The sequence below is a fragment of the Enterobacter sp. CCUG 70166 genome (assembly GCF_020224095.1).
In the GTDB taxonomy this organism is placed as follows: Bacteria; Pseudomonadota; Gammaproteobacteria; order Enterobacterales; family Enterobacteriaceae; genus Enterobacter; species Enterobacter intestinihominis.
Genome location: NZ_NRIQ01000005.1, coordinates 57,053 through 148,054 on the forward strand (window position 1 = coordinate 57,053; position 91,002 = coordinate 148,054).

General features: G+C 55.5%; 88 protein-coding genes and 4 tRNA genes. 38 read left to right on the forward strand and 54 right to left on the reverse strand.

The genetic code is table 11. The features are described 5' to 3' along the window. Positions 1–110: 110 nt before the first annotated feature. Positions 111–1,067: a galactofuranose ABC transporter substrate-binding protein YtfQ gene (ytfQ, locus tag CKK19_RS02695; RefSeq protein ID WP_022646853.1), complete on the reverse strand. Its 957-nt coding sequence runs from the start codon at positions 1,065–1,067 to the stop codon at positions 111–113. A gap of 309 nt (positions 1,068–1,376) precedes the next feature. Between ytfQ and ppa the strand changes: the two genes are divergently transcribed. Beyond that, entirely contained in the window at positions 1,377–1,907 is a 531-nt protein-coding gene (ppa, locus tag CKK19_RS02700; RefSeq protein ID WP_006810347.1) for an inorganic diphosphatase, read from the forward strand. Positions 1,908–2,048: 141 nt separating this feature from the next. On the opposite strand, the gene CKK19_RS02705 is transcribed toward ppa, so the two are convergent. The 3 genes from CKK19_RS02705 to tamA are packed head-to-tail and all read right to left on the reverse strand — an operon-like array spanning position 2,049 to position 7,902. Beyond that, positions 2,049–2,393, reverse strand: a complete 345-nt coding sequence (locus tag CKK19_RS02705) for a gamma-glutamylcyclotransferase (protein WP_022646852.1) — start codon at positions 2,391–2,393, stop codon at positions 2,049–2,051. Between the two features lie 2 nt (positions 2,394–2,395). Further along, a complete protein-coding gene (tamB, locus tag CKK19_RS02710) occupies positions 2,396–6,172 on the reverse strand; it encodes an autotransporter assembly complex protein TamB (RefSeq protein ID WP_063853073.1) in 3,777 nt (1,258 codons plus the stop codon). After that, complete coding sequence (gene tamA, locus CKK19_RS02715) at positions 6,169–7,902, reverse strand: autotransporter assembly complex protein TamA (protein ID WP_063853075.1); 1,734 nt, start codon at positions 7,900–7,902, stop codon at positions 6,169–6,171. Before tamA ends, tamB begins: the two co-directional genes overlap by 4 nt. Positions 7,903–8,126: 224 nt before the next feature. Here tamA and msrA point away from each other — a divergent pair, with 224 nt between their 5' ends. Then, the gene (gene msrA / locus CKK19_RS02720; protein WP_003856057.1) at positions 8,127–8,768 is read left to right on the forward strand and encodes a peptide-methionine (S)-S-oxide reductase MsrA; all 642 of its coding nucleotides are present in this window, start codon (positions 8,127–8,129) and stop codon (positions 8,766–8,768) included. Positions 8,769–9,018: 250 nt separating this feature from the next. Continuing rightward, positions 9,019–10,356, forward strand: coding sequence for a hemolysin family protein (locus CKK19_RS02725; RefSeq protein WP_022646849.1), 1,338 nt, complete (start codon positions 9,019–9,021; stop codon positions 10,354–10,356). Positions 10,357–10,432: 76 nt separating this feature from the next. Here the strand turns inward: CKK19_RS02725 and CKK19_RS02730 are convergent, their stop codons facing one another. Beyond that, entirely contained in the window at positions 10,433–10,639 is a 207-nt protein-coding gene (locus tag CKK19_RS02730) for a DUF1107 domain-containing protein (protein ID WP_003856054.1), read from the reverse strand. Between the two features lie 324 nt (positions 10,640–10,963). Between CKK19_RS02730 and CKK19_RS02735 the strand changes: the two genes are divergently transcribed. Continuing rightward, the gene (locus CKK19_RS02735) at positions 10,964–11,521 is read left to right on the forward strand and encodes a YtfJ family protein (RefSeq protein WP_063853077.1); all 558 of its coding nucleotides are present in this window, start codon (positions 10,964–10,966) and stop codon (positions 11,519–11,521) included. Here the strand turns inward: CKK19_RS02735 and cysQ are convergent. Further along, the gene (cysQ, locus tag CKK19_RS02740) at positions 11,515–12,255 is read right to left on the reverse strand and encodes a 3'(2'),5'-bisphosphate nucleotidase CysQ (protein ID WP_022646848.1); all 741 of its coding nucleotides are present in this window, start codon (positions 12,253–12,255) and stop codon (positions 11,515–11,517) included. The two genes, CKK19_RS02735 and cysQ, sit on opposite strands and share 7 nt — an antisense overlap. Before the next feature lie 190 nt (positions 12,256–12,445). Here cysQ and CKK19_RS02745 point away from each other — a divergent pair, with 190 nt between their 5' ends. Then, positions 12,446–14,389 carry a bifunctional 2',3'-cyclic-nucleotide 2'-phosphodiesterase/3'-nucleotidase gene (locus tag CKK19_RS02745; RefSeq protein ID WP_063853079.1) on the forward strand — a complete coding sequence of 648 codons (1,944 nt, stop codon included), beginning with the start codon at positions 12,446–12,448 and terminating at the stop codon, positions 14,387–14,389. Positions 14,390–14,920: 531 nt separating this feature from the next. Here the strand turns inward: CKK19_RS02745 and CKK19_RS02750 are convergent. Continuing rightward, positions 14,921–15,307, reverse strand: coding sequence for a winged helix-turn-helix transcriptional regulator (locus CKK19_RS02750; RefSeq protein ID WP_063853081.1), 387 nt, complete (start codon positions 15,305–15,307; stop codon positions 14,921–14,923). Positions 15,308–15,391: 84 nt separating this feature from the next. On the opposite strand from CKK19_RS02750, the gene CKK19_RS02755 reads away from it, so the two are divergent. The 3 genes from CKK19_RS02755 to CKK19_RS02765 all read left to right on the forward strand — a co-directional run bounded on the left by CKK19_RS02755 (position 15,392) and on the right by CKK19_RS02765 (position 18,187). Then, positions 15,392–16,240: an SDR family oxidoreductase gene (locus tag CKK19_RS02755; protein WP_063853083.1), complete on the forward strand. Its 849-nt coding sequence runs from the start codon at positions 15,392–15,394 to the stop codon at positions 16,238–16,240. 81 nt (positions 16,241–16,321) lie between these two features. Next, a complete protein-coding gene (locus CKK19_RS02760) occupies positions 16,322–17,146 on the forward strand; it encodes an AraC family transcriptional regulator (RefSeq protein ID WP_023299151.1) in 825 nt (274 codons plus the stop codon). A 75-nt stretch (positions 17,147–17,221) separates the two neighbouring features. Then, positions 17,222–18,187 (forward strand): DMT family transporter, encoded by a 966-nt coding sequence (locus CKK19_RS02765; RefSeq protein WP_032625208.1) that lies wholly within the window; start codon positions 17,222–17,224, stop codon positions 18,185–18,187. Between the two features lie 80 nt (positions 18,188–18,267). On the opposite strand, the gene CKK19_RS02770 is transcribed toward CKK19_RS02765, so the two are convergent. Then, entirely contained in the window at positions 18,268–19,914 is a 1,647-nt protein-coding gene (locus CKK19_RS02770) for a methyl-accepting chemotaxis protein (protein WP_022646842.1), read from the reverse strand. Positions 19,915–20,160: 246 nt separating this feature from the next. On the opposite strand from CKK19_RS02770, the gene ytfE reads away from it, so the two are divergent. After that, on the forward strand, positions 20,161–20,823 hold the full coding sequence (gene ytfE / locus CKK19_RS02775) for an iron-sulfur cluster repair protein YtfE (RefSeq protein WP_023299148.1): 663 nt from the start codon (positions 20,161–20,163) through the stop codon (positions 20,821–20,823). A gap of 87 nt (positions 20,824–20,910) precedes the next feature. Here ytfE and cycA read toward each other — a convergent pair whose 3' ends face one another. Beyond that, a complete protein-coding gene (gene cycA / locus CKK19_RS02780) occupies positions 20,911–22,320 on the reverse strand; it encodes a D-serine/D-alanine/glycine transporter (RefSeq protein WP_022646840.1) in 1,410 nt (469 codons plus the stop codon). A 314-nt stretch (positions 22,321–22,634) separates the two neighbouring features. Then, positions 22,635–23,255: an FKBP-type peptidyl-prolyl cis-trans isomerase gene (gene fklB / locus CKK19_RS02785; protein WP_022646839.1), complete on the reverse strand. Its 621-nt coding sequence runs from the start codon at positions 23,253–23,255 to the stop codon at positions 22,635–22,637. A 231-nt stretch (positions 23,256–23,486) separates the two neighbouring features. Here fklB and CKK19_RS02790 point away from each other — a divergent pair, with 231 nt between their 5' ends. Continuing rightward, a complete protein-coding gene (locus CKK19_RS02790) occupies positions 23,487–24,125 on the forward strand; it encodes an OapA family protein (protein WP_032625204.1) in 639 nt (212 codons plus the stop codon). A gap of 46 nt (positions 24,126–24,171) precedes the next feature. Here CKK19_RS02790 and CKK19_RS02795 read toward each other — a convergent pair whose 3' ends face one another. The 5 genes from CKK19_RS02795 to rpsF all read right to left on the reverse strand — a co-directional run bounded on the left by CKK19_RS02795 (position 24,172) and on the right by rpsF (position 26,693). Continuing rightward, positions 24,172–25,101, reverse strand: a complete 930-nt coding sequence (locus CKK19_RS02795) for a DMT family transporter (protein WP_063853085.1) — start codon at positions 25,099–25,101, stop codon at positions 24,172–24,174. A 152-nt stretch (positions 25,102–25,253) separates the two neighbouring features. Further along, positions 25,254–25,703 (reverse strand): 50S ribosomal protein L9, encoded by a 450-nt coding sequence (gene rplI / locus CKK19_RS02800; RefSeq protein WP_006810372.1) that lies wholly within the window; start codon positions 25,701–25,703, stop codon positions 25,254–25,256. 41 nt (positions 25,704–25,744) lie between these two features. Beyond that, positions 25,745–25,972: a 30S ribosomal protein S18 gene (gene rpsR / locus CKK19_RS02805; protein ID WP_000135199.1), complete on the reverse strand. Its 228-nt coding sequence runs from the start codon at positions 25,970–25,972 to the stop codon at positions 25,745–25,747. A 4-nt stretch (positions 25,973–25,976) separates the two neighbouring features. After that, positions 25,977–26,291, reverse strand: coding sequence for a primosomal replication protein N (priB, locus tag CKK19_RS02810; RefSeq protein ID WP_022646836.1), 315 nt, complete (start codon positions 26,289–26,291; stop codon positions 25,977–25,979). A gap of 6 nt (positions 26,292–26,297) precedes the next feature. Beyond that, the gene (gene rpsF / locus CKK19_RS02815; protein WP_003856034.1) at positions 26,298–26,693 is read right to left on the reverse strand and encodes a 30S ribosomal protein S6; all 396 of its coding nucleotides are present in this window, start codon (positions 26,691–26,693) and stop codon (positions 26,298–26,300) included. A 340-nt stretch (positions 26,694–27,033) separates the two neighbouring features. On the opposite strand from rpsF, the gene yjfY reads away from it, so the two are divergent. After that, positions 27,034–27,309, forward strand: coding sequence for a DUF1471 family protein YjfY (gene yjfY / locus CKK19_RS02820; protein WP_023299144.1), 276 nt, complete (start codon positions 27,034–27,036; stop codon positions 27,307–27,309). 133 nt (positions 27,310–27,442) lie between these two features. On the opposite strand, the gene CKK19_RS02825 is transcribed toward yjfY, so the two are convergent. From CKK19_RS02825 to ulaA, 6 genes are read right to left on the reverse strand one after another with little or no spacing between them, the layout of a single operon-like run. Then, on the reverse strand, positions 27,443–28,129 hold the full coding sequence (locus tag CKK19_RS02825; RefSeq protein ID WP_063853089.1) for an L-ribulose-5-phosphate 4-epimerase: 687 nt from the start codon (positions 28,127–28,129) through the stop codon (positions 27,443–27,445). Further along, complete coding sequence (locus CKK19_RS02830) at positions 28,122–28,982, reverse strand: L-ribulose-5-phosphate 3-epimerase (protein ID WP_022646833.1); 861 nt, start codon at positions 28,980–28,982, stop codon at positions 28,122–28,124. Before CKK19_RS02830 ends, CKK19_RS02825 begins: the two co-directional genes overlap by 8 nt. Positions 28,983–28,991: 9 nt before the next feature. Continuing rightward, entirely contained in the window at positions 28,992–29,642 is a 651-nt protein-coding gene (ulaD, locus tag CKK19_RS02835) for a 3-keto-L-gulonate-6-phosphate decarboxylase UlaD (protein ID WP_022646832.1), read from the reverse strand. A 12-nt stretch (positions 29,643–29,654) separates the two neighbouring features. Further along, positions 29,655–30,122 (reverse strand): PTS ascorbate transporter subunit IIA, encoded by a 468-nt coding sequence (gene ulaC, locus CKK19_RS02840; RefSeq protein ID WP_063853091.1) that lies wholly within the window; start codon positions 30,120–30,122, stop codon positions 29,655–29,657. Positions 30,123–30,131: 9 nt separating this feature from the next. Next, positions 30,132–30,437 (reverse strand): PTS ascorbate transporter subunit IIB, encoded by a 306-nt coding sequence (gene ulaB / locus CKK19_RS02845; protein ID WP_003856022.1) that lies wholly within the window; start codon positions 30,435–30,437, stop codon positions 30,132–30,134. A 12-nt stretch (positions 30,438–30,449) separates the two neighbouring features. After that, positions 30,450–31,850: a PTS ascorbate transporter subunit IIC gene (gene ulaA, locus CKK19_RS02850; RefSeq protein ID WP_022646831.1), complete on the reverse strand. Its 1,401-nt coding sequence runs from the start codon at positions 31,848–31,850 to the stop codon at positions 30,450–30,452. Positions 31,851–32,209: 359 nt separating this feature from the next. On the opposite strand from ulaA, the gene ulaG reads away from it, so the two are divergent. Then, entirely contained in the window at positions 32,210–33,274 is a 1,065-nt protein-coding gene (gene ulaG / locus CKK19_RS02855) for an L-ascorbate 6-phosphate lactonase (protein WP_023299142.1), read from the forward strand. Positions 33,275–33,384: 110 nt separating this feature from the next. After that, positions 33,385–34,140: an HTH-type transcriptional regulator UlaR gene (gene ulaR, locus CKK19_RS02860; protein WP_003856014.1), complete on the forward strand. Its 756-nt coding sequence runs from the start codon at positions 33,385–33,387 to the stop codon at positions 34,138–34,140. On the opposite strand, the gene yjfP is transcribed toward ulaR, so the two are convergent. Continuing rightward, positions 34,137–34,859 (reverse strand): esterase, encoded by a 723-nt coding sequence (yjfP, locus tag CKK19_RS02865; RefSeq protein ID WP_023299141.1) that lies wholly within the window; start codon positions 34,857–34,859, stop codon positions 34,137–34,139. The genes ulaR and yjfP overlap by 4 nt on opposite strands. 137 nt (positions 34,860–34,996) lie before the next feature. Between yjfP and bsmA the strand changes: the two genes are divergently transcribed. The 3 genes from bsmA (at position 34,997) to CKK19_RS02880 (ending at position 37,852) form a co-directional block, all read left to right on the forward strand. Next, positions 34,997–35,326, forward strand: a complete 330-nt coding sequence (gene bsmA / locus CKK19_RS02870; protein WP_003856011.1) for a biofilm peroxide resistance protein BsmA — start codon at positions 34,997–34,999, stop codon at positions 35,324–35,326. Between the two features lie 148 nt (positions 35,327–35,474). Beyond that, on the forward strand, positions 35,475–35,750 hold the full coding sequence (yjfN, locus tag CKK19_RS02875; protein WP_003856009.1) for a DUF1471 family protease activator YjfN: 276 nt from the start codon (positions 35,475–35,477) through the stop codon (positions 35,748–35,750). A 173-nt stretch (positions 35,751–35,923) separates the two neighbouring features. After that, entirely contained in the window at positions 35,924–37,852 is a 1,929-nt protein-coding gene (locus tag CKK19_RS02880) for a methyl-accepting chemotaxis protein (RefSeq protein WP_063853093.1), read from the forward strand. Here the strand turns inward: CKK19_RS02880 and CKK19_RS02885 are convergent. Continuing rightward, complete coding sequence (locus CKK19_RS02885) at positions 37,849–39,471, reverse strand: isovaleryl-CoA dehydrogenase (protein WP_063853095.1); 1,623 nt, start codon at positions 39,469–39,471, stop codon at positions 37,849–37,851. The two genes, CKK19_RS02880 and CKK19_RS02885, sit on opposite strands and share 4 nt — an antisense overlap. A 195-nt stretch (positions 39,472–39,666) precedes the next feature. Here CKK19_RS02885 and CKK19_RS02890 point away from each other — a divergent pair, with 195 nt between their 5' ends. Beyond that, positions 39,667–40,941 (forward strand): MFS transporter, encoded by a 1,275-nt coding sequence (locus tag CKK19_RS02890; RefSeq protein ID WP_063853097.1) that lies wholly within the window; start codon positions 39,667–39,669, stop codon positions 40,939–40,941. 91 nt (positions 40,942–41,032) lie between these two features. On the opposite strand, the gene rlmB is transcribed toward CKK19_RS02890, so the two are convergent. The 14 genes from rlmB to nnr all read right to left on the reverse strand — a co-directional run bounded on the left by rlmB (position 41,033) and on the right by nnr (position 56,805). After that, entirely contained in the window at positions 41,033–41,764 is a 732-nt protein-coding gene (gene rlmB, locus CKK19_RS02895; RefSeq protein ID WP_003856001.1) for a 23S rRNA (guanosine(2251)-2'-O)-methyltransferase RlmB, read from the reverse strand. A 64-nt stretch (positions 41,765–41,828) separates the two neighbouring features. Then, positions 41,829–44,270: a ribonuclease R gene (gene rnr, locus CKK19_RS02900; RefSeq protein ID WP_032625192.1), complete on the reverse strand. Its 2,442-nt coding sequence runs from the start codon at positions 44,268–44,270 to the stop codon at positions 41,829–41,831. A gap of 38 nt (positions 44,271–44,308) precedes the next feature. Then, complete coding sequence (gene nsrR, locus CKK19_RS02905) at positions 44,309–44,734, reverse strand: nitric oxide-sensing transcriptional repressor NsrR (protein ID WP_003855998.1); 426 nt, start codon at positions 44,732–44,734, stop codon at positions 44,309–44,311. Positions 44,735–44,926: 192 nt separating this feature from the next. Beyond that, the gene (locus tag CKK19_RS02910; protein WP_032621775.1) at positions 44,927–46,225 is read right to left on the reverse strand and encodes an adenylosuccinate synthase; all 1,299 of its coding nucleotides are present in this window, start codon (positions 46,223–46,225) and stop codon (positions 44,927–44,929) included. Positions 46,226–46,329: 104 nt separating this feature from the next. Beyond that, complete coding sequence (locus tag CKK19_RS02915; protein WP_003855996.1) at positions 46,330–46,527, reverse strand: DUF2065 domain-containing protein; 198 nt, start codon at positions 46,525–46,527, stop codon at positions 46,330–46,332. A gap of 71 nt (positions 46,528–46,598) precedes the next feature. Beyond that, positions 46,599–47,603 carry a protease modulator HflC gene (gene hflC, locus CKK19_RS02920; RefSeq protein WP_022646821.1) on the reverse strand — a complete coding sequence of 335 codons (1,005 nt, stop codon included), beginning with the start codon at positions 47,601–47,603 and terminating at the stop codon, positions 46,599–46,601. 2 nt (positions 47,604–47,605) lie between these two features. After that, positions 47,606–48,865: an FtsH protease activity modulator HflK gene (hflK, locus tag CKK19_RS02925; RefSeq protein WP_063853099.1), complete on the reverse strand. Its 1,260-nt coding sequence runs from the start codon at positions 48,863–48,865 to the stop codon at positions 47,606–47,608. Between the two features lie 56 nt (positions 48,866–48,921). Beyond that, positions 48,922–50,202: a ribosome rescue GTPase HflX gene (gene hflX, locus CKK19_RS02930; RefSeq protein WP_003855991.1), complete on the reverse strand. Its 1,281-nt coding sequence runs from the start codon at positions 50,200–50,202 to the stop codon at positions 48,922–48,924. Between the two features lie 74 nt (positions 50,203–50,276). Continuing rightward, entirely contained in the window at positions 50,277–50,588 is a 312-nt protein-coding gene (gene hfq / locus CKK19_RS02935) for an RNA chaperone Hfq (protein ID WP_006810391.1), read from the reverse strand. An 85-nt stretch (positions 50,589–50,673) separates the two neighbouring features. Next, complete coding sequence (gene miaA / locus CKK19_RS02940; protein ID WP_063853101.1) at positions 50,674–51,624, reverse strand: tRNA (adenosine(37)-N6)-dimethylallyltransferase MiaA; 951 nt, start codon at positions 51,622–51,624, stop codon at positions 50,674–50,676. Then, the gene (mutL, locus tag CKK19_RS02945; RefSeq protein ID WP_225455025.1) at positions 51,617–53,461 is read right to left on the reverse strand and encodes a DNA mismatch repair endonuclease MutL; all 1,845 of its coding nucleotides are present in this window, start codon (positions 53,459–53,461) and stop codon (positions 51,617–51,619) included. Before mutL ends, miaA begins: the two co-directional genes overlap by 8 nt. A gap of 9 nt (positions 53,462–53,470) precedes the next feature. Next, on the reverse strand, positions 53,471–54,811 hold the full coding sequence (gene amiB / locus CKK19_RS02950) for an N-acetylmuramoyl-L-alanine amidase AmiB (RefSeq protein ID WP_063853105.1): 1,341 nt from the start codon (positions 54,809–54,811) through the stop codon (positions 53,471–53,473). Positions 54,812–54,827: 16 nt separating this feature from the next. After that, on the reverse strand, positions 54,828–55,289 hold the full coding sequence (gene tsaE / locus CKK19_RS02955; RefSeq protein WP_003855970.1) for a tRNA (adenosine(37)-N6)-threonylcarbamoyltransferase complex ATPase subunit type 1 TsaE: 462 nt from the start codon (positions 55,287–55,289) through the stop codon (positions 54,828–54,830). Beyond that, positions 55,282–56,805: a bifunctional ADP-dependent NAD(P)H-hydrate dehydratase/NAD(P)H-hydrate epimerase gene (gene nnr / locus CKK19_RS02960; protein WP_063853108.1), complete on the reverse strand. Its 1,524-nt coding sequence runs from the start codon at positions 56,803–56,805 to the stop codon at positions 55,282–55,284. The genes tsaE and nnr overlap by 8 nt, the downstream gene beginning before the upstream one ends. Between nnr and queG the strand changes: the two genes are divergently transcribed. Then, positions 56,804–57,943 (forward strand): tRNA epoxyqueuosine(34) reductase QueG, encoded by a 1,140-nt coding sequence (gene queG / locus CKK19_RS02965; RefSeq protein WP_015572463.1) that lies wholly within the window; start codon positions 56,804–56,806, stop codon positions 57,941–57,943. The genes nnr and queG overlap by 2 nt on opposite strands. 270 nt (positions 57,944–58,213) lie before the next feature. On the opposite strand, the gene CKK19_RS02970 is transcribed toward queG, so the two are convergent. From CKK19_RS02970 to orn, 4 genes are all read right to left on the reverse strand, one after another. Beyond that, positions 58,214–58,289 (reverse strand) — tRNA-Gly (locus tag CKK19_RS02970). Positions 58,290–58,334: 45 nt separating this feature from the next. Beyond that, positions 58,335–58,410 (reverse strand) — tRNA-Gly (locus CKK19_RS02975). 45 nt (positions 58,411–58,455) lie between these two features. Next, a tRNA-Gly gene (locus CKK19_RS02980) sits at positions 58,456–58,531 on the reverse strand. A gap of 196 nt (positions 58,532–58,727) precedes the next feature. After that, a complete protein-coding gene (orn, locus tag CKK19_RS02985; RefSeq protein WP_003855965.1) occupies positions 58,728–59,273 on the reverse strand; it encodes an oligoribonuclease in 546 nt (181 codons plus the stop codon). A gap of 107 nt (positions 59,274–59,380) precedes the next feature. Between orn and rsgA the strand changes: the two genes are divergently transcribed. The 3 genes from rsgA to mscM all read left to right on the forward strand — a co-directional run bounded on the left by rsgA (position 59,381) and on the right by mscM (position 64,842). After that, positions 59,381–60,433, forward strand: coding sequence for a small ribosomal subunit biogenesis GTPase RsgA (rsgA, locus tag CKK19_RS02990; protein WP_074174365.1), 1,053 nt, complete (start codon positions 59,381–59,383; stop codon positions 60,431–60,433). 97 nt (positions 60,434–60,530) lie between these two features. Beyond that, the gene (asd, locus tag CKK19_RS02995; protein WP_022646813.1) at positions 60,531–61,499 is read left to right on the forward strand and encodes an archaetidylserine decarboxylase; all 969 of its coding nucleotides are present in this window, start codon (positions 60,531–60,533) and stop codon (positions 61,497–61,499) included. A 19-nt stretch (positions 61,500–61,518) separates the two neighbouring features. Then, positions 61,519–64,842, forward strand: coding sequence for a miniconductance mechanosensitive channel MscM (gene mscM, locus CKK19_RS03000; RefSeq protein WP_022646812.1), 3,324 nt, complete (start codon positions 61,519–61,521; stop codon positions 64,840–64,842). A 40-nt stretch (positions 64,843–64,882) separates the two neighbouring features. Here the strand turns inward: mscM and yjeM are convergent, their stop codons facing one another. Next, the gene (yjeM, locus tag CKK19_RS03005) at positions 64,883–66,382 is read right to left on the reverse strand and encodes a glutamate/gamma-aminobutyrate family transporter YjeM (RefSeq protein WP_063853112.1); all 1,500 of its coding nucleotides are present in this window, start codon (positions 66,380–66,382) and stop codon (positions 64,883–64,885) included. 178 nt (positions 66,383–66,560) lie between these two features. Further along, the gene (gene epmA / locus CKK19_RS03010; protein WP_003855960.1) at positions 66,561–67,538 is read right to left on the reverse strand and encodes an elongation factor P--(R)-beta-lysine ligase; all 978 of its coding nucleotides are present in this window, start codon (positions 67,536–67,538) and stop codon (positions 66,561–66,563) included. A gap of 310 nt (positions 67,539–67,848) precedes the next feature. On the opposite strand from epmA, the gene frdA reads away from it, so the two are divergent. The 4 genes from frdA to frdD are packed head-to-tail and all read left to right on the forward strand — an operon-like array spanning position 67,849 to position 71,142. Continuing rightward, positions 67,849–69,639, forward strand: a complete 1,791-nt coding sequence (frdA, locus tag CKK19_RS03015) for a fumarate reductase (quinol) flavoprotein subunit (RefSeq protein ID WP_023305293.1) — start codon at positions 67,849–67,851, stop codon at positions 69,637–69,639. After that, complete coding sequence (locus CKK19_RS03020; RefSeq protein ID WP_022646809.1) at positions 69,632–70,366, forward strand: succinate dehydrogenase/fumarate reductase iron-sulfur subunit; 735 nt, start codon at positions 69,632–69,634, stop codon at positions 70,364–70,366. Before frdA ends, CKK19_RS03020 begins: the two co-directional genes overlap by 8 nt. Positions 70,367–70,376: 10 nt before the next feature. Next, positions 70,377–70,772 (forward strand): fumarate reductase subunit FrdC, encoded by a 396-nt coding sequence (gene frdC, locus CKK19_RS03025; RefSeq protein ID WP_003855953.1) that lies wholly within the window; start codon positions 70,377–70,379, stop codon positions 70,770–70,772. A 10-nt stretch (positions 70,773–70,782) separates the two neighbouring features. After that, on the forward strand, positions 70,783–71,142 hold the full coding sequence (frdD, locus tag CKK19_RS03030; protein ID WP_000609653.1) for a fumarate reductase subunit FrdD: 360 nt from the start codon (positions 70,783–70,785) through the stop codon (positions 71,140–71,142). A 29-nt stretch (positions 71,143–71,171) separates the two neighbouring features. On the opposite strand, the gene ampR is transcribed toward frdD, so the two are convergent. After that, on the reverse strand, positions 71,172–72,047 hold the full coding sequence (gene ampR / locus CKK19_RS03035) for a LysR family transcriptional regulator AmpR (RefSeq protein WP_058677057.1): 876 nt from the start codon (positions 72,045–72,047) through the stop codon (positions 71,172–71,174). Between the two features lie 132 nt (positions 72,048–72,179). On the opposite strand from ampR, the gene blaACT reads away from it, so the two are divergent. After that, entirely contained in the window at positions 72,180–73,325 is a 1,146-nt protein-coding gene (gene blaACT / locus CKK19_RS03040; protein ID WP_063853116.1) for an ACT family cephalosporin-hydrolyzing class C beta-lactamase, read from the forward strand. A 157-nt stretch (positions 73,326–73,482) separates the two neighbouring features. Next, positions 73,483–74,013, forward strand: a complete 531-nt coding sequence (locus CKK19_RS03045) for a lipocalin family protein (RefSeq protein WP_022646806.1) — start codon at positions 73,483–73,485, stop codon at positions 74,011–74,013. Here the strand turns inward: CKK19_RS03045 and sugE are convergent. Next, positions 74,010–74,327: a quaternary ammonium compound efflux SMR transporter SugE gene (gene sugE, locus CKK19_RS03050; protein ID WP_022646805.1), complete on the reverse strand. Its 318-nt coding sequence runs from the start codon at positions 74,325–74,327 to the stop codon at positions 74,010–74,012. The genes CKK19_RS03045 and sugE overlap by 4 nt on opposite strands. Positions 74,328–74,589: 262 nt before the next feature. Between sugE and CKK19_RS03055 the strand changes: the two genes are divergently transcribed. After that, positions 74,590–75,189 (forward strand): helix-turn-helix transcriptional regulator, encoded by a 600-nt coding sequence (locus CKK19_RS03055; protein WP_023299123.1) that lies wholly within the window; start codon positions 74,590–74,592, stop codon positions 75,187–75,189. A 37-nt stretch (positions 75,190–75,226) separates the two neighbouring features. On the opposite strand, the gene ecnB is transcribed toward CKK19_RS03055, so the two are convergent. From ecnB to efp, 3 genes are all read right to left on the reverse strand, one after another. Further along, on the reverse strand, positions 75,227–75,373 hold the full coding sequence (ecnB, locus tag CKK19_RS03060; RefSeq protein ID WP_006178941.1) for a lipoprotein toxin entericidin B: 147 nt from the start codon (positions 75,371–75,373) through the stop codon (positions 75,227–75,229). A 108-nt stretch (positions 75,374–75,481) separates the two neighbouring features. Beyond that, positions 75,482–75,613, reverse strand: a complete 132-nt coding sequence (locus tag CKK19_RS03065; protein WP_006810410.1) for an entericidin A/B family lipoprotein — start codon at positions 75,611–75,613, stop codon at positions 75,482–75,484. 57 nt (positions 75,614–75,670) lie between these two features. Beyond that, positions 75,671–76,237 carry an elongation factor P gene (efp, locus tag CKK19_RS03070; protein ID WP_003855940.1) on the reverse strand — a complete coding sequence of 189 codons (567 nt, stop codon included), beginning with the start codon at positions 76,235–76,237 and terminating at the stop codon, positions 75,671–75,673. 40 nt (positions 76,238–76,277) lie between these two features. On the opposite strand from efp, the gene epmB reads away from it, so the two are divergent. Next, positions 76,278–77,306, forward strand: a complete 1,029-nt coding sequence (gene epmB, locus CKK19_RS03075; protein WP_063853117.1) for an EF-P beta-lysylation protein EpmB — start codon at positions 76,278–76,280, stop codon at positions 77,304–77,306. Positions 77,307–77,370: 64 nt separating this feature from the next. Here the strand turns inward: epmB and CKK19_RS03080 are convergent, their stop codons facing one another. After that, positions 77,371–77,724: a DUF4156 domain-containing protein gene (locus tag CKK19_RS03080; protein WP_022646802.1), complete on the reverse strand. Its 354-nt coding sequence runs from the start codon at positions 77,722–77,724 to the stop codon at positions 77,371–77,373. Between the two features lie 234 nt (positions 77,725–77,958). Between CKK19_RS03080 and CKK19_RS03085 the strand changes: the two genes are divergently transcribed. Both CKK19_RS03085 and CKK19_RS03090 read left to right on the forward strand, forming a co-directional pair. After that, positions 77,959–78,606: a nucleoside recognition domain-containing protein gene (locus CKK19_RS03085; RefSeq protein WP_048965857.1), complete on the forward strand. Its 648-nt coding sequence runs from the start codon at positions 77,959–77,961 to the stop codon at positions 78,604–78,606. Beyond that, the gene (locus CKK19_RS03090; RefSeq protein WP_048965858.1) at positions 78,603–79,064 is read left to right on the forward strand and encodes a YjiG family protein; all 462 of its coding nucleotides are present in this window, start codon (positions 78,603–78,605) and stop codon (positions 79,062–79,064) included. Before CKK19_RS03085 ends, CKK19_RS03090 begins: the two co-directional genes overlap by 4 nt. A 141-nt stretch (positions 79,065–79,205) precedes the next feature. On the opposite strand, the gene groL is transcribed toward CKK19_RS03090, so the two are convergent. Both groL and CKK19_RS03100 read right to left on the reverse strand, forming a co-directional pair. Next, complete coding sequence (gene groL / locus CKK19_RS03095; RefSeq protein WP_006810416.1) at positions 79,206–80,852, reverse strand: chaperonin GroEL; 1,647 nt, start codon at positions 80,850–80,852, stop codon at positions 79,206–79,208. A 39-nt stretch (positions 80,853–80,891) separates the two neighbouring features. Next, complete coding sequence (locus tag CKK19_RS03100) at positions 80,892–81,185, reverse strand: co-chaperone GroES (protein WP_003855929.1); 294 nt, start codon at positions 81,183–81,185, stop codon at positions 80,892–80,894. A gap of 178 nt (positions 81,186–81,363) precedes the next feature. Between CKK19_RS03100 and yjeH the strand changes: the two genes are divergently transcribed. After that, the gene (gene yjeH / locus CKK19_RS03105; protein ID WP_225455026.1) at positions 81,364–82,611 is read left to right on the forward strand and encodes an L-methionine/branched-chain amino acid transporter; all 1,248 of its coding nucleotides are present in this window, start codon (positions 81,364–81,366) and stop codon (positions 82,609–82,611) included. Between the two features lie 23 nt (positions 82,612–82,634). On the opposite strand, the gene CKK19_RS03110 is transcribed toward yjeH, so the two are convergent. Next, on the reverse strand, positions 82,635–83,099 hold the full coding sequence (locus tag CKK19_RS03110; RefSeq protein WP_003855925.1) for an FxsA family protein: 465 nt from the start codon (positions 83,097–83,099) through the stop codon (positions 82,635–82,637). A gap of 335 nt (positions 83,100–83,434) precedes the next feature. Here CKK19_RS03110 and aspA point away from each other — a divergent pair, with 335 nt between their 5' ends. The 5 genes from aspA (at position 83,435) to CKK19_RS03135 (ending at position 89,030) form a co-directional block, all read left to right on the forward strand. After that, entirely contained in the window at positions 83,435–84,871 is a 1,437-nt protein-coding gene (aspA, locus tag CKK19_RS03115) for an aspartate ammonia-lyase (RefSeq protein ID WP_003855923.1), read from the forward strand. Positions 84,872–84,987: 116 nt separating this feature from the next. Further along, positions 84,988–86,289, forward strand: a complete 1,302-nt coding sequence (locus tag CKK19_RS03120; RefSeq protein ID WP_008502949.1) for an anaerobic C4-dicarboxylate transporter — start codon at positions 84,988–84,990, stop codon at positions 86,287–86,289. Between the two features lie 113 nt (positions 86,290–86,402). Continuing rightward, positions 86,403–86,726 (forward strand): divalent cation tolerance protein CutA, encoded by a 324-nt coding sequence (gene cutA, locus CKK19_RS03125; protein ID WP_003855908.1) that lies wholly within the window; start codon positions 86,403–86,405, stop codon positions 86,724–86,726. After that, positions 86,702–88,405, forward strand: a complete 1,704-nt coding sequence (locus tag CKK19_RS03130; protein WP_063853119.1) for a protein-disulfide reductase DsbD — start codon at positions 86,702–86,704, stop codon at positions 88,403–88,405. The genes cutA and CKK19_RS03130 overlap by 25 nt, the downstream gene beginning before the upstream one ends. Before the next feature lie 49 nt (positions 88,406–88,454). After that, positions 88,455–89,030, forward strand: a complete 576-nt coding sequence (locus tag CKK19_RS03135; RefSeq protein WP_017383972.1) for a transcriptional regulator — start codon at positions 88,455–88,457, stop codon at positions 89,028–89,030. On the opposite strand, the gene CKK19_RS03140 is transcribed toward CKK19_RS03135, so the two are convergent. Both CKK19_RS03140 and CKK19_RS03145 read right to left on the reverse strand, forming a co-directional pair. After that, entirely contained in the window at positions 89,027–89,617 is a 591-nt protein-coding gene (locus tag CKK19_RS03140) for a LysE family translocator (RefSeq protein WP_023299118.1), read from the reverse strand. The genes CKK19_RS03135 and CKK19_RS03140 overlap by 4 nt on opposite strands. 35 nt (positions 89,618–89,652) lie before the next feature. Next, positions 89,653–90,498 carry an AraC family transcriptional regulator gene (locus tag CKK19_RS03145; protein ID WP_063853120.1) on the reverse strand — a complete coding sequence of 282 codons (846 nt, stop codon included), beginning with the start codon at positions 90,496–90,498 and terminating at the stop codon, positions 89,653–89,655. Between the two features lie 169 nt (positions 90,499–90,667). On the opposite strand from CKK19_RS03145, the gene CKK19_RS03150 reads away from it, so the two are divergent. Then, positions 90,668–90,743 (forward strand) — tRNA-Phe (locus CKK19_RS03150). The last annotated feature ends 259 nt before the right edge of the window (positions 90,744–91,002 follow it).

The window sequence follows — 91,002 nt, forward strand, 5'->3', positions numbered from 1 at the left end:
CTCTCCCCGGAGGGGAGAGGGGATTATTCGTGCCAGTCTTTAATTTTCTGCCCAAACTGCCCTTTTCCCTCTCCCCTCCGGGGAGAGGGCTAGGGTGAGGGGGGCTGAGCTTAGTAGCCCATATTTTTCTTCTTCTCTAACTCTTCTTTCGCCGTGTCCGGCAGGTAGAGCGTGGATTTGGTGATGGTCAACTTCTCAGGCTGGGTGCCGTCTTTCTTGAATTTCTCCAGCGCATCGAATGCCGGGCCCGCCATGTTCGGCGTCAGCTCCACGCTGGCGTTCGCTTCGCCGTCAATCATCGCTTTGTAGATGTCCGGTACGCCGTCGATCGAGCCGGTGAGAATATCTTTGCCCGGCTTCAGGCCCGCTTCTTTGATGGCCTGGATGGCGCCGATCACCATGTCGTCGTTGTGGGCGTAAACCATGCAGATATTTTTGCCGTTATTTTCTGCCTTGATGAAGCTTTCCATGACCTCTTTACCTTTGCTGCGGGTGAAGTCGCCGGACTGAGAACGGATGATCTTGATGTTTGGTGCTTTGGCGATGGCCTCCGCGAAACCTTTCTTACGGTCGATAGCCACGCTCGCCCCGACGGTGCCCTGCAACTCAACCACGTTACACGGCTTGCCATCCACCTGCTTCACCAGCCAGTCACCAATCAGTTTGCCTTCCAGCACGTTATCGGCGGTGACGGTGGTCATATAGAGAGATTTGTCTTTTACGTCGATGGAACGGTCGAGCAGGAACACAGGAATTTCAGCCTCTTTAGCTTCCTTCAGCACCGGTTCCCAGCCCGTGGCAACAACCGGGGCGATAAAGATGGCATCCACGCCCTGAGCGATAAAAGAGCGCACCGCTTTAATCTGATTCTCTTGCTTTTGCTGACCATCGGCGATTTTCAGGGTAATACCGCGCTTTTCGGCCTCACTTTTCGCCACGTTCGTTTCAGCGGCGCGCCAGCCGGATTCAGATCCGACCTGCGAAAATCCAACGGTTAACGGTGCGGCCATCGCCATAGACGACATGGCTGCCGAAACTGCTGTAACAAGAAGTAAGCGCTTCCACATATGAACGTCCTCGTAGGGTAGGTTATTGTTGGTTAAAAGATGTTCTGCGGATGAACTATAGCCAATGGAATATGTTACGGATTGCGTTACATCACACTTCAGAAAAGTGAATAAAACGTTAATCACAAGTTTGTAATCGCTTTCATTTCCACATTTAAAATGCGGCTGAGTTTATGGATTATCCTGTCATGGAAACGGTCTGAAAAGTGAAAGCGCGAGGGAGATAAGACGAAAACAGGCGAAGACTTTCAGCGCCAGTTGGCTATAATACCTGCCACTTGTTTACCATCCATTTTAAAGGACACCGACATGAGCTTACTCAACGTCCCTGCGGGTAAAGAACTGCCAGAAGACATCTACGTTGTGATCGAAATCCCGGCCAACGCAGATCCAATCAAATACGAAATCGACAAAGACACCGGTGCGCTGTTCGTTGACCGTTTCATGTCTACCGCCATGTTCTATCCGTGCAACTACGGCTACATCAACCACACTCTGTCTCTGGACGGTGATCCGGTTGACGTACTGGTCCCAACACCATACCCATTGCAGCCAGGCTCCGTCATTCGCTGCCGTCCTGTTGGCGTGCTGAAAATGACTGACGAAGCGGGTGAAGATGCGAAACTGGTTGCCGTACCGCACACCAAGCTGAGCAAAGAGTACGATCACATTAAAGATGTGAACGACCTGCCAGAGCTGCTGAAAGCGCAGATCGCCCACTTCTTCGAGCACTACAAAGATCTCGAAAAAGGCAAATGGGTTAAAGTTGAAGGCTGGGATAACGCAGAAGCGGCGAAAGCAGAAATCATCGCGTCTTTCGAGCGTGCTGCTAAGAAGTAATTCTTACTGCTGATACTAAGCCCCGCGCGTCGGGGCTTTTTTATGCCTTTCGATGCGCCCGGCGGCGCTACGCTTGCACGGGCCTACAATCAGCAAGAGGCGCAAAACGATAACGCCACCTTACGGTGGCGCTGTCGTTTTTCAGAACTGGTCTCTGTCTAACCAGTTACCGCTTTCAATCAGCGTTAACCCGTTGACCGAACGTTGGTACACATACATCCATGCACTGCCGTAAGGCGTCTGGATCAACTGGCGAGCGTATTCACCGCCCCTGGTGCGCAAGGCATCAAGTTCGGCCAGCGTAGCATTATCAATACGATAAACCTCACCCTGTACCGTTCCGTTCCCCGGAACCGCGCCTGGATAGTGGCCCAGACTGTACAACTGGTAGTTTTCGATTGTGTAATTTCCCAGCAACTGGGCGTTGGTCATCCAGTGGCTGTTGCCTTGCTTGGTTCGTAAACTGCCGTAAACAAATATTCGCATTGCTAAAACTCAAACTGATAGAGCAGATCAAGTGCCTGGTCTACGCCGGACACTGCTTCCAGATATAGCTTAGGCATCAGGCGATAACGTAACGTGAGTGTAGCCAGTGAGTCAAAGATCCCCACGCCATATTTTACCTGTAGACCCGGCAGTACATAGCCGCTGACCACTACCTGCGAAGAGTCACCCACGCCCTGAGTGTCCAGCGCCAGATTGCTTACGCCAAACGTCTCGCCGATTTTACCCACAACCTGACCATTTTGTGCAACCCCCAGACCGACTAACATCGATGTCATTGCCGCACCATCGCCCTGTTGGCTATCCAGACCCTGGCCGCGCAGCAGGTAGGAGAGCGCTTCCTGTTGCGACATGGCCGGGTCAGAGAAGATCTCTGCCTTAGGTTCATCGGCGGAGCCCGTCACGCGCACGCCCGCAATCACATCATCTTCGGTGGCTTCCGGGTTACGGATCGCTTCGATATTGAGTACCGGCTGATCCGGTGGGCCGGAGAACAGCAGCTCACCTTTACGCACAATCAAATCCTGACCGTAGGCATGGAAGCGCCCTTCAGGAATATTGATTTGTCCATTGAGGCCAAGCCCCTGTTGATCCTGCGCCACCTTCAGGTCACCCGTGAGTCTCGCCTTCAGCCCAAACGCGTCCAAACGCACGTTATTCCCCACGTGCACAATAAGATTACTATTGATCGGTATGCCAGCGCTCTTCTGTTCAACAGGTTTCAGATTTTCATTGAGCATAACTTCATCACTGGAGACGCCAACCGCGCTTTCCGGCACTTCGTGAACCACGATGCGCGCCCAGGGCACGTCGACGCGGCCGTCCAGGGTGAAGAGACTCGGCGTTGCCTCAAAGACCACGTCTGGCGACACGTCCAGGCGCACCATCGGCGGTACCGTGATACGCACCCTGCTGCCCTTGGCCGCAATACGGGCGCGCCAGTTGTCGAGCTGGCTCCAGTCTGCGTCACCAGTCAGGTTGATTTGTCCCTGCTGTGTCAGCACTGAGCCACTGAGGGTTGAGCTTTGGCCGTTAAAGTTCATCGTCAGCTGGCTTGGCTGCATATCGAACGGCATAAAGTTACCGTCAATGTCCACGCCGTTTAACCGCATTTGGCCAAACAGCTGCGGGCTTTGCGCATCCCCCGCCAGACGCAGGTTGGCGCTGAGCATCCCCGCCGCCTTTTCTCCCCGCGAGAAAATCGGATTCACCATCGCCAGGTTGAAGTTGCGAATATTGACGTTGCCGCCGAGATTGCGCCGCCCTTGCGGATCGGTAATTTGCACCTGTCCGTCAAGCTGACCGTTGTTGGTCAGACGAATAAGCCATCCCAGTTCCGCACGATTGTTACGCAGGTCAGCGTTCACATTCAGGGTGTCGAACGCCACCGGCAGCGGCGCGTCATTGACCTCCTGCGTCACCTTCACGTTACGCCCGGAGAGGGTAACGCTGCCCTGCGGCAGTCCCTCTTTGGTGGTGTCCCACGCGACGTCCGCTTTACCGCTGAAGACCCCGCTGGCCTGGGTGGTTTCCGGCATAAACGGTTTCAGCATCGCCAGGTCAAAACGGTTGAGGTTGATCTGCGCGCGTCCTTCCGCGCCCGCATCAATGGTCTGCGGCACGCACAGCTCAGCATTCGGGTTGGTCCAGCAGTGTGGCCCAATGCTGATCTTTTGCTCCGCATTGCGGTAGTCCAGCGCGATGGATCGGGACAGCACCAGCGGGCCGACCGGCGTGCTGAAGCGGGTGTTATCCAGCACGCCCTTCCAGCGCGTTGCCTGGCGGTCAAAACTGCCCGTCAGGTGCAGCTGCCCGGAGACCGGCTCGCCCTGCACGCGCAGCTGGAGATCGTGCTGCTTTTCGTTACCTTTTGCCGCCAGCGTGACCAGACTGATGTTCACGTCCGGCTGGGAGATACGCTCCACGCGCAGGTCCAGGTTTCCGCCGATCTGATCGGTGGATTTCACGTCCCCTTCGACGCGCACGCGGGCAATGGAAAGTTCCTGCCAGCGCAGGTTATAGGCGGTGATGTCCGCCAGCAGCTGCGGCGCCTCCACTGTACCGCGAACCTTCACTAACCCCTTCGCCGTCCCGCCAAGACCCGGCAGGGCGTTATCGAGATTTGGCGCGTCGATGGTGGCATCCAGATCGAGATCTTTCACCCCCAGCTCGCCTTTGATATCTGCCGTGTTGCGGCCCAGCGCCACGTGCAGGCCCGGGATCACCCACTGGAGATAGCTGTTGCCCTTAAGCGAGCCCTCTACGTTGACTTTGTTCTGCTTCACATTACCGGTGAGCTTGAGTTCCGGCACGTCCATCTGCCAGGTGCCGCCGTACAGGCTACCGCGGGTTTTGATCAGACCATTCAGTTTTGACGGCCAGTCCGGGACTTCTTTAGCGGTGTTGATCCCGGTCAGCTTCAGCTCGCCGCGCCAGCTGATCGCCTGCTGCCAGTCGAGCAGCGCGGTCAGCTCGGTTTTCCCTTCCAGCGCCGCCACGGTCAGCTTGTCGAGGTTAACCTGCAACTCGTTACCCTTCGCATCCAGAGTAATATCGGCGGGCGGTACTCCCTGCCCCTTCACTGCCGTACGGAACGACAGCGTGTAGTCGGTCATTTTGCCACTCAGCTTCAGCTTTAGATCGTCGGCCTGGAACTGCTTTTCACCGGTGAACGGCCAGTAAAGCTGCTTGCTGACAATCTCAAGGTTGAGCGGTAGACCGGCCTCTGCCAGCTGGGTTTGCCCGCGCAGTACCATATCCACAGGGCCGGAGAGGTTCACGCCGAACTCCAGCTTCTCGCGCAGCGCGCCGCCGACTTTCACCTTCACCTTCTCGCCTTTCAGCGGATCGATGTTCAGGGCGCTGTTAAGGGTAATATCTACCGGCCAGTTATCGCGCAGCAGCGCATTGCCTGAGGCGTTTACCGACCCCTGGTTGGTATCGATATCCAGCGCGTCGAGCTTCATGTTGCCGTCGATACTGCTGACTTTAAGCAGCATGTTGAAGACCGTCAGATCGGTATCGCCGGTCAGACGCAGCTGCTCGCCCTTAAACTCTTCGATATTGAGGTTCAGCGGCAGATGCACGTCGGTCATCTCCGGCAGAACCGGTTTCGAGAAGAGATCTTTCAGCGTTTCACCCAGCGGTTTTTCTTCCGGCTGCGGGTTCTGGATCTTCGGCTCGACGATCTCTTCCTGCGCCACGTCGGCCACCTTCGGCAGCGCAATCAGCAGCCCTTGCAGGGAGGTTGGGGTCAGGGTGAGGTTTTTCTCCTGCCAGCGCAGACCGGAGGTGAAATCCATCACCGATACCGTCGTGTCGTCGATTTTGATATTGACGTTATCCAGCGCGACCCGGTAGAGCGCAATCGGGTACGGCGTGGAGAGATTCAGCGGGCCGCTGTCCTCTTCTTCGACAGGCTCAGACTTCGGCATTTTTTTGGAGTCTATCGCCACGTTCACATCTTTTAGCGACAGATCGTTTACGCAAAGCTGGCTGTCCCGCAGGCAGCCGAGCTTTACCGCCAGATGAAATTCGCCCGCGTTCACCGCCACGCCGGGCTGTTCATAACGAATATTCTTCAGGCGCAGATCGCGCCAGCCGCCCGTCACCTGGCCGATTTCCAGCCCTGGCACCCAGCGGTTCGCGGCGTTAAACAGCAGATGCAGACCCGTGGTGGTGCCCACCAGAAACGCCACCGTACCGAGCAGTAATACGATAAAAATCAGCACCCCGAGGCTTATCTTCTTCCATAAACTCATAATTCAGGCCCCAGACCGATGTAAAACTGTAAACCGTGTTCTTCTTTGTCGCCCACCGGAACGGCGAAATCGAGCTTGATCGGCCCGACCGGTGACTGCCAGCGCACGCCCACACCCGCGCCGGTTTTGAAATCGCTGCGGCGGATGTCGTTCACCGCCTCGCCGCTGTCGACAAACATGGCGCCCCACCATTTGCCGCTGACGTTGTACTGATACTCCAGCGAGCCGGTCGCCAGTTTAGAGGCCCCGGTCAATTGGCCTTTCTCGTTTTCAGGTGAGATCGATTTGTACTTATAGCCGCGAATGCTGCGGTCGCCCCCGGCGAAGAAACGCAGATCTGGCGGAACGCGTTCGAAGTCACCGGTTTCGATCCAGCCCAGGTTGCCGCGAACCACAAAGCGGTGCTTGTCGTAGAGGGTACGGATCCAGACGTTTTGCGCCTGCACGACGGAGAAATCCACGTCTGAGCCCCAGGCGGAGTTGGAATAATCGATGGAGTAGCGCTGTGAATCGCCCCAGGTCGGCATCAGGCCACCGCGCGAGCGGGTACGGCTGATCATCACGCCCGGATAAAGCAGCATGGTGGTGTTGGTGACGTTTGCCTGAGTAAAGTGGTCAAGGCTCCAGCGCAGGTTAATGGCGCGCTGCCAGCCGCTGGAGAGATCCCAGAAGCGTGATACCGCAAGCGTCGTCGAGTCCTGCTCGGTATCGTTCAAATCGGTACGCTTAAAGCCGCCCTGCACGAGGTAGTATTGCTCAAGCGGATTTTTCAGCAGCGGCATTTTATAGCTGAAGTCCAGCTGCTGTTCAGGCGCAGACAGGCTGACGCTGGTGGTCAGGCTGTGACCGTAGGAGTTCATCCACGGTTTTTTCCACGAGGCTTTCACACGCGGGCCGACGTCCGTGGAGTAGCCGACACCGGTCTCAATGGTGTTCTCGGTGCGCGGTGAGACCACGCCATGCAGCGGTAACACTTTCGTTTTACGGGATTTATCAAATTGCGGTGCCACCACCACGGAGTTAAACCAGCCGGTGGCAGATAAACGACGGTTCAGCTCGCCCAGGTCGCTAGACTGGTAGTAGTCGCCCTTTTTGAACGGCACCAGGTTTTGCAGATACTCATCACGGATTTGCGATCCTTCAAAGGTTACATCGCCAAACCGATAGCGCTCGCCGCTGTCGTAATCGATATCCCAGAATGCCTGACGTCGTTCAAGCGCAACGCCCAGCTGGCTTTTGTTGAACTGGCTGTCAAAGTAGCCTTTGCGCAGCGAAACGCTGGTTAAGGATTTTTTAAAGCGATCGTAATCCCCGTGATTAAGCACGGTGCCCACTTTCGGGCGGTTGCTGAGCAGATCCAGGTAGTCACGATCCGTGCGTGCACCGCCGCGCAGCACCACGTTCGTGCCGCCAATCAGGACGGGTTCTCCCGGCGAGACGCGGGCAATCAATACCTGACGTCCTTTAGCCGGCGGCGGGCGTAAATCGAAATCAATGGTGGGTTCGTAGTACCCCAACGCCTTTAAGCCTTCGCGAATGGCGTCATCCACGCGCGCGCGAAAACGCCGATCCGGCGTGACTTCATCGCTCTGGATGGTGGAAAGCTGCGCACGCACGTTTTTTTCCAGCGCCCCGGATAACCCCTCAACCTGCAAACGGACATTCGCCGCGCTGGCAATCCCGCTTGTCAGCATTAAACTGACTAAACATAACTGGCGGATCTTTGTCACGTTTTCTCCTGAATATCCCTGTTTCCACCCTGGAAGCAAATGCAGTGCCGCTCCGCGGCAAAATACGGCCTGAAAGCCAAAAACCCAAATTACGGGTTGAAAAAGGGCCTAACACCCAAATATTTCTTATGATTAAATCTAGACTCATTCATCGCATTTATTGTGTTCAATTAAACGCTTCGTGACAACCTTAACCGAAACAACGCTACCCCGGAGGCCCCACCGTGAGTTTATTTGATAAAAAGCATTTGGTATCACAAGCCGATGCGTTACCGGGACGCAACACCCCTATGCCAGTGGCGACATTACACGCCGTAAACAACCATTCAATGACAAACGTTCCTGATGGAATGGAGATCGCCCTGTTTGCCATGGGCTGCTTCTGGGGCGTAGAACGCCTGTTCTGGCAACTGCCGGGCGTGTACAGCACCGCTGCGGGCTACACCGGAGGATATACGCCTAACCCAACCTACCGCGAAGTCTGTTCCGGTGAGACCGGTCATGCTGAAGCGGTGCGTGTGGTGTATGACCCGAGCGTCATTAGCTATGAACAGCTGCTCCAGGTGTTCTGGGAAAACCATGACCCGGCGCAGGGCATGCGTCAGGGTAACGATCACGGCACCCAATACCGCTCGGCCATCTATCCGCTCACCCCTGAGCAGGAGGCTGCGGCCCACGCCAGCCTGACGCGTTTCCAGGAAGCGATGCAGGCAGCCGGTGATAAACGTCAGGTCACGACGGAAATCGCTACTGCGAAACCGTTCTACTATGCCGAAGACGACCACCAGCAGTATCTGCATAAAAATCCGTACGGCTACTGCGGCATTGGCGGCATCGGCGTCTGTCTGCCTCCACAGCAGGACTGATTACAACATCAGCGCCACGCGAGCCGCGTGGCGCACCTGTAAGCAAAAGTGTCAGTTCATTACTTAACCACTCACTGCCTTTTCATCCGGCCACTTTTTGCCGAAAACGTGACCTCTGGCAGATTTACACGCCTTTACGCTATACTACCGCTGAAATAATCGGCTCAACGCTACGAGCTGAGTTCAATGTGTCTTCACACGAATGGTATCAACTCCCCTTCTGAGGATCTGGCGAGAAGCCGGATAAACTATGTTAAACAGTATTTTAGTAATACTTTGTCTTATTGCCGTCAGTGCATTTTTCTCGATATCGGAGATCTCGCTGGCTGCCTCCCGTAAAATCAAACTGAAGCTGCTTGCCGACGAGGGCAACATCAACGCATCACGCATTCTGAAAATGCAGGAAAACCCAGGCATGTTCTTTACCGTGGTGCAGATTGGCCTGAACGCGGTCGCCATTCTTGGCGGTATCGTGGGCGATGCAGCATTTTCTCCGGCGTTTTATAGCCTCTTTGTAAAGTACATGTCCGCAGAGCTGGCCGAGCAGTTGAGCTTCATCCTCTCCTTCTCGCTGGTCACCGGTTTGTTCATTCTATTCGCGGACCTGACCCCGAAACGCATCGGTATGATTGCGCCAGAAGCTGTGGCTTTGCGTATCATCAACCCGATGCGCTTCTGCCTGTATGTCTTCCGTCCGCTGGTGTGGTTCTTCAACGGCCTGGCGAACGTCATTTTCCGCATCTTCAAGCTGCCGATGGTGCGTAAAGACGACATCACCTCCGACGATATTTATGCGGTGGTGGAAGCCGGGGCGCTGGCAGGCGTGCTGCGCAAGCAGGAGCACGAGCTGATCGAGAACGTTTTCGAACTGGAATCCCGTACCGTGCCGTCCTCCATGACCGGCCGTGAGAACATCATCTGGTTCGATCTGCATGAAGACGAGCAGAGCCTGAAGACTAAAGTGGCGCAGCATCCGCACTCCAAGTTCCTGGTCTGTAACGAAGATATCGACCATATCATCGGCTATGTGGACTCCAAAGACCTGCTGAACCGCGTGCTAGCAAACCAGAGCCTGGCGCTGAACAGCGGCGTGCAGATCCGCAACACCCTGATTGTGCCGGACACCCTGACGCTCTCCGAAGCGCTGGAAAGTTTCAAAACCGCCGGTGAAGACTTCGCGGTGATCATGAACGAATATGCGCTGGTGGTGGGCATTATCACCCTCAACGACGTCATGACAACGCTGATGGGCGACCTGGTCGGCCAGGGGCTGGAAGAGCAAATTGTGCAGCGTGATGAGAACTCATGGCTGATCGATGGTGGTACGCCGATTGAAGATGTCATGCGCGTGCTCGACATCGACGAGTTCCCGCAGTCCGGAAACTACGAGACCATCGGCGGCTTTATGATGTTTATGCTGCGTAAGATCCCGAAACGTACCGACTCGGTGAAATTCTCTGGCTTCAAGTTTGAAGTGGTGGATATTGATAACTACCGCATCGACCAACTGCTGGTAACGCGCATTGATAGTAAACCGACCGTGCTGGTACCGAAGCTGCCAGATGCGGAAGATAAGGTGTCGGCGTAACCCTTTGTATGTCCCACAAACATCAACGGCTCCCATCGGGAGCCGTCTTTTTAACTACTACTGCATAGCACGTTGGTTAAGCCATCTCAGTTTGCAGACGCATAACCTGACGGTTGACTTCGGACATCACAGACAAGTGCTGTTTGTCCTTCACTTTCGGGATAAGGATTTTGCCCTTATCGAACTCAAAAGCGCCAACATCCTTGATATACAACCGTCCACGGAACAGGATCTTCACGTACTTCGCCACCTGAAGCGGGTTGTAGCGTTGGAAAATTTTCATTCTTGTATCTCCTGCGAATCATACGCCCTTGCGGTGCCACAATCGGCCCGACTGTCCTGAGCGCAAATTTTGATGCCCAATGACTATAGACCAGAACCTCGTACTTACCCAGTGTGCATAAGTTTATTTACCGTTTGATTACAATTATTCAGAATAATCTTTGCAAAGCGTGATACAGAGCAGTATATGCCGTCGTTTTTGCGTGGATATGTGCGTTCGCCCGCAAACTGGCATCGGGATTGCGGGAAAAGCCCATTGATCGCACTTATGATTAAAAGCGCATGACCAAGTGGTCGGATCACCTGCTCACAATAAGGAAACACCATGACCCTACGTAACCTCCTGGCAGCAGCTTGCCTGTTGCTGCCGCTGATGGCTTCCGCACACAACCTTGAAAAAGGACAACGTGTCCCGCCGGTCGGCATTGCTGACCGGGGAGAATTGATTCTCGACAATGATAAGTTTAGCTACAAAGCCTGGAATAGCGCGCAGCTTGCGGGCAAAGTGAGAGTTGTACAGCATATTGCCGGACGTACATCCGCTAAAGAGAAAAACGCCACCCTCGTGGAAGCGATCAAGGCCGCAAAACTCCCGCACGATCGCTACCAGACCACCACCATCGTGAATACCGACGACGCGATTCCCGGCTCCGGGATGTTTGTGCGCTCAAGCCTTGAGAGCAATAAGAAGCTCTATCCCTGGTCGCAGTTTATTGTCGACAGCAACGGCGTGACGCGTAAGGCGTGGCAGCTGGAAGAAGAGAGTTCAGCGATTGTTGTGCTGGACAAAAACGGTCGCGTACAGTGGGTTAAGGACGGCGCGCTGACGCAGGATGAGGTGCAGCAGGTAGTAGCCCTGCTGCATAAGCTGCTGACTCAGTAAAGTGACACCCTGAAGCCAGGATTGAGGAACGACTCGCGCGGGGTGTAGTCCAGTGGCTTACCCTGCCAGTCATGCACATGCGCGCCTGCGGCCGCAGCCACCGCATGCCCTGCCGCCGTATCCCAGACGTTCGTCGGCCCGAAACGGGGGTACAACTGCGCCTGCCCTTCCGCCACAAGACAGAACTTCAGCGACGAGCCGATCGACGTCGTCTGGTGTTCGCCCAGCTGTTGCAGGTACTCCTCCAGCTCGCTGTCGCTGTGCGAGCGGCTGATCACCACCAGCGGAGGACGGGCATCTCGCACCTGGATCTGCTTACGCACGCCGCACTCTTCCTTCCAGGCTTTACCTTCCGCCGCGCTGTACATCACCTTCATCACCGGGGCATAAACCACGCCAAGCACCGCCTTTCCTTTTTCAATCAGGGCGATATTCACGGTAAATTCACCGTTACGCTTGATGAACTCTTTCGTGCCGTCCAGCGGGTCCACCAGCCAGTAACGCTGCCAGTGCTGACGTTCGTCCCAGCCCTGGGGCGCTTCTTCAGAAAGGACCGGAATATCCGGCGTCAGGGTCTGCAAACCTTTCAGGATCACCGTATGCGCCGCGATATCCGCCGCCGTCACCGGGGAGTCGTCCGCTTTGCTGACAACATCCATCGGTTTCGCACCGTCGTACACCTGCATAATGGCATCACCCGCATCCCGTGCGAGCTGACAAATTTGATCTAACATTCTCCACCTCTTCGTTAACGCAGTGGGCATAACTTATTGTTTTAGTTATATCGTAATGTGAACAATTCCGCTATCTGTGAAGCAATTCTGGTTTCAGCGTTCTTTTTTCTGGCAGCATTCACACTTCTGTAAGCAACAAATACTACATACATACTCTTTTGTGGCTTGGATCGAAAAAAGGACTCCTCAGATGATTAAGTTTAGCGCAACGCTCCTGGCAACGCTGATTGCGGCAAGCGTTCAGGCAGCGACGGTGGATCTCCGCATTCTGGAAACCACCGATCTGCACGGCAACATGATGGACTTCGATTACTACAAAGATACGCCTGTCGAAAAATTCGGACTGGTACGTACGGCAAGTTTGATCAACGCCGCCCGCAGTGAAGTGAAAAACAGCGTGCTGGTCGATAACGGGGACTTAATTCAGGGCAGCCCGCTCAGCGACTACATGGCGGCGAAGGGGCTAAAGAAAGGCGAGATCCATCCTGTTTATAAGGCAATGAATACGCTGGACTATGCCGTCGGCAACCTGGGCAACCACGAATTTAACTACGGCCTGAAATACCTGCACGATGCGCTGGCAGGGGCAAAATTCCCGTACGTTAATGCCAATATCATCGACGTTAAGACGAAAAAGCCGCTCTTTACCCCTTACCTGATTAAAGAGACCGAGGTTGTCGACCAGGACGGTAAAAAACAGATGCTGAAAATCGGCTATATCGGCTTTGTGCCGCCGCAGATCATGACGTGGGATAAAGCCAACCTCGACGGGAAAGTAACCGTCAACGACATTACCGAAACGGCGCGCAAATACGTGCCGGAGATGCGGGCGAAAGGTGCAGATGTGGTGGTCGTTGTGGCCCACTCTGGCCTCTCGGCCGACCCGTATCAGGCGATGGCTGAGAACTCCGTGTATTACCTCAGCCAGGTGCCGGGCGTGGATGCGATCCTGTTTGGTCACGCCCACGCCGTCTTCCCGGGCAAAGATTTCGCCAGTATCAAAGGCGCGGACATCGAAAAAGGGACGCTCAACGGTGTGCCATCGGTGATGCCGGGCATGTGGGGCGACCACCTTGGCGTGGTAGATCTGGTGCTGAATAACGACAGCGGGAGCTGGAAAGTCACGCAGTCGAAAGCGGAAGCGCGTCCGATTTATGATGCCGCTGCAAAAAAATCCCTGGCCGAAGAAGATAAAAAGCTGGTCGACGTCCTGAAGCATGACCACGACGCAACGCGTGAATTTGTCAGCAAGCCGATCGGTAAATCGGCTGATAACATGTACAGCTTCCTCGCGCTGGTACAGGATGACCCGACCGTGCAGGTAGTCAACATGGCGCAGAAAGCCTATGCCGAGCACTATATTCAGGGCGATCCGGATCTGGCCAATCTGCCGGTTCTGTCTGCCGCGGCGCCATTCAAAGTGGGCGGGCGTAAGAACGATCCGGCCAGCTACGTTGAGGTGGAAAAAGGCCAGCTAACCTTCCGTAATGCCGCCGATCTCTACCTCTATCCCAACACCCTCGTGGTGGTGAAAGCCACCGGGAAAGAGGTGAAGGAGTGGCTGGAGTGCTCTGCCGGACAGTTCAACCAGATCGATCCGCACAGCAGCAAACCGCAGTCGCTGATAAACTGGGACGGTTTCCGCACCTACAACTTCGACGTGATCGACGGCGTGGAATATCAGATTGATATAACCCAGCCCGCGAAATATGACGGCGAATGTCAGGCCATTAATCCGCAGGCAGAACGCATCAAACACCTGACCTTCAACGGCAAAGCGATTGATCCGAATGCCACTTTCCTGGTGGTGACCAACAACTACCGCGCCTATGGCGGTAAGTTTGCCGGTACGGGTGACAGCCACATCGCCTTTGCCTCGCCGGATGAGAACCGTACGGTGCTGGCGGCGTGGATTAGCGCGGAGTCGAAAAAAGCGGGTGAAATTCATCCGGCGGTGGATAACAACTGGCGTCTGGCGCCGATCCACAGCGACACGACGCTGGATATTCGCTTTGAGACATCACCGTCCGATAAAGCAGCCGCGTTTATCAAGGATAAGGCGCAGTATCCGATGAAACAGGTCGCGACGGATGATATTGGGTTCGCGATTTATCAGGTGGATTTGAGCAGGTAAAAGCAAAACGGCAACGCTCGTTGCCGTTTTTGGTGTTTGTTCCCTCTCCCCGTGGGCTGAGGGTTCCCCACTAATTTGAAAGCAAAAGCGATAACGTTGCCTCAGAATAACTGAGGGCTTTCAGCGATGCCTCGGTCCGGCTGTAAATCGCTGAGGTGTTTCCTGTAGGCCGGGGCGAGGCGCAGGGATGCGCCGAGAGGGCGGGCTTTACAGGGATGTTACCTCCGCCCGTCCCCGATAAGCCGGAAGGAATAAGCCGAAGGCACCGCGAAGCGGCGATTTATCGCCGGAAGCCCGGGTCGCCAGGGTGGTGGCGACTGAGCCACCCTGGCACGTTCACCGCTCATGCCGTGACAGAGTAGCAAGGAACATAAAGTGAACGGAATAACCACCAGAGCCGTATGTCCCCCTCACCCCAGCCCTCTCCCTCAAGGGAGAGGGGGCCGTCTGTGCAGGCATTATTTTGTGGGGAACCCTCAGCCCCGTGGGAGAGGGTCAGGGCGAGGGCATCAGGCCGCACATACCCGGCGTTTACGCCGCACGCTCGTCCCTATTCGCCAGCACCTGCGGCGTATTGACCTCAATCCAGTCAGCCAGCGCGGCCACCTTCTCGCTCACCTCCAGCCCCATCGGCGTCAGGCTGTATTCCACGTGCGGCGGCACAACCGGATAAGAAACGCGATCGACAAACCCGTCCTGCTCCAGCGCCTGAAGCGATTGGGCCAGCATCTTCTCGCTCACACCGCCCAGCTTGCGGCGCAGATCGCTAAAACGATGCGTCCCCTGACGTAACGCCACCAGGATCAGCACGCCCCAGCGGCTGGTAACATGTTTGAGCACTTCCCGTGACGGGCACTGTTCTGCGAAGAGATTGCCATCGCGCATTTGCTCGCTGAGCGTCGGTATCGGTGTTTTCATACTTACCTTTTTGTGCGTACTTACTAAAAGTTAGTTATGGTGATAGTGTGCCACAACACCAGACAAACACGAAGGAGATTCATCATGATCGCGATTACCGGCGCAACCGGCCAGCTTGGCCAACACGTTATTGAAGAACTGCTGAAAACCGTTCCGGCCAGCCAGATCGTGGCTATTGTGCGTAACCCGGCAAAAGCCGACGCCTTAAGCCAGCGGGGAATTGTGGTACGTCAGGCGGACTATACCGACCAGGCCGCGTTCACCACCGCCCTGAACGGCGTGGATAAGCTGCTGCTTATCTCCTCCAGCGAAGTGGGCCAGCGCGCCGCACAGCATCAGAACGTGATTAACGCCGCCAAAGCCGCCGGGGTGAAACTTATCGCCTACACCAGCCTGCTGCATGCGGATACCTCCCCGCTGGGTCTGCACGTTGAGCACGTCGAAACCGAAAATGCACTGGCGGCTTCAGGCGTGCCTTACGCCCTGCTGCGCAACGGCTGGTACACCGAAAACTACCTGGCAAGCGCGCCGCCAGCGCTGGAACACGGCGTATTTATAGGTGCCGCAGGCGAAGGCAAAATTGCCTCTGCGACCCGTGCGGATTACGCGGCGGCTGCGGCAAAAGTGATTTCTGAAGAGGGTCACGCCGGCAAGGTGTATGAACTGGCAGGTGACAATGCCTGGACGCTGAGCGAACTGGCTGCGGAGCTGAGCAAGCAGAGCGGTAAGCCGGTAACGTATCAGAACCTCAGCGAAGCCGATTATGCCGCTGCACTGAAAGGCGTTGGTCTGCCTGCCGGGCTGGCGGAGATGCTGGCGGATTCCGATACCGGTGCGTCCAAAGGCGGCCTGTTTGACGACAGCCGTACCCTGAGTAAACTGATTGGCCGTCTGACCACGCCGCTGGCGGAGAGCATCAAAGCCATTCTGTAATTGTTAAGAATTGGTTATTTTTTGTGGCATCCCTTCGGGTCATCTCGGATAATGAAGCGATGACCCACAAGGAGGCTCACCGTGCAAGGCGTACCGGAACAGTTTACTGATGAGAGAGACAGCGCGCGCTTTCGCCATCTGGCGCAGTTGCCGGGTCTGGAGCTATATCACGCGCATATTGCTGACTACGCCTTTGAGCCTCACACGCATGAAGCCTTCGGTATCGGCACCATTGAAACCGGCGCCGAACGCTTCCGCTATCGCGGTACCCAACACTTAGCCGCTGAAAAATCGGTCGTGACCATGAACCCGGACGAGATCCACACGGGCGAATCCGCCACCGAAGGCGGCTGGCGCTACCGGATGGTCTATATCGAACCCGACCTGCTGGAAGAAGTCACCGGCCTTCGCCACTGGTGGTTTAGCGACGTGACCCGCCACGACCCGCTGCGCTCGCAGCAAATTGGCCAGCTGATTTACGGCCTTTGGCATACGAACGATGCGCTGGCACAAAAAGGGTTGCTGCTGGATCTGATTGAGACGTTCCAGCCGCTGGCCCGTCACGCGCCGGTAGCCCGGGAGGGCGCGCACCGCTTCGAGCGCGTTCGCGACTATCTGCACGACAACTATATGCGCGCGCTCACCCTGGACGAACTGGCGAGCGTCGTGTCGCTCAGCCCGTACCATTTCCAGCGCCAGTTTAAGGCCCATTTTCACGTCACCCCACACCAGATGCTGATGGCCATCCGGCTGTGGCGCGCCAAAGCATTCCTCACCCACGGCATGCCTGCCGCCGAGGTGGCCGCCGCAACGGGGCTGACCGATCAGTCTCACCTGACCCGCGCCTTTACCCGCCGCTACGGCATTACGCCCGTGCGTTACCAGAAGCAGGTTTCGCCGCGCTAATGCGCAACCTCATACAATACGCGTGCATCTGTGCCTCCTACACTGGCTACAACATGTATTACTGTGGACGAAAAGATGATTAGCGGCGTGTTGTATGCCCTGCTTGCAGGGTTGATGTGGGGGCTGATTTTCGTCGGCCCGCTGATTGTGCCTGAGTACCCGGCAATATTGCAGTCGACCGGACGCTATCTGGCGCTGGGGCTTATTGCCGTGCCGCTGGCATGGCTGGGGCGTGCGCGTCTGCGCCAGCTGAGTTGCCAGGACTGGCTCACCGCGCTGTGGCTGACCATGATGGGTAATCTTATCTACTACGTCTGCCTGGCGAGCGCCATTCAGCGTACCGGTGCGCCGGTGTCGACCATGATTATCGGCACGCTGCCGGTGGTCATTCCGGTTTTCGCAAACCTGCTTTATAGCCAGCGTGACGGCAAACTGGCGTGGTCAAAAATGGTGCCTGCGCTGGTATGCATCGCCGTGGGGCTGGTGTGCGTGAATATTGCCGAGCTACGCCACGGCCTCGAAAACTTCAGCTTGTGGCGTTACGGTTCTGGGATCTTTCTGGCGGTTATTTCGGTTGTCTGCTGGGCCTGGTATGCCCTGCGCAACGCACGCTGGCTGCGGGAAAACCCGGATAAACATCCGATGATGTGGGCGACGGCGCAGGCGCTGGTCACGCTTCCTGTCTCGTTGCTGGGCTATGTGGGTGCATGTATCTGGCTGGGTAGCCAGCATCCGGATTTCGCCCTGCCCTTCGGACCGCGCCCGTGGGTATTCGTCGGGTTAATGGTCGCCATTGCCGTGCTCTGTTCGTGGGTTGGCGCGCTGTGCTGGAACATTGCCAGCCAGAAGCTGCCGACGGTGATACTGGGGCCGCTGATTGTCTTTGAAACGCTGGCCGGGCTGCTCTATACCTTCCTGATGCGCCAGAGCGTGCCGCCGCTGCTAACGGCCTGCGGGATCGCGCTGCTGGTCGTTGGGGTGGTGATTGCGGTGAGAGCGAAGCCGGAAAAACCGATGGTCGTTCCGGCGTCGGAGGGGTGAGCTTTTCGCCCAGCGGCGCTTCGCTTGCAGGGCCTACAAAACCGTAGGCCGGGTAAGCGTCAGCGCCACCCGGCACAGTATCAGAACGTTTCCCAGTTCGCTTCAGACGCCGCTACGGGCTGCGCTTTAGGTACATAGGTCTTTACTGGCGCGGCTTTCACCGCCTGGTTACGGGTGATCTTAAACACCGCCACCGCGTCGTTCAGGCGCGCGGCCTGATCTTCCAGCGCCGCCGCCGCCGCCGCAGACTCCTCCACCAGCGAGGCGTTCTGTTGGGTAACGCGATCCATCTCCGCCACCGCCTGGCCCACCTGGTCGATACCGCGGCTCTGTTCGTCGGAGGCCGACGCAATCTCCCCCATGATGTCCGTCACGCGCGTAACTGCATTGACGATCTCTGCCATCGTCGCGCCCGCTTCATTTACCAGCTGAGAGCCCGCGTTAACGCGCTCGCCGGAATCATCGATCAGGGCTTTGATCTCTTTCGCCGCCTGGGCGCTGCGCTGGGCAAGGGTACGCACCTCACCCGCGACAACCGCGAAGCCACGCCCCTGCTCGCCCGCACGCGCCGCTTCTACCGCCGCGTTCAGCGCCAGAATATTGGTCTGGAAAGCAATGCCATCGATTACGTTGGTAATTTGCGCAATTTTGCTGGAACTGGTGGCGATTTCGTCCATGGTGCGCACCACGCCTTCTACCACATTTCCGCCCTTCTTCGCGGTGGAGGAGGCGTCCAGCGCCAGACGCGACGCCTGACGCGCGTTATCGGCGTTTTGCTTCACGGTGGCGGTTAACTGTTCCATGCTGGCTGCCGTCTCTTCCAGAGAAGCGGCCTGCTGCTCTGTGCGAGACGAGAGATCGTTGCTGCCCGCCGAGATTTCACCCGCGCCGGTGTAGATGGTATCTGCGCCTTCACGCACTACGCCCACCGTGTTGGCCAGCGCAGTCTGCATCTCCTGAACGTTGCGCGCCAGGATCGCCATTTCATTTTTACCCTCAGCCTGAATCGGCTGGGTTAAATCCCCTGCCGCAATGGCGCGGATATGGCTGATCACCTCTTCCAGCGGCAGCAGCAGCACGCGGCGCATCGCAATCCAGCTGGAAATAATCACCGCGATCACCAGCAGCATCACCGCAGAGAGGATCCACAGAATGCGTTTGTAGTCGCTTTCATTGTCTTTGATGCCTTTGTCGGTGAGCGCGGCCTGCGCCTCGCGCCATTCGCGATAGACCTTTTGCATCGCGGTCTGCTTCTGTTCGGCATTTTGTTTGAACATATCCTCCAGATTGCCCTGCCCCAGCAGAACGTTCATTTGCGTCAGCGTGGCGGAGTAGATGCGGTAGTGCTCTTCCAGCCTGTCGGCCAGGTGCTCGTCCATACCCGGCGTTTCCGGCAGCGCGTAATATTTATCGTAATGTGTCTGGGCATCAGCCAGCAGGTTTTTCGCGGTATTGACCAGCTCGTTCAACTGCCCGCCGTTAATCTGCGACGCCATGCTGCTTTGCAGACGCAGCATGCCGCGGTTAAGGGTGACACGCGCCTGATTCAGGCTGATCCAGGCGTCGGTAAACTCCGCGACGTTCTGGCTGGAAAGCTGAGAAACGGTGAAGTTCTCTTTGTCGTTATTGAGCGCATTAATGAAAATGCCGGCGGAGATCAGTTGCATGATGCCGAGCACAAGCAGCACCGAAATCAAAAGAGTAATGACTTTTATACGTTTAAACATGCGTTGCCTTTTTTATATACAGGTATTGTCTGACCTGTATCTATCGGCACGCGCGGCAGGTTGTTTACTGTTTCTCCACCTTTAAAAACTTTCGAAAGCCCTTTTCTGCATTCAATCAGCAAGTTAAAAGCACGCTTTTTTTTGTGATCCCCTTCTCATTTTTACCCTTGCCTCTAAAGGGTTATAGTATCCTCATAAAGATGCATTTAAAATGCATCTTATATTCCTGATGATGAGGTAACTGCTATGGCCTTCCGCGACCAACCCTTAGGCGAGCTGGCGCTCTCCATCCCTCGCGCTTCAGCGCTGTTCCGTAAATACGATATGGATTACTGCTGCGGCGGTAAGCAAACGCTGGCGCGCGCAGCGTCGCGTAAAGAGCTGGATGTAGAAGCTATCGAAGCGGAGCTGGCTAAGCTGGCAGAACAGCCTGTCGACAAAGACTGGCGCACCGCGCCGCTGGCTGAAATCATCGACCATATCATTGTGCGTTACCACGACCGTCACCGCGAACAGCTGCCGGAGCTGATTTTACAGGCCACCAAAGTTGAGCGCGTTCACGCCGATAAACCTTCCGTACCGCGCGGCCTGGCAAAATACCTGACCATGCTGCACGAAGAACTATCCAGCCACATGATGAAAGAGGAGCAGATCCTCTTCCCGATGATCAAACAGGGCATGGGCAGCCAGGCAATGGGGCCAATCAGCGTGATGGAAAGCGAACATGATGACGCCGGCGAACTGCTGGAAGTGATCAAACACACCACCCACAATGTCACACCGCCGCCAGAGGCGTGCACCACCTGGAAAGCGATGTACAACGGCATCAACGAGATGATCGACGATCTGATGGAACACATCAGTCTTGAGAATAACGTTCTGTTCCCGCGTGCATTATCGGGTAAATAAAAAAAGCCCGGTGGCGCTAGCGCTTACCGGGCCTACAACGTCCTCGAACGTAAGCCGGGTAAGCGTCAGCGCCACCCGGCAACATGCTTAACGCATGCCAGCCATCCGTTTCTTACCGATAAACAGCCAGCCCAGCCCCAGCGCGATAAACCACAGCGGCGTGACGATCAGTGCCTGACGGGTATCTTCTTCCAGCGTCAGTAGCACCAGCACGAAGACGAAGAACGCCATACACACCCAGCACATCAGCTTGCCCAGTGGCATCTTGTAGATCGACTTCTCATGCAGATGTGGACGCTGTTTGCGGTACACCAGGTATGAGCAGAGGATGATGGTCCAGACGAACATAAACAGGATCGCCGACACCGTGGTGATCATGGTGAACGCGCCGATTACGCTCGGGTTAACGTAGAGCATCACCACACCGCCCAGCAGACAGATGCAGGAGAAGGTCAGCCCTTTCGCCGGTACCGCACGTTTAGACAGTTTGGCGAACGCGCTCGGGGCAACGCCCTCCTGCGCCAGACCAAACAGCATACGGCTGGTGGAGAAGACGCCGCTGTTCGCGGAAGAGGCCGCAGAGGTCAGCACCACGAAGTTAATCAGGCTCGCGGCAGCAGGCAGCCCCACCAGAACGAACAGCTCGACGAACGGGCTCTTGGTTGGCACTACTGAGCTCCATGGCGTCACGGACATAATGATGATCAGCGCGAACACGTAGAACATGATGATACGCAGCGGAATGGAGTTGATCGCGCGCGGCAGGGATTTCTCCGGATCTTTAGTTTCCGCCGCCGTGGTTCCCACCAGCTCAATACCGACAAACGCGAACACCGCAATCTGGAAACCGGCGAAGAAGCCGCTGATGCCTTTCGGGAACCAGCCGCCATCATTCCACAGATGGGCAAACGAGGCCTGAACGCCAGTTGGCGACTGGAAGTGCGTCAGCACCATTACTAGCCCGACGACAATCAGCGCGATGATGGCGACGATTTTGATCATCGCGAACCAGAACTCCATCTCACCGAACATTTTAACGGTCGCGAGGTTGAGGCTCAGCAGCAGGACAATCACCGCCAGCGAGGCCACCCAGTCCGACAGGCCGGGGAACCAGAATTGGGCGTAGGCCGTAATAGCGACAACATCCGCCATGCCGGTAACCACCCAGCAGAACCAGTAGGTCCAGCCGGTAAAATAGCCCGCCCACGGGCCAAGCAGGTCTGACGCGAAGTCGCTGAAGGATTTGTATTCGAGGTTCGAGAGCAGCAATTCACCCATTGCACGCATCACGAAAAAGAGCATAAAACCGATGATCATATAAACGAAGATGATCGACGGGCCTGCAAGACTGATAGTTTTGCCCGAGCCCATAAATAGCCCTGTGCCGATGGCGCCGCCAATGGCAATGAGCTGAATGTGACGGTTCGTGAGATTTCGCCGTAGCGACTGTTCAGACGTCGCCTCTTCTGCGGCGGCGACTTTGACCTGATCTACCATGTGATATTTTCCTGTTTATGCCTGTCTGTGTTGTTAAGGCTCTTCTGGCCTTTAAATACGCCAAAAAAATGACGTTCCCTTTGTAAGGGCTAATCGATAGTAGGTAAGAATCGGCGGGATGAATACTATGATTTGAATATTATGTTAATAATATGTTGAAAGTGAGTGTCATATCACTCATACAGCGCGAAACAGCTCACAAAAATACACGTAACAGTTTCGTTTGCAATACAAAATGTTGATTCCGTCGTAACTCCAGGTTTTATCGCTATTTTCCTCTCCCCGATCGGAGAGAGGAAAATAAGAAAAACCGATTACAGGATTTCCAGCAGCTCGACTTCAAACACCAGGGTGCTGAATGGCGGAATGGACGCGCCAGCGCCACGCTCGCCGTATGCCAGGTTGTGCGGGATAGTCAGTTCCCATTTTGAACCTACTGGCATCAGGGTCAGGGCTTCGATCCAGCCTGCAATCACGCCGTTGACCGGGAATTCAGCCGGTTCGCCACGCGCGACGGAGCTGTCGAACACGGTGCCGTCGATCAGCTTACCGGTGTAGTGTACGCGAACGTGGTCGGTACGCGCCGGGATTGCGCCATCACCCTGATTGATTACGCGGAACTGCAAGCCGGACTCGGTGCTGTTCACGCCTTCACGCTCACGGTTCTCTTCCAGATATTTCACGCCTTCTGCCGCCATCTCTTCGAAACGCGCGCGACGTACAGTGTCAGCACGTTCGTGGATTTCACGCAGCGCACGGTGCACAACGTCAACCGGCACAGCGGGCTGCTTGCCTTCCAGCGCGTCAGCGATACCCGCCACCAGCGCTTCCGGTAACAGACCTTCCAGGCCGGATTCGCTCAGCTGCTGTCCTACCTGCAAGCCGATGCCGTAGCTTGCCTGCGCTTCGATAGTGTCAAAAGTCGGGGTGGTCATGGGTTTTCCTTCCATCACATTTAAAGTAGCGGGCAGCATATCAGCCATGCCCTTATGGGTAAAACTTTGTCTTAAGTAAAGGTGACAAACTGCGACGAAACGGAAACAATAGTAGCCGTCAGGATTTTCCCTAATATATGTCACGAAAGCTGGCTTTGTTACGCCCATCAGGCAGTTAGCAAACTACACTTCTCAGGACAGGATAAAAAGACGCGGAGCAGGAGGAGAGCCATGCCCGGGCGATTTGAACTGAAACCTACCCTGGCGAAAATCTGGCATGCGCCGGATAACTTTCGCATCATGGACCCGCTGCCGCCTTTGCACCGCAGAGGCATTATCATCGGCGCGTTGCTGATGGTCATCGGTTTCCTGCTTCCTTCCGGCAGTGACAACGTTGATACCGGGCCGGTAAGCCGCAATGCTGAGCTGGATATCCAGTCGCAAAGCCAGCCGCAGCCTGATTCACAGCCGATGCAGACGCAACTGGTCACACCGTCTAACGATCCGGGCCAGGTTGCGCCGGTTGAACCTGAACCTGTTCAGGAAGATCAGGAGCAGGCCGCCGCCCCTTCAGAGCCACAGGCGCAACAGCCCACCGGCATTGAGCAGCAGTGGCGTTCGTATCGCGTAGAGCCAGGGAAAACCCTTGCTCAGCTGTTCCGCGACCACAATCTGCCGGCAACGGATGTGTATGCCATGGCGCAAGTCGAGGGGGCTGGCAAGCCGCTCAGCAACCTGCAAAATGGTCAGATGGTGCAGATCCGCCAGAATGCCAGTGGGGTGGTGACCGGGTTAACGATCGATACCGGAAACGGGCAGCAGGTACTGTTTACCCGCCAGCCGGACGGCAGTTTTATCAGAGCACGTTAATAGCCCAGGCCGGGTAAGGCGAAGCCGCCCCCCGGCACTTTTGTTCTCAGGCACGACGTTTATTCACCCACCAGATCCCCGAGCAGACCAGCACCAGCGCAATCGCGTATTTGATGTCCAGAATGTCTTCGCCGAGGAATATGGCGGAGAGCACCGTTCCTGCTACAGGTATGTCAAAGTTGAACGGGGCAATCATACTCACGCGGTTCACTTTCAGCAGCGCGCTCCACAGGGCGAACGCCACGGATGAGAGCAGCGTCAGATACCCCAGCACGGCGACGGCCTTCATGCTGTGCACCTCCAGCGCCCCGCCCGTGGCATAGCCTCCCGCAACCAGTGCCGCCCCGCCTATCGCCAGCTGCCATCCCGTCATCACCGTCGGGTCAACGGTCTGGGAAATGCGTTTCCCGTAAAGCGTGGCCGCAGAGAGAATAAAGGCCGCCAGCACCACAAATCCGTCACCTTGCCAGACAAACTGGAAATCACTTAACCCGCCGTGGAAGTTCACCGGCATCACGCCGGTAAAGCCCAGAACACAGCCCAGCGTTTTGTTATAGCTGAGTTTGTCGTTGTGGTAGATAAAGTGCGCCAGCAGCACGCTGAAGAAGGTCCCGGTGGCATTCATGATCGAACCGTTCACCCCGGTGGTGTAAGCAAGGCCGATATAAAAGAAGGTGTACTGGATGGTGGTCTGGGTCAGCCCGAGGATCGTGAGCTGACCAAACTGCGTGGGTGTGAGCCTGGCAATCGGTTTACGCTGGGCCAGGGCAAAGAGCAGCAGCAACGCACCGGCAAACAGAAAACGGTATCCGGCAAAGACGACTTTGGACGGAATATCATCGGTCGCGATCTGGAAGAGTTCGTAGCCGCTTTTAATGGCCGGGTATGAGCTTCCCCAAAGCAGACAGCAGAGCGTGGCGCAGGCATAGGCCACATTTCGACGGGCAAAGACGGGCGTGGGCAGAGCGGTATCCATGACAAATCTCATAAATAAAATTGCGTTTCAATTTATTATCAGAGAATGCATCAGGAATAGCGACCTTACAATCGCAAAACATGACGTAGGGTCACGCTAAAAAGCAAAACGCCGGCACAAGGCCGGCGCTTCGACGTGAGCAGAGTAAAAAATTACTCAGCTACTACGTTAACAACCAGTTTAGCGAACACTTCGCTGTGAACCTGGAAGTCAACTTCGTGCTCACCAGTGGTACGCAGAACGCCGTTCGGCATGCGAACTTCGCTCTTAGCCACTTTAACGCCTGCTGCAGTGACTGCATCAGCGATATCGCGGGTACCGATGGAACCGAACAGTTTACCTTCGTCGCCGGCTTTAGACGCGATGGTAACGGTGCCCAGTGCGTTGATTGCTTCAGCGCGAGCGTTAGCAGCCGCCAGAACGTCAGCCAGTTTGGCTTCCAGTTCAGCACGACGTGCTTCGAAAAACTCTACGTTTTTCTTAGTAGCTGGAACAGCTTTACCCTGTGGTACCAGGAAGTTACGAGCGTAACCCGCTTTAACGTTTACCTGATCACCCAGGCTGCCCAGGTTTGCTACTTTATCAAGCAGAATAACTTGCATTACCTTATCCTCTTAAAGTCGTATTAATGGACCGTGCCCGATTACTGATGACGATCAGTGTACGGCAGCAGAGACAGGTAGCGAGCGCGTTTGATAGCGCGAGCCAGCTGACGCTGATATTTTGCACGAGTACCGGTGATACGGCTTGGGACAATCTTACCGCTTTCGGTGATGTAGTTTTTCAGCGTTGCGATATCTTTATAGTCGATCTCTTGAACGCCTTCCGCGGTGAAACGGCAGAACTTGCGACGACGGAAATAACGTGCCATTTGGCTAGTCTCCAGTATCTATCAAATCAATCTGCTCGGCATGCAGAACCATTTTGCTCAGGCCGTTCTTTGCCTTGTGGCAAGAGATGAACCCCTGAACGATTACTGCACTACCGACCGTTAAACTGTGAGTAATGGCCTGGTTTTCGTGTCCGCTAATGATAACGGGCATTTGGCACCACGCCTGCCGGTGAAACCCGGCTTCCTCTTGCACAGAACGATGCTCAAGCACGAACTGGCAATGCGGAATTCCTGATGGGCTGACCTTTCGAAGGGGGGTCCTGCACACGGTGCCGGACAACACCAGACGGTTGGTCATCAGAAATTACTCTTCAGAATCCCCAGCATCAGAATCATCTGCGGTTTCGTTTGCGAAATCATCGCGACGCTCACGGCGCTCGTCTTTCGCTTTAACCATCGGAGATGCTTCGGTCACTGCGTGTTTGGTACGCATAACCATGCTGCGGATAACGGCATCGTTGAAGCGGAAGGTAGTTTCCAGCTCATCAATCACTTCCTGCGGCGCTTCAACGTTCATCAGAACGTAGTGAGCTTTGTGCAGTTTGTTGATTGGGTAAGCCAGCTGACGGCGGCCCCAGTCTTCCAGACGGTGGATCGTGCCTTCTGCACCAGTGATGGCAGCAGAGTAACGCTCGATCATACCCGGAACCTGTTCGCTCTGGTCAGGATGGACCATAAAAACGATTTCGTAATGACGCATCGAATTGCTCCTTACGGATTATTCAGCCTCCTGTCTGGGTCAGCCGAGGCCCGGGGAGGCAAGGAACGTGTTAAAGGTCGGCTGAAAAATTGACGCGTCATAATACTTGCGCGCCCCGCTAAACACAAGGTGATTGCACAAATAATTCGCACAAAGGGTAAAGCTGTTCTAAGTGGGTGATTTAAAATCTCACTTATCAGAAACGCTGTTTTTTTGAACAACACCATCAGAAATGGTCACCCATCGCAACCCGAGTAGCGATTACACTTTAATCAGAAGCCTTAAGCAGAGAAGGAGAGCATTACCCCATATCACAGCACGCAGTTGTGGAGCGCATATCATGAAAAGAATCGCATTCGCCATTTTGGCTGCGCTTTTGCTCAGTGCAAACGCGATGGCAGCCATCAAGATAGACAGCCGACAGGCCAGAAACATGGATGATGTGCAGAGCTTAGGCGTTATTTACATCAATCATAACTTCGCCACTGAAAGTGAAGCAGATCAGGCGCTTAATGAAGAAACCGATGCGCAGGGCGCAAAATACTATCACGTCATACTGACACGTGAGCCCGGCAGCAACGGCAATATGCGCGCCAGCGCAGATATTTACCAGTAACGCTTTATCTCCAGCACCAGGAAAGCCAACGAAAATCATAGCTATATATGATTGCCCCCTGCCGGGGGCTTTTTTTATGAATGGCTCCGGAATACCACCGGTTACAACAGTTTCGGTATTCCAGAGCACTTATTCACTTCTGCCCGTAATAAGCATTCGGGCCGTGCTTACGCATGAAATGCTTGTTCATCAGATAATCATCAATGCCCTGAAGCTGTGGGTTAATGCCGCGCGCAATCCACGCCATTCGAGCCACCTCTTCCATCACCACCGCGTTATGCACGGCGTCATGCGCATCTTTACCCCAGGAGAATGGACCATGCTGGTACACCACAATACCCGGCGTATGCAGTGGTTCCGTCTCACCCAGCGTTTCGATAATGACCTTGCCGGTGTTAAGTTCGTACTCGCCTTCGACCTCAGCCTGCGTTAACGCCCGCGTGCAGGGAATATCGCCGAAGAAGTAGTCCGCGTGCGTCGTACCCAAAGCAGGGATAGCCAGCCCGGCCTGTGCCCAGGCGGTGGCGTGCGTGGAATGGGTATGCACAACACCACCCAGGGACGGGTAACGCTGGTACAGCGCCAGATGGGTTGCCGTATCTGAAGAAGGACGCCATTTGCCTTCAACAACGTGTCCTTCCAGGTCAACCACCACCATATCGTCCACTTTCATGGCGTCATAGGCCACGCCGCTCGGCTTAATCACCACCAGCCCCTGATCGCGATCGATGGCGCTTACGTTGCCCCAGGTAAACGTCACCAGTCCATAGCGCGGGAGATCCATATTGGCCTCAAAGACCTGCTGTTTCAGCTTAAGCATGTTCCGCCTCCAGTAAGCCTGCCCGCGCCATGCGCTCGCGTACCCAGTCCCGGGCTTTCGCCACTTCTGCCGCCGGGTCGTCCGCGGTTTCGCTCCACATCTCAATCAGGTAAGGTCCGCAATAACCTGTCTGTTTGAGCGTCTGGAAGCACCGTTCGAAATCCACCACCCCGGTGCCGAACGGTACGTTTTTAAACACGCCGGGACGGGTATCTTTTACGTGCACCGCCACGATATGCCCGATGCCCGCCTGCAACTCCATCTGTACGTCGTTATCCCATGCCGACAGGTTGCCGATATCCGGATAAAGCTGGAACCACGGATTGTTCAGATAGTGCGCGTAGCCCAGCGCCTTGCTGATGGAGTTCATCAATGGATAATCCATGATCTCCATCGCCAGCGTCACCTGCGCACGGCTTGCCATCTCAACGCTCTCTTTCAGGCCGTCACGGAAACGACGGCGCGTTTCATCGTTGGCTTCCTGATAGTAAACATCGTAACCCGCCAGTTGGATCACGCGAATACCAACATCCTGTGCAAAGCGAATGGCTTTACGCATGATCTCCAGCCCTTCGGCGCGTACGGCATCATCTTCGCTGCCAAGCGGAAAACGACGGTGAGCGCTCAGGCACATGGACGGCACGCGCACGCCGGTTTCGGCAATGGCGCTCACCAGCGCCAGACGCTGGTCGCGGCGCCAGTCCAGGCGAGAAAGACGCTCGTCCGTCTCATCCACCGACATTTCGACAAAATCGAAACCCAGCTGCTTCGCCAGCTGTAACCGCTCCAGCCAGCACTCCCCCGCAGGGAGTGCCTTTTCATAGATGCCAAGTGGGACCTGTTTTGACAACATACCCGCTCCTTAACCCCAAAGCTGAGCGATTGAGCGTTTAAACTGACGCGCAGCTTCCACAGGAGATTCCGCATCGCGAATGCTACGACCGGCAATAAAGACGTGGATTGGAATACCCTTGAACAGCGGCAGATCTTCCAGCGCCAGACCACCGGTCACGGTCACTTTGAAGCCCATATCGGCCAGGCGTTTGATCGCGTTGATATCAGCTTCGCCCCACGCCACACCTGCGGCCTGCGCATCACGGCTGCGGTGATAAACCACCTGCTGGATACCCGCTTCGCGCCACTCCTGTGCCTGCTCCCAGGTCCAGAAGCCGGTCAGTTCAATCTGCACGTCGCCGTTGAACTCTTTCGCCACGTCCAGCGCGCCTTTCGCAGTGTTGATATCTGCACAGCAGATCACGGTGACCCAGTCGGCGTTGGCTTCAAAGCACATGCGAGAGAGAATTTTGCCCGCATCGGCAATTTTGGCATCCGCCAGCACGATTTTATGCGGATAGAGCGCCTTCAGGTCACGAACCGCACGAACGCCTTCGCCCACGCACAGAATGGTGCCGACTTCGATGATGTCCACCTCTTCCGCAATCAGACGGGTGGTTTCGTAAGCGTGAGACAGCGTCTGGTTATCCAGCGCGACCTGCAACATTGGTAATGACATTTTCAATTCCTCTTAAACGGCCGCCGCAGTGGCGTTATCAATTAAATCCAGCACGTCCTGCGCGGTACGGCAGGCACGTAAACGGTCAAAATTAGCTTCGTCATCAAACAGGTTAACGATCTGCATGATGCCCACCTCCTGGTGGGTGTTGGCATCGACAGCTGCCATGGTGATCAGAATGTCGACCGGGTCGTTATCTTCGTGGTTGAACACCAGCGGGGTTTTCAGCGTCACCAGCGCAAAACCGGTTTTCTTGACACCCTCTTCCGGGCGGCCATGCGGCATTGCCAGCCCCGGGGCAATCACAAAATAGGGGCCGTGCTGCGCCACGCCATCCAGGATGGCCTGGTAATAACGCGGCTCGACAACGTCCGCCTTAACCAGCAGGTCCACGCTCAGCTTCACCGCTTCCTGCCAGGTACTGGCTTCGGCCTGTAAAAGTATGGAGTTATTCCCAGCCAGCGAATCACGTAGTTTCATGTGGCATCCTTACTTCACGTCTTGTGGGAAGTGCTCTTTGATCACTTCCAGCAGTTTTGGCCCAAAATCCGCAGGCGACAGCATGTTGCGCACGCCTACCACGTATTTGTTGCCCGACACGCTAATCTCGCCGGCAATGTGCGTTGAAGCGATGATGATGTCCGCGCCGTTCAGTTCACTTTTGTATTCACCCACTGCGCAGCTGTTCACCGTGTGGTCAATGTTTGACTGGGTTAAAAACTGGTCCACTTTCATTTTCATGATCATGGAGCTTCCTTGCCCATTGCCACACACAGCCAGGATACGTACGGTCATAATCGAAACTCCTTAGTGAGCAGAAACTTCTGCTGTTTGTTTTTCCGCATCTTCTTCAGCTCGCAGCGAACGGCCAGCGAAGAACATATAAGTCAGTGCAATCAGGATGATGACGGCCATAAAGACCAGCCCGACGGACGCAAAGCCCTGCATCATCGGCGGCGCCAGAATTGACCAGTCCGCCATGCCCATCCAGGCGCTCATGCCGGTGAGCTTGACCGCCCACACGCACCCGAAGATTTCAACCATGCCCATCACCAGGCAGATCTTGAGCGCGGCGCGCCATCCGCCGAAGTGGTTAGCAAACACGCCGATAGTGGCGTTGGAGAAGAACATCGGGATAAAGCCAGGAATAATCAGGATTGAGGAGCCACAGCCCACCAGGATGCCGACCGCAATCAGCTGGCCGATGGTGCCCCACATAAAGCCCCAGACGACGGCGTTTGGCGCAAAGCTATAGATAGCCGCACAGTCAATCGCCAGCACCGCGCCAGGGATCAGGCGCTGAGAGATACCGTTGAACGCTTCCGACAGCTCGGCGACGAACATACGCACGCCCTGAGTGATGATGAAAATGGCCACGGCAAAGGAGAAACCGGTTTGCAGGATATAGACCGTCCAGTGGGTTTTACCCGCCATCGCCTGCACCACGTCAATGCCAAAGGAGAGCAGGATGGCACCGAAGAAAAGGGTCATCACAATCGCCGTGGAGACGATGTTGTCGTGGAAGATATTCAACCAGCCAGGCAATTTGAGGTCTTCAACACTCTCCTCTTTTTTACCCAGGTACGGTGCAACTTTGTACGCAATCCAGGAGGCGAACTGCTGCTGGTGACCGATGGAGAAGCCGCAGCCGTCAGTAACGTCCTGCGTTGGCTTATACATCATGTTGGAGGTGATGCCCCAGTAAAGCGAGACCAGCACTGCCGTGCAGATGACCGTGGTCCACATTGGGTAGCCGAAGATATAGAGAGAAACGGCAATCAGCCCCGCCTGCTGGAACATGATGTGCCCGGTGAGCATGATGGTGCGAATACCGGTGATGCGGCGCAGGAGCACGTAAATGATGTTCAGCGCCAGCGCGAGCAGTACCGCATACCCAACCCAGCTGTACGCATCCCCCATGCGATCGATGGTGGCCATCATGGACGCGTAAGTGTCAGAGATGGCGCCGTTAATGCCATATACCTCAGACATTTTGGCAACGACCGGCTTAAACGTGCTGGTCAGAATGCCAGACCCCGCCTGCAACAGCATAAAACCAATGATGGTTTTGATGGTGCCTTTGATAATCACGCTGACGCTTTTGCGCAGCAGGATGTACCCCAGGCACGTCACGATACCCAGCAACAGCGGGGCGTTGGTCATTACCTGATTAAAGAAAACGGTAAAGACGTTGTAGAGGATCTCCATAACTCTCTCCAGAAAATGAGAACACGAGGAGCAATCCCTGTGTGGTTGGTGTCATCACTCTATTAATCACAAATAATCACCACAAGATTGCATTTGATTATTTGTGACGGATCACGCAATTTATTTCCATGGAGTTAGTAATGATTTTCACTACCGATCCAGAAAGATAAATAAATTCTTAATTTTCAATATATTAATTATATGTAGCGGTTATCTTAACAACGACGTGGTGTATTTTCTGTGATGTGGCGAGGGGAATTTTCCGCAAATCAGCCATTGCAAATCGATTCAAACAGTGCCAGCATTAATCACAACAAGTCACAGCATGATTACTTTTGATTAAAACCAGGAGTCAAACGATGAGTAAAGTGAAAACCATCACCCGTGAATCATGGATTTTGAGTACCTTTCCGGAGTGGGGTAGCTGGCTGAACGAAGAGATCGAGCAGGAACAGGTTGCTCCTGGCACATTTGCGATGTGGTGGCTTGGATGCACCGGGATCTGGCTGAAATCAGAAGGCGGCGCCAACATTTGTGTCGATTTCTGGTGCGGCACCGGCAAACAGAGCCACGGCAATCCACTGATGAAAAAAGGCCACCAGATGCAGCGTATGGCCGGCGTTGAAAAGCTCCAGCCGAACCTGCGCACCACGCCTTTTGTGCTTGATCCTTTCGCCATTCGCCAGATCGACGCCGTTCTCTCTACCCACGATCACAACGATCATATCGACGTGAACGTGGCGGCAGCGGTAATGCAAAACTGCGCGGACGACGTACCCTTTATCGGGCCGCAGACCTGCGTGGATTTGTGGATTGGCTGGGGCGTGCCAAAAGAGCGCTGCATTGTGATGAAGCCGGGCGACGTGGTGAAAATCAAAGACGTTGAAATTCACGCGCTGGATGCCTTTGATCGCACCGCGCTGATCACCCTGCCTGCCGACCAGAAAGCCGCAGGCGTACTGCCAGACGGGATGGACGAGCGCGCAGTGAACTACCTGTTCAAAACGCCTGGCGGTTCCCTGTATCACAGCGGTGACTCTCACTACTCCAACTACTACGCGAAGCACGGTAACGAGCACCAGATTGACGTGGCGCTTGGCTCTTACGGTGAAAACCCGCGCGGGATTACCGACAAAATGACCAGCGCGGACATGCTGCGCATGGCCGAAGCGCTGAACACCAAAGTGGTGATCCCCTTCCACCACGATATCTGGTCAAACTTCCAGGCCGATCCGCAAGAGATCCGCGTCCTGTGGGAGATGAAAAAAGACCGACTCAAGTATGGTTTCAAGCCGTTCATCTGGCAGGTTGGCGGCAAGTTCACCTGGCCGCTGGATAAAGACAATCTCGAGTACCACTACCCGCGTGGTTTTGATGATTGCTTCACCATTGAGCCAGACCTGCCGTTCAAGTCCTTCCTCTGATTGTGCAGCCCAATCGCCAGACACAGTGTCTGGCGATGTCATATTTAATTTAGTAATTTCATGCTATTTCAAATATCATCTTTTCAAATCAATTCTTTTCGGAATAGCTCATGACGGAAGCGCAACGGCATCAAATTTTACTGGAACTCCTGGCGCAAACAGGGTTTATCACCGTCGAGAAAGTGATCGAACGTTTAGGGATCTCCCCTGCTACCGCGCGGCGGGACATTAACAAGCTGGATGAAAGCGGCAAGCTGAAAAAAGTCCGCAACGGCGCAGAGGCCATCAGCCAGCAGCGTCCACGCTGGACTCCGATGAATATTCACCAGGCGCAGAATCACGATGAAAAGGTGCGGATTGCCAGAGCGGCATCACAGCTGGTGAATCCCGGTGAGAGCGTGGTGATCAACTGCGGTTCGACAGCGTTTTTACTGGGCCGTGAGATGTGCGGCAAGCCGGTGCAAATCATTACCAACTATCTGCCGCTGGCCAACTATCTCATTGACCAGGAACATGAAAGCGTGGTGATCATGGGCGGTCAGTATAACAAGAGCCAGTCCATAACCCTTAGCCCGCAGGACAGTGAAAACAGCCTCTACGCCGGGCACTGGATGTTTACCAGCGGCAAAGGCCTGACGGCGGATGGCCTGTATAAAACCGATATGCTCACCGCAATGGCAGAGCAGAACATGCTCAACGTGGTGGGTAAACTGGTGGTGCTGGTCGACAGCAGCAAGGTCGGTGAACGCGCCGGCATGCTTTTCAGCCGCGCCGAGCAAATCAGCATGGTGATCACCGGCAAAAACGCCAACCCCGAGATCCTCAGCAAGCTCGAGGATCAGGGTGTCACGGTGCTGCGCGTTTAAAGGTGCTGACGGAAAAACTCCACGGTGGCTTCCAGCGCAGCCGGAGTAATACGGTGCCGGACACCGGCACCCCACAGGCAGGTCAGATTGCTGTCCAGCCCTTCACGCTGTAGCGCCTGTTGCAGACGGAACGTTTCACCGGGCGGTACGACGTCGTCGGCATCCCCATGCCACAGCAGCAGAGGACGATCGGCCAGCTGCGAAAGCGCATGGCTGACGTCCCATTCAGACAACAGGGCCTCAATCTCCTGAGGTGCCTGCGGCGGGAACAGCGTCTTTGCCAGTGACATAAAGTAGCCCGATCCCATCAGGCAAGCCACGGACGTCACCTCCGGATGCCTGGCCATGATCCCCAGCGCCGTCATTCCGCCCATTGATGCGCCTGCGACCGCCAGCCGTTTCCCCTCCACCAGCCCGGCCTGTAAAAGCGCGTCACGCAGCCCGGCGAACTCGGTCAGATTGCCGTGCAGCGTTTGCCAGAACAGCCCCAGCCGCGCCTGTTCATCGCCCGTAAAGCGTGCCCCATGATTCGGCGCATCAGGCATGACCACCCGGAAACCGGCCTGCGCCAGCGCGACGGCAAAATAGCTGTAGACCAGCTTTGAGGAGAGAAAACCATGATAGAAAACTACCGTCGGCAGCGGCTGTTCACCTTTACCAGCCGGAAAAGCATGGATGATTTCATGCTCACTAAGCAGGCGAGTTTCAATTTCAATCATTGTCGATCCTGTGCTGATGAATGATTCATAATGTTGAGAGCTGGATTACGGTTTCACGATATTTTCATTCGAAATCTACGTCCCAGATAACACTTCGGGAACATTCCCCCAAAACTAAATTCGCAGACCACTACACTATGGCTATCAGGAAAAGAGACAGGTTTATGCGCAGGCTTACCGCTTTATTGCTGGTCTCACTGCTCAGCGGATGTTCCGTATTGCAGGGTACGCCAGAACCGGCACCGCCGGTTACCGATCATCCTCAGGAAATTCGTCGTAATCAGACGGAAGGATTACAACGCCTGGGAACCGTATCCGCGATGGTTCGCGGTTCACCGGATGATGCAGAAGACGCAATTGAAGCACAGGCCGTTGCCGCAAAAGCAGATTATTACGTCATCACGATGATTGATGAAACCATTATTACGGGACAGTGGTATGCACAAGGCATTTTGTACCGTAAGTGAGCATCATCATTTGAACGACCTTTACACTGCTTTGCGTCCGTAGACATTTTCCTGTCCACAATAAACTCCATGCCAGCAACAATGGAAATGAGTTTATTCGCGAAGGATTGCCCGGCGGATACCGGAGACACGTGAAAAGGAGCTGACGATGAAACGAACCCTTGCTTTAACGACGCTATTGCTTTCAGCGGGCCTGCTGAGCACCACGGCGCAGTCGGCTGAATTTGCCAGCGCGGATTGCGTCACGGGCCTGAATGAGATTGGTCAGATCTCCGTCAATAATATCACGGGGAGTCCGCAAGACGTTGAACGTGTCGTCGCCCTGAAGGCGGATGAACAGGGCGCATCCTGGTATCGTATCGTCCAGATGCAGGAAGATCACCATGTTAATCACTGGCGCGTGCAGGCTATTCTTTATGCATAATCCCCTCCGATAAAAGCCACTTAATTTTAGTGGCTTTTCACTTTTGCAAATTTTTTATCTCTCCCGAAACCCAATAAAAACAAACGCGTAACATTCAGTTACATTAAACAGATAAACGTTCTCTCCGCTCTGCCGTTGAACAGCCATCACTTTTCAATAATGAGCAATTTAAGATCACCTTTTTCCGCCGGGCAGGACTGGGCACGAAGCTATCGCTGCTAACAGGTGTAAGTGTCGCTACGCTTTTTTTGCTGTTCACTTTCCTGTTGAGCCACAACGCCAGCCAGCAGCTTGAAGATCTTGCGGTTGAAGACCTGCATAACCAGTCCACCGGCATGGTGGATATGGTAGAGATGTTCAACACCAGCCTGAGCGAAGAGGTTGAAAGCTATACCCGTCTGTTCACCACCTTTTTGCCACAGCCATTGAACAGCGACAGTAGCCAGAGCCGGACCATAAACGGGCTTACCGTTCCTTTGCTGAAAGGCGGCGAAACGGAGTTGCATGAAAACAATACGCTTTCTGATGACTTCCTGAGCCGAACGGGAGCCATCTCGACGCTGTTTGTCCGCAGCGGTAACGATTTTGTCCGCGTGGCGACGTCGCTGCGCAAAGAGAATGGTGACCGCGCGATCGGAACCGTTCTTGATACCACCAGCCCGGCATTTGCCGCCGTCACTAAAGGGGAGGTCTATCGTGGCCTCGCGCTGCTGTTCGGCAAGCGCTATATCACGCAGTACCAGCCTGTTAAGAATGCGGAAGGGCAGGTTATCGGGATTATCTTTGTCGGCGTGGACATCACCCATTCGTGGAACGTCATGCGCGAGAAAATCCTTAACCGTCGTCTGGGCGAGAGCGGCCACTTCTTTGTACTGGATCGCAGCAGCGGCAAAACGCGCGGACAGTATCTGTTCCATGCCAGCGAAGAGGGCAAACTGCCTAACTGGGACACGGCGACACAGCAGCAGCTTCTGAGTGATAAAGCCGGCACGCTGGAACGCGTGAGCGCGGATGGCCGTACGCTCAAAGTTGCCTACACGCCGCTGCCAGGCTGGAACTGGACCATCGTGGGTGAAGTGGATAAAGCCGTACTGCTTTCAAGCGTCACCACACTGCGCGATCGCTTCCTGATGGCGGGCGTGGTGCTATCCGCACTCTTCGCGGGCCTGTTCGTTATCCTCATTCGCCGGATGCTAACCCGCCCACTGCGCGAGGTGATCGCGCTTGCCCGGCAGTATGCCGCAGGCGATCTGCGCGCCAGCCTGCCGGTTACCCGCCAGGATGAAGTCGGCCAGCTGATTGACGCCATCAACGGGATCGGGGAAGGCCTGCAAAAAATTGTGTTGCAGGTCCGCGAGGCCGCAAGCGAGATCCATCTGGGGACTAACGCGCTGGCTTCAGACACCGGCGAGATCTCTGAACAGATCAACAAGCAGGCCAGCAGCGTTGAGGAGACCTCCGCCAGCATGGAGCAATTAGCCGCCACCGTGCAGCAAAATGCCGCCAACATGGAGCAAACGCAGCAGCTGGTGGGTGAAACCTCGCGCGCGGTGCATCAGGGTGGAGAGACGGTGACCCACGCAGTCTCCACCATGGATGATATTCGCGATGCATCGAAACGCATTGAAGACATCACCCGCGTGATTGAGTCCATCGCTTTCCAGACCAATATCCTGGCGCTCAATGCGGCGGTTGAAGCGGCGCGGGCGGGCGAGCACGGGAAAGGTTTCGCAGTGGTGGCACAAGAGGTACGCGCCCTGGCCGCACGCAGCGCCAACGCGGTAAAAGAGATTGAACAGCTGATTGGCGACACGCTGATCAAGGTGAGCGAAGGCCATGCGTTGTCTGAGCAGACGCGTCTGGCAATGGATGCCATCATTGTTCATATCGATAACATCAGCCAGCTTGTCACCGAGATCAACCACGCCTCCCGCGAGCAGTCGGCGGGAATTGGCCAGGTGAATCTGGCGATGACGCACATCGGTGAGGCATCGCACATCAATGCCGATCGCATCTCACGCAGCGAGCAGACAGCACAGACGCTGCGCGAGAAGGGTTCACATCTCACCCGGCTGGTGAGCCTGTTCCAGCTGAAGGCTTAACCGACCCGGCCCGTGGCGCGCAGCAGCAGGTCGTTTTGCACCTGCTCGCTCATCAGCGTGCCGCCCCGGGTATCCAGCATCATGCGGCACCACGCCTGCGCCACGGGCGGCGATGCGTGCCGCAGTATTTGACTTCCGGCCCCGAGTAAAAAGAGCTGCTGCGCGATCTCCCTGCCCTGCGCTTCCTGCGGTTTCCGCAGCTTCTGCTGTAGCTGACGCCAGCTGCGATCGAAGTGCCTGTCCTGACCTTTGACCTGCGCGAAATCATCGGCGAGCAGGTCGAGAATGCCCGGCTGCTTCGCCAGCACGCGCAGTACATCCAGGCACATAATATTGCCAGAGCCTTCCCAGATGCTGTTGACGGGCATTTCACGGTACAACCGCGGAAGCTCACTCTCTTCGCAATAGCCTGCACCGCCCAGCACCTCCATTGCCTCTGCCACAAACGGTATACCCGCTTTGCAGACGCTGTATTTTGCCGCCGGAGTGAAAAGCCGCGCCCATGCGGCTTCCTGCGGGTCGTTGCGGTTGTCCCACGCCCGGGCAAGTCGGAACAGCAGTGCCGTGTGTCCCTCCAGCACCAGCGCCATACGGCTTAGCACGTCGCGCATTAACGGCTGGTCGATCAGATTTTTGCCGAAGGTCTGCCGCTGATGGGCATGATAAAGCGCCACCGAGAGCGCACGGCGCATCAGTCCGTGACTGCCCAGCGCGCAGTCAAAGCGCGTCAGCCCGCCCATCTTCAGAATTTGCCGGACGCCTTCCCCCTCTTCGCCCAGCAGCCAGCCGGAAGCATCAAGAAATTCAGCCTCACTGCTGGCATTTGAGCGGTTGCCGAGCTTGTCCTTCAGACGCTCAAGGCGCACGGCATTACGTTGCCCGTCGGGTAAGAAACGCGGGACAAAAAAGCAGGACAACCCGCCCTTCGCCTGCGCCAGCACCAGATGCGCATCGCTCTGCGGCACGGAGAAAAACCATTTGTGCCCCACCAGCCGGTAACTGCCATCGCTGCATTTCTCTGCTTTGGTAGTATTACTGAGTACGTCCGAACCGCCCTGCTTTTCCGTCATCCCCATGCCGATCAGCAGGCCGCGCTTTTGCGCCCCCGGCGCAAGATGGGGGTCGTAGCGATCGCTCATCAGCGGCGTTAACCACTCATGAAACGGTTTGGGCAGCGACTGTTGCAACAGCGGCGTGGCCGCAAAGGTCATGGTCACCGGGCAAAGCGTTCCCGCCTCCACCTGAGCATGAAGTACGAAACGCGCGGCCCTGGCGACGAACGATCCTTTCCGCGCCTCCTCCTCCCACGCCAGGTTGTGCACCCGGTTGGCGCAAAGCCCCTGCATCAGAAGATGCCATGCCGGATGAAAGCGGACGTCATCCAGCCTCGCTCCCGTGGCGTCATAACGCAGCAGCTCCGGCGGATTAACGTTCGCCAGTCTGCCCAGCTCCAGCGACTCTGCCGTACCCAACTGCTGGCCGATGCTGGCAAGAAGATCCACATCCCACTCAGCCCCTTCGCGCGCTACCGCATCGCGCAGGGCGCAATCAGAGAGAAAAAGGTTGCTGTTCGATAGCGGTGCAGGTTGATTAAAAACGGTATGTGTCTGCCAGTGCATGCTGTCTCCCTCCTTTCATTGGCAATAAAGATAAGTATGGACAGAGGGCATGCACGCTGCATGGGAGGGGGGTCACACGATGACGATCATGTTGATATCATTCATGAAATAGCTCACAGAACATAAGAATAAACTATTTCATTACTTCACTAATGCTGAATAATTTATTCTTACCCCGTTTTTGTGAGGATCGTTATGCAACAGGATGCGCACAAGCGTGCATTAATTGCAGGCTCCATCGGTAATTTCATCGAGTGGTATGAATTTGCGGTCTATGGTTTTCTGGCAACGGTGATTGCCAGAAACTTCTTCCAGCTTGAGGGGGAAGCGGAGCTCACCAGCCTGATCCTCACCTGGGCCTCATTCGCCATCGCTTTCTTCTTCCGCCCGCTGGGTGCGGTGGTCTTTGGCCGCATTGGCGACAGGATTGGCCGTAAACCGACGCTGATTATTGTGCTGGTATTGATGACGCTCGCCACCGCTGCCATCGGTATTGTGCCGGTCTACGCCAGTATCGGGATTGCCGCGCCGCTGATCGTTACACTCCTGCGTATTCTGCAAGGACTGTTCGCGGGCGGTGAGTATGGCGGCGCGGTCTCGTTGATGACGGAGTTCGCCCCGCGCGGCAAGCGCGGTCTTTACGGGGCATGGCAGTCCTTCACCGTGGCGCTCGGGCTGTTAGCAGGCGCAGGCATTGTCGCGTTGCTCTCTACCCTTCTCTCCCCTGAAGCCTTGCACGACTGGGGCTGGCGCATTCCGTTCTTCCTGGCGTTGCCGATGGGTGCGGTCGCGCTATGGTTGCGGGTAAGCATGGAAGAAACACCGAGCTTTGTGCAGCAACGGGAAAAACCGGTTGTTACTCAGGCCAGCACCGCCGCCACGTTCAAAACCATTCTGATGGGCATTGGTCGCGTGATGGTCTGGTCTGCGGCGGGTTATACCTATCTGGTGATTATGCCGACCTATCTGCAATCTGCGCTGCACACCGGTTTTAACCAGGCGCTGCTGATTGCGGTGATTTCTAACATTGGGTTTGCGCTCACGATCATTCCGTCGGGCATACTGAGCGACAGGATCGGGCGGCGGACGGTGATGATTATCGCCACCGTGCTCCTGCTGATCCTCGCCCTGCCGCTGCTGAAAATTTTGCAGGCGGAGTCCAGCACGTTGGCTGTCAAAGCGATTGTGGTGTTGATTGCGGGGGGTTTGGTTGGGATGCTGGCAGGGCCGGGGCCGGCAATGCTGTCTGAGATGTTCCCGACGCGCGTGCGTTATACCGGGCTGGGGCTGGCCTATTCTCTGTCGAATGCGATCTTCTCGGGCTGTGCGGGGCTGATCATTACCGGGCTGATTAAAGAGACGGGCAATCTGGATATTCCGGCCTACTACGTGATGGCAACGGCGGTGGTGAGTATTTTCGCGCTGATGACGTTGAGGAAGGATGACCATTTACGGTCGTTAGAGGAGTGAGATTGTTGCCCGGTGGCGCTGCGCTTACCGGGCCTACGGTACCATGCTTTTGTAGGCCGGGTAAGGCGAAGCCGCCACCCGGCACAACAGGCTACCCGCGCTGACGCACCGCTTCAAACAGGCAGATACCCGTCGCAACAGAAACGTTCAGGGACGATACGCTGCCCGCCATCGGGATGCTGATCAGCTCATCGCAGTGCTCGCGGGTCAGGCGACGCATGCCTTCACCTTCTGCCCCCATCACCAGCGCCATACGGCCGGTCATTTTGCTCTGATACAGGGTGTGATCCGCTTCACCGGCTGTGCCGACGATCCAGATATTCTCTTCCTGCAACAGACGCATGGTGCGCGCCAGGTTAGTCACGCGGATCAGCGGAACGTTTTCCGCTGCGCCACAGGCAACTTTTTTAGCGGTAGCGTTAAGCTGCGCGGAACGATCTCTTGGCACAATCACCGCATGCACGCCTGCTGCATCGGCGCTACGCAGGCACGCGCCCAGGTTGTGCGGGTCGGTTACGCCATCGAGGATCAGGAAGAACGGGTTATCCAGCTCAGCGATCAGATCCGGCAGATCGTTCTCCTGATACTGACGGCCCGGCTTCACGCGCGCGATAATGCCCTGGTGTACAGCACCTTCGCTTTTCTCATCCAGATACTGGCGGTTCGCCAGCTGGATCACGACGCCCTGCGCTTCCAGCGCGTGGATCAGCGGCATCAGACGTTTGTCTTCACGCCCTTTCAGAATAAAAACTTCCTGAAAACGCTCCGGCGCGCGCTCCAGCAGGGCCTGCACCGCGTGGATGCCGTAAATCATTTCACTCATTGATGGTTCTCGTAATAAATATTTTCCCTCTCCCCGTTGGGGAGAGGGTCAGGGTGAGGGGAAATTACTCCGCCTGCTGTTTCTTCGCCGCGCGCTTCGCTTTGGTTGCGGCCGCTATTTTTTGGGTCTTGGTCGACGGTTTTTTCGCTTTACGAGCGTCTTTTTTCGCCGCCTTGGGCTTCTGCTGCTTCTCGCCACGGAAGGCGCTGTCTGGCTCAAAGTTTACTCTTTTACCTGCCTGACGTCGCTTGCCGCCCGCTTTACCGTTGCCGCCTTTTTTCGCTTTCTCACGCTCGGTTTTCCCGACGTTACGCGGAGCCCGTTCGCTGGAGATGAGGCTGAAGTCGATTTTACGGTCGTCCATATTCACGGCTTCAACCTTCACTTCCACCCGATCGCCCAGACGGTAGGTCTGACCGCCGGATTCACCGATCAGACGTTGTCCGACCTGGTCGAAGCGGTAGTAATCGTTATCAAGGCTGGAAACGTGCACCAGACCGTCGATAAACAGCTCATCCAGACGTACGAAGAAGCCAAAGCCGGTGACGCTGGCAATCACGCCTTTAAAGACGTTACCCACCTGATCCAGCATAAAGTCACACTTCAGCCAGTCCGCCACGTCGCGCGTCGCTTCATCCGCACGACGCTCGGTCATGGAACAATGCTGGCCCAGTTGCAGCATCTCGTCCATGGAGTAGTGATACCCTCCGGTTTCGGTCGTGTTGCCTTTATGACCCTGCTCGTGCGCCAGCAGATACTTGATCGCACGGTGCAGGGACAGATCCGGATAACGGCGAATCGGCGAGGTAAAGTGCGCATACGACTGTAACGCCAGACCAAAGTGGCCCCGGTTTTCCGGATCGTAAATCGCCTGCTTCATGGAACGCAGCAGCATGGTTTGCAGCATTTCCGCGTCAGGACGATCGCTGATGGATTCCAGCAGCTCGGCATAATCGCGTGGCTCAGGCTTATTGCCGCCAGGCAGTTCCAGGCCGAGTTCGGCCAGCACGGAACGGAACGAGGTTACGGCTTCCGTGGTTGGCTTATCGTGAATACGGAACAGCGCAGGCTCTTTGGCTTTCTCAACGAAACGTGCCGCCGAGATGTTCGCCAGGATCATACACTCTTCAATCAGCTTGTGCGCATCGTTACGCTGAGTCTGCTCGATTCGCTCGATACGACGCTCAGCGTTAAAGATGAATTTCGCTTCTTCACTCTCAAACGAGATCCCACCGCGCTCTTCGCGCGCCTGATCCAGCGTTTTGTAGAGGTTGTGCAGCTCTTCGATGTGTTTGACCAGCGGCGCGTACTGTTCGCGAAGATCCTGATCGCCCTGCAACATATGCCAGACCTTGGTATAGGTCAGGCGCGCATGAGAACTCATCACCGCTTCGTAGAACTTATAGCCCGTCAGACGTCCCTTGCTGGAGATGGTCATTTCGCAGACCATACACAGGCGGTCCACCTGCGGGTTGAGGGAACACAGGCCGTTCGAGAGCACTTCTGGCAGCATCGGTACAACCTGCGACGGGAAGTAGACCGACGTACCGCGGCTGCGCGCTTCGTTATCCAGCGGCGTGTGTGGACGTACGTAATAACTCACATCCGCGATAGCCACCCACAGACGCCAGCCACCACCGCGTTTTTTCTCACAGTACACGGCATCATCGAAGTCGCGGGCGTCTTCACCATCAATGGTGACCAGCGGCAGATCGCGCAGATCCACGCGGCCTGCTTTGGACTCTTCCGGCACTTCTTCACGCAGGTTTTCGATCTGGTCTTCAACCGCTTTCGGCCAGACGTAAGGAATTTCATGGGTGCGCAGCGCCATATCAACGGCCATGCCGGTGCCCATGTTATCGCCCAGCACTTCGACGATTTTACCTACCGCTTTGGTACGGCGGGTCGGGCGCTGGGTAAGTTCAACCACTACCACAAAGCCCATGCGTGCGCCCATCACCTCTTCAGGCGGGATGAGAATGTCGAAGCTCAGACGGCTATCGTCCGGCACCACAAAGCCTACGCCCGCATCGGTAAAGTAACGGCCTACAATCTGGCTGGTTTTCGGCACCAGCACGCGGACCACGCGCGCTTCGCGGCGGCCTTTACGATCTGCACCCAGCGGCTGCGCCAGGATCTGGTCGCCGTGAATACACATCTTCATCTGTTCGGATGAGAGGTACAGGTCGTCTTTACGGCCTTCCACGCGCAGGAAGCCGAAGCCATCGCGATGACCAATAACGGTGCCTTTCAGCAGATCGAGGCGTTCTGGCAGCGCGTAGCACTGGCGACGAGTAAAGACCAGCTGGCCGTCGCGCTCCATGGCGCGCAGGCGGCGGCGAAGGGCTTCAATTTGCTCTTCACCCTCAATGTTTAATTCAACGGCAAGTTCTTCACGATTGGCGGGTTTTTCGCGTTTTGTTAAGTGTTCAATGATGAACTCGCGGCTGGGGATAGGATTCGCGTATTTTTCGGCTTCGCGTTCCTGGAAAGGATCTTGTGACATGTCGGTTCCTCCGTTGTCAGCTCCGGTGGAAATTTTCTTCATTCCACCAGCAATAATTTATAAAGCGGTTGATTCTCTTCAACCAAATCGGCCAGCGTGTAGTTATCCAGTTCCTTGAGAAAACTTTGCACGGCCTTTGAAAGCGCCTGCTTCAGGCGGCAAGCGGGCGTAATGTGGCAAAACGCGCTGCTACAGTTCACCAGAGATAGCGGCTCCAGTTCACGTACCACATCGCCGATACGGATACTCTGTGCCGGTTTACCGAGACGGATCCCTCCATTCTTCCCGCGGACGGCAGCAACGTATCCGGCACGACTAAGTTGATTGATTATTTTGACCATATGATTACGGGACACACCGTACACCTCTGTGACTTCAGAGATGCTGGTCATCTTCCCATCGGGTAACGACGCCATGTAAATCAGCGCGCGTAAGCCGTAATCGGTGAAACTTGTTAACTGCACATCAACCTCAGGAAAAAGGGAAAACGCGGTCAAACCGCAGAGATATTCATTAATGATGATAAACCAGCCAGATAGTTAGCGGCTAATTTATTTGACAGACGGGGCGAAAAAGCGGAGATCCAGGAGCGGTCGCCGGATGGCGCTGCGCTTATCCGGCCTACGGGTTTCCCCGCAGGCCAGCAGTCACGAAGATTATGCGTCGAACGGGTCGCGCAGGATCATCGTTTCAGTACGATCCGGGCCGGTAGAAATAATATCGATCGGCACTTCGGTCAGTTCTTCAATACGCTTAATGTAGTCCAGCGCAGCTTTTGGCAGGCCACTACGTTCTTTCACACCGAAGGTGGTCTCAGACCAGCCCGGCATGGTTTCGTAGATTGGCTCAATGCCTTCCCAGTCGTCAGCGGCCAGCGGAGTGGTAGTCACTTCGCGACCATCTGGCAGACGGTAGCCCACGCAGATTTTCACTTCTTTCAGGCCGTCCAGTACGTCCAGCTTGGTCAGGCAGAAGCCAGACAGGGAGTTGATCTGCACAGCACGACGCACGGCAACGGCGTCCAGCCAGCCGGTACGACGACGACGACCGGTGGTTGCGCCAAACTCGTTACCTTGCTTGCAGAGGAACTCGCCGGTTTCATCAAACAGCTCGGTCGGGAATGGACCTGCACCCACGCGAGTGGAGTACGCTTTGATGATGCCCAGAACGTAATCCACATAACGTGGGCCCAGGCCGGAGCCGGTTGCCACGCCACCCGCGGTGGTGTTAGAGGACGTTACGTACGGATAGGTACCGTGGTCGATGTCCAGCAGGGTACCCTGCGCACCTTCAAACATGACGAAATCGCCACGCTTGCGCGCCTGGTCCAGCAGATCGGACACATCAACAACCATGCCGGTCAGAATGTCAGCAATCGCCATGACGTCATCCAGCACTTTCTGGTAGTCAACGGCTTCGGCTTTATAGAAATTCACCAGCTGGAAGTTGTGATATTCCATCACTTCTTTCAGTTTTTCAGCGAAGGTCGCTTTGTCGAAGAGGTCGCCCACGCGCAGACCGCGACGAGCCACTTTATCTTCGTATGCCGGGCCGATGCCACGACCGGTAGTGCCGATCGCTTTCGCGCCACGCGCTTTTTCACGCGCCACGTCCAGCGCCACATGATAGTCCAGGATCAGCGGGCAGGCTTCGGAGAGCAGCAGACGCTCACGAACAGGGATACCACGGTCTTCCAGACCTTTCATCTCTTTCATCAGCGCAGCTGGAGACAGCACAACGCCGTTACCGATGATGCTGGTGACGTTTTCGCGAAGAATGCCTGATGGAATAAGATGGAGGACGGTTTTTTCACCGTTGATTACGAGAGTATGGCCTGCGTTGTGACCGCCCTGGTAGCGTACAACATATTTAGCCCGTTCAGTCAGAAGATCGACAATCTTCCCTTTACCTTCGTCACCCCATTGGGTGCCCAGTACGACGACGTTGTTACCCATTTTTTTCAAAATCACCGTTTGCTTAAAAATGGATTCTACCATCGCTTTTTCAGATATACAGCACTTTTTGACCCTAAAATATGCCGATTGCGGTTAGTTTTTGATCAGCCAATCGTTTTCCTCAACATGTAGTAGATAACGATACCGGCAACCACAAGTCCACCACCAAAACGACGCAAAATATTGTCCGGAAGTTGGCTCATGGTCGCGATCATCCGTCGCCATGCGCGTGGATAGAGCATCGGGCCGAGGCCTTCCAGCACCAAAACTAAAGCCAGTGCGAGCCAGATCGTTGAATTCATTTTTCATCCTTATAAAAGAAAACCACCGCTCCGTGAAGAGCGGTGGTTTGAATACTCAAACGAGCCTGAGTTTATCGCGTTGCGTTAGTCGGCGTCTTCATATAACGGAAGAAATCGCTGTCCGGGCTGAGTACCATCACATCCTGGTTGCTCTGGAAGCTATTCTCGTAAGCACGCAGGCTACGGATAAAGGCGTAGAAGTCGGGATCCTGGCTGAAGGCATCGGCAAACAGCTTCGCGGCTTCGGCATCGCCTTCACCACGCAGGATACGGCCCTGACGCTCAGATTCCGCCAGCGTCTTGGTCACTTCGTAGTCCGCTGCGGCACGCAGTTTCTCGGCCTCTTCCTGACCCTGTGAACGGTGACGACGGGCTACCGCTTCACGCTCGGCGCGCATACGGTTGTAGATCGCCTCGGACACCTCCGCTGGCAGGTTGATCTGCTTGATACGCACGTCAACCACTTCGATACCCAGTGCAGCCATACTGTTCGGGTTGATCACCGGTACTTTACCGTTGGTTTCAGCCTGAACGCGTTCAGCTGCTTTGGCAATCGCGTCATCCGCTGCCGGTGTTTCCACTTCGTCTTCGGTACCCGCTGTACCTGAGTTCAATGCATCACGCACTTCCAGGGTCAGACGACCTCGGGAGTCGGTCACGATGTCTTTTACATCCAGACGACCAATTTCAGAACGCAGACGGTCAGAAAACTTACGTTTCAGCAGCACTTCTGCCTGAGAAACGTCACCACCGCCGGTTGCCAGGAAGTAGCGGCTGAAGTCGCTGATGCGCCATTTGATGTAGGAATCAACGATCAGGTCTTTCTTCTCTTTAGTCACGAAACGGTCGGCCTGGTTATCCATGGTCTGGATACGTGCGTCGAGCGTTTTGACTGACTGAATGAAAGGCACCTTGAAGTGCAGACCCGGCTCGTAGATCACCGGACGCTTGTCGCCGTCACGCACGACGCTGCTAAACTGGAACTTGATCCCACGTTCGCCCTCTTTCACCACAAAGATGGAGGTGTAGAGCACGACCAGTGCGATGATGATGATCGCAATAACTGACTTACGCATCCTTATTCCCCCTGACGCTGGTAGTCGTTACGCTGCGCGTTAGCACGGCGTTGGTCCATAATGTCACCATCGTTCGAAGAAGGCGTTGTGTTCGCGCTGGAGCTACCAGACGAGGCTGGCGGCAGACGCAGCAGGTTGTTGGCTCCGCTGTTGTCTTTTGCTGCCGGTGCAGAACCGCCTTTAAGCATCTGATCCAGCGGCAGGACCATCAGGTTTCCGCCTTTGTTGTCGTTAACCAGCACTTTACGCGTATGGCTCAGCACTTTTTCCATGGTCTCGATATAGAGACGCTCACGGGTAATTTCCGGCGCGGCTTTATATTCCGGCAGGATCTTCGCGAAGCGAGCCACTTCACCCTGTGCTTCCAGGATGGTCTGGGTCTTATACGCGCGCGCTTCTTCCAGAATACGCTGCGCCTGACCGTTTGCACGCGGCTGAACTTCGTTGGTGTACGCTTCCGCTTCACGGATGTACTGCTGTTCGTTTTCACGCGCGGCAATCGCATCGTCAAACGCCGCTTTCACCTCTTCCGGCGGACGTGCAGCCTGGAAGTTGACGTCCAGCAGGGTGATACCCATGTTGTACGGACGGATGGTCTCTTCCAGCTCGCGCTGGGTATCGCTACGAATAACGGTACGACCTTCGGTCAGGATACGGTCCATGGTGTATTTACCGATCACGCCACGCAGGGCGCTGTCGGTCGCCTGACGCAGGCTGTCATCCGCGCTGGTCACGCTAAACAGATAACGCTCAGGATCGGTCACGCGGTACTGGACGTTCATCTCAACGCGCACCACGTTTTCGTCAGAGGTCAACATCACGCCAGACGCCGCCAGTTCACGGACGGACTCCACGTTCACTGCGGTCACGTTATCAATGAAGGTCGGTTTCCAGTTCAGGCCCGGCTCAACCAGATGGCTGAACTTACCGAAACGGGTTACCACGCCGCGCTCTGCTTCTTTAATGGTGTAGAACCCGCTGGCTGCCCAGATGATGACTACCGCCGCGGCCACAATGCTTACTACGCGGCCACCCATAGGCGGGCGCGGACTCTGAGTGGAGTTGCCACCCGAGCCAGAACATTTTCCTCCGCCAAGGCCACCAAGCTTTTTGCTCAGTTTGCGGAAGATATCATCCAGATCCGGCGGCCCCTGCTCGCGACCACCTTTGTTGCCATTTCCCCCAGAGTTGCCGCCTTGATTATTGCTGCTTCCCCACGGGTCGCGGTCTTGTCCGTTATTACCGGGCTGATTCCACGCCATGTATATGCTCCATATTTGTTATGCAAGGGCGAATTTTTCAGGCTTCCCCTTTCTGATCAGACGATATAGTCCGCCAGCGCAGGTTCTTGTTTACAGAGGCGACGCCAGTCAACGATCGGCATACGCACCTGCATCCCCACGCTGCCGTCATCCTCCATCCACTCTTTTTCTATCGCCTGAAGCTGATAAAACCGGCTACGCAGCCTGCCTTCCTGTGGCGGCAGTCGCAGCGTGTGCTGAGCTACCTCACCGGAAAGACGTTCTGTCAAAGCCTGGAAAAGCAGTGGCACACCAATCCCGGCCTGAGCAGATAGCCAGACCCGAATTGGTTTGTTCTCTTCATCTCGGTCAATACGCGGTTCGAAATCGTCCAGCATATCGATCTTGTTCATCACCAACAGGGTGGGAATTTCGTGGGCGTCAATCTCTTCGAGCACCACATTCACCGCGTCGATGTTTTCCTGCACGCGTACGTCAGCCGCATCAATCACGTGCAGCAGCAGGGTCGCCTGACGCGTCTCCTGCAACGTCGCTTTAAACGCCGCCACCAGATCGTGCGGCAGATGGCGGATAAACCCTACGGTATCCGCCAGTACCGTTTCACCGACGTCTGCGACGTCAATACGGCGCAGCGTAGGATCCAGGGTCGCAAACAGCTGGTCTGCGGCATACACCTGGGCCTCGGTTATCTGGTTAAACAGGGTGGATTTACCGGCGTTGGTATAGCCCACCAGCGACACCGTTGGGATGTCGGCTTTGGTTCGCGCCCGACGCCCCTGTTCGCGCTGTTTCTCGACACGCTCCAGACGAGAAAGGATCTGGGTTATACGGCCACGCAGCAAACGACGGTCGGTTTCGAGCTGGGTTTCACCCGGGCCACGTAAACCAATCCCGCCTTTTTGTCTTTCAAGGTGTGTCCAGCCACGCACCAGACGCGTCGCCAGATGGCGCAACTGCGCCAGCTCAACCTGCAACTTACCCTCGTGGGTACGCGCACGCTGAGCAAAAATATCTAAGATCAACCCCGTGCGATCGATAACACGACATTCGCAGAGAGCTTCCAGGTTACGTTCCTGAGCCGGAGACAGCGCATGATCAAACAGCACGACTGATGCGCCGGTTGCTTTTACGGCATCCGCAATTTCAACTGCTTTACCTTCACCAACAAAGTACTTCGGGTGCGGCGCTTTACGGCTACCGGTAATCACCTGCATTGCTTCGACACCGGCGGAAGAGACCAGAGATTCAAACTCCTGGAGGTCTTCCATATCTTTGTCTTGCGAAAAATAGATGTGTACCAGCACCGCCTGCTCACCGGCGTCATAACGGTCAAACAAGCGTAAACCTCTCTAAAAAGATCAGCGGGGAACGCAGGATCCCTGGCTCCCCGTGTGGAAAACAGCCCAAAACCTTATTCGGTTTCTTCGCTGTCCTGCGCAGGAGCAGATGAACCCTGCGCGTTGCTGCCATGATGGTAGTTACTGCCAGTGCCGCCGCCAGCGTTATTGCTGTGATGAGATACCGGACGGGACGGAACAACAGTAGAAATCGCGTGCTTATAGACCATCTGGCTGACCGTGTTTTTCAACAGGATCACGAACTGATCGAAAGACTCAATCTGACCTTGCAGCTTAATACCATTCACCAAATAAATAGAAACTGGAACACGCTCCCGACGCAATGCGTTCAGGAACGGATCTTGTAAAGATTGCCCCTTAGCCATTCTATCTTTTCCTTATATGCTTGTTTTGTACTTAGAACCTTGCGATTCTGAAAAATTGCGCACGATACGGCTTAATTGTACACATTCAGTCAGCGATATCACCAATAACCTCAATCACTTCGTTTAACGCCTGTTGTGGTTTTTCACTGTCTAACCAGTGAACCCCCTCCCAACCGCGCAACCAGGTGATCTGGCGCTTCGCTAACTGTCTCGTGGCGCAAACACCTCGATAAACCATTTCATCGTATGAAATCTCGCCTTCAAGATACGACCACATCTGGCGGTATCCCACACAACGAATGGAAGGCATGTCCGTATGCAAATCTCCACGGGCAAAAAGCGCCCGCACTTCTGCTTCAAAATCTGAAGCCAACATCTGATGAAAACGCTGCTCAATTCGTTGATGGAGCAGTTCACGGCTCGCCGGGGCGATGGCGAACTGATGCACCTGATACGGCAGAGCGTCTCCTGACGTTTGCGTCAGTTCCGTTAAAGTTTTACCCGAAATGAAAAAAACTTCCAGTGCCCGGGAAAGCCTTTGCGGATCGTTTGGGTGGATCCGCGCTGCGGCAACCGGATCAATCTCTTCCAGTTGCCTGTGCAAAACGTCCCACCCCTGCTCTGCCGCCTGCCGCTCAATCTTCGCTCTCACTTCCGGATCGGCCGATGGCAGAGGCGATAACCCCTCCAGCAGCGCCTTAAAGTAGAGCATCGTGCCGCCAACTAACAGCGGTATGCGTCCCGCGGCGGTAATCTCGGCCATCTCAGCTAAGGCGTCGCGGCGAAAATCTGCTGCGGAGTAAGCCTGTGCCGGGTCGAGAATATCCAGTAAACGGTGCGGTGCCGAACGTAGTTCGTCTGCGTTGGGCTTCGCCGTGCCGATGTCCATTCCTCGGTAAATGAGGGCTGAATCAACGCTAATCAACTCTACTGGCAAAACTTTACGTAACTCAATGGCTAACGCCGTTTTACCGGAGGCCGTTGGCCCCATTAAAAAAATCGCCTTTGGCAGGCTCGCCTTACTTACATCAGTCATGTTTCAGGGCGGTCATCGCCGTTTTTAAATCAACAGGTTGTAACATACCACCTGGCGGCGCTTTCACCAGCTGTGGACAGAGGCGTTCCACATCTGCCAGAACGGTAATCGCCTGCGCCATACTCCACGGCGAATGTTCGCTGGCCAGATGGCGGGCGATCCACTGCGCGGTATCGGCGGCATCAAACGTCGTTTGTTGCGCCAGGTAGCCTATCAGTTCAGGAATCAAGTTTTGTAAATTTTGTTGGCGTAAGGGTAAAGGCACTGCGCGAATTGTCACATGCTGCGCGTCCAGTACGATTTCAATCCCCATTTCGGCAAGAAGCGCCTGGGCACGCTGCAAAACCCCTGTTTCTTCATGGTTTATTTTCAACCGAACCGGGATCAGTAACGGCTGAGCACAGGCGGCGTTTTCCCCTGGCGTCAGTTGCGCCTGTTTAAGCCAGCGTTCCGCTACCGGCAACGCCAGCAGCATCAATTTCCCCTCGCGTTCAAGCAGTGCCATGTCCGGGGCGACAATCGTCAATACCCGGCCAAAACTCTGGCTATGTCCGTCAAGGGAAGACGGGGATACCTCAATATGTTCTTTCCGTTCCACGGCTGGGGTGTCCAGCAATTTACGGTATAACGCCCCTTGCTGCTTTTGATACCCCGGCTGGGCATTTGGGTAGTTGGCGCCCGTCGGGCGCGGTGCGCTTCCCGCTGACGAAAAACGCGGAGCCACTGGTTCGCGCGCGACTGCGGGTTCAGCGAAATGGTTACGTCCGGCCGCCACGCGATTTTCTGGCAGCGATCGCGGTGCAGGAACGTCGTTTTCCAGCAGCAGCGTTGGCTCAGCCTGCTTCTGCAAAACGCTAACGACGCCCTGATAGATAAAATCATGCACCAGACGCGACTGGTGGAAACGCACCTCGTGCTTGGCGGGGTGCACGTTAACGTCAACCTGATGCGGGTCGATCTCCAGATAAAGCACAAAGGCGGGCTGTTGATCGGCGCCGAGCTTATCTTCACAGGCCTGGCGAATGGCGTGGTTAATCAGGCGGTCGCGCATCATGCGACCGTTGACGTAGCAGTACTGAATCTCAGCAAACGCGGCGCTACTGGCGTTCGGATCGGCAACCCAGCCGCGCAGGGCCAAATCGCCATGCTGCCACTCAATGGCTAGCGCTTTTTCCAGGAACGGCGTGCCGCAGATGGCGCCCAGCCGACGCTCCTTTTGCCCGCCTTCCGCCACTGCCCGGTACTGACGCATCACCTTACCGTTATGACTGAGGTTAAGAGTGACATCAAAGCGTGCCAGCGCGATGCGGCGGATGATCTCGTCGATATGTCCGAATTCGGTCTTCTCGGTTCGCATAAACTTGCGCCGGGCGGGCGTGTTATAGAAAAGATCTAGCACTTCAAGCGTGGTGCCTACCGGGTGCGCCGCTGGTTTAACCGTGACGTCCATATCGCGCCCTTCGGCGTAGGCCTGCCAGGCTTCCTGCTGGTCGGCCGTGCGGGAGGTCAACGTTAAGCGGGAAACGGAGCTGATACTGGCCAGCGCTTCGCCGCGAAAACCCAGGCTGATAATCGCTTCCAGATCGTCAAGTGACGCAATTTTACTGGTGGCATGACGCGCCAGCGCCAGCGCCAGCTCGTCCTTTTTGATGCCACAGCCGTTATCACGAATGCGGATAAGCTTTGCGCCCCCGCGTTCAATATCGATATCAATGCGGGTCGCCCCTGCATCGAGGCTGTTTTCCACCAGCTCTTTTACCACCGATGCAGGGCGTTCCACCACCTCACCGGCGGCGATTTGGTTCGCGAGCTGCGGCGGTAGAACCTGAATCGGCATGAACTCTCCTTAATTAGTCGCGGTCATCTCACCCGGCAGCGCGGCGCTTGCCGTCTGGGCTGCCCCGCCCTGCGGCGCAGACTGAAGCGGATGCGCGTCAAAGTATTTACGCAGACCGTTATAAATCGCTTCAGCAATTTGCTGCTGATAGCTGTCGCTTCCCAGTAAACGCTCTTCACCGTGATTACTGATAAAACCCGTCTCTACCAGAATCGACGGAATATCCGGCGAACGCAGGACACCGAGGCTCGCATGTTCCGGACGACGCTTATGCAGCGATCCGACGCTTTGCAGCTGGTTGAGTACGTTAGTGGCGACATCATACCCGAGGCGCTGAGAATGACCGAACTGTAAATCCAGTACCGCCTGGCTGAGATACGGATCGGCCTGGCTGTTTGCCAGCACATCGCCTGCCCCGCCTAACAGTTCAGACTGCTTCTCGTGCTCTTCAAGCCAGTTCGCCATTTCACTGTTGGCACGACGGTTCGACAGCACCCATACCGACGCGCCGGTGGCGTTACGGTTCGGCGCAGCATCCGCGTGAATCGACACCAGGAAGTTGGCGTTTTGCTTACGCGCCACATCCGAGCGTCCCATCACTGAAATAAAATAATCTCCGTCGCGGGTCATGACCCCTTTAAACATCGGATCGTCATTCAGAAGCGCACGCAGCTTACGGGCAATGGCGATAGTGACGTTTTTCTCCCGCGTGCCGCCCGGGCCAATCGCGCCAGGATCTTGCCCGCCGTGTCCGGCGTCGATGGCGATAATCACTTTGTCGCCACTGACCGGCGTTCGCCGCGCGCTGACCGCCGGACGCGTCACCGTGTTGCTGCTGGTCACGGCGGTAAGTCGGTCATTTTGTGATTTAAACGGATTACGGGCTGGCTCAGACGGCCTTGGGGTATAAACCGGCGCTTCTACGCGTTTTGCTACCACAGGTGCAGGCGGTGGCGGCGGCGGAACATCAGCATTAATGGTAAAAACCACCGTATAACTGGCGCCGTTTTGCTGCTTAACCGCCTTCGTTTTGCCCTTTTCGGTGAGATCGACCACCAGACGCAGAGACTGCGCATCCTTCGGCGTCCCCGAACGGATGCTTTTCACCAGATTGTTGCCGCTGAACTGGAGCGGCAGCCCCTGGATCACCCCGGACTGTTTAATATCGAGCGCCACGCTGCGGCTGTCGATTTGTGAGAAAGCATATTCAGGATCGCCCATAAAGCTGAAGGTAATGCGGGCCTGGCTATCGCCATTCGACACCTGAATATCCGAGAGGCTGGCCGCACCGGCCTGCGCGCACAGCAGAACCGTGGCTGCCAAAATCCAACCTTTAACGCGATTAATCATCCCGTTATCCCTACGCTCAACCGGCTAAACGCGCCAGTAAGGAACAGCCTGATGAGGAAACCGCACTGATGCGCGCCTCACGCCCTTGTGCCTGATAATCCAAGTGAATTTCGACATCCGGGTCAGGCAGCACACCCGCACCTTGTTGCGGCCACTCCACCAGGCAAATGGCGTCGTTGGCAAAGTAATCGCGGATCCCCATAAATTCCAGCTCCTCAGGATCCGCAAGACGATATAAATCAAAGTGGTACACCATGATATTTTCAAGCGTGTACGGTTCTACTAGCGTATAAGTCGGGCTTTTTACGTTCCCGTTATGGCCTAACGCCTGCAAAAAACCACGGCTGAAGGTTGTTTTACCCGCGCCTAAATCACCATACAGATAAATGACGGTCGCCCCCTGACAGGCCTGCGCCACGCGCTTGCCGAGATCTAAAGTGGCTTGTTCATCAGGTAAAGGAATCGCTCGATTAGTCATTTTCTACGTCAATCACATCCGGGTTAACAACACGCCGCAGCGTGCAAAAAAGATCGGTGGCCAGCATACCGCGCGTTCCGTAACGAGCAGCCAGCCTGTCAGCCGCCGCACCGTGGGCCACGCAGCCAGCACAGGCTGCATCATAAAGGGGTAGTTTCTGTCCGAGCAATGCGCCAATGATGCCAGAGAGCACATCACCCATGCCGCCGCTCGCCATGCCTGCATTACCGGCATCAACGATGCCCATCGCATCATCGCTGGCGATAACGGTCCCCGCCCCTTTCAAAACGGCAACACCTCCGTAACGTTTTACCAGACGTTGGGCTGAAAGTAAGCGATCGCTTTCAATTTCTGCCACGCTACAGTTAAGCAGCCGTGCGGCTTCGCCGGGGTGTGGCGTCAGAATGCGATTGTGACGCTTATCCGGGTTTATTGCCAGAAGGTTAAGCGCGTCGGCATCCCAGAGCATCGGCTTACGAAAATTCTCGGCCTTTTGCAGGGCCTGTTTACCCCACTCCTGCTGACCCAGGCCCGGACCAATGACTACCACGTCCGCCCACTCAAGACCCTCTTCAATCGCCTGTGTGGCAAGCTCGTGGACCATCAGCTCCGGCCGCGCGGTAATAATCGGCGGAATGTTTTCGCTGCGGGTCAGCACGCGTACTAATCCGGCACCGCTGCGCAACGCGGCCTCTCCTGTCATGCGAATCGCACCTGCCGTGCCATGATCGCCACCGATAATCAGCAGCCGGCCATGATCACCCTTATGGGATGTGGGGCGGCGCGGAGGCAGCCACTGAGCAAGCAGGGAGGCATCAAAGCGGGTGATGTGGGTATCCTGTCCAGCCAGCCAGTTTTCCAGCCCCAGTGCGTTGTGATGTAACGTCCCCACGACATCCCGCGCTTTACCGGTAAGCAAACCCGGCTTCAGGGCGATAAAGGTCACGGTGTGCGCAGCCTCAATCGACACGCCCGGCGTCGCGCCGGTTTGCGCCATCAGGCCGGAGGGAATATCCAGCGCCACCACCGGGGCGGGGTGCGCATTAGCGTGGGTAATCAGCGCGGCGACGTCATCGCGAGGCGCGCGCATCAGCCCCGTCCCCAGCAGACCATCAACAATCACGTCGACATCCTCGGGCCAGATAATATCAGGCGCATGAATAATGCCCCCCGCATTCAGCCAGGCCTCTCTCGCCATGCCAGCCTCTTCCGGTAGCGGCTTGTCGCTCACCAGCGCCAGCAGGGTAACGCGCAGCCCCGCCGCCACCGCAAGACGAGCCACCACATAGCCATCGCCACCGTTATTGCCGTGCCCGCACAGAATCAGGTAGTGCGAGGCATCCGGATAAGCCGTGCGCGCTACGTTAAACGCCGCCTCGCCCGCGCGCTGCATCAGTTCATAAAGGGTAACGCCCAGGCTATCTGCGGCCTCTTTTTCGGCCCGACGGAGGTCATCCGCATGCCAGATGGAATGTGGTATACTTGCGGGGTTTTTCTTCACAGTATGGTCCGTCATGTCACAGCCCCTCGATCTCAATGAATTAGCGCAAAAAATAAAACAGTGGGGTGCTGAACTGGGCTTCCAGAAGGTCGGTATTACCGATACCGACCTCTCTGCCAGCGAGCCTAAGCTACAGGCATGGCTGGATAAACAATACCACGGCGAGATGGAGTGGATGGCGCGCCACGGTATGATGCGTGCCCGCCCCCACGAGCTGTTGCCGGGTACGCTGCGCGTCATTAGCGTACGCATGAACTATCTGCCCGCTAACGCGGCCTTTGCGCGCACGCTAAAAAATCCTTCGCTGGGTTACGTCAGCCGATACGCTCTGGGACGTGATTACCATAAACTTCTGCGCAACCGTCTAAAAAAGCTCGGGGAAACCATTCAGCAGCACTGTGTTTCGCTGAATTTTAGACCCTTTGTCGATTCTGCGCCTATTCTTGAGCGCCCGATCGCCGAAAAAGCCGGGCTTGGCTGGACAGGTAAGCACTCACTTATCTTAAGCCGCGACGCGGGCTCATTCTTTTTCCTGGGTGAATTGTTGATTGATTTACCCCTGCCGGTAGACGGTCCGGTGGAAGAAGGGTGTGGCCGCTGCGTGGCCTGTATGACCATATGCCCAACGGGCGCTATCGTTGAACCCTATACCGTTGATGCGCGCCGCTGTATCTCTTATCTCACCATCGAGCTGGAAGGTGCTATTCCAGAGGAATTTCGTCCGCTTATTGGCAACCGCATCTACGGCTGTGATGACTGCCAGCTGATTTGTCCGTGGAACCGTTATTCACAGTTGACGGACGAAGAAGACTTCAGTCCCCGCAAGGCGTTACATGCCCCGCAGCTGATCGAACTGTTCGCCTGGAGCGAAGCCTGGTTCCTGAAGGTGACGGAAGGTTCCGCCATACGTCGTATCGGCCACCTGCGCTGGCTGCGTAATGTGGCCGTTGCGCTGGGTAATGCCCCATGGGATGAAGCCAATCTTCAGGCGCTTGAAAGCCGCAGAGGTGAGCACCCACTTCTTGATGAGCACATAGAATGGGCGATTGCGCAGCAAATTGAGAAGCGAAATGCCGGCGTGGTTGAAGTGCAGTTACCGAAGAAACAGCGCCTGGTCAGGGTGATTGAAAAAGGGCTGCCACGGGATGTGTGATATATTCACAGGCTGTGAATAAAAATAAGAATTCAGGCGCCATAAGGTTTAGCAAACAGGTCAAGTGATCTCAATAACATTTTGAAATCAAATTTTCTTCATAGATTACAGTTAATTACGAAGATATTATTCACCCTGCTAACATTTTGCACAACTGGGATTTATCACAGTTTCTGTGGATAACTCTGTTTACAAGAGTGTTTCAGATACAATAGAAAACGTCCCCAACGAAGCATTTCGCTGTGGATAATTTAGGAAAGAAGAAGAATTTGGAGCGGGAAACGAGACTCGAACTCGCGACCCCGACCTTGGCAAGGTCGTGCTCTACCAACTGAGCTATTCCCGCTTGGGTATTCTGGTGCTGTGCGTATCTTGCGATACTTTCAAATTTTGGAGCGGGAAACGAGACTCGAACTCGCGACCCCGACCTTGGCAAGGTCGTGCTCTACCAACTGAGCTATTCCCGCTTGGGTGTTCTGGTGCTGGCGTATCTTGCGATACTTTTCAAATTTTGGAGCGGGAAACGAGACTCGAACTCGCGACCCCGACCTTGGCAAGGTCGTGCTCTACCAACTGAGCTATTCCCGCAAATCTGTACTGCTTTTGTTGCTGTCGTAACGTGTAATTCTCTGTCGTTACGGGAGGCGCATTATACGAGAAATCCGTTTAGCTGCAACCCCCCTCAAAGCGATTTTTTTGAAATTCAGTTCAAGTGCTTATTTAATCGGCAAGCTGAACAATTTAGCGACAAAAACCCGGCCACGCAAGGCGCCGGATCGCAAAATTAAAGCTTAATAAAGTTTTCGCGATAGTACGCCAGCTCCGCAACAGACTCACGGATGTCGTCCATTGCTTGGTGCGTCCCCTGCTTTGTGAAGCCGTCGAGAATTTCCGGTTTCCAGCGGCGGGCCAGCTCTTTTAAGGTGCTCACATCCAGATAGCGGTAGTGGAAGTAGGACTCCAGCTCCGGCATGTACTTAAACAGGAAACGACGATCCTGACCAATGCTGTTGCCACAGATAGGCGATTTTCCTGCCGGCACCCACTGCTTCAGAAACTCAAGCGTCGCCAGCTCCGCTTCGCGGTCGCCCAGAGTGCTGGCCTTCACGCGTTCCACCAGCCCGCTGCCAGTATGGGTACGCACGTTCCACTCATCCATCAGCGCAAGCTGGTCATCGGACTGGTGCACGGCAATCGTTGGGCCTTCCGCCAGAATATTGAGGTTGGCATCGGTGACCAGTGTGGCGATCTCAATAATGCGATCGCGCTCGGGATCCAGGCCGGTCATCTCCAGATCGATCCAAATCAGGTTGTTTTCGTCCGCGCTCATGTTATTTTCCACCCTTCTCGCTTAACCGGCAGTAGCAGGTTAACTAGTATTAATTAGAGTGTATCATAGAGGTTTTGCCCGCTATGGGCGACCAGGAGCCAGCGCGATTGAGTAAAAATAAACTCTCCAAAGGGCAGCAGCGCCGCGTGAATGCAAATCACCAGCGCCGTCTTAAAACCACTACGGAGAAGCCCGATTACGACGACAACCTGTTTGGCGAAGCGACGGAAGGCGTGGTGATTAGCCGCTTCGGTATGCATGCCGATGTCGAGTCTGCCGACAGGGACATCCACCGTTGCAATATCCGTCGCACCATCCGTTCCCTGGTGACCGGTGACCGCGTGGTCTGGCGTCCAGGCAAAGCGGCTGCGGAAGGGGTAACGGTTAAAGGTATCGTTGAAGCCGTGCATGAACGCACGTCGGTTCTGACCCGTCCTGATTTCTACGACGGCGTAAAGCCCATTGCCGCCAATATCAACCAGATCGTGATCGTTTCAGCGATTTTACCCGAACTTTCGCTCAACATTATTGACCGTTACCTGGTGGCCTGCGAGACGCTACAGGTTGAGCCGCTCATCGTGCTGAATAAAATCGATCTGCTGGATGACGAGGCCATGGCCTTTGTGAATGAGCAGATGGATATCTATCGCAATATTGGTTATCGCGTTTTGATGGTTTCCAGCCGCACCAAAGATGGCCTGAAGCCGTTAGAAGATGCGCTGACCGACCGCATCAGTATCTTTGCAGGGCAGTCTGGCGTGGGTAAATCGAGCCTGCTTAACAACCTGCTCGGCCTTCAGCAAGAAATCCTGACCAACGATGTGTCGGACGTCTCCGGGCTGGGCCAGCACACCACCACCGCCTCACGTCTCTATCACTTCCCGCACGGCGGCGATGTGATTGACTCCCCGGGTGTGCGTGAATTTGGTCTCTGGCATCTCGAGCCGGAACAAATCTTTAACGGATTTGTCGAATTCCATGACTATATAGGCGCTTGCAAATACCGCGACTGTAAACATGACAACGATCCGGGCTGCGCCATCCGCGAAGCGGTGGAGAACGGTGAAATAGCGGAAACCCGTTTCGAAAATTACCATCGTATTCTCGAAAGCATGGACCAGGTAAAAACGCGTAAAAACTTTTCTGATTCTGATAACTGACAACTAAGCTAAGCGTCGCTAAAATCGTCCCCTTTTTTCAGGTTCCGGCAGCGTACTGCCGGATCAGGAACGACAAAACAATGGCCTGGAGGCTACCTTGTTAAACTCATTTAAACTTTCGCTTCAATACATTCTGCCTAAACTGTGGCTCACTCGCCTGGCGGGCTGGGGCGCGAGCAAACGAGCGGGCTGGCTGACCAAACTGGTCATCGACCTGTTCGTGAAATACTACAAGGTCGACATGAAAGAAGCGCAGAAGCCGGATACGGCAAGCTACCGCACCTTCAACGAATTTTTTGTGCGTCCGCTGCGCGACGAAGTGCGCCCGCTGAATACCGACCCGAACGTGCTGGTGATGCCTGCTGACGGCGTGATCAGCCAGCTGGGTAAAATTGAAGACGACAAAATTTTGCAGGCGAAAGGCCATAACTACAGCCTGGAAGCGCTGCTGGCCGGTAACTACATAATGGCGGATCTGTTCCGCAACGGGACTTTCGCGACCACCTATCTCTCCCCACGCGACTACCACCGCGTTCATATGCCGTGTAACGGCATCCTGCGCGAGATGATCTACGTGCCGGGGGATCTGTTCTCTGTAAACCACCTGACGGCGCAAAACGTCCCTAACCTGTTTGCCCGTAACGAGCGCGTCATCTGCCTGTTTGATACTGAATTTGGCCCAATGGCGCAGATTCTGGTAGGTGCTACCATTGTGGGCAGCATCGAAACCGTCTGGGCGGGCACCATTACGCCGCCACGCGAAGGCGTGATCAAGCGCTGGACCTGGCCTGCCGGGGAAGAAGAAGGTTCTGTGGCCCTGCTGAAAGGTCAGGAGATGGGCCGCTTCAAGCTGGGCTCAACGGTAATCAACCTGTTCGCACCGGGCAAAGTTAACCTTGTCGACGAGCTGGAAAGCCTGTCCGTGACCAAACTCGGCCAGCCTCTGGCAGTATCGACGGAGGTCTTTGCAACGCCAGACGTTGCGCCAGCCCCGTTGCCGGAAGAAGAGATCAAAGCCGAGCACGATGCCAGCCCGCTGGTTGACGACAAAAAAGACGAAGGTTAACAACAGAAGGATCGCTGACGTGCGCCCGATTATCGTATTACTGATGGCCTGGTGCCTCAGCATGGGGGCGTACGCAGCGACGGCCCCCGACGCCAAACAGATAACCCAGGAGCTGGAGCAGGCAAAAGCGGCGAAACCCGCTCAGCCGGAGGCCGTTGAGTCGCTCCAGTCTGCACTGAACGCACTTGAGGAACGAAAGGGTTCTCTTGAGCGCGCCCAGCAATATCAGCAGGTTATCGACAACTTCCCCAAACTCTCTCAAACCCTGCGCTCGCAGTTAAACAGCCTGCGTGATGAACCACGCCAGGTACCCGCAGGGATGACGTCCGAGGCGCTGAATCAGGAGATCCTGCAAGTCAGCAGCCAGCTGCTGGAAAAAAGCCGTCTGGCACAGCAGGAGCAGGAACGGGCGCGTGAAATTGCCGACTCTCTCAGTCAGCTTCCACAGCAGCAAACCGATGCCCGCCGTCAGTTAAATGAGGTGGAACGCCGCATTGGGACGCAGACCGGCAACACCCCGCAGAATCAGGCCCAAAATCTTGGGCTACAGGCGGAATCCGCCAGACTAAAAGCGCTGGTTGATGAACTGGAGTTGGCACAGCTTTCTGCTAACAACCGCCAGGAGCTGTCACGGATGCGTTCGGAACTGGCGCAGAAGCAGAGCGAACAGCTGGATGCGTATCTCCAGGCGCTGAGAAATCAACTCAACAGCCAGCGTCAGCGTGAAGCTGAACGTGCGCTGGAAAGCACCGAGTTGTTGGCCGAAAACAGCGCTAACCTGCCCGACAGCATCGTCGCCCAGTTTAAGGTTAACCGCGAGCTTTCTGCCGCGCTGAATCAGCAGGCGCAGCGCATGGATTTGGTGGCCTCGCAGCAGCGTCAGGCCACTAATCAAACCCTCCAGGTTCGTCAGGCTCTCAACACGCTGCGTGAACAGTCCCAGTGGCTTGGCTCATCTAACCTGTTGGGCGAAGCGTTACGCGCACAGGTGGCTCGTCTGCCAGAGATGCCAAAACCGCAGCAGCTTGATACGGAGATGGCGCAGCTGCGCGTTCAGCGTCTTCATTATGAAGACCTTCTTAATAAGCAGCCGCAAATCCGCCAGATCCGTCAAGCTGACGGACAGCCGCTCACCGGCGAGCAAAGCCGTATTCTGGAAGCGCAGCTGCGCACCCAACGCGAACTGCTCAATTCCCTGTTGCAGGGGGGCGATACGCTGATCCTCGAACTCACCAAGCTGAAAGTCTCAAACAGCCAGCTGGAGGACGCGCTGAAAGAGGTCAACGAAGCCACGCACCGTTATCTGTTCTGGACATCCGACGTGCGGCCGATGACCTTCGCCTGGCCGATTGAGATCGTGCAGGATCTGCGCCGCCTCATTTCGCTGGACACCTTCAGCCAGCTGGGTCTCGCCAGCGTGATGATGCTCACCAGTAAGGAGACCATCTTCCCGCTGCTGGGGGCACTGATTCTGGTGGGTTTCAGTATTTATTCCCGTCGCCACTTCACCCGTTTCCTTGAGCGCTCCAGCGCCCGGGTGGGGAAAGTGACACAGGATCACTTCTGGCTGACGCTGCGTACAGTGTTCTGGTCAATTCTGGTCGCGTCTCCGCTGCCGGTGCTGTGGATGACGCTCGGATACGGCCTGCGTGAAGCCTGGCCCTATCCGCTTGCCGTCGCAATTGGCGATGGCGTGACCGCCACCGTTCCGCTGCTGTGGGTGGTGATGATTTGCGCCACGTTTGCGCGGCCAAATGGTCTGTTCATCGCTCACTTTGGCTGGCCGCGTAATCGCGTGGCGCGGGCGATGCGCTATTACCTGATGAGCATCGGGCTGATTGTGCCGCTAATTATGGCGCTGATCATGTTCGATAATCTCAATGACCGGGAGTTCTCCGGCTCGCTGGGACGGCTGTGCTTTATGCTGATCTGCGGGGCATTAGCGGTAGTGACGCTCAGCCTGAAGCGCGCCGGGATCCCGCTTTATCTCGACAAGTCCGGCAGTGGCGATAACATGTTTAACCGTCTGCTGTGGAACCTGCTGCTTAGCGCGCCGCTGGCGGCGATGCTGGCGGCGGCTGTCGGTTATCTCGCCACATCGCAGGCGCTGCTCGCACGGCTGGAAACGTCAGTAGCTATCTGGTTCCTGCTGCTGGTGGTCTACCATGTAATTCGCCGCGGCATGCTGATCCAGCGTCGTCGTCTGGCGTTTGACCGTGCCAAACATCGTCGCGCAGAAATACTGGCTCAGCGCGCGCGGGGTGAGGAAGAGCCGAACCACGTCAACAGCACCGAAGGGACTTCAGACGCCGATGACGTCGAACTGGATCTCGATGCGATCAGTACCCAGTCCCTGCGGCTGGTACGCTCAATTCTGATGCTGGTTGCCCTGCTGTCGGTGATCTTCCTGTGGTCGGAAATCCACTCTGCGTTTGGCTTCCTGGAGAACATCTCTTTGTGGGATGTGACGTCGACGGTGCAGGGGGTCGAAAGCCTGGAGCCCATCACCTTAGGGGCCGTGCTGATTGCGATTCTGGTACTCATTATCACCACGCAGCTGATCCGTAACTTCCCTGCCCTGCTGGAGCTGGCGCTGTTGCAGCATCTGGATTTAACCCCCGGCACAGGCTATGCGATCACCACCATTACCAAGTATTTAATCATGCTGTTTGGTGGGCTGGTTGGCTTCTCGATGATTGGTATCGAATGGTCAAAACTGCAATGGCTGGTTGCCGCCCTGACCGTAGGCCTGGGCTTTGGTTTACAGGAGATCTTTGCCAACTTCGTCTCGGGTCTGATCATTCTGTTTGAAAAGCCGATTCGAATTGGCGATACGGTGACCATCCGCGATCTGACCGGCAGCGTCACCAGGATCAACACCCGCGCCACCACCATCAGCGACTGGGACCGTAAAGAGATCATCGTCCCGAACAAAGCGTTTATCACCGAGCAGTTTATCAACTGGTCGCTGTCTGACTCCGTCACGCGTGTGGTGCTGACCGTACCCGCTCCGTCGGATGCCAACAGCGAAGAGGTGACGCAGATCCTGTATACGGCTGCTGAACGCTGTTCGCTGGTGATCGACAACCCGCCGCCGGAAGTCTTCCTGGTTGATTTGCAGCAGGGGATCCAGATTTTCGAGCTGCGTATCTACGCCGCCGAGATGGGACACCGTATGCCGCTGCGCCATGAGATCCACCAGCTGATCCTGGCTGGCTTCCGCGAGCACGGAATTGATATGCCGTTCCCACCTTTCCAGATGCGTCTGGAAACGCTGGACGGACGTAAGACGGGAAGAACGTTGACGTCTGCGGCGCGTTCGCGCCCGGCGGGAAGTTTATAATCCATTTCCCCCTCCCTTCCGGGAGGGGTTTTTTCATCCGCTATGCCACTCCTGCCACGCAGGTCATCATGCGGCGGCGGTAGTTCTCATAAATCCCCATTGCCAGCAGCGAGAAGAAGATCGGTCCGCCAACCATCCACAGCGTGCTGCTCCAGTCATTTGCCTCAACCACGGGCTGAATGACGGTAAAGATGTTGGCGAACGCGACGACCAGCACCACAACAGTGGTCGCCAGCAGCGTCGCCACGCGGGTTTTGAAGATCACAAACGGTCGCTCCAGATCCCGCTTCGCCTTAAAGAACGGGAACGCCAGCGCCAGGAATAGGTACGGAAGCGTCATCGATACGTTTGCCATCAGGGTCAGCTTGTTATAGAACGCCGACGCGGTATCGCCGCCAAAGGACACCAGCAGAATGAACACGCACACCAGCAGGCACTGCATCCACATCGCGTTGGCAGGCATACCGGCAGCATTCAGCTGCGTCATACGTGCGGGCCACAGCGCCTTTGGCGTCCCCTGAATAATCGCTTTCAGCGGCGAGTAGATCAGCGTGAAGAACGCGCCAGTATAGGCGAGGAACATCGACAAACCGGTAATCCGCGCAAACCAGATCCCCAGGGTGGCCGACGTTTCCGGCGCGAGATCCATGGCGTTGCCCAGCGTCACCCCCAGGCTTTTCATCAACACGTAGGTAATGTTGCCGAGGTTGGTGGTGTTATTGCTCAGTACCTGCTGCCAGTTGGTGCTGACGCCCCAGAGGAAAATCGCCAGCGAGTAGCCAATGGAAATGACGATGGCGGCAAAGATAATGCCTTTGGCGAAGTTCTTTTCCGGGTTTTCGGTTTTATCGACCAGCCCGCCCACGGCTTCAATTCCACCGTAAGCAAAGATGGCAAACACCACGAAGGAGAGCATGGCCAGCCCGGACTGGTAACCCGGATTAGGCGATGAAACGAAGTTGACTTCCTGTGCGAAATGCCCGCCGTTCAGGCACAGAATAGCGATACTGACCAGCAGCAGCACCAGGTTCAGGCACATCACGGAAATTCCGCCAACGGCAGTGATACGGGCAATTTTGTTGATGCCTTTCGAGGCCACCCGCGTGACAACCACCATCCAGCACACCGCCAGAATACCGACCACCTGTGTGGAACTCAGCCCCGCCAGAGACCAGACCTGCGTTTTATCCGCACCGAAGAGAAACGTTGAGAACGGCACCCAGACCTTGGCCGCCGTGCTGACCATCCAGACGACATAGGATGAAAACCACATGAACGTACCGATAAACGCATAACGCGGACCGACGCTGTTGTTCATCCACGAATAGATGCCGCCTTCTTCTTTCCTGTACGCCGACCCCATCTCCGCCATCATTAGCGCAAACGGAATAAAGAAGAACAGCGCGGAAACGATATAAAACGGCGTCGCGCTGTAGCCCATCAGATAAAACGCGGACGGGCTATTGGCAAAGCCAAAAACTGACGTAAAAATCATCAGGATGAGCCCGGTAAGGGTCATTTTTTTGAGTGAGTGAGACATATAACCATCCGAAACGGAATTAAACTGCGCGGATGGTAGCAGATGACCAGACAAATATTGTGGCTATCCGAGTCAAATTAAGAAAAAGACCCGTGCATAGAGAAGATAGTAGTTTTTAATGTGGCAGAGTTAAATGACCAAGTAGGCCGGGTAAGCGACAGCGCCACCCGGCAATCCTTTATGCGCGATCGACCGTAAAGGCAATCACATCGCCCAGTTGTTCTGCGCCCAGCGCCAGCATGACCAGGCGATCCACACCCAGCGCCACGCCGGAGCAGTCCGGCAGACCGGCTTTAAGCGCTTCCAGCAGGTTGGTGTCAATCGGCTGCTGCGGCAGACCGCGCGCGTTGCGCTTGCGGTTATCCTGCTCGAAACGCTGTTGCTGTTCGCGCGCGTCGGTCAGCTCATGGAAACCGTTCGCCAGCTCGATGCCTTTAAAGTACACCTCAAAGCGCTCCGCCACGCGGTGATCTTCGGTGCTGATCTGCGCCAGTGAAGCCTGGCTGGCCGGGAAGTGATAGACAAACGTCGGACGATCTTTGCCAATCTGCGGTTCAACACCAAAGGTGAACAGCAGTTGCAGCAGCGTGTCGCGATCCTCTTCGTTATCCGCCACGTTGCTCAGATCCAGTTTTGCCGCCACTTCACGCAGCTGTGTTTTATCAGCCGACAGCGGATCAATTTCCAGATGACGCTGGAAGGCCTGCTGATAGGAGAGCGTTTCAGCTTCCGCGCAATCCAGCACCTGTTGGAGCAGATCGTCGACTTCGTTCATCAGACGATACATGTCGTAGTGCGGGCGGTACCACTCCAGCATAGTGAATTCCGGATTATGGTGTCGGCCCATCTCTTCATTACGGAAGCTACGGCACAGCTGATAGACCGGACCACACCCGGCCGCCAGCAGACGCTTCATATGGTATTCCGGGCTGGTCATCAGATACAGATTCATGCCCTGAGAGTGGCCTGGGCCAACAAAACGGGTTTCAAACGGGACCAGATGAATATCCGTGACCGTCGCCTGACTCATGCACGGCGTTTCCACCTCCAGGACGCCGCGATCCGCAAAGAAGCGGCGGATCTCCGCCATAATTGCTGCGCGCTTTAGCAGGTTTGGAATGGATGCGCTCGGCTGCCAGGTGGCCGTTTCGCTCATGAGTTATTTCTCCGTTTTCAGACAAGGGCACGAAGTCTACTCGCAAGCCGGGGCAGAGACAAATTTTGCACAGTAAAAGCCCCTTTTCATTGCACAGAGAAATACTGTGACGTCATTCATTAATCACGATGATAAATCACCGCACAGAACAGCAAAAAAATCGAACACGTCAAATTTCCCTCACTTCTACGCGGTTATACTGTTTTACCCATAAAGGAGCAGTGGAATCGCTTCCGCAATCGTCCGTTCGGGCAGGTGAACGTCCTTTAGCTCATCACGTTGCGGGAAAACAAAAATCTGGAGGAATGTCGTGCAAACTTTTCAAGCCGATCTTGCCGTAATAGGCGCTGGCGGGGCTGGATTACGCGCTGCAATTGCTGCGGCACAAGCCAATCCGAACGCCAAAATCGCATTGATTTCAAAAGTCTATCCGATGCGCAGCCACACGGTAGCCGCAGAAGGAGGATCCGCCGCCGTCGCGCAGGATCATGACAGCTTCGAATACCATTTCCACGACACGGTTGCAGGGGGCGACTGGCTTTGCGAACAGGATGTCGTTGATTACTTCGTGCACCATTGCCCAACGGAAATGACCCAGCTGGAACAGTGGGGATGTCCATGGAGCCGCCGTCCGGACGGGAGCGTCAACGTCCGCCGCTTCGGTGGCATGAAGATCGAACGCACCTGGTTTGCTGCCGATAAGACCGGCTTCCACATGCTGCACACCCTGTTCCAGACCTCCCTCCAGTTCCCACAAATCCAGCGCTTTGACGAACATTTCGTTCTCGACATTCTGGTCGACGACGGTCATGCGCACGGACTGGTAGCAATGAACATGATGGAAGGCACGCTCGTCCAGATCCGCGCTAAGGCGGTGGTGATGGCAACGGGCGGTGCGGGCCGCGTATACCGCTACAACACCAACGGCGGCATCGTCACCGGTGACGGTATGGGCATGGCGCTCAGCCACGGCGTCCCGCTGCGTGATATGGAGTTTGTCCAGTATCACCCAACCGGCCTGCCGGGCTCCGGTATTCTGATGACGGAAGGCTGCCGCGGCGAAGGCGGTATTCTGGTCAACAAAAACGGCTATCGCTATTTGCAGGATTACGGCATGGGTCCGGAAACCCCGCTTGGCGAGCCGAAAAACAAATACATGGAACTCGGCCCACGCGACAAAGTCTCTCAGGCTTTCTGGCACGAGTGGCGCAAAGGCAATACCATCTCAACGCCGCGCGGCGACGTGGTACATCTCGACCTGCGTCATCTCGGCGAGAAGAAACTGCTGGAGCGTCTGCCGTTTATCTGCGAGCTGGCAAAAGCCTATGTGGGCGTCGACCCGGTGAAAGAGCCGATCCCGGTGCGTCCAACCGCGCACTACACCATGGGCGGTATTGAAACCGACCAGCAGTGCGAAACCCGCATCAAAGGGCTGTTTGCGGTGGGTGAGTGTTCCTCCGTCGGTCTGCACGGCGCAAACCGTCTGGGCTCGAACTCGCTGGCTGAGCTGGTGGTCTTTGGTCGCATGGCGGGCGAACGCGCGATGGAGCGTGCCGCAACGGCAGGTGAAGCTAACAGCGCGGCGCTGGATGCGCAGGTTGCAGACATCGAAAAACGCCTGAAAGGCCTGGTGAACCAGGAAGGTAACGAAAACTGGTCGAAGATCCGCGACGAAATGGGGCTGTCGATGGAAGAAGGCTGCGGGATCTACCGTACGCCAGAGCTGATGCAGAAAACCGTCGACAAGCTGGCAGAACTCCAGGAACGCTTCAAGCGCGTGCGCATCACCGACACCTCCAGCGTCTTCAATACCGACCTGCTCTATACCATTGAACTGGGCCACGGCCTGAACGTCGCAGAGTGTATGGCCCATTCCGCCCTGGCGCGTAAAGAGTCCCGCGGCGCACACCAGCGCCTGGATGAGGGCTGCACCGAACGTGACGACGTCAATTTCCTTAAACATACTCTCGCCTGGCGCGATGCGGATGGTACCACCCGGCTGGACTACAGCGACGTGAAAATCACTACGCTGCCACCGGCGAAACGTGTGTACGGTGCAGAAGCAGAAGCCGCCGATAAGAAGGAGAAGGCGAATGGCTGAGATGCAAAAACTGAAAGTTGAAGTGGTGCGCTACAACCCGGAAGTGGACGCCGCGCCGCACAGCGCTTTCTATGAAGTCCCTTACGACGAGCAAACCTCCCTGCTGGATGCGCTCGGCTATATCAAAGATAACCTGGCCCCGGACCTGAGCTACCGCTGGTCCTGCCGCATGGCAATTTGCGGCTCCTGCGGCATGATGGTCAACAAAGTGCCGAAGCTGGCGTGTAAAACTTTCCTGCGTGATTACACCAAGGGCATCAAGGTTGAAGCGCTGGGCAACTTCCCGATTGAGCGCGATCTGGTGGTCGACATGACCCACTTTATCGAAAGCCTCGAAGCGATTAAGCCGTACATCATCGGCAACCCGCGCACGCCGGATCAGGGGCCAAACACCCAGACGCCCGCGCAGATGGCGAAATACCATCAGTTTTCCGGCTGCATCAACTGCGGCCTGTGCTACGCCGCCTGTCCACAGTTTGGCCTGAACCCTGAGTTTATCGGCCCGGCCGCCATTACCCTGGCGCACCGCTATAACGAGGACAGCCGCGACCACGGCAAAAAAGAACGTATGGCACAGCTTAACGGCCAGAACGGGGTCTGGACCTGCACGTTTGTCGGTTACTGCTCCGAAGTCTGTCCGAAGCATGTCGACCCGGCCGCCGCCATTCAGCAGGGAAAAGTGGAAAGCTCGAAAGACTTTCTTATCGCTACCCTGAAACCACGCTAAGGAGTGCATGATGACGACTAAACGCAAAGCCTACGTGCGACCAATGCCGTCCACCTGGTGGAAAAAACTGCCGTTTTATCGCTTCTATATGCTGCGTGAAGGCACGGCTGTTCCCGCGGTCTGGTTCAGCCTCGAACTGATGTACGGGGTGTATGCCCTCAAGCACGGCCCGGAAGCCTGGGCCAGTTTTGTGGGTTTCCTGCAAAACCCAATCATCGTGGTTCTGAATCTGATTGTGCTCGCAGCCGCGCTACTGCATACCAAAACCTGGTTTGAACTGGCGCCAAAAGCAGCGAACATCATTGTAAAAGGCGAAAAAATGGGGCCAGAGCCGGTTATTAAAGGGCTCTGGGCAGTGACGGCCGTTGTCTCTGTGGTCATTCTGTTTGTCGCACTGTTCTGGTAAGGAGACTACTGTGATCAATCCAAATCCAAAACGTTCAGATGAGCCGGTCTTCTGGGGGCTGTTTGGCGCAGGCGGCATGTGGAGCGCCATTATTGCCCCGGTCATTATCCTGCTGGTCGGTATTATGCTGCCGCTGGGGCTGTTTCCGGGCGATGCGCTGAGCTATGAGCGCGTACTGGCCTTTGCGAGCAGCTTTATTGGCCGGGTGTTCATCTTCCTGATGATCGTCCTGCCGCTGTGGTGTGGTCTGCACCGTATCCACCATGCGATGCACGATCTGAAAATCCATGTGCCAAGCGGTAAATGGGTCTTCTACGGTCTGGCAACCATTCTGACGGTCGTCACGTTGATTGCCGTGGTCACCATCTGACTGAACAGGCCCGCCATCCGGCGGGCTTTTTACTTTTTCATCTTCTCCACCAGCCACCGGGAAAATTCGCGCATGGCAGGCGTTTCTGCCCGGGACTGCAATCGGGTCAGCCAGTAACTGCCGAGTTCAATCTGCGTTGCAAAGGGCTGCACAATGCGCTCGCTGGCTAACAGATGGGTAAACATATCGACAGGTGCAATGGCAATACCTACCCCTGCCTGAGCGGCCTCCAGCATGGTCACGGACGAATCAAATACCATCACACGGTGCGTTGGCGAAGGGGGGTGCTCGCCGGCCGCCTGCATCCACGCGGTCCACTCGTCGCGTCGGTAGGAGCGCAGCAGCGTAAACCTGAGGATGTCGGCCGGACAGTGCAGACTGGTGGCGATATCGGGCGTACACAGCGGCGCGAGCGGCGCATGACAAAGAAATTCAGCCTCGGTGCCATGCCACGCCCCGCCACCGTAGCGGATCGTATAGTCAAGCCCTTCGGCAGCCGGATCAACGCGGTTGTTATGGGTGGAAAGCTGAAGATCGATGTGCGGATAGCCACGGCGAAAATCGTCCAGCTGTGAGAATAAAACCCCGATGGCAAACGTACCCACCACGCCGATTTTCAGCTTCTCCTGCGCACGATGGTTAGCGAAGCGATCCAGCATTCCGGCTATACGATCGAACGAATCATTCAGTACCGGCAGTAAGTTTTCTCCCTCGGTAGTCAACATCAGCCCGCGCGACACGCGAACGAACAGCTGACAGTTCAGGTGCTGCTCCAGCGCTTTCACATGCTGGCTAATGGCTGAATGGGTCACGTTCAGCTCAATGGCCGCATGCGTAAAGCTGAGATGTCTCGCGGCGGCTTCAAAGGCTCGAAGCGAATTGAGGGGGAGATAGCTTCGCGTCATGGTCTCTTCCGTTAGAAAAATTAACAGCTAATGCTAAATTTAACCGTTTGTCAGGCACAGTCAAATCTAACAGACTACGCCTGTCTGACGGGCCCGGACATCCCCTTGACTCGCTATTACGGAAGATTACTGATGATGAAAAAATCTCTTTGCTGCGCCCTACTGCTCGGCATCTCTTGCTCTGCTCTCGCCGCGCCAGTGTCAGAAAAACAGCTGGCGGAGGTGGTCGCGAATACGGTTACCCCGCTGATGAAAGCCCAGTCGATTCCAGGCATGGCGGTGGCCGTTATTTATCAGGGTAAACCGCACTATTACACGTTTGGCAAAGCCGATATCGCGGCCAGCAAACCCGTTACGCCTCAGACTCTGTTCGAGCTGGGTTCTATAAGTAAAACCTTCACCGGGGTTTTAGGAGGGGATGCCATTGCTCGCGGTGAAATTTCGCTGGACGATCCGGTGACCAGATACTGGCCACAGCTAACGGGCAAGCAGTGGCAGGGGATTCGTATGCTGGATCTCGCAACCTACACCGCTGGCGGCCTGCCGCTACAGGTACCGGATGAGGTCACGGATAATGCCGCCCTGCTGCGCTTTTATCAAAACTGGCAGCCGCAGTGGAAGCCTGGCACAACGCGTCTTTACGCCAACGCCAGTATCGGTCTTTTTGGCGCGCTGGCGGTTAAACCTTCCGGCATGGGCTATGAGCAGGCCATGACGACGCGGGTCCTTAAGCCGCTCAAGCTGGACCATACCTGGATTAACGTTCCGAAAGCGGAAGAGGCGCATTACGCCTGGGGCTATCGTGACGGTAAAGCGGTGCGCGTTTCGCCGGGAATGCTGGATGCACAAGCCTATGGCGTGAAAACCAACGTGCAGGATATGGCGAACTGGGTCATGGCAAACATGGCGCCGGAGAAGGTTGCTGATGCCTCACTTAAGCAGGGCATCGCGCTGGCGCAGTCGCGCTACTGGCGTATCGGGTCAATGTATCAGGGTCTGGGCTGGGAGATGCTCAACTGGCCCGTGGAGGCCAACACGGTGATCGAGGGCAGCGACAGTAAGGTGGCGCTGGCACCGCTGCCCGTGGCAGAAGTGAATCCACCGGCTCCCCTGGTCAAAGCGTCCTGGGTCCATAAAACGGGCTCTACTGGCGGGTTTGGCAGTTACGTGGCCTTTATTCCTGAAAAGCAGTTCGGTATTGTGATGCTCGCGAATAAAAGCTATCCGAACCCGGCACGCGTTGAGGCGGCATACCATATCCTCGACGCGCTACAGTAAAACATTGCGGGTGGCGCTGCGCTTACCCGGCCTACACAACGCATGAACTTTGTAGGCCGGGTAAGGCGAAGCCGCCACCCGGCAAAACACCCTGCACAATCTCCCGCATTTTCCCTGCTGTCATCTACACTTAACAAAAAACAGTAAGGAAACTCCTATGCGCATTCTGCCTGTTATTGCCGCAGTAACAGCCGCGTTTTTAGTGGTTGCTTGCAGTTCCCCTACTCCTCCGCCTGGCGTCACGGTAGTCAGTAATTTCGACGCACAGCGCTTCCTCGGCACCTGGTATGAAATCGCCCGGCTGGACCATCAGTTCGAACGGGGCTTAGAAAAAGTCACGGTCAGCTACAGCGCGATGGATAACGGCGGGATCCGGGTCATTAACCGCGGCTATAACCCGGATCGCCAGATGTGGCAGCAGTCAGTTGGTCAGGCCTATTTCACCGGCGCATCTAACCGCGCGGCCATGAAAGCCTCTTTCATCGGCCCATACTACGGCGGGTATAACGTCATTGCGCTGGACAGAGAGTACCGCCACGCGCTGGTCTGTGGGCCGGATCGCAACTATCTGTGGCTCCTCTCCCGCACGCCAACGATCTCGGCGGAAATGAAACAGCAGATGCTGGACATAGCGACCCGGCAAGGGTTTGATGTGACGAAGTTAATCTGGGTAAAACAGCCGCATTAGTGCGTACTGAGTTTTAACCCGACGATACCCGCGACAATCAACGCGAGGCTGGCGATGCGCGCCAGACTCGCAGACTCCCCCAGCAGCAGAATGCCGGTAATGGCAGCCCCTACTGCGCCAATTCCCGTCCAGACAGCGTAAGCTGTGCCGACGGGTAAGGTTCGCATCGCCCATGACAGCATGACGATACTGACAATCATTGCGGCGATAGTGATGACGCTGGGCGTCAGGCGGGTAAAACCGTGTGTGTATTTCAGACCAATTGCCCATACCACTTCGAGCAAACCAGCAATAACAAGAACGATCCAGGACATTTCAGGCTCCTTAACTTAAAGACAAGTTGGGGCCGTCCCCGATGAGTGAAGCGCTTACGGGTCGTCCCGCAAGGCAGAAGTTGCGCCTTATATTTTGGTTAGCGTGGAATTTTTTTTCAAACTTTTTCTGCTGAACACCTTAAAGCAAGAAATAGCCTCAGTAAGGCACGTAGTTCAGGCATTTATGACTCATCCGACTTCTCTATGATGATAGGCTTTCTGATGGCAGGAAGCCAAACCACTAGCCGACTGCGAAAATTTTATGTTCAAAATTCTTTTGATTGACCGTTGTCACTTCACCCGCGCGGGATTTGAAGCCTGGGTCAATCATTCAGACCTGTTTTCGGGTCATTTCGTCGTAACCGGGGTAAATAATCTTTTCCTCGCCAGAGAGCATATCCTGCAATGGAAACCTGCGCTGGTCATCGCTGATTTATCTGGCTTCCGGCAGGATTTACACCATTTTCAGCAGCTTTCCTCCCTGCTAATTGCCAGCGAAACACTGCCTTTTATTATGCTGCAATCAGGGCAGGAGCAGGAGATGACTGATTATCTGGCGCAGTTCCCGATATGGTCTTCGCTCTCCAAAAATACCGATCTGGAAGCACTGGCGGCGGTGATAAACGACGCGCTAACGTCATGCGCGAGCGCGGAGCTACCGAAAATGGCGGCACCGTTGCTGACGCGTCAGGAAGAAAGAGTTCTGACCTTGTGGATGGATGGTGCGAGCAACCAGAAAATTGCCAGCAATCTTCGCATTAACGGAAAAACGGTATACACGTACAAACGCAATATCCGCATGAAGCTGCATATGGATACGCGCTACTCGCCGTTTTTATCGCTACAGGAAGTGGAGAATTGACGGTACGGTGTAAGAACTTGCCGTACCGTCGCTTACATTAGTTCTGAGCTTTAGTTGCTGCGCCAGAAATCGCGCTACCACCGTCGGAGATATCTTCCCCTACGCCACGGGTGGTGTTACATGCAGTCAGTACCGAAGAAAGCACCAGAACAGAAAAGATCGCTGCAATTGTTTTCTTAACCATAATATCTTCCTTTTATAGCCAAAGTTATTTTGTGTATAGCAACTTAAGAATAGACAAAATCTTGCCGTTTGACGGAAAAGGAAGAATTTTTAGGAAAATTAGACGGAATTAGCTGGCCGCATGGGAAATGATATGGCCGAGATCCTGGATATCTTCACCAACGCCACGCGCGGTGTTGCAGCCGGAGAGAATTGCGCTGGAGAGCGCTAACAGAAGCAGAATTTTAACGGTACGTTTCATCTTCCCTGCCTGCAAAATCAGGCGCAGCGGGCGCTGCGCCTTTAATCATGACGTAAATTACTTCACGCGGGATACGTATTCGCCGGAGCGGGTATCCACTTTGATCACTTCACCGATCTGTACGAACAGTGGCACTTTCACCACAGCGCCGGTAGACAGGGTGGCAGGCTTGCCGCCAGTACCTGCGGTATCACCTTTCAGACCTGGATCGGTTTCAACGATTTCCAGCTCAACGAAGTTCGGCGGCGTAACCGCGATAGGCTGACCGTTCCACAGGGTCACGATGCACTCAGCCTGATCCAGCAGCCACTTGGCGTTGTCGCCAATCGCTTTCGCGTCCGCAGACAGCTGCTCGAAGGTTTCGTTGTTCATGAAGTGCCAGAACTCACCGTCGTTGTACAGGTAAGTCAGGTTCATATCGACAACATCAGCGCCTTCAGCGGAGTCAGTAGATTTGAAGGTTTTCTCAACACGGGTACCGGTCAGCAGGCGGCGCAGCTTAACGCGCGCAAATGCCTGGCCTTTACCTGGTTTAACGAATTCGCTGGCTTCAACCGCGTAGGGTTCGCCGTCCATCATGATTTTAAGACCAGCACGAAAATCGTTGCTATAGTACGTTGCCATAAGGCCCTCTAAATTTGTTAACTGGTAGCTAAGCCACAAAATGGCGCATATTGTAACCCTAAACACCCCGTCCAGAGAAGATTGGTTATCGCAACTTGCCGATGTAATCACCAGTCCTGATGAATTGCTGCGTCTTTTAGACCTCGAACAGCACGAAGCGTTGCGTGCAGGCCGTGAGGCGAAGCGCCTTTTCGCCCTGCGCGTTCCCCGCGCGTTTGTTGCCCGAATGGAAAAGGGTAACCCTGATGATCCATTATTAAAACAAACGCTGACCTCTCAGGATGAGTTTATTACCGCCCCCGGATACAGCACCGATCCGCTGGAAGAGCAGAACAGTGTTGTACCGGGTTTACTGCATAAATACCGCAATCGTGCCCTGCTGCTGGTTAAGGGCGGGTGCGCGGTAAATTGCCGCTATTGCTTCCGTCGCCACTTCCCGTACGCCGAAAATCAGGGTAATAAGCGCAACTGGCAGGTGGCGCTGGACTACATCGCAGCGCATCCGGAACTGGATGAAATCATCTTTTCCGGCGGCGACCCGCTGATGGCAAAAGATCATGAGCTGGACTGGCTGCTGACTCAACTTGAGACCATCCCGCACATTAAGCGTCTGCGCATTCACAGCCGTTTACCGATCGTCATCCCGGCGCGTATCACCGACGCCCTGGTCACGCGCCTGGAGCAGTCCCGTTTACAGGTGCTGCTGGTAAACCATATCAACCATGCGAATGAAATTGACGCGGACTTTCGTGCGGCGATGACGCGTATGCGAATGGCAGGCGTGACGCTGCTCAACCAGAGCGTATTACTGCGCGGCGTGAACGACAGCGCCCACGTGTTGGCCGATCTCAGCAATGCCTTATTTGATGCGGGCGTAATGCCCTATTACCTGCATGTTCTGGATCGCGTCCAGGGCGCGGCGCACTTCATGGTGACGGATGAAGAGGCCCGGAAGATTATGCGCCAGCTGTTAACGCTGGTTTCAGGTTATATGGTGCCGAAGCTGGCACGTGAGATTGGCGGAGAGCCGAGTAAGACGCCGCTGGATTTGCAGCTGCGGCAGCAGTAAAAAAGGAGGTGGCGCTACGCTTACCTGCCTACAGGTAAAGCGGCAGCGCCATCAAAATGTTATATCAGTTCGGGCACTTATAGACCTGGCCGTTCATCTGGCTGGCGGTTGGCACAAAGCTGGACAGCATACCCTGCGTCGGGCTGCTCACCCCGTAAATCACGTTGCCGCCCATTGCCGCAGCCTGATTACGCAGGGCATTGGCCGCACCGCGCATAGAGCCGCCCTCCTCGCCGTGCTGCCCTGACATCCAGTTGCTTTGCTCGCCAGAGGCGGTGCCTAACAGCTGGCATTCGCTGCCCGGCTTATCTTCCACAAAGCGAACGCTCTGGCCCGCTGCCGTCAGCTCATTGCTGGTGCTACAACCCGCCAGCAGCAATGCTGCACCTACAATCCCTGCACAGACTTTTATGCGCATGTTATTCCTCGTTTTCAATAAGCTGGACAGTAGTTGTCCGCGTGTAAACCTTATACTAAAAAGATGACCAAAAGAAAAATGCTGAGCATTTCTGCGAGCCAGATTCCGCTGGCACTCCTCCGACATCTTAAATGAATTCTGATAATAACCTTTGGGATATCGTGTTTTAGCCCCCGATCGTTTTTAGTGATGCGACGTACAACTTTTGTACGGGACTAAAAAAAAGGGGGTTTCATGAGTGCATCATCCTCAGGAGAGGAAAAAGTAACCTGGGTGGGCTATCTGGCGTTCGTGCTCACCATCGTATTTTTCTCAGGTTTTTTCGCCAAAAGTACTGAATGGTGGCGCGTGCTGGATTTTACCGTCCTGAACGGCAGCTTTGGACCGGTGAACGGCGCCCTAACGTTTCGCGGCGAGGGTGGCACAGGAGCGAAAGACGGTTTTTTGTTTGCCCTTGAACTGGCGCCCTCGGTCATTTTATCGCTCGGGATCATTGCCGTTACCGAGGGGCTGGGCGGGCTGCGCGCCGCACAACAGCTCATGACGCCCATTCTGCGCCCGCTGCTCGGCGTGCCGGGCATCTGCTCTCTGGCGCTTATCGCCAACCTGCAAAATACCGATGCAGCCGCAGGGATGACCAAAGAGTTGACCGACGAAGGGTCGATTACTGACCATGAACGCGCCATTTTCGCCACCTTCCAGACCAGCGGTAGCGCCATTATTACCAACTATTTTTCTTCCGGTGCCGCACTTTTTACCTTCATTACCGTCCCGGTGATCGCGCCGCTTGCCGTCATTCTGGTGTTCAAATTTGTTGGCGCGAACTTCCTGCGACTGTGGATCGCCCACATGGAAGTTCGTCGCGTTCAGGAGGAAAAATGATCGCCCAGACGCGTAAAAATATCATGGACTTGTTTATCGATGGCGCCCGCCGCGGCTTTACCATCGCCACCACCAGCCTGCTGCCGAACGTGGTCATGGCGTTTGTCATCATTCAGGCGCTTAAGGTGACCGGCCTGCTGGATATTGTCGGCAGGGTATGCGAGCCCATCATGGCCCTGTGGGCGCTTCCGGGTGCGGCGGCAACGGTACTTCTGGCATCGGTGATGAGCATGGGCGGCGGCGTGGGGGTTTGCGCCAGCCTGGTCGTCGCCGGCACGCTCAGCGGCCATGATGCCACCATCCTGCTGCCCGCCATCTACCTGATGGGCAATCCGGTGCAAAACACGGGCCGCTGCCTCGGCACCGCGGGCGTGAACCCGAAATATTACCCGCACATCATCGCTGTCTGCGTCATCAACGCCCTGCTCTCGATGTGGGTGATGCAGCTACTCTTCTGAGGAGATAAAAATGGATTTTTCAGTGCTGGAACCGCATCTCTTCCGCCATGCACATCTTGTTTGAGTAACGGCTCGACGGGCAATAAAAAACCCCGGGCATCGCTGCCCGGGGTTCATTCTGAGAGGTTCAGAACAACATGATTACATCATGCCGCCCATGCCACCCATGCCGCCCATACCACCAGCAGCACCTAAGTCAGGCGCGTCGCCTTTAGGCATGTCGGTTACCATGCATTCGGTCGTGATCATCAGGCCAGCTACAGATGCCGCGTACTGCAGAGCAGAACGGGTAACTTTAGTTGGGTCCAGGATACCGAAGTCGATCATGTTGCCGTATTCTTCAGTTGCTGCGTTGTAACCGTAGTTACCTTCGCCCGCTTTCACGTTGTTCGCAACTACTGATGGCTCTTCACCGGCGTTGGACACGATCTGACGCAGAGGGGCTTCCATTGCGCGAAGCGCAACTTTGATACCTACGTTCTGGTCTTCGTTCTGAGCGGTCAGGCCAGCCAGTTTAGCGGCTACACGCACCAGCGCGACACCACCACCAGCAACTACGCCTTCTTCTACCGCAGCACGGGTCGCATGCAGGGCATCGTCAACGCGTGCTTTCTTCTCTTTCATTTCAACTTCGGTCGCAGCACCAACTTTGATTACCGCAACGCCGCCTGCCAGTTTCGCTACGCGCTCCTGCAGTTTTTCACGGTCGTAATCGGAAGTTGCTTCTTCGATCTGCTTACGGATCTGACCAACACGGCCCTGAATAGCGGCTTCTTCACCCACACCGTCGATGATGGTGGTAGTGTCTTTGTTGATCACAACGCGTTTCGCCTGGCCCAGGTCTTCCAGGGTCGCTTTTTCCAGCTCCATACCAATCTCTTCAGAGATCACGGTACCGCCGGTCAGGGTAGCGATATCCTGCAGCATCGCCTTACGACGATCGCCGAAGCCAGGTGCTTTAACCGCTGCCACTTTCACGATGCCACGCATGGTGTTAACCACCAGAGTCGCCAGCGCTTCGCCTTCAACGTCTTCAGCAATGATTACCAGCGGCTTGCCTGCTTTCGCAACGGCTTCCAGCACTGGCAGCATTTCGCGGATGTTGGAGATTTTCTTGTCAGCCAGCAGGATGAACGGGCTTTCCAGCTCAACAGCGCCAGTTTCTGGCTTGTTGATGAAGTATGGGGACAGGTAACCGCGGTCGAACTGCATACCTTCAACCACATCCAGTTCGTCTTCCAGACCAGTACCGTCTTCAACGGTGATCACGCCTTCTTTACCGACTTTATCCATCGCTTCAGCGATCAGTTTACCTACGGTTTCGTCGGAGTTAGCGGAGATAGTACCAACCTGAGCAATGGCTTTAGAGTCAGAGCACGGTACGGACAGCGCTTTCAGCTCTTCAACAGCAGAGGCGACAGCTTTGTCGATACCACGTTTCAGATCCATTGGGTTCATGCCCGCAGCAACGGCTTTCAGGCCTTCGGTGATGATCGCCTGCGCCAGTACGGTCGCGGTGGTGGTACCGTCACCAGCAGCGTCGTTCGCTTTAGAGGCAACTTCTTTCACCATCTGTGCGCCCATGTTTTCGAACTTGTCTTCCAGCTCGATTTCACGTGCAACAGAAACACCATCTTTGGTGATGGTTGGCGCGCCGAAGGATTTGTCCAGCACGACGTTACGGCCTTTCGGGCCCAGAGTGACTTTCACTGCGTCTGCCAGTACGTTTACGCCGCGGAGCATTTTTACACGAGCGTCGTTACCGAATTTTACGTCTTTAGCTGCCATGTTCTTATTTCCTCAAATTCGTACAGTTTCGTGCGTTAATTACGCTTCAACAATTGCCAGAATGTCGCTCTCGGACATGATCAACACTTCTTCATTGTCGATCTTCTCGGATTTCACGCCGTAGCCATCGTTGAAAATGACGATGTCACCAACTTTAACGTCCAGTGGCTGCACAGTTCCGTTTTCCAGGATGCGGCCCTTACCGACAGCGATGATTTCGCCACGCGTTGATTTTGCTGCTGCTGAACCGGTCAGAACGATGCCGCCAGCAGACTTGGTTTCAACTTCTTTACGTTTGACGATCACACGATCATGTAACGGACGAATACTCATTGATAGCTCTCCTTTGAGAAAGTCATTATCAGTTATGGATGACGCCGGTCCGCATGCGGTTTTCCGGCTAGTGCCCTGAGAGATGGGGATAGCTTTTTACCCCTTCAAGGGGTAATCGAAAAAAAATTTGCGAAAGTGTTACCATCCACTCTCTTTTGATGGTGGCGGGACGAGGTAAATGAGTGGACTCAGGCAGGAGTTGGGGCTGGCGCAGGGCATTGGCTTACTCTCAACGTCTTTGTTAGGCACGGGCGTTTTTGCGGTTCCCGCGCTGGCGGCGTTGGTTGCCAGCAATAACAGTCTTTGGGCATGGCCGGTGCTGATCGTGCTGGTGTTTCCGGTGGCGATTGTCTTTGCCATACTCGGGCGGCACTTCCCGAGCGCAGGCGGCGTAGCGCATTTTGTCGGTATGGCGTTTGGGCCGCGAATGGAGCGCGTCACCGGCTGGCTATTTTTGTCGGTGATACCCGTTGGCCTTCCGGCAGCCCTGCATATCGCAACCGGCTTCGGACAGGCGCTGTTTGGCTGGCACGATGAACAGCTGCTGCTGGCTGAACTCGGCACGCTGGCGATTATCTGGTGGGTTGGCTCACGCGGGGCCAGTTCCAGCGCCAACCTGCAAACGCTGGTCGCCGTGTTAATCGTCGCGCTGATCATCGCCATCTGGTTTGCGGGTGACATTACGGTGGCGGATATTCCTTTCCCCGCGATTAATGACATCGACCACACACAGCTTTTCGCTGCACTATCCGTCATGTTCTGGTGTTTCGTCGGTCTAGAGGCGTTCGCTCATCTGGCATCCGAGTTTAAACAGCCCGAGCGTGATTTTCCCCGCGCCCTGATGATTGGCCTGCTGCTGGCGGGCACCGTGTACTGGGCCTGTACCGTACTGGTGCTGCACTTCAACGCGTTCGGTGAAGAGAAAGCCGCCGCCGCGTCGCTGCCGGGCATCGTGGTGCAGCTGTTTGGCGTTAAAGCCCTGTGGGTAGCCTGCGTGATTGGCTATCTCGCCTGCTTTGCCAGCCTCAACATCTATATTCAGAGCTTCGCCCGGCTGGTGTGGTCTCAGGCACTTTATAAACCGGATAGCCCCCTCTCACGCCTGTCAAAGCGTCAGCTTCCGGTGAATGCGCTGAATACCGTACTGGGCTGCTGCGTGGTGAGTTCCCTGGCCATTTATCTCCTCGACATCAACCTTGACGCGCTGATTATCTACGCCAACGGTATTTTCATCATGATCTATCTGTTGTGCATGCTAGCGGGCTGTCGGCTACTGAAAGGACGCTTTAAGGCGCTGGCGGCTGTCGGGTGTGTCCTGTGCCTGCTGCTGCTGGCGATGGTGGGATGGAAGAGTGTGTACGCCATCGTCATGCTGGCAGGGCTGTGGGTGTTTTTACCGAAGCGGCAAAATCCGCAGGCCCGGTGAGCGAGCGCCACCGGGCAAGAAACTTACCGATCGTCTTTATGATCTAACCGGTCGCGCTGCTCATCCTTACGCTGATATTCCCCTTCAAAGGTATCCCCCGGGCCGGTGCTGAAACCACCGCCTGGCATACGGCTGAAACGCAGATGCGGCAGCAGCTTCATGGTCAGATGCTTCTGCACCGGCGGCAACAGCAACAGCAGGCCGAGGAAGTCTGTAAAGAAGCCCGGCAGGATCAGCAGCAGGCCAGCAATAATCAGCGACACGCTTTTGATCATCTCGGCGGCCGGGCTTTCACCTGCGGCCATCTTCTGCTGCATTAACAGGAAATTTTTGAAACCCTGATTGCGCACCAGCGACATGCCGATGACGGAGGTGAAGATCACCAGAATCAGCGTCAGCAGGACGCCCAGCACATGGGCAACCTGGATGAAAATCGAAATCTCAATGTAAACATAAAGAAAGAAAGCAATAAATGGTATCCAGCGCACTGGCATCTCCTGTGTGGCAGGTGCCTTCTGGCCCCTGACTGAATGTGTTCGCGAAGCGCGTAGATAAGAAATGGTGACGGTTAGCCAAAATTCAATCGGTTTGCACGGATATTTTTTCTGGAAATATTAAAGCGGTGACATATTTCACAGATTAATAATTATCATGAAATCGGGTCGATAATAAGTGATCCAGCTTACGGCAATTCGCTATCATCAGCATATGATCTCGAACATCTGGCCGATTGAGGGAATAATCGTCGGTCATAAAATATTCAAAACCACATATCTACTGTGTGTTTAGTACAATCCATCGGCAGCTTGAAAAGAAGGTTCACATGTTAAACAACATTCGTATCGAAGAAGATTTGTTGGGTACCAGGGAAGTTCCAGCGGATGCCTACTATGGTGTTCACACTCTGAGAGCGATTGAAAACTTCTACATCAGCAACAGCAAAATCAGCGACATCCCTGAATTTGTGCGTGGCATGGTGATGGTAAAAAAAGCCGCGGCTCTGGCAAACAAAGAGCTGCAAACCATTCCTAAAAGCGCTGCAAATGCGATTATCGCCGCGTGCGATGAAGTGCTGAACAACGGCAAATGCATGGATCAGTTCCCGGTTGACGTCTATCAGGGCGGCGCAGGCACCTCCGTCAACATGAACACCAACGAAGTGCTGGCAAACATCGGCCTGGAGCTGATGGGTCATCAGAAAGGTGAATACCAGTACCTGAACCCGAACGACCACGTTAACAAATGTCAGTCCACCAACGACGCCTACCCAACCGGCTTCCGCATCGCGGTGTATGCCTCTGTCGTCAAACTGGTCGACGCGATTAATCAGTTGGGTGATGGCTTCCAGCGTAAAGCCGTTGAGTTCCAGGACATCCTGAAAATGGGTCGTACCCAGCTGCAGGACGCGGTGCCAATGACCCTCGGCCAGGAGTTCCACGCGTTTAACGTGCTGCTGAACGAAGAGACGAAAAACCTGCTGCGCACGTCCGAACTGCTGCTGGAAGTGAACCTGGGCGCTACCGCCATCGGTACACGCCTGAACACCCCGGATGGCTATCAGCAGCTGGCGGTACAGAAGCTGGCTGAAGTGTCCAACCTGCCGGTTGTGCCTGCAGAAGACCTGATTGAAGCCACCTCAGACTGCGGCGCCTACGTGATGGTGCACAGCGCATTGAAACGTCTGGCGGTGAAACTGTCCAAAATCTGTAACGACCTGCGCCTGCTCTCCTCCGGTCCGCGCGCTGGCCTGAATGAAATCAACCTGCCAGAGTTGCAGGCGGGTTCATCCATCATGCCAGCTAAAGTGAACCCGGTAGTGCCAGAAGTGGTGAACCAGGTTTGCTTCAAAGTCATCGGTAACGATACGACCGTGACCATGGCCTCCGAAGCCGGTCAGCTCCAGCTGAACGTAATGGAGCCGGTGATTGGCCAGGCGATGTTTGAATCTATCCACATTCTGACCAACGCCTGCTACAACCTGCTGGAAAAATGCATTAACGGCATCACCGCGAATAAAGAAGTGTGTGAAGGCTACGTCTATAACTCCATCGGCATCGTCACCTACCTCAACCCGTTCATCGGCCACCACAACGGCGATATCGTCGGGAAGATTTGTGCCGAAACCGGTAAGAGCGTGCGTGAGGTGGTTCTCGAGCGAGGATTGTTGACCGAAGCCGAACTGGACGATATCTTCTCCGCCCAGAACCTGATGCACCCGGCATATAAAGCGAAACGATATACCGATGAAAGCGAACAGTAACCGTTCAGGCTAAGCTTCCGAAAGGCACGTCACTTGTGACGTGCCTTTTTTCTTTATGGCCGTTACCAAAACACAACAATTCAATATCAACTTGTTAATAAGCAAGGCAGGTCTTTATGTTTGGAGCAGAACTCGTCATCGTCCTGTTGGCGATTTATTTGGGCGCACGACTCGGGGGTATCGGCATCGGCTTTGCCGGCGGTCTCGGCGTGCTCGTACTTACCCTGATCTTTCAGATTAAACCCGGCGCAATCCCTTTTGACGTTATCGAAATCATCATGGCGGTTATCGCTGCCATTGCGGCCATGCAGGTAGCTGGCGGTATGGACTACCTGGTGAGCCTGGCGGAGCGTATGCTGCGTCGTCATCCAAAATACATCACCTTCCTTGCCCCACTGGTGACCTGGTTTATGACCATTCTCGCCGGTACTGGCCATACCGCTTTCTCCACGCTGCCGGTCATCACCGAAGTGGCGAAAGAGCAGGGTATTCGCCCGTCTCGCCCTCTTTCTATTGCTGTAGTCGCCTCCCAGATTGCGATCACCGCCTCGCCCATTTCTGCGGCAGTGGTCTTTTTCGCGGGTATTCTCGAGCCGATGGGCGTAAGTTATCTGACGCTGCTGGCGATCTGTATTCCGGTCACGCTGATTGCGGTAATGATCACTGCCGTGCTGTGTAACTTCCTCGGCGCCGAGCTGAAAGACGATCCGGTTTACCAGGAGCGTCTGGCAAAAGGTGAAGTGAGCCTGCGCGGTAGCCAGGTTTTTGAGCTGAAGCCGCATGCAAAACGCTCCGTGCTGCTGTTCCTGATTGGTATCGTCGCCGTGATGTTCTACGCGACCGCCATCAGCGATACGGTAGGTCTGATCCAAAACCCGGTTCTGCCGCGTAACGAAGCGATTGTGGTATTTATGCTGACCATCGCGACGCTGATCAGTATCACCTGTAAAATCGACACCAGCGAAGTGCTGAACGCCAGCACCTTCAAATCCGGTATGAGCGCCTGCGTGTGCGTGCTGGGTGTGGCGTGGCTCGGTGACACCTTCGTGAAAGCGCACATCAGCGATATCCAGACAGTTGCAGGCGACCTGCTGCACAACTATCCGTGGCTACTGGCGGTGGTGCTGTTCTTTGCCGCAACGCTGCTGTACTCCCAGGCTGCGACCACCAAAGCGCTAATGCCTGCGGCACTGATGCTGGGCGTGACGCCGCTGACGGCGATTGCCTCTTTCGCGGCGGTTTCCGCCCTGTTCGTGCTGCCAACCTACCCAACCCTGCTGGCCGCGGTTGAGATGGATGACACCGGCTCGACCCGTATCGGTAAATACGTGTTTAACCACGCGTTCCTCATCCCGGGCGTGGTGGCGATTACGCTCTGCGTGGTCCTCGGCTTTATCATCGGCGGCATTGTGCTGTAAACGGTTAGCCGTTGTAAAAATAGTTAAAAACGGGCCGCGCTGCGGCCCGTTTCATTAATGACCAATCACATGGCGTGATATAGTGAAGACTTTCGTGATGAGGAGGTCGACTTGTGAACACGCCTGATGCTGTTGTTGTACTGTGTACCGCCCCTGATGAAGCTTCTGCCCAGGATCTCGCCGCCAAAGTGCTGGCCGAAAAACTGGCTGCCTGCGTCACGCTACTTCCCGGCGCCACCTCCCTTTATTACTGGGAAGGCAAGCTGGAGCAAGAGTACGAAGTCCAGATGTTGCTCAAAACCAATCTGACCAACCAGCAGGCGCTCCTCGACTGCCTCAAGTCTCATCATCCTTACCAAACCCCGGAGCTGCTGGTGCTGCCAGTGGTCCACGGCGATAACGATTATCTCTCATGGCTCAACGCTTCTTTACGCTGATCCTGCTGCTGTGCAGCACGTCAGTTTTTGCCGGGTTGTTTGACGCGCCCGGCCGTTCGAACTTTATTCCTGCCGACCAGGCATTCGTTTTCGACTTTCAGCAAAACCAGCACGATCTCAGTCTCACCTGGCAGGTGAAAGAGGGTTATTACCTCTATCGCAAGCAGGTCAGCATCACGCCGGCAAAGGCTGACGTCGGCGCATTGCAGATGCCCGCTGGCGAATGGCACGAGGACGAGTTCTACGGTAAAAGTGAAATTTATCGCCAGCGCTTAAGCGTGCCCGTCACGGTGAATCAGGCGGATAAAGGCGCTACCCTGACGGTGACGTATCAGGGCTGCGCCGATGCGGGCTTCTGCTATCCCCCTGAAACAAAGGTCGTTCCGCTTAGCGAAGTGAAAGCGGCGGCCTCCCCTCTCCCCTCAGGGGAAATGGCCAGTGTGAGGGGTGAAGGCGAAGCCGCTTCAGACCTTCCGTTCTCAGCGCTTTGGGCGTTATTGATTGGTATCGGCATCGCCTTTACGCCCTGCGTACTGCCTATGTACCCGCTTATCTCTGGCATCGTGCTGGGTGGTAAGCAACGCCTTTCCACCGCCCGCGCGCTGTTGCTGGCCTTTATCTATGTGCAGGGCATGGCGTTAACCTATACGGCGCTCGGCCTCGTGGTCGCCGCTGCCGGGTTGCAGTTCCAGGCCGCCCTTCAGCACCCCTATGTGCTTATCGGACTGTCAGCAGTGTTTATTCTGCTGGCGCTGTCGATGTTTGGCCTGTTCACTCTGCAACTGCCCTCTTCCCTGCAAACCCGTCTGACGCTAATGAGCAACCGTCAGCAGGGGGGCTCTGCGGGCGGCGTGTTCGCCATGGGTGCCATCGCCGGGCTGATTTGCTCCCCCTGCACCACCGCGCCGCTGAGCGCCATCCTGTTATACATTGCCCAGAGCGGCAACCTTTGGCTCGGCGGCGGCACACTGTACCTTTACGCGCTCGGCATGGGTCTGCCGCTGATCCTTGTGACGGTATTTGGCAATCGTCTGCTGCCGAAGAGCGGCCCGTGGATGGAGACAGTGAAAACCGCGTTTGGTTTTGTCATTCTGGCGCTACCGGTCTTCCTGCTGGAACGCATCATCGGTGATGTGTGGGGTACGCGTCTGTGGGCTATGCTCGGCGTGGCCTTCTTCAGCTGGGCATTTATCGTGAGTCTGGGTGCGAAGAAACCGTGGATGCGCCTGCTACAGATCCTTCTGCTGGCGGCCGCGCTGGTGAGCGTCCGTCCGTTACAGGACTGGGCGTTTGGCACCCCGACAGGTCAAACACAGGCTCATCAGAATTTTATACAGATTAAAAACGTGGATGACCTTAACCGCGCCCTGGTGCAGGCGAAAGGCAAACCGGTCATGCTCGATCTCTATGCCGACTGGTGCGTGGCCTGCAAAGAGTTTGAAAAATACACCTTCAGCGATCCGCAGGTACAACATGCGCTGAGCGATACCGTTCTGCTCCAGGCGAACGTTACCGCCAACAGCGCGCAGGATAAGGCTCTGCTGAAGCAACTTAACGTTCTCGGGCTGCCTACCATCCTGTTCTTCAATGAACAGGGGGAAGAACAGCTGACGCAGCGTGTAACCGGGTTTATGGACGCGACGGCATTCAACGCGCATTTGCGCAATCGCCAACCGTAAACAACACTTTAGACGGGACAAACCGTTGGGAATAGCGGAGGAGATAACCGTGCAACGCGAAGACGTACTGGGACAAGCCCTGCAATTACTTGAGATTCAAGGGATCGCCAGCACCACGCTTGAGATGGTAGCCGACCGTATCGATTACCCTCTGGATGAACTTAAGCGCTTCTGGCCGGATAAAGAGGCGCTGCTGTATGATGCCCTGCGCTATCTCAGCCAGCAGGTGGATATCTGGCGCAGGCAACTGATGCTGAATGAAGAGCTGACCACCGAGCAAAAGCTGCTGGCACGCTATACCGCACTGACGGAGTGTGTCACCAACAACCGTTACCCAGGCTGTCTGTTTATCGCCGCCTGCACCTACTATCCGGATCCCGGACATCCCATCCATCAACTGGCAGATCAGCAAAAACGAGCCGCGCACGAGTTCACACACGAGCTGCTGACCACACTTGAAGTGGATGATCCGGCAATGGTCGCGAAGCAGATGGAGCTGGTGCTGGAAGGTTGCCTGAGCCGCATGCTGGTGAACCGTAGCCAGGCGGATGTGGATACGGCGCACCGTCTGGCGGAAGATATTTTGCGGTTTGCGCAGTGTCGTATGGGTGGTGCACTGACCTAAGCCAGCATTCCCGTCCAGGCGGAAATAAACAAACACAGCGCCATTGCACGTTGAAATCGCACCATCGCCACGGTGGTGCGGAAAATCCGGTTCACCGCCTTCCCCAGCCACGCCCAGCACAATAAACAGACCACTGAGATCGCCAGAAACCATAGCGCCATCAGCGAAATATCCCGTAATGCATGGTCGCTTGCCGGAGCAAACAGACTGACGACGGCCAGCGCCATCATCCAGGTTTTTGGGTTTACAACCTGTAATAACGCCGCTGCCCGCGCGGTAAATCGGACATGACGCCTGGAGGAGAGATTCGCGGCCGGGGCGCTAAATAGCTGCCAGCTCATCCAGGAAAGCCACAGCACACCCGCCCAGCTCATCACCTGACGTATCAGCGGATACTGGCGTAACACTTCTCCTGCCCCAGCGCCTGAAACCAGAACAATAGCGCTGGCGGCAATACACCCACCCAGGATCGCAGGAATCGTATTTTTTACGCCAAAGTGCTGACTGTTAGCCAGTACCAAAATATTGGTTGGCCCCGGCGTAATCGAGGCGACAAATGCAAACAGCAGGAAGGGTATTAAATTCACAGGTGGCTCCTTTTAGTAGAGCCATGAATGTGCCGTTATTTTCTGGAAACGTCTGGAAGGTTTGTGCACAACCGACGGTAGTGTGCCGGAGAAATACGGTACGCCCGCTGGAACCAGCGACCAAGATGGCTTTGATCGGCAAAACCTACTGCCGTCGCCACATCAACAGGCAGTTCCCCATACGCCAGCATCTGTCGGGCCTTTGCCAGGCGCAGCTGGATAAGCCAGGCGTGCGGCGCAAGGTGAAATTCGCGCTTAAAGCAGCAGGTGAGCGTAAAGCGATCCGTCCCCGTCTCCCGCGCAAGGTCTGACAGCCCCACGTTCTCGCCGATATGCGCATAGAGATAGTCGCGGGCACGATGCGCCACAGCGGAGCTTTGTAACTGCGACGGGAGTTTCTTCCGCCAGTGGCAGTGGGCTGTAATCTTAGTGAGCAGGTTATCCATTGTGCTCTGTTGTACGATCTTCATCTCATCGTTATGCAGCGAGGCAAATGTATCACCGATAGCGCGCACCAGCTGAGGCTCTCGCGTCAGCGTTTGGGCAAAGTGGAGGGTGTAACTCCCGGGAGTAGAGTCATACAGCCCTTGAAGCGTACGGGTGAGCCAGTGTTCATCCAGATAAAAGGTCAGATAAGTAAAGCCACCCTCTACCGGCGCATCACCGTCATGAATTTCACCAGGCTCAAGTAAAAAAGCATCGCCCGGCTGGCTACGGTGGCGTTCACGGCGACAGTGGAACTGCTGCGTACCGGAAAGGGTTATTCCGACCAGATAGCTATCATGCCAGTGGGGATCAAAGGCGTGTCCTTCGAAATGCGCCTTAATTGTCTCAATACCTGTTTCTGCATGCTGACGCAGCTCAAGCCAGTCGTTTGCCATACTGCCCTCCTCTTACCGTCAGCATTGTCACATCTTGCCTGAACTGTCTGGAAGATTTGTGCACTTTCAGCGCACAAACGGACAGATTGCCGCAAACTTAAGCAGTTGAACAGCTTTTCCCGAAATAATGTTGACGATCGCGCGCGATTGCGGTTTAATGCGCTCCGTTGCCCGGATAGCTCAGTCGGTAGAGCAGGGGATTGAAAATCCCCGTGTCCTTGGTTCGATTCCGAGTCCGGGCACCACTATTTAAAGAACCCAGCCTATGGCTGGGTTTTTGCTTTTCTGCGCTTATCAAAACCTTACCTTAAATTTATTCCTGTATCTCTTCCCGATGAGGTCGCGCAGCCAGCATTGCCCGGGGGCGCTGCGCTTACCGGGCCTACAAAACCCGCAGGCCAGATAAGGCGAAGCCGCCATCCGGCATGTTTTTCCGCGCACAAAGCAAAAAACCCCGCACCTTCCGGTACGGGGTTCTTTCTGATTGATGCCTGGCAGTTCCCT

Bases quoted from the DNA above. Each gene is read 5' to 3' on its own strand.
- ytfQ (WP_022646853.1), bottom strand. From the start codon at position 1,067: ATGTGGAAGCGCTTACTTCTTGTTACAGCAGTTTCGGCAGCCATGTCG.
- ppa (WP_006810347.1), top strand. From the start codon at position 1,377: ATGAGCTTACTCAACGTCCCTGCGGGTAAAGAACTGCCAGAAGACATC.
- CKK19_RS02705 (WP_022646852.1), bottom strand. From the start codon at position 2,393: ATGCGAATATTTGTTTACGGCAGTTTACGAACCAAGCAAGGCAACAGC.
- tamB (WP_063853073.1), bottom strand. From the start codon at position 6,172: ATGAGTTTATGGAAGAAGATAAGCCTCGGGGTGCTGATTTTTATCGTA.
- CKK19_RS02725 (WP_022646849.1), top strand. From the start codon at position 9,019: ATGTTAAACAGTATTTTAGTAATACTTTGTCTTATTGCCGTCAGTGCA.
- CKK19_RS02730 (WP_003856054.1), bottom strand. From the start codon at position 10,639: ATGAAAATTTTCCAACGCTACAACCCGCTTCAGGTGGCGAAGTACGTG.
- CKK19_RS02735 (WP_063853077.1), top strand. From the start codon at position 10,964: ATGACCCTACGTAACCTCCTGGCAGCAGCTTGCCTGTTGCTGCCGCTG.
- cysQ (WP_022646848.1), bottom strand. From the start codon at position 12,255: ATGTTAGATCAAATTTGTCAGCTCGCACGGGATGCGGGTGATGCCATT.
- CKK19_RS02745 (WP_063853079.1), top strand. From the start codon at position 12,446: ATGATTAAGTTTAGCGCAACGCTCCTGGCAACGCTGATTGCGGCAAGC.
- CKK19_RS02750 (WP_063853081.1), bottom strand. From the start codon at position 15,307: ATGAAAACACCGATACCGACGCTCAGCGAGCAAATGCGCGATGGCAAT.
- CKK19_RS02755 (WP_063853083.1), top strand. From the start codon at position 15,392: ATGATCGCGATTACCGGCGCAACCGGCCAGCTTGGCCAACACGTTATT.
- CKK19_RS02765 (WP_032625208.1), top strand. From the start codon at position 17,222: ATGATTAGCGGCGTGTTGTATGCCCTGCTTGCAGGGTTGATGTGGGGG.
- CKK19_RS02770 (WP_022646842.1), bottom strand. From the start codon at position 19,914: ATGTTTAAACGTATAAAAGTCATTACTCTTTTGATTTCGGTGCTGCTT.
- ytfE (WP_023299148.1), top strand. From the start codon at position 20,161: ATGGCCTTCCGCGACCAACCCTTAGGCGAGCTGGCGCTCTCCATCCCT.
- cycA (WP_022646840.1), bottom strand. From the start codon at position 22,320: ATGGTAGATCAGGTCAAAGTCGCCGCCGCAGAAGAGGCGACGTCTGAA.
- fklB (WP_022646839.1), bottom strand. From the start codon at position 23,255: ATGACCACCCCGACTTTTGACACTATCGAAGCGCAGGCAAGCTACGGC.
- CKK19_RS02790 (WP_032625204.1), top strand. From the start codon at position 23,487: ATGCCCGGGCGATTTGAACTGAAACCTACCCTGGCGAAAATCTGGCAT.
- CKK19_RS02795 (WP_063853085.1), bottom strand. From the start codon at position 25,101: ATGGATACCGCTCTGCCCACGCCCGTCTTTGCCCGTCGAAATGTGGCC.
- rplI (WP_006810372.1), bottom strand. From the start codon at position 25,703: ATGCAAGTTATTCTGCTTGATAAAGTAGCAAACCTGGGCAGCCTGGGT.
- rpsR (WP_000135199.1), bottom strand. From the start codon at position 25,972: ATGGCACGTTATTTCCGTCGTCGCAAGTTCTGCCGTTTCACCGCGGAA.
- priB (WP_022646836.1), bottom strand. From the start codon at position 26,291: ATGACCAACCGTCTGGTGTTGTCCGGCACCGTGTGCAGGACCCCCCTT.
- rpsF (WP_003856034.1), bottom strand. From the start codon at position 26,693: ATGCGTCATTACGAAATCGTTTTTATGGTCCATCCTGACCAGAGCGAA.
- yjfY (WP_023299144.1), top strand. From the start codon at position 27,034: ATGAAAAGAATCGCATTCGCCATTTTGGCTGCGCTTTTGCTCAGTGCA.
- CKK19_RS02825 (WP_063853089.1), bottom strand. From the start codon at position 28,129: ATGCTTAAGCTGAAACAGCAGGTCTTTGAGGCCAATATGGATCTCCCG.
- CKK19_RS02830 (WP_022646833.1), bottom strand. From the start codon at position 28,982: ATGTTGTCAAAACAGGTCCCACTTGGCATCTATGAAAAGGCACTCCCT.
- ulaD (WP_022646832.1), bottom strand. From the start codon at position 29,642: ATGTCATTACCAATGTTGCAGGTCGCGCTGGATAACCAGACGCTGTCT.
- ulaC (WP_063853091.1), bottom strand. From the start codon at position 30,122: ATGAAACTACGTGATTCGCTGGCTGGGAATAACTCCATACTTTTACAG.
- ulaB (WP_003856022.1), bottom strand. From the start codon at position 30,437: ATGACCGTACGTATCCTGGCTGTGTGTGGCAATGGGCAAGGAAGCTCC.
- ulaA (WP_022646831.1), bottom strand. From the start codon at position 31,850: ATGGAGATCCTCTACAACGTCTTTACCGTTTTCTTTAATCAGGTAATG.
- ulaG (WP_023299142.1), top strand. From the start codon at position 32,210: ATGAGTAAAGTGAAAACCATCACCCGTGAATCATGGATTTTGAGTACC.
- ulaR (WP_003856014.1), top strand. From the start codon at position 33,385: ATGACGGAAGCGCAACGGCATCAAATTTTACTGGAACTCCTGGCGCAA.
- yjfP (WP_023299141.1), bottom strand. From the start codon at position 34,859: ATGATTGAAATTGAAACTCGCCTGCTTAGTGAGCATGAAATCATCCAT.
- bsmA (WP_003856011.1), top strand. From the start codon at position 34,997: ATGGCTATCAGGAAAAGAGACAGGTTTATGCGCAGGCTTACCGCTTTA.
- yjfN (WP_003856009.1), top strand. From the start codon at position 35,475: ATGAAACGAACCCTTGCTTTAACGACGCTATTGCTTTCAGCGGGCCTG.
- CKK19_RS02885 (WP_063853095.1), bottom strand. From the start codon at position 39,471: ATGCACTGGCAGACACATACCGTTTTTAATCAACCTGCACCGCTATCG.
- CKK19_RS02890 (WP_063853097.1), top strand. From the start codon at position 39,667: ATGCAACAGGATGCGCACAAGCGTGCATTAATTGCAGGCTCCATCGGT.
- rlmB (WP_003856001.1), bottom strand. From the start codon at position 41,764: ATGAGTGAAATGATTTACGGCATCCACGCGGTGCAGGCCCTGCTGGAG.
- rnr (WP_032625192.1), bottom strand. From the start codon at position 44,270: ATGTCACAAGATCCTTTCCAGGAACGCGAAGCCGAAAAATACGCGAAT.
- CKK19_RS02910 (WP_032621775.1), bottom strand. From the start codon at position 46,225: ATGGGTAACAACGTCGTCGTACTGGGCACCCAATGGGGTGACGAAGGT.
- CKK19_RS02915 (WP_003855996.1), bottom strand. From the start codon at position 46,527: ATGAATTCAACGATCTGGCTCGCACTGGCTTTAGTTTTGGTGCTGGAA.
- hflC (WP_022646821.1), bottom strand. From the start codon at position 47,603: ATGCGTAAGTCAGTTATTGCGATCATCATCATCGCACTGGTCGTGCTC.
- hflK (WP_063853099.1), bottom strand. From the start codon at position 48,865: ATGGCGTGGAATCAGCCCGGTAATAACGGACAAGACCGCGACCCGTGG.
- hfq (WP_006810391.1), bottom strand. From the start codon at position 50,588: ATGGCTAAGGGGCAATCTTTACAAGATCCGTTCCTGAACGCATTGCGT.
- miaA (WP_063853101.1), bottom strand. From the start codon at position 51,624: ATGACTGATGTAAGTAAGGCGAGCCTGCCAAAGGCGATTTTTTTAATG.
- mutL (WP_225455025.1), bottom strand. From the start codon at position 53,461: ATGCCGATTCAGGTTCTACCGCCGCAGCTCGCGAACCAAATCGCCGCC.
- amiB (WP_063853105.1), bottom strand. From the start codon at position 54,811: ATGATTAATCGCGTTAAAGGTTGGATTTTGGCAGCCACGGTTCTGCTG.
- tsaE (WP_003855970.1), bottom strand. From the start codon at position 55,289: ATGACTAATCGAGCGATTCCTTTACCTGATGAACAAGCCACTTTAGAT.
- queG (WP_015572463.1), top strand. From the start codon at position 56,804: ATGTCACAGCCCCTCGATCTCAATGAATTAGCGCAAAAAATAAAACAG.
- nnr (WP_063853108.1), bottom strand. From the start codon at position 56,805: ATGACGGACCATACTGTGAAGAAAAACCCCGCAAGTATACCACATTCC.
- orn (WP_003855965.1), bottom strand. From the start codon at position 59,273: ATGAGCGCGGACGAAAACAACCTGATTTGGATCGATCTGGAGATGACC.
- yjeM (WP_063853112.1), bottom strand. From the start codon at position 66,382: ATGTCTCACTCACTCAAAAAAATGACCCTTACCGGGCTCATCCTGATG.
- epmA (WP_003855960.1), bottom strand. From the start codon at position 67,538: ATGAGCGAAACGGCCACCTGGCAGCCGAGCGCATCCATTCCAAACCTG.
- CKK19_RS03020 (WP_022646809.1), top strand. From the start codon at position 69,632: ATGGCTGAGATGCAAAAACTGAAAGTTGAAGTGGTGCGCTACAACCCG.
- frdC (WP_003855953.1), top strand. From the start codon at position 70,377: ATGACGACTAAACGCAAAGCCTACGTGCGACCAATGCCGTCCACCTGG.
- ampR (WP_058677057.1), bottom strand. From the start codon at position 72,047: ATGACGCGAAGCTATCTCCCCCTCAATTCGCTTCGAGCCTTTGAAGCC.
- blaACT (WP_063853116.1), top strand. From the start codon at position 72,180: ATGATGAAAAAATCTCTTTGCTGCGCCCTACTGCTCGGCATCTCTTGC.
- CKK19_RS03045 (WP_022646806.1), top strand. From the start codon at position 73,483: ATGCGCATTCTGCCTGTTATTGCCGCAGTAACAGCCGCGTTTTTAGTG.
- sugE (WP_022646805.1), bottom strand. From the start codon at position 74,327: ATGTCCTGGATCGTTCTTGTTATTGCTGGTTTGCTCGAAGTGGTATGG.
- CKK19_RS03055 (WP_023299123.1), top strand. From the start codon at position 74,590: ATGTTCAAAATTCTTTTGATTGACCGTTGTCACTTCACCCGCGCGGGA.
- ecnB (WP_006178941.1), bottom strand. From the start codon at position 75,373: ATGGTTAAGAAAACAATTGCAGCGATCTTTTCTGTTCTGGTGCTTTCT.
- CKK19_RS03065 (WP_006810410.1), bottom strand. From the start codon at position 75,613: ATGAAACGTACCGTTAAAATTCTGCTTCTGTTAGCGCTCTCCAGCGCA.
- efp (WP_003855940.1), bottom strand. From the start codon at position 76,237: ATGGCAACGTACTATAGCAACGATTTTCGTGCTGGTCTTAAAATCATG.
- epmB (WP_063853117.1), top strand. From the start codon at position 76,278: ATGGCGCATATTGTAACCCTAAACACCCCGTCCAGAGAAGATTGGTTA.
- CKK19_RS03080 (WP_022646802.1), bottom strand. From the start codon at position 77,724: ATGCGCATAAAAGTCTGTGCAGGGATTGTAGGTGCAGCATTGCTGCTG.
- CKK19_RS03085 (WP_048965857.1), top strand. From the start codon at position 77,959: ATGAGTGCATCATCCTCAGGAGAGGAAAAAGTAACCTGGGTGGGCTAT.
- CKK19_RS03090 (WP_048965858.1), top strand. From the start codon at position 78,603: ATGATCGCCCAGACGCGTAAAAATATCATGGACTTGTTTATCGATGGC.
- groL (WP_006810416.1), bottom strand. From the start codon at position 80,852: ATGGCAGCTAAAGACGTAAAATTCGGTAACGACGCTCGTGTAAAAATG.
- CKK19_RS03100 (WP_003855929.1), bottom strand. From the start codon at position 81,185: ATGAGTATTCGTCCGTTACATGATCGTGTGATCGTCAAACGTAAAGAA.
- yjeH (WP_225455026.1), top strand. From the start codon at position 81,364: ATGAGTGGACTCAGGCAGGAGTTGGGGCTGGCGCAGGGCATTGGCTTA.
- aspA (WP_003855923.1), top strand. From the start codon at position 83,435: ATGTTAAACAACATTCGTATCGAAGAAGATTTGTTGGGTACCAGGGAA.
- CKK19_RS03120 (WP_008502949.1), top strand. From the start codon at position 84,988: ATGTTTGGAGCAGAACTCGTCATCGTCCTGTTGGCGATTTATTTGGGC.
- CKK19_RS03130 (WP_063853119.1), top strand. From the start codon at position 86,702: ATGGCTCAACGCTTCTTTACGCTGATCCTGCTGCTGTGCAGCACGTCA.
- CKK19_RS03145 (WP_063853120.1), bottom strand. From the start codon at position 90,498: ATGGCAAACGACTGGCTTGAGCTGCGTCAGCATGCAGAAACAGGTATT.